We start from the raw sequence: 87,997 nt of genomic DNA on the forward strand, positions 1-87,997 counted from the left end.
TCTGGGATGCCGCCGCCTTCGGCCTCATCGAGAAGCGCAGCCAGAACCTCGTCTTCGGCGAGTTCGGCGGCAAGTTCGCGTCGGCGCGAGGCGCGGGCTCAGCGCGAGAACGCCCAGCGCCGCGCGGACACCGCGGCCACCGCCTCGGACACCGCGCCGGCGACGCGGTCGGTGTGCCGGAGCGACAGGGCGTTGGAGCGTGGGCGGGTGAAGGCGCCGGCCTCCATGCCCGAGGTGAACGGTCCGATGGCGAAGAGGGTCGCGTGCGGGATGCCGTCGCGTGAGACGACGCGTCCGTCGGCGTCGATGTCGATGCGGCCGAGCGAACCCGTGAAGGTCTCGTCGGCGACGTGCACCTCGCGGCCGTGCCGCGTCGCCAGTTCGCGCAAGGCCGCGTTGTCGCTCGCGGCCGCTTCGGCGCTCGGAAGCCACGCGTCGACGAGCGCGCCGGCGCGCACCTCCCCGGGAACCCGCGGAGAGGATGCCACGAATCGCCCGTCGTCGATGCGCACCGCGATCTCGGGTCCGAGGAACCGCACGATCCCGGCATCCGCGAGCGCCCCGATCTCTTCGAGCCGGTGTGCCGGCGGCCCCGACGCGACGTAGCTGAAGAAGGTGTGCCAGGTCACGGGGAGGTCGATCGCCCGCGACCGCGCGCTCCACCGCTCGGCGGGGATCTCGGACACCGCGAGGAACGACTGCAGGATCGTGAGGAACAGCGCCTGCGCGGTGCTGCGCTCCGGGGTCGTGCGCAGGAGCAGGTCGTCGGAGATGTGCTGCCGGACGCGGCGGTGCACCTCGGCGGCGTCCGCGAACGTCTCCTGGCCAAGGGGCACGTCGAGCGCGGGGACGTCGAAGCGATCCAGCGGATCCGGGACGACCTCGGCCACTGCGCGCCGCAGGGCCGCGGTGTCGCCGTCGACCGCGCGCAGGGTCGTCTGAAAGACCTCCCACGAGACGAGCGCACGTTCGGGGTGTCCCGTGAACAGCTCGCGGTAGTGCCCCCACACGAGCTCGCGGGCGATCAGCGGCCACACGTCGTCGAGGAAGTCGATCGTGCCCGGTCGCGCCAGAAGCTCCGCGATCGCCGCGGGGGTGAGCACCTCGCGCGCGGGTGGGTCGCCCCGCAGCTCCGATGAGACCTTCGAGCGGTACGGCACCCCGCGGCGCGAGCCGAGGTGGAGGCGCGGTTCCCGCCCCGAGGGCTCGTACCGCACGCGGCCCTCCGGCGTTCGGACGAAGCGGCCTCCGCGTCCCTCGGCCAGCAGCACGATGGCATCCACCGCCGCCAGCCCCATGCCGCGCACGATGACGTCGTCACCCGCGCCGAGCACCGAGAGGTCGGCGTCGGCGGTGAACGACGGCGGCACGTAGGCCAGGCCCGCGTCCGCGGCCGCGGTGATCAGGGCGCGCGTCTCGCCGTCGGGGTCGCGGCCGTTGTGCCCGACCGCGTAGACGACGATGTCGGCGGGAAGACGGATGCCATCGGCCAACGCCACCTCGTACCCGTCGATCGTGTCGTCGACCCACTGCACGACCCCGCGGTGCTCGTGCACCTCGACCCTGGGCGGCGCGATCGCGACCGTGCGTCGCCAGAACCAGTCGAGGTAGACGCTCTGGAGTCGGCGCGTGGGGAAGCTGTCTCCGCGGAGCGTTCGGAGCTCGGCATCCAGATCCGGATCGTCGATCGCGACGTCGGGGATGGTCCCGGCGCGGACGCGCTCGGCCCACTCGATGAGCGACGGCCCGGAACGCACCGGCCCCGAGATCGCGCACGTCTCGTCGGTGAACACGGTCACGTCGCGCGCCATCGAGTTGAGCTTGAGCAGCGGAGACTGATCGCGGCGCCAGATGCGACCGGCCCCCGGCGGGTGCGGGTCGACGAGCGTGATGTGCAGGCGTGGACTGGCCGCGCGGGTCCGGCGGGCGAGCAGGCGCTCGACCAGCATCACCGCGCGCGGGCCGGCCCCCACGATGACGACCCGGATCATCGCACGGCGGGAGTGAGCACCGGCGGCAGCCCCAGCAGGTCGTGCAGCGTCGCCCCGTCGTCGTACGAGCGGCGGTAGGAGCCGCGCTCCTGCAGGAGCGGCACGACTTGGTCGGCGAACTCGTCGAGGCCGTGCGGGGTGACGTGTCCGACGACGGTGAAGCCGTCGGTCGCGCGCTCCTGCACGTACCGGTCGATCTCGGATGCCACGTGCTCCGGCGTCCCGACGAAGGTGTGCTTCGCGGTCAGACGGATCACGAGCTCCCGGATGCTGAGGTTCTCAGCGGCCGCCTGCTCGCGCAGCTGCCCGACGCGCGCGCGGATCGCCGCGTGTCGACCGGCGAAGCCCTGCGCGGTCTCGACGCCCGTGTCGGGCTCGACGTCGGGGAGCGGACCCTCGGGGTCGTACCCGCTGAGGTCGCGGTTCCAGATCTGCTCGAGGTAGGTGATCGCGGTCTGCGGGCGAACCTGGGCGAGGGCGATCTCGCGCGAGCGCTCGCGGGCCTCGTCGGCGGTGTCGCCGAGCACGAAGGTGGCTGCCGGGAGGATCTTGAGCGAATCCTCGTCGCGGCCGTGCGCCGCGAGTCGGCCCTTCACATCGCGGTAGAACTGCTGCGCGTCGGAGAACTCGGTGTGCAGCGAGAAGATGACGTCGGCGTGCTCCGTGGCGAAGTCGCGGCCGTCGGGGGAATCCCCGGCCTGCACGATCACGGGTCTCCCCTGCGGAGAGCGCGGAACGTCGAACACCGCGTCGACGTCGAACAGACGGGACTCGTGCCGGACCCGCTCGATCGCGTCGTCGCGGAGGAACGCCCCGGTCTCGGCATCCGCCACGACCGCGTCGTCGCGCCACGACGACCAGAGCGCCTTCGACAGCGCCGCGAACTCCGACGCCCGCACGTACCGGTCGGCGTGGTCGAGGTAGCCCCCGCGGCGGAAGTTCGCGCCGTGGAACGCGTCGGAGCTGGTCACGGCGTTCCATCCGGCGCGGCCGTTCGACAGCAGGTCGAGCGTGCCGAGCTGACGAGCGAGCTCGTACGGCTCGTTGAAGGTCGTGTTGAGCGTGCCGACGAGGCCGATGTGCTCGGTGACCGCCGCCAGCGCGGTGAGGATCGCGAGGGTGTTCGGGCGTCCCGCGACATCGAGGTCGTGCAGCTGCCCGCGGTGCTCCCGCAGGCGCAGGCCCTCGGCGAGGAAGAGATAGTCGAAGAAACCGCGCTCGGCCGTGCGGGCGAAGTACTCGAACGATGAGAAGTCGATCTGGCTCCCCGCGCTCGGGTCGGTCCAGACGGTCGTGTTGTTCACCCCCGGGAAGTGGGCGGCGAGGTGGATCTGACGGCGGGTCATGCGCCGACCTCCTGACGGGCGTAACGGCTGGCGAGACGGGGGAGTCCGACGCGTTCGCGCAGCGTCGGTGCGCCGTCGTCGGGGAGCAGGATGCCGGCGGCCGCCGCGCGCGGCACGACCCGGTCGGCGATCGCCTCGAGGTCGGCGGGCAGGCGCGCGGGGCGCAGGCGGATGCCGTCGACCCCTTGAGCGGCGAGGGCCGCGATCTCGTCGACGACGTCGTCGGCGGTGCCGACCACGACCCGGGCGTCGGTGGCGAGCGGGGCGCGGTCCTGCAGGCGGTTCCACACCGCGGTGGCCTCGGCGCGCGTCTCTCCGACGAGCACGAGCAGATCGGCGAACACGCGCAGCGGCTCGTCGAGCGTGCGCACCTCGTCCGCGGCATCCGCCAGTTCGTTCAGGATGCCGCCGACCGCCGCCGCGTCCGCGGGTGTGACGAAGACGAGGTCGGCGTGCTCCGCGGCGAAACGGTACGGGATCGTCTGGTGCGCGAGGGCGGTGATGAGCGGCTGGCCCTGCGGGGAGCGCGGCACGATCGAGGCGCCCGTGATCGAGAAGAACTCGCCCTCGAACTCGACGTTGTGCACGCGCTCCCGGTCGAGGAACTTCCCGGTCTCGAGGTCGCGCACGATCGCGTCGTCCTCCCACGAGTCGGCGAGACGCCGGATGACCTCGGCCACTTCGCCGGCCTCGCGGAACGCCGCGAGCAGCGCGGGGTCGTCTTCGACGCGACCGGATGCCGGGATCCCGGTCGGTCCGTCGGCGCGGCGGCCGAAGTTCGCGCGCTCCTGCGGCGTCGAGCCCGCGACGAGGCGGACACCCGCGCGGCCCCGGCTGGCGTGGTCGAGGGTCTGGAGTCCGGTGGCGAGGTGGAACGGTTCGGGATGCGCGGTGGTCGCGGTCGGCACGAGACCCAGGCGACGCGTGACCGGGGCCAGGAATGACGCCAACAGCACCGCGTCGAGGCGGCCCCGCACGCGGTCGCGCCGGGTCTCGGCATCCGGCTCGAACGATCGCCCGCCCAGGCTCAGTGCGTCCTCGATGGTCGCGAAGAGGAGTCCGGCACCGTCGGCCGTGCGGGCGAGGTCACGCCAGTACACGGGCGTCGTGAGCTCGGTGGGGCGCGCGGTGGACTCGCGCCACGCGGCCGGGTGCCAGCCAGCGCCGTCCAGGGCGACGGCGAGGTGGATGCGGTCGGGCATCGGGACTCCTTCGCAGCGGGCCGGTCCCGCCGAAACGCCCACTGTGCCGCCGGTGCCGCGCCGGCACAATCGCGTCCGTAACGCAGCGCCGCGAGGCGTCATTGTTACGGCCGGGTGGCGCCCGCCGCGCCCGCGCCCGCCGGTGCCCGCGCCCGGCGTTGAGTGTCCAAGACACCCGGACACCGCGTGCCGCATGTCGCGCGCCCGGCGTTGAGTGTCCAGAACACCCGGACTCCGCGAAAATTCGTCCGCGTGTTTTGGACACTCGGCGTGCATCGCGCAGCGAGGGAGGTGCGGGCGCGGAAGGGTAGCCCGGGCCGCCTGCGCGGTGCGGGACTGTGACGCCACGCGACGTTCCGTGACGGACCGCGACGCATCGCGACGGCGCGTTTCCGCCGAGATGACCGCCGCCCGGGCATCGCCCTACCTTCGGCTGCACTCCCGTCCCCACCCAGAGAGGCACGCCCATGAGCGCTTCCACCGCGACCGCCCCGCGCACGGGCCTGTCCGCCCTGCTCGACGACATTGAGCGTGACGCCCCCGGCGTCGAGGTGCTCCCGCCGTCCGCCGACACCGCGGAGTACGCGCACGACGCGGGCACCGCGCCTCGAAGCGGCACCAGCGCGACGGACGGTCCCGCGGTCGCCTTCCCGACCACCGTCGGCGAGGTCCAGCAGCTCGTGCGCCTCGCCGCGCGTCACGGCGTGAGCATCGTTCCCCGGGGCGCCGGCACCGGGCTCTCCGGCGGCGCCGTGGCGCACGCCGAGCAGCTCGTCGTCTCGACCGACCGCCTGAACCGGATCATCGAGGTGTCGCCCGCCGACGAGGTCGCGGTCGTCGAGCCGGGTGTCCTGAACGCGGCGCTCAACGAGCACCTCGCCCCGCTCGGCCTGTTCTACGCCCCCGACCCCGCGAGCTGGCGCATCTCGACCATCGGCGGCAACATCGCGACCAACGCCGGGGGTCTGCGCTGCGCGAAGTACGGCGTCACCCGCGAGTCGGTGCTCGCCCTCGACGTCGTCCTCGCCGACGGGAGCCTCGTCTCGATCGGCCACCGCTCGATCAAGGGCGTCACCGGGCTCGACCTCGTGTCGCTGTTCGTCGGGTCGGAGGGGGTGCTCGGCATCGTCGTCGGCGCGACCGTCCGCATCCGTCCCCTCCCCGTCGCCCGGCGCACGGTGACGGCGTTCTTCGAGTCGACCGCCGCGGGGGCCGCGGCCGTCGGTGCGATCACGGCCTCGCGCGTGCGCCCGAGCGTGATCGAGTTCCTCGACGAGCCGACCCTCGAGGGCATCGACGCGGCGAACGATTCGGGCCTTCGCGCCCGCGGCGCGGCCCTCCTGCTCATCGAGCTCGACGGGTTCGGCATCGACGAGCAGACCGCCGAGCTGACGACAGCGCTCGCCGCCGCCGGCGGGCGCGTGCAGGTCGAGAGCGAACCGGATGCCGAGGTCCTCTGGGAACTGCGACGTTCGGGGCGGCGCTTCGACGAGGGATCCTGGTTCGCCGGCGGAGACGTCGCGGTACCGAAGTCGCGCATCGCCGAGGTCTTCGCGGGCTTCCCCGCCATCGCGGCGCGCCACGGGGTGGCGGTCAGCGCCGTCGCCCACGCCGGCGACGGCAACCTGCATCCCGTCGTCACCCTTCCGATCCCGGCGGGTGCCGACCCCTCCCTCGTCCCGGCGGCGCTGCACGACGCCACCGACGACATCGTGCGCGCCGCCCTCGCGCTCGGCGGAACCGTCAGCGGCGAGCACGGCATCGGCACGGTCAAGCGCGCGCTCGCCGCCGAAGAGCTCGCCGCGCGCGTGCGGTCGGCTCAGCTCGCGATCAAGGACGCGCTCGATCCCGCCGGTCTCTTCAACCCCGGCAAAGCCCTGTAACCCGTTCTGCACAGCACGTTCCCACAGCACAAGGACCCCTCCATGACCACTCGCTTCCGACGCCTCCTGGGCGTCGCCTCCGCCCTCACCGTCGGCGCCGTTCTCCTCAGCGGATGCGGCGCGGGAACCGCGGCGGGCCCGGCCGAGAACGCCGCCCCGAAGCCCGGCGGCGACCTCGTGTTCCTCATCGACTCGCTCGGCGCCACCTGGATCCCCAACAACAGCTCCATCTCGAGCTACCAGGGCCAGATCTGGGGCAACGTGACCGACAAGCTCGTCTACGTCGACGCCGAGGGCAACCTCAGCCCGTGGATCGCGGAGAGCTGGGACGAGAACGCCGACAAGACGCAGTTCACACTCCACCTCAAAGAGGGCGTGACCTTCTCGGACGGCACACCCCTCGACGCAGCCGCGGTCGTCGCGAACATCGACATCTGGGCGAAGGGTCGGCCCGACGAGGGCATCAACCGCATCGGTCTGTTCCCCTCGGCCAACTACGCGGGTGCCGAAGCGGTGGATGCCACGACGGTGAAGGTGTCGTTCTCGGCACCGACGCTCAGCTTCATCCCGACGCTGGCGTACCACGGCTCGATCCTCCTGTCCCCGGCGACGCTGGCGCTCCCCGCCGACCAGCAGGCCGATCTCACGAAGGACATCGGCAGCGGCCCGTTCACGGTCGAGAAGGTCGCCGAGGGCGACAGCGTCGTTCTGAAGAAGCGCGACGACTACGACTGGGGTCCCGAAGCCGTCGGCCACGAAGGTGCCGCGTACCTCGACACGATCACCTACAAGCAGGTCGCGGAGCCCACGCTGCGCACCGCCTCGGTCGAGTCGGGCCAGGCGCAGGTGGCCTACAACGCGAGTCCGCAGGACCTCGACGCGCTGAAGGAGGAGGGGCTGACCGTCGAGACCCCGCGTTACCTCGGTTTCGTCAACGGCTATGCGCTCAACACCTCCGTCGCCCCCTTCGACGACGTGAAGGTGCGCCAGGCCGTGCAGCATGGCATCGACCGCGACCAGATCCTCTCGACCGTCTACACCACGGACTGGCACGCGGCCGAGTCGCTGTTCCAGAGCACCGTGCCCGAGGCGACCGACCACAGCGCCGACTTCGCGTACGACCCCGACAAGGCCGCCGCTCTCCTCGACAACGCCGGCTGGCTCAAGGGCGCCGACGGCGTCCGGACGAAGAACGGTCAGAAGCTGTCGTTCACGCTCTACCCCAATCCGTACCTGCAGGCCTCGCAGTCGGTCGACGAGCTCGTCGACCAGCAGCTGACGAGCCTCGGCTTCGAGGTGAACCTCGAGACCTACGACGTGCCGACCTACGGCCAGAAGGTGATCGGCAACGCCACGATCCCGGCCACAGAGATCACCCGGAGCTTCGTCGACGTGGGAACCGTCGCCGGGGTCCTCACCTCGCAGAAGAAGGGCGACGAGGACTGGTTCAAGCTCGGAACCTCGGATGCCACCCTCAACGACCTCTCGACCCGCATCGCCACGGCCACCGACCGCGACGCCCGCGCGAAGGTCGCCGACGAGCTGCAGGGTTACGTGCTCCAGCAGGGCTACTTCGTGCCCCTCACCCAGATCGTCCAGCGCGTCTACGTGCAGTCGCCCGAAGTGAGTGGCGTCAGCTACAACGGCCTCGCCTACTCGTACTACCTGGGCACCTGGCTCAACAGCTGACATCGGACAGGGGACGGATGCCACGGCATCCGTCCCCGTACCCGTTCCACCGAGACGAGAGGAGGAGAGCATGCTCCGCACCTACGGCCGCTTCGCGCTGCGCCGCACGGGCCAGGCGCTCGTCGTCGTGCTGCTGGCGTACCTGTTCACGTTCTTCGTGATCAGCATCCTGCCCGGCGACCCGATCACGAGCACCCTGCGCAATCCCGATAACGGCTTCACCGAAGACGACATCGCCCGCATCGTGGCGTATTACGGCCTCGACCAGCCGTGGTGGGTGCAGCTGGGCTCGTCGCTGGGTCGCTTCGTGGTGGGAGATCTGGGCGTCTCGCTGCGCTCGAACCTGCCCGTCGGAACCCTCGTGCTCGACGCGCTCGGATCCACGCTCGCGCTCGCGGGGGCCGCTCTCCTGGTCGCCGTGGTGCTGGCCGTCGTGATCGCGTACGGCACGCAGTTCCTCCCGCCGCGCTTCGGCCAGGGCGCTCTGCGCTCGCTGCCCTCGCTGTTCCTCTCGGTGCCGAACTTCGTGATCGGCCTGCTGCTGATCCACGTGTTCGCCTTCGGTCTCGGGCTGTTCAGCATGATCGACACCGAGACGCCCTGGGGAACGTTCTTCGCGGCGGTGGCGCTCGGCATCCCGGTCTCCGCTCAGCTCGCCGAGGTGCTCATCGCCTCGCTCGACCACGAGTCCCGGCAGGAGTACGTGGCGGTGGCCCGCTCGCGCGGCCTCGGGCAGAACGCGCTGTTCCTGCGCCACCTCGTGAAGCCCTCGGCGCTGCCGACGGTGACCGTTCTCGCCCTGATCGTCGGCGAGCTGCTGGGCGGCGCACTCATCACCGAGGCGATCTTCGGTCGCGTCGGCATCGGCACCCTCGTCGAGCAGGCCGTCGCGAGTCAGGACCTCCCGGTGCTGCAGGCGGTGGTCTCTCTCGCGGCGATCGTGTTCGTCCTGGTCAACCTCATCGCTGACCTGGCCTACCCGCTCCTCGACCCGCGGGTGTCGATCGGATCCCGCGGGCGCACGGTCGCCGCCCCGGCTGCCGAAGAGCCCGCACCGCTGCTTCGTGAGGAGGTGAGCATCGTATGACCACCGCACCCCTGTCCCGCCGCGCGGCCCCGGTGCCGACCGTGGTCGACCCATCACAGGGATCGGCACCGGGATCGGCGCCGGGCGGTCTGCTCGCCCGCGCCCGCGGCATCCGTCTCTCCGTCCCGATCGACGTCATCGTCTCGTTCGCGGTCGTGGCCGTGGTGCTGGCCTTCTCGCTCGCGCCCGCGCTCTTCACCTCGCAGAACCCCGCGCAGGGAGTGCCCGCCGACAAGCTCCAGGCACCCAGCGCCGCACACCTACTCGGCACCGACCACCTCGGTCGCGACCTCTTCGCGCGGATCGTGTTCGGCGCGCAGTCCTCGGTCACCAGCGCCCTCGTCGCCGTGGCGATCGGGGTCGTCGTCGGCGGGCTCATCGGCCTGCTCGCCGGCTTCCTCGGATCGTGGACCGACACCGTGCTCGCGCGTTTCGTCGACGTGCTGCTCGCGATCCCGGCGTTCCTGCTCGCGGTCGTGATCGTCAGCTCGCTGGGCTTCCAGACCATCAACGCCGCGATCGCGACGGGCGTCTCGGCCGTGGCGGTGTTCGCCCGGGTCATGCGGTCCGAGGTGCTGCGCGTGCGGTCGTCGGTCTTCGTCGAGGCGGCGCGGCTGCAGGGCGGATCGACCCTGCACGTCCTGTTCCGACACGTGCTCCCGAACGCGTCGCGCTCGCTCATCCCCCTCGCCGTGCTGCAGTTCGGCCTGTCGATCCTCGTCATCGCGGGCCTCGCGTTCCTGGGCTACGGCGATCCGCCCCCGGCATCCGACTGGGGATTGCTCATCTCGGCGGGCAAGGACTACCCGCGGGCGCCGTGGCTCGTCGTGTGGCCCGCCCTGGTCACGGTGGCGACCGTGCTCTCGATCAACCGCATCAGCCGCTGGCTCCGGAGGACGTCATGACCACCACTCTTCCCGTGCGCTCCGAGGCGCACACCGCGACCGCGCTCCTCGCGGTCGAGGGTCTCTCGGTCGCCTACGGTCGCACCCCCGTGGTGCACGACGTCTCGTTCGCGATCCCGCGCGGTGGCAGCCTCGCCCTCATCGGCGAGTCGGGCTCGGGGAAGTCGACGATCGCGCGCTCGATCCTACGTCTGCTGCCGCGCGGAGCGGCGACCGCACGGGGGCGTATCGCCTTCGACGGCGACGACCTGCTGGGGCTGTCGGAGGCGCGGTTCCGCCCGTACCGGGGGCGCCGCATCGGCTTCGTCCCGCAGGACCCGTCACACGCGCTGAACCCTGTCCGCACCGTCGGGTCGCAAGCCCACGAGGCGGCGGCTCTCGCGGGGTTCTCCGACGCCCGTGCCCAGCGCGCGGCGATCCTCGACGTGTTCGCGCGCGTGGGCCTGCCTGACCCCGCGCGCGTGTGCGGGGCGTACCCGCACCAGCTCTCCGGGGGGATGCTCCAGCGCGTGCTCATCGGACTCGCGGTGCTGCCGCGCCCCGACCTGCTCGTCGCCGACGAGCCGACCAGCGCCCTCGACGTGACGATCCAGAAGCGCATCCTCGACCTGCTCGACGACCTGCGCGAGGATCTCGGCATCGGTCTGCTACTCGTCACCCACGACCTCGCCATCGCGGCCGAGCGCACCGACGAGATCGTCGTGCTGAAGGACGGGCGGGTCCAAGAGGCCGGGGCCACCCGCGAGGTCTTCGCCGCCCCCACTTCGCCGTACACGGTGCAGTTGCAGGCCGACGCTCCCGCGCTGAACCCCGACCGCTACCGCCGCGACGCCGACGAACGCGGTGTCGACGCATGGACCACCGACACCACCGCGACCCGCATCGAGGTGCGCGAGGTGTCGAAGAGCTTCGTGGTCGACGGGGTGGCCCGCGCCGCCGTCTCGGGCGTCTCGTTCCGCGTCCCGCCCGGCACGACGCACGCCCTCGTGGGGGAGTCAGGCTCGGGCAAGACCACCACGGTCCGTCTGCTGCTGGGACTCGAGAGCCCGGACGCCGGAGAGATTTTCGTCGACGGCGTCGCGGTCTCGGGCCGGACGCCGGCGGAGCTCCGCGGCATCCGTCGGCACCTCCAGCTCGTCTACCAGAACCCCTTCACCTCGCTCGATCCCACATGGAGCGTCGGGAGGATCGTGCGCGAGCCCCTCGACCAGTACCGGATCGGCACGCGCGCCGAACGGGCGGCGAAGGTGACGGAGGCTCTGGATGCCGTCGGCCTCCCGCCCCATCTGGCTCGCCGCCGTCCCGCCGAGCTGTCGGGCGGCCAGCGTCAGCGCGTCGCCATCGCGCGCGTCCTCGTGCTCAAGCCCGACGTGATCGTGCTCGATGAGCCGACCTCGGCCCTCGACGTGACCGTGCAGGCCGGAGTGTTCGATGTGTTGCGTCGCCTGCAGCGCGAGCGGGGCCTGACGTACCTCTTCGTCTCGCACGACCTCGCCCTCGTGCGCCAGATCGCCGACACGGTGTCGGTGCTGAAAGACGGGAGGGTGGTCGAGGCCGGCCGCGTCGCCGACGTGCTCTCGCACCCCCGCGAGGAGTACACCCGCGCCCTCGTCGACGCCATCCCCGCCCCTGACCTCCGGAGTTCCCGATGACCGTTCTCGCCCCCTCCCGACCCGCGCTCATCGAGGCGTTCACCGCGCCGAAGGGGTTCGGTGACCAGACCCTGCGCGACCGTCGACCCGACGCGATCGAGTTGCTCGGCGGCATCCCGGATCCGTCGGTGCTGCCGACCGCCGAGCTGGCCGAGGCGACCGCCCGGGTGCTGAGCGCGCCGGGTGCGCCGTCGCTGCAGTACTCGCGCACCGAGGGCATCCCGGCGCTGCGCGAATGGATCGCGGCCCGCGAGGGTGTGTCCGTGGACCGCGTGCTGATCACGAACGGCGGCTTCCACGGCCTCGCGATCGCGGTGCAGACGGTGCTCGAGCGCGGCGACCTCGTCGCGGTCGACAACCCGGTGTTCCCGCTGTTCCTGCGGGGCCTCGAGCTGGCCGACGCGCGGGTGCTCCCGATCCGCGTCGGCGCCGACGGACTCGATGTCGACGCGCTCGCCGCGGAACTCCGGGCCGGCGCGCGTCCCGCCGCGGTGTACACGGTGCCGAAGTTCCACAACCCCTCGCAGTCGTCTCTTCCCACGGCCCGCCGCCGCGAGCTGGTCGACCTCGCCGAGAAGTACGGCTTCGTCGTGTTCGCCGACGACCCGTACCGCGAACTGCGCTTCGCGGGAGAGCCCGAGTCGCTCGCTCCGTTCCACGACTCCGCCCACGTCATCCACGTGAACACCTTCACCAAGACACTGGGTCCGGGGCTCCGCCTCGGGTGGGTCGTGCTGCCCGAGCGCTTGGTCCCGGATGCCGTGGCCCTGCGCAGCCGCCAGGATTCGCACTCGTCGACTTTCGTGCAGGCGGTGGTCGCGGAACTGCTGACGAGCGACGCCGGGCTCTTCGACCGGGTGCTCGGGCGGGCGCGGGCGCTGTACCGGTCGCGGGCTCATGCTCTGGCCGATGCGCTCTCGGCATCCGGAGCCTTCGACGTGACCGTGCCCGACGGCGGGTTGTTCCTCTGGCCGCGTCTGAACGACGACTCCCTGGACGCCGATCGGCTCGCCGCCGACGCGAGCGCCGAGGGCGTCGAGTACCAGCGCGGCTCGTTCTTCCCCTCGGGGCCGGGGACGGATGCCGACCGGCACCTGCGTCTCGCTTACGGGGACACCTCGGAGGAGCTACTGCGCGAGGCCGCGGCGCGGCTGGGGCGTGCGGTGGCGCGGCAGCGCTGATCCGCCCGCCGCGGCCCAGCCCGTGGTGCCCCCGGCCGCGGCCCGTCCCCGTTGAGTGTCCAAGACACGCCGTAAAGCGGGAGGCCGTTACGGCGTGTCTTGGACACTCAACTTCGCCCGCGCTCGCGTCAGTCGGGCGCCCAGCCGAGGAGGGGGCCCAGTCGGCCCGCGATGTCCTCAAGGATCTGCGCGTAGTCGTCGGGGGCGAACGAGAACGGCAGGGCGAAGGCGGCCTCGTCAACCTCGGGGAACGCCCGCGACGAGAGCAACCGCTCGGCGATCTGCTCCGACGTGCCGACGAGATCCTCGGCGAACAGCATCCGGCGCGGACCCTGAGGGATGCCGACGCGCCCGCGTCGCGCTTCGGCATAGGCCTCGTAGCGTCGACGCTGATCGGGCGTGGCCGAGTCGGTCGGCACGACCACCAGACCCTGCGAGACCCGGGCGGTCTCGCCGGCGGGGTGCGTGTCGCGGTAGAGGCGGATCTGCGCGTACTGCTCGGCGTCGAAGTCGGTCGATGTCGTCGACTGGATCACACTGCTGGTCAGGAGGTGGAAGTCGTTCTCGGCTGCCCACGTCGTCGAGGTGGGGCTTCCGGCGCCGTACCAGAGCCGGTCGCTCAGGCCGGGGGAGTGCGGTTCGATCCGCTCGGAATACTCCTCGATGCCCTCGGTGCCGGCGCGGGCACTGACGGGCTCCCCCGCGAGGAAGCGGCGCAGTCGCGCGAGGCGCTCGTATCCGAACTCCTCGTGCTCGACGGTGTCGGGGTACAGAGCCGCCGCGACGTCGTCGAGGCGCGGCGGAGGGCCGACGGAGAACCCCGGTTCGAGGCGCCCGCCCGCCAGCACATCGACGGTCGCGAGGTCTTCGGCCAAGCGGAGCGGGTTCTCCCACCCCAGGGGGATCACCGCGGTGCCCAGCCGGATCCGGCTCGTGCGCTGCGAGGCAGCGGCGAGCACCGCGACCGGGGAAGAGATGCCGTACTGCAGGTGCCGGTCGCGCAGCCACGCGCTGTCGAAGCCGAGGCTCTCGCCGCGCTCGATGATCGACAGGGTGGTCTCGTGCCCCGCCCGCGGGTTCTCGCGGTCGAAGAGACCGATGGTGAGGAAGCCGAGGGAGCGGAGTGCACGGGCCACGTCGGTCACGCTAGCCGCGGCGTCGGCGGCACGGTCGGCGCGCTGTCACGGACGGTCACGCGCGGTCACGCATGAGCGGGCACGCCGTTGAGTGTCCACAACACCCGGACGCGTCAGGAAACTTGTCCGGGTTTCTTGGACACTCAGGGTTGTCCTTCCGCCCGCGCCGTTCTGGGCTCGTGACCGGGGGGGCGGAGAGGCTCTACTTCGTTTCGTTGGGGTGGCTCGTGTGGACGTGCTCGAGCCACACCGTGCGGCCTTCGACGAAGAACCAGACGCGCGCGCCACCCTCGAGCGTCGGCTTGTGCTGCCATCGCTCGTGGGTCACACCCGCACGTGTGATGGTTCCCAGTTCGCCTTTCAGCCGGTAGTTCGTCGGTGTCGTCTTCAGCGGGGCTCGCGTGAGGAAATCCCAGCAGTCGGCCATGGCGTTGCGAACCGTCGCGACGAGGTCTTGCCAGCCGCGCCGGGCATCCGCCGTCGCGAATCGAACCTCGTACTCGATCTTCTTCGGAGGGCGCGGAACGACCTCGCCGCGCTTCGAAGCCGCCATGCTCAGGGACGCTCGACGGTCTCGCCGTCGTCACCGAGCCAGTCGACCGTGGTCGTGGCGAGCCCGGCGGCGACGGCGACCGCGGTCTCTTTCCACGAGGTGAGTTCCGCGAGCGCGAGGTGAGGCTGATCGGTCGCAAACGATGCGCGCGCGGCATCGACGAGGTCTTGTGCGCATTGCGTCCGATCGGCGCTCGAGAGCGCCAGCATCCACGGAAATGTCCTCGCCATGCGCTCGTCCAATGGCCCATCGTCGTCGAGGGTCACCGTGATGAGCTGCGCCGCGAAGTTCAAGAGCTGTGCCCGGGCGTTCGCCTCGCGCTCGGACATGAGAACGAGCGTCTGCCCATCGCGTCGCGTGACGGTGATGGGGTGATCTTCGGCTTCGGCGAAGACTTCGGCCGAGTGCTTGCTGAGATCGGATGACCGCCGCGAATGAGCGGGGAGGAATGTCGCGGTACCCATGCCCCTCATTGTATTCCGAATGCATTCGGAAGTCGAGGCGCAGGCGGGAGCCCGGCTCGCTCGCGCTCAGGCCGGCGTGCGCACCGACGCGAACCTGTTTCGCCGACGCAGGGCGAAGCCGAGCTTCTCGTACGCCGCGATCGCGTTCACGTTCGCTGCCGCCGCGTGCAGCAGCGCCCGGTCTCCGCGCTGCTGGATGTGGAAGGCGACGTCGAGCACCAGGCGCGAGGCGAGGCCCTGGCGCCGGTGATCGGCATCCACCGCGACAGCGCTGATCTCGGTCCATCCCGTCGGGTGCAGGCGCTCGCCCGCCATGGCGACGAGCCGACCCTCACGACGGATGCCGATGTACCGGCCGAGCTCGTAGGTTCGGGGCCGGAACGGGCCGGGCTGATTGCGGTCGACGATCGCGATCATGTCGGCGGCGTCGTCCGCGCCCAGCTCGATCGCCTCGTCGTCGGGGCGGGTCTTCAGCGCGTGGGTCTCGACGAGCTGGACGCCTTCGCCGCCGCCGAGGTACTCCCACCCGTCGGGAAAGCCGCCCTCGTAACCCGAGAGCCCCACATCGGCGCCGGGGCCGACGAGGTCGCGCAGCGCGTCCCAGACGCCGGGCTCCTCCCACGAGCGCACCGCGACGAAGGGCGCGACGTCGGCGGGATACCGGCGCACGAGGTCGCCGCCGATCGCGAACGAGGAGTGCGGGCCCGCGAGCGAGTGCCAGGCGGCGTTGTCGAGGACGGTGGCGTCGGCGTGCGGGATGTCGAGGGCGGGAGCGGTGGTCACCGAGACACTCTGCGCCGGTCATGGCCGTCGCGCAAACCGTGGGCCTGTCTGAGCGGGTCGTCATGACGGGGCGTGACGCCGCGCGACGCCGTGTGTCATGCGCGGGCGCCGCGGCGGCGAGGTCGGCGCATGCTGGAGGGGTGGCATCCGGTCCGCCCATCACCCGAGGAGAACGATGACCCGAGTCGACACCTCGACCCAGGTCGACGCACGACCGATCGCGTGGACGATCGAGCGCGTCGACTGGGACGACGAGCGGGCGGTGGCGCTGCGCGCGGCGATGGACGACGAGATCGGCCCGCGGTACGCCGAGGTGTTCGCGGCGTTCGATGACGAGACCGCCGCGCTGCTCGCGCAGGACTTCGCGGTCGACCCGGCCACGATCGTCGACGTGATCCTCGTGCTCGACCCCTCGGGGGGCCCGATGGGCCACGCCGCTCTTCGCGCCCTCGACGACGACCTCGAGGTCAAGCGCGTGTTCGTCGATCGCCGCGCGCGCGGGCGCGGGGCGAGCCGCGCGCTCATGGCCGAGCTGGAGCGCCTCGCCCGGGCGCGCGGGGCCGAGCGCCTCATCCTGCAGACCGGTGATCGGCAGCCCGAGGCGATCGCGCTGTACGAGCGGATCGGCTACCGCGCGATCCCGGTGTTCCTGCCGTACGTGCGGTTCGCGGGGTCGCGGTGCTTCGCGAAGGCGCTGAGCACCGCCACGCGGTGAGCCCCGGGCCGCGGCCGGAACGGCGTTCGCACCCGCGCTCCTCGCGCCTCCTGCTCGCGCTCACTGCTCGCGCTCACTGCTCGCGGCGAGGAGTTCGCCGGTGGCGGTGGCGTGGGCTTCCTCAGCCAGAGCGGTCGGCGTTCACTCCACCGGGAGGGCGGGTTCACGCGGCGAGGTGAGTGCGGATCCATTCGTCGAGGGTCGTCGTCGAGATGCCGTGGCGCTCGTTGTAGGTGTCTGCCTTGTTCCACGCGACACCGCGGCCCTGAGCGAAGGCGGCGCGGTACTTTCGGGTCATGTTGTCGGGGTCGGCAGCCAACTCGGCCATGAGGGTCGGCTCGGACCATACGCGCAATTCGAAGGGCCGACCCAGGACCGTCTCGAGGGTGGTGGCCAGCTGGCCGTACGAGATCGTGTCCCCCGCGACATAGAGGATTTCGTTGCGGATGCGCGGCGCAGCGAACACGATGTCCGCTGTGAGGGCGCCGATGTCTTCCGGGGTGGTGACCGTGACGGTGGTGTCCGCGGCTCCGAGCGCGTTGACGGTGTCGTGAGCGAGGTCGACCATGCCGGAGTCGGCGTCGAAGAGGTAGTTCATGAACATGCCGGTGGAGATGATCACCCACTCGGTGTCGTGCTGTGATCGGAGAAGGTCGCGAACGTCGAGTTGGGCGTCGAAGATGTCTTGCGGGCTGCCACGACCGATCACGTCGAAGTCGACGCCGAACTGCCACGGGAAGTACCGGGGCAACTCCGCGCCCAGCGCGGCGCGCGCCACCTTCATCGGCGTGTCGAGACCGGCGGTGATGCCGGTGCAGCCGATCACGGTGTCGTAGTCCCGAAAGATCCGGGCGAGGTCGTCGACAGTGTTCGTCACCAGATCGCCGTGGACGATGCCGATTCCGAGCTGCCGGATCTCCGCCAGATCGCGCTGTTTCGCGGGTGCGGGCGATTCTGTGGTGGTGCTTCGCAGGAGCACGTCGATCGAGGAGCCCTCGACCGCGGCGGCACGTCGGGCGACGTTGCGAAGAACGGGCATCCCGAGCTCTCCCGCTCCGATCACGAGGATTCTCCGTGACTGTCCATCCCAGCTGCGCATGGGTTCTGTTCCTCTCATCGGTCCCGGCGGTCGGGACCCTTCACTCGCAGAAAGGCTAAACTTTGACATCACTGTCAAGGTCAAATCAAGGCGCGTCGGGGTGGTGCGGCATGAAGATCAGCGAGGCGGCAGAAGCGGTCGGAGCGCCGGCGCGCATGCTGCGCTACTACGAACAGCAGGGCCTCATCGCCGCGTCGCGCGCGGCGAACGGGTACCGGGACTACTCGGATGAGCAGGTCGAGCATGCCCGCCATGTCCGCGCTCTCGTCGAGGCGGGCCTTTCCACCCGGATGATCAAGATCGTCTTGAACATCGAAACCGCCGGACCGGCGAAGCGTGCCGAAGCGGCGGAACTCGCGCGAGAGCTCCGCGTCGTGGAGAACCGGATCGTGTGCCTCGAGAGAAGTCGAGATGCGGTGATCTCGTACCTCACAGGTGCGGGCTATTCGGACCTCCTCGCCAACGCGCGTCGCTCATCCGCGTGAGAGATCGACCCGAAGAAGCCTCAGCTTTGCAGCGCTCTCGGGTACTTCGCGCGATCCGGCCGAGCGGTTGCCTGCGCGACGTGCCCGCGATCAACAGCGTCAGAACGCAGTGAGAGTGTTACGCAGGTGTTCCACCTGCGGCGTCGCGCCCAGGTGAGGGCCGATGAGTTCTCGCCAGCGAGAGAACGCCGCAGAGGCGCGGAAGCTCTCGTGATCGTCGATGCTTTCCCAACCGACGAAGAGTCGGTAGGTCTGCGGGCTCTCCTCCGAGGACTCCAGCCGGAGCGTCCGTGCCCCGCGCGCCCGCTGGAACAGCGGGGCGGCCTTCGCCACGGCGGCCTCGAAGTCTTTCTTGTGACCGGGCAGGACGTCGATGGTCGCCATCTCGGTCACCATCCGTACCGAGCCGGCAGCGGTGTCGGCGGATTCGGCATCCACTCGTCCGTGTTCCCCGGACGCGGTGAGGGTGCGGGTGGCATCGAGCGATCCGTACGTCCAGAAGATCCTCATCTCCTCCGTGTCGGAGGCGTTCTCGAAGTGGTGGGCGACGTTGGCGGGCACGAACGTGGTGTCGAACGTGTTCAGCGCGGTTCGCTCTCCGTCGATGTCGACGACGGCGCGGCCGGCGATGACCATGACCGACTCGGCGACATTGTGCGTGTGGTGGCCGATCGCGGCACCGGGCTCGAAGATCGTGACGCCGTTGAGGTAGGTCGTCGCGCCCCGAGCAGCGGTGACGAGAGGGATCGTTCGGGCGCCGCCGCCGCGGTTCTTGGAAGGGAGCTGCTCGGGGCGGAAGACGTGCGCGGGCTGGGAGGTGATGCTCTCGATGCTCATGAGTTACTCGCCGATCTTCTCGCCGGTGGTGGGGGCGGGGGGTTTCGCGGGCCCGATCCACATGGTCTTGACGTTGACGAACTCCCGCAGCCCGTGGACGCCGAGCTCGCGGCCGTAGCCGGACGCTTTGATGCCGCCGAAGGGCAGGCGCGCATCGGAGGCGACCATACCGTTGACGAACACCGCTCCCGCGTCGATCTCTCGCACCAGGCGCCGGGCGAGGGCGAGGTCACGGGTCCACAGGGCGGCACCGAGACCGTACTCGGTGTCGTTGGCCAGTTCGATCGCGTGCGCGGTGTCGCGTGCGCGGATGATGGCCGCAACGGGCCCGAACGTCTCTTCCTCGAACGCGGTGTCGCCCGGGCGAACGTGGTCGATGACCGTGGGCGGGTAGTAGAACCCGGGACCGTCGAGCGGAGCACCGCCGAGCTTGAGCACGGTGTTCTCGTTCTCCAGTGTCCGCAGCACCTGCTGGTGCAGGTCGTCGCGCAGGTTCGCCCGCGCCATCGGCCCGATGTTCGTGTCGTCCTCCATCGGGTCGCCGACCTTCAACGCCGACGCGTGCTCGACGAAGGCCGCGACGAACTCGTCGGCCACCGCCTCCTCGACGATGAAGCGCTTGGCGTTGACGCAGCTCTGGCCGACGTTGGTGAAGCGCGCCTTCACCGCCACTTTCGCCGCCTCGGCGATGTCGGCGTCCGCGAGCACGATGAAGGGGTCCGACCCGCCGAGCTCGAGCACCTGCTTCTTCAACGCGGTGCCTGCCTGCGACGCCACGATCCGGCCCACCTGCGTCGAGCCCGTCAGGGTGACCGCGGCAATGCGGTCATCGTCGATCAGCGCCTTCACGTCGCCGGCATCGATGAGCACGGTCGTGCACAGGCCCTCGGGGGCGCCGGCCTTGCGAACGATCTCCTCGACCGCGAGCGCCGCCTCGGGCACGTTGTTGGCGTGCTTGAGGAACGGCGCGTTCCCGGCCGCCAGCGCGGGGGCGGCGAAGCGGAAGAACTGCCAGAACGGGTAGTTCCACGGCATGATCGCCAACACCACCCCCAGCGGGTCGAACACCACCGCGCTCTCGCTCGCGTTCGAGTCCACCCTCTCGTTGGCGAGGAATTTCGGCGCGTGAGCGGCGTAGTAGTCCAGCGTGACCGCGCACTTCTCGATCTCTGCCCGCGACTCGGCGATGGGCTTGCCCATCTCGCGCGTGATGATCTGCGCGTACTCCTCGCTGCCCTCGCGCAACACCTCCGCGATGCGGCTCAACAGCGCCGTGCGCTCCTCGACGGGGGTGCGCCGCCATGCGCGCTGAGCGGCAGCGGCCGCGGCCAGCTTCTTCTCGACCTCGTCGGGGGTGTGCAGATCGAAGGATGCGACGACCTCTTCGGTCGCGGGATTCACCGAGGTGATGGCCATGGTGGTGCCTTTCTGTGATGCGGGGATTCAGAAGAGGGGGTAGGCGATGAAGCCGCCGACGGCGAGCATGACCAGCGCGACGATCGTGCCGCGCCAGATCACCTTCTTAAAGTGCTCTCCGAGGTTGACGTTCGCGAGACCGATGAGCAGCAGGAACGACGCCACGAGAGGGCTCGACTGATGCAGGGCCTGACCGACGAGCGAGGCACGCGCCATCTCGACCGGTTCGATACCGAAGTGCCCTGCGGTCTCGGCGAGGATCGGCAGGACCCCGAAGTAGAACGCGTCGTTGGTCATGATGAAGGTCAACGGAATGCTCAGGATGCCGGCGATCACCGCCATGAACGGTCCGAGCACGGGCGGGATGACGCTGACCAGCCAGGCGGCCATCGCCTCGACCATTCCGGTGCCGCTCATGACACCGGTGAGCACGGAGGCAGCGAACACCATGCCGACGACGGAGACGATCGACGAGGCGTGCGCTTTGATCTGCGCGGACTGTTCCTGAACTCGCGGGAAATTGACGACCAGTGCAAGGGCGGCGGCGACGAGGAAGATGACGACCGGCTCGGTGATGTCCATGACGAGGGTGGTCATGACGGCGAGTGTGAGCACCAGGTTGAACCAGATGAGCTTCGGGCGGGCGTTCGGCCGGTCGAGGATGTTCTTGCCCTCGTCGTCGACGGGAACGGCGAAGTTGTTGGTGACGACCACCGAGGAGTTCCACGTCGGAGCGGCGTCCTCCTGAGCGCTGCGGTCTCGGAACCGACGCGAGGAACCGGCCCGGATCTCTTCGCCGACGGCATCCGCTCGTCGGAGGAAGCCCGGGGACTCGGTCAGTTCGAGACGGCCGAGGCGCTTCGTTTCGGAGCGGCCCATCAGGTAGGCCAGGACCAGGACAGCCCCGATACCCGCCGCGATCGAGGGGATCATCGGCACGAAGATGTCGATGGGCGACACGTTCAGCGCAGCGGCCGCCCGTGCGGTCGAGCCGCCCCACGGCACGGTGTTGAGCACACCGTTCGACATCGCGGCCACCACGGTGAGGATCACCGGGCTCATGCCGAGACGCAGGTAGATCGGCAGGAATGCCGAGGTGACGATGATGAATGTCGTCGATCCGTCGCCGTCGAGCGACACGATCGACGTCAGAAGCGCGGTGCCCACCACCAGCCGCGTGGGGTGGTTGCCGACGAAGCGCAGGATGAGCCGGATCAACGGGTCGAACAGCCCGACGTCGATCATCGTGCCGAAGAACATGATCGCGAAGAACAGCAACCCGGCGGTCGGCGCCAGCTTGAGGAACGACTCGATGATCATGTCGCTCAGGCCGAGACCCGCGCCGGTGAACAGCCCGAAGATGATCGGCACGAGGATCAGCGTGGCTATGGGCGTGGCGCGCTTGGTCATGACCAGTGTCATGAACACCGCGATCATCGCGAAGCCGAGTACTACGAGCATCGTCGCTCCTTCGAGTGTGTGGGAGGTGGCGGCGGTGCCACTCCTAAGAGTTATACACGTGGGTATACCTGTTGGACAACTATGCTGGTCGTATGGTCGAAGAAATGGGCGCCTGGCGGGGAAAAGCCGACAGGGTGTACGCGCAGCTTCGCCACGACATCGAGACGGGCGTGTTCGCGCCGGGCCAGGCCCTGTCGGAGATCGAGCTCTCGACGCACACCGGCGCCTCGCGCACGCCGGTACGCGAGGCCATCCGCCGCCTCGCGGCCGAGGGGCTCGTGGATCTCGAGCCGCGGCGCGCCCCCACCGTGTCTCGGATCTCGCTGCGCGGCGCACGCGCGCTCTTCGACTTCCGTCGGCTCATCGAGCCCGAGGCCGTGCGGGCGGTGGCGCAGAAGGCCGAGACGAACCCCGCCTTGCGGGACGATCTGCTCGCCCTCCTCGACGCCTTCCACACGATGCGCGGGGTCCCTTACGACGAGACGTTCGCGGAGCAGTTCCGTCGAGCGACGGCGGAGTTCGACCGCATCGTCGCCCTTCACACGCCCAACAGCTACCTCGCCCGCGCCATCGCGGATCTGCGTCCGCACAGCGCCCGGCTGCGCTACATCGCGCACGGCGACCGGTCCCGCCTGCAGGAGTCGGTGAACGAGCACATCGCCATGTGCACCGCCATCATCGACGGCAACCCCGACGCAGCTGCCGCGGCGATGACGACGCACCTGCATCACGTGGACCAGGCGATCTTCCGGCAGCTCCTGGGGGGCGAAGCCGGAGAGATCCTGGTCTCCTAAGCGCGCTCGGCGAACAGGCGCCGGCCTTCGGTGATGGTCTGCGAGCCCGGCACCACCGTCTCGGCGACGGCCGTTTTCCACGCGCCGTAGTGCGCCGCGCTCCGGTGTTCGACGACGAACGCCTCCCGATCGCGGTAGATCTCGTAGAACGCGAAGCGCTGGCGCTCGGGGTCGAGTTCGATCACATCGAACGAGAAGCACCCGGGCTCATCACGTACGGTCGCCTCCGCATTCGCCGCGATCGCGCGACGGAACTCCTCCACCTTTCCCGGAAGCACTTCCAGTTCGACCCAGACGGCGTGCATAGCTCCTCCTTGGAGATGATGATCGCCTCGTAGTGTATACCTGTAGGTGTACACCGCTTCCGAAAGGCAGATCATGGTTGCTCAGCCTGCGCACCCCGATACCCTCACCGCGACGCCTGATTCCACGGCCTCCACCGCCGCGGCATCCGGGTCGACGCGCGTCGACCCGACGGCGCTGCGCGCGTTCGCGCGCGACGTCTTCGAGAGCGTCGACGTCCCCCGCGCCGACGCGGAGCTCGTGGCCGACTCCCTCGTCGCCGCCGACGAGTGGGGTCACCAGTCGCACGGCGTCCTGCGGCTGCCGTGGTACCTCGAGCGACTCCGCACCGGCGCCATGCGCCCGGTCGCCGAACCCACGACCGTCGTCGACACCGGTCCGATGCTCATCCTCGATGGCCACGACGGCATGGGTCAGGTGCTCACCGAACGCGCCCGCATCGAAGCCGTGCGTCGCGCGAAGCAGCACGGCGTCGGGCTCGTGGGCGTGCGCAACTCCAACCACTTCGGCACGGCGATGTACTTCACCCGCCGCGCCGCGCACGACGGCTGCGCCGCCATCCTCACCACGAACGCCTCGCCCGCCATGGCCCCGTGGGGCGGGCGCGAGAAGCGACTCGGCACGAACCCCTGGTCGATCGCCGCCCCCTACGGCGACAAGGTCGTGGCGGTCGATATCGCGAACACCGCCGTCGCGCGCGGCAAGATCTACCTCGCGCGCCAGAAAGGCGAGCCCATTCCCGACACCTGGGCGCTCACCCCCGAGGGCGCACGCACGACGGATGCCGCTGAAGCGGTGCACGGGGTGATCCTGCCCATGGCCGGGCACAAGGGGTACGCGATCACCTTCATGATGGACGTGCTCTCGGGCGCCCTGACCGGCAGCGCCGTCGGGACCGGCGTGCACGGCCCGTACGAACCGAACGCGCGCAGCGGTGCCGGACACATGTTCATCGCCATCGACGTGGAGACCGCCGCGGATGTGGAGCACTACCGCGCCAGTGTCGCCGCGCTTGTCGACGAGGCGAAGTCGGTGCCGCTGGCGCAGGGCCATTCCGAGGTGTTCTACCCCGGCGAGCTCGAAGATCGCTCCGCCGAGGCCGTCGCGGACGCAGGAGGACTTATCCTGCCCGAACAGACCGTGCAGGACCTCCGCCGTGTGGGGGCGGAACAGAACATCTCGCCATTCGTGTGATCTGGGCCCCAGGACTTTCCTCCCACGTGCTGTTGCAGTCCGCCCTCGAATGTCGGGGCGGAGAGGACGAGGGAGACCTGGTTCTTCGAGAGCGCGGTAGACGAGCAGGACGCCGGTCACGTCTTGCCGTTCTCCCGCGCCTCGCGCGCACGGAACGCACGCCGACCTGCTGCGCGACAGCGAGCTGTACCGGTGCTTCGTGTCGGCGCTCGACGTCCTGGGAACGTCGGAGGAGACCTCGTGCCGTGTCAACGCCCCTGCGCGGGACGGCTTCGTCGACCTAGCGTGACGCCATGACCGTCACCCGACTCCTGCTGGTCCGCCACGGCGAGAGCGAGGGCAACGTCGCCGCCTCGAGAGCGGAGCGCGAAGGCTCGCCCACGATCGACCTCGACGTCCGCGACGCCGACGTCGCCCTCTCGCCGACGGGGGAGGAGCAGGCGCGGGCGCTGCGCGCGTGGTGGGAGTCCGCGGGTCGCATCGATGAGTACTGGGTCTCGCCGTACCTCCGCGCGCGGCAGACCCTCGCGCTCGCCGTCGACGACACGGCGCTCTCGACCCGCACGCGCGTCGACGACCGGCTACGCGACCGGGAGCTCGGCATCCTGGATCTGTTGACGTCACGCGGGGTGCGGGAGTTCCACCCCGAAGAGGCGGCGCGGCGGCGCCATCTCGGCAAGTACTACCACCGCCCACCCGGGGGCGAGTCGTGGGCCGATGTCGCTCTGCGGCTGCGGTCGTTCCTCGGCGAGAACCTCGAACGCCCCGCCGACACCGTGATGGTCGTCGTGCACGACGCCGTCGTGATGCTGATCCTCGCGGTGCTGCTGCCTCTCGACGAGACCGAGCTGATCTCTTTCGCCGCCGAGAACACCGTGCGCAACGCCTCGGTGACCGAGCTCGTCCGCGGTGGGCTCGTCCGCGGTGGGCTCTTGCGTGGTGAGAAGGGGTGGCAGCTCACGACCTTCTCGTCGGTCGAGCACCTCGCTGTCGAGGGCGCCGACATCACCGTCCACTCGGGAGAAGACGATGGCCTCGAGCACTGAAGACGTCACGCTGTCGCTGCTGCGCGAGTGGGGCCTCCCCGAACCCGGCGGGTCGAAGAAGTCGCGCGGCCAGGTCGTCGTTGTGGGCGGCTCGACCCGGTCACCGGGCGGTGTCCTGCTGTCGGCCGAGGCGACGCTGCGCGTGGGCGCGGGCCGCGTCGGTCTCGCCGTCCCCGTCGACATCGCGCCGCCGCTCGGACCGGCGATTCCGGAGGCCGGCGTCTACACGCTCCCGGCCGGATCGCAGCCGCTCGACGATCACCTGCGTTCCGCGGTCGAGTCCGCCGATGCGGTCCTCCTCGGGCCCGGTTTCGATGATCCGGATGCCACTCGCGCGGCGCTCCTCGCCGTCGCCGACGCGGATATCGACAGGCTCGTGCTGGATGCCTTCGCGCTCGGCATCCTGCCCGATGTGGACCGCGGCATCCTGCCGGACGAGCTCATTATCAACGCGAACGAAGAGGAAGCGGCGCTGCTGCTCGGGCGCGATCTGGGAGACGACCGGGTCGCCGATGTCCGCGAGATCGCCGAGCGCTTCTCGGCGGTGGTGCACTGCTTCGCGACCGTGGCCACCCCGGACGGACGGGCATGGCGGGCCGAACCCGGAGGGTCGGGCTTGGGGACGGCCGGGAGCGGCGACGTGCTGGCGGGCGCGATCGCCGGGTTCGCCGCCCTCGGCATGGAACCGGAGCGCGCGGCGGTCTGGGGTGGCTGGACGCACGCGCGGGCGGGCGACCGGCTCACCGAACGCGTCGGCATCGGGTTCCTCGCGCGCGACCTGCTGACGGAGCTGACCGCGGTCGTCCACGACAGCTGAGCTGTCGACGGTCTTCGCCTTCATCCGGACCCGAGTCACCGCCGCTCCCCCGCGACGTTCGTCGCCGCTCAGAGCTCGAACCCGAAAGCCCGCAGGTCGAGGAACCGCCCCGGCTCCACCTCGACCGGGTGCTCCCGCTCGGTCAGGCGCCGGAACCCGAGCTTGAGGTACAGCGCATGCGCGCCGATCATCTCGGGGCCGCTGTTCATGACGACCCGCCGCGCTCCCCGAGCGCGCGCGAGATCGATGACGTGGCGGGTGAGTGCCTCGCCGACCCCGCGACCGCGCGCCGAGGGGGCCACCGCCAGCTGGCGGAAGTCGAGTTCGCCGTCGCGCGCGAGGGGTGACAGCCGTTCCCCGGGTCGCGGGACCCACACCGTGCCCACGATCTCGCCCGAGGCGTTCACGGCCACCCACACCTCGCCGTGAGCCAGGCGGCCGGCGACGTCGGCGAGCGAGGCGACGTAACTCTCGGTGAGCCCGTCGTAGCTGTGGCGGTAGGCCTCGACGGTCACGCGACCGGCCTCGGCGAGCTCGTGTGACTCGACCGGGCGGATGGTCAGCGTCGATGGGGTCGCGGGGGTCATGGCATCCATTCTTCTCGAGGGGCGAGATCGACTTTCTCGGCAGCCTGTGGCGCGGCGACGGGGCGGGCGGCGGGGGCCGGCGCGGTGGTGGTCATGGCGTGCTCCTCGAGCGGCGGATCGGCGGTGAAGCCGGTGGGTGCCCGAGACGCTAAGCCGGGGTTCTGTCGCTCGCGAGGCTCCGTTTCACACGTCGCAACCGTCTGCCACGCTCCGCAAAGGTCCGCCTCGCGGGGTAACACGCTGGCGTCACGGGGTCGCTCGCGCTACCGCGCGCTCGAGGTCGCTGCACATGTCCCGTCAGAGGTCCCTGAGCTTGTCGAAGGGACCGGTGGCACCGGGGTCCGGGGGCTTCGATAGGCTCAGCCCCCTGGTGCCGGGCGTCGGAGGTCGTTGAGCGTGTCGCGTCGGAGGTCCCTGAGCTTGTCGAAGGGACCGGTGGCACCGGGGTCCGGGGGCTTCGACAGGCTCAGCCCCCTGGCGCCGGGCGCTCGAGGTCGTTGAGCGTGTCGCGTCGGAGGTCCCTGAGCTTGTCGAAGGGACCGGTGGCACCGGGGTCCGGGGGCTTCGACAGGCTCAGCCCCCTTCGCGCCGACCGTCAGCTCGACCGGACCGCCCTCACGCCTCCCGCAGTACCCGCGCCGTCACCCGTGCGCCGAAGAGCAGCGCCTCGACCGGCACCCCTTCGTCCGCCGCGTGGAACTGCCCGAACACGTCGAAGTCGGCGGGCACGCGCAGCGGCACGAAGCCGTACCCGCGGATCCCCAGCTCGGCGAGGTGCTTGTTGTCGGTGCTGGCCGGCAGCAGATACGGCACGACCGTGCCGTCAGGGTCCTCGGCGGTGATGGCATCCTGCAGCACGCCGATGATCGGGGCGTCGACCGGTGCTTCGATCGCGGGCACCGCGCGGGCCCACGTGACCTCGATGTCGGGGCCGACGAGGGCTTCGATCTCGTCGCGGAGCGTGTCGTCGTGCCCCGGCAGCATGCGGATGTCGAGGCGAGCGGATGCCGTCGAGGGGATGACGTTCGTCTTTCCCCCGGCCTCGAGCACGGTGGGTGAGACGGTGTGGTGCATTCCCGCGTCGATGAGGGATGCCGTGAACCCGAGGTCGTCGGCATCGCCACCCGCTCGCGCGTAGACGTCGAGGAAGCGGTCGAGGGTCGCCGTGCGGACCACAGGGAACCGATGCTCGCCGATCGCGACGACCGCGCGCGCGAGGCGCACCACGGCGTTGTCGGCGGTGGGGCGTGAGCCGTGCGCCGCATGCCCGCGCGCCGTCAGGGTCGCCGAGGTGACGCCCTTCTCCGCGGTCGCCACGAGGTACGCGCGACGGTCGCCGGGGAGCGGGATCGAGAACCCGCCGACCTCGCTGATCGCCTCGGTCGCCCCCGCGAAAAGCTCGGGGCGGTGGCGGACGATCCAGCGCGCACCCCACACGCCCCCGGCCTCCTCGTCGGCGAAGAACGCGAAGATGAGGTCGCGGCGCGGGATTATGCCCTCGCGCCGGAAGGCCCGGGCGATCGCGAGCAGCATGCCGGCGAAGTCCTTCATGTCCACGGCTCCGCGACCGTAGAGGATGCCGTCGTGGATCTCGGCGCCGAACGGCGGATACGTCCAGTTCTCGGCCTCGACCGGTACGACGTCGAGGTGGGCGTGGGCGACGAGGGCACCGGCATCCGGATCCGACCCGGCCAGGCGCGCGATCACGCTCGCCCGCCCCGGAACGGGCTCGACGAGGGTCGTCTCGTAGCCCGCGTCTTCGAGCTGCGCCTGGACGAAGAACGCGGCGCGCGTCTCGCCGTCGCCGATCGTCGAGGCCTCGCCGGTGTTGACGCTGTCGATGCGGATCAGGGCGCGGACGAACTCCAGCGCCTCCGCCTCCAGGGGCGACACGCGTCAGTGCTCGTGGGGACGGGCGTCCTCGCCGAGCTTGAAGGCGAGGCGGCCGTGCGCGTAGCCGCCGCCCGCGCGGATGGCGGTGGCCACCCAGGCCGCCTCTGCCAGTTCGGCCTCGGTCGCACCGGCCTTCACCGCGTTCTGCGAGTGCCCGTCGATGCAGTACACGCACTGCGTCGTGATGCCCACGGCCAGCGCGATGAGCTCGCGGTACTTCAGCGGGATCGCACGCCCCTCGGGGGCGAAGACGGCCTGATCGAACGCGGCGAACGCGGCGAGGATGTCGGGCGTCTCGGTCTTGTAGACCTTCGTGTAGGTCTTGTCGGCGGTGCGGTCGAAGTATTCGGACATGTGCTCTCCAGGTCGAAAGGGCGGGACGGATGCCAAAGCCCCACCGTAGCCACCGCCCTCCGACGCGCCTCGGCCGCCGTCACGCGCGGTCACACGCGACCGGCTCGCGCGAAAGTCCTGAGAGATCGCGCGGCCGCGGCTGACGGTGGTGCAGGAGGGGTCGACGGACTCGAAATCTCAGGAGTTTCGCTCGCACCCGCGCCGGCACCCCGTGTCCGCGCGCGCTGCCCGTGTCCGCGCCGGGTCCTCAGTGCATGACCATCCCGCCGGTGACGTTGATCGCCTGGCCGGTGAGGTAGCTCCCGGCCGGTGAGGCGAGGAAGTGCGTGACCCCGGCCACGTCCTCGGGGATTCCGAGCCGGCCCAGCGGCGACTTCGCGCTCCACGCGGCGATGTCGGCCTCCGAGCGGGTGTCGGCGCCCATCTCGGTGAGCACGTACCCGGGGCACACCGCGTTGACCGTGACGCCGTGGCATCCCCATTCCTGCGCGCCGGCGCGCGTCAGCGCGACGACCGCGGCTTTCGAGGCGGCGTAGTGACCCTCGCCCCCGCCGCCCTGCTTCGCGGCCATGCTCGCGATGTTGACGATCGCGCCGCGGCGGGCGTCGAGCATCGCCGGGGCCACGGCTTGCATGGTGACGAGGGTCGCGCGGGCGTTGATGTCGAGCACGCGATCCCAGTCGTCGACCGTGATGTCGAGGAGCGAGACGTGCTGGAAGATCCCGGCGCAGTTCACGAGGACGTCGACGCCGCCGAGCACCTCGATCGCCTCGGCGACCGCGCGCCGCGTATCGATCGGGTCGCGCAGGTCGACGGTGACGAAGACGGATGCCGACTCCTCGGCGGGGGCGCGACGGTCGAGGACCGCGACACGGGCGCCGTCGTCGAGGAAGCGTTCGACGATGGCGGCGCCGATGCCGCCTGACCCGCCGGTGACGATGACTCGCTGAGACATGGGGCTCCTCTCGTGAGGGCCGCCGTGCCCTCGGCGTCACCGTACGCGGCGACCCGACCGCGCTCGCGACGGCGCTGTTTCGGCGGCGTAACGAGCGGCGGGTCTCGCTCGCGCGACGCCGGGTGGGTCGCGTGGGCCTCATGTCCGCGCCCCCGTCGAACGCCGCCGACGTCGACGGGCGGGCCGCCGCGGTCCTCGCCATCGTCCTGTCTGTCGTGGTGATCGTGTTGGTCGTCGCGGGGTACAACGTCCTGCTCGGCCTGATCTTCTTGCTCGTGTGGATCCCGGGCCGGGTGGTGCTCTTCTATCTCGTGCCGGTCGGGCTGACGGCACTGTCCGCCGTGGCCGTCCACCAGGCAGTGCGGTCGCGGCGTGTGCTGCCGCGCATCTTCGCGGGGGCCGCGGTGGTGTTCGCGCTGACGACGTTCGTCGTACCGCAGTATGCGCAGATCGTCTTCGCCAACGCGATAGGGTGAACGGCCGTCCGTGACCGGCCCGGGCCGGCGCGCCTCCGGCCCGCGTGCCCACACCGGCACCGCCGCGACCTCGACGCCCCCGGGTCCGCGCACGCGGGTCCGCCTGACCGCGCTGTCTCGACGGCATCCTTCGGCCCGCGCGCGTCGGTACGCGGTGTCCGCCTTCCCCGGAGCGCGCCAAGGTGCGCGGCGTCTCCGGGGAAGGCGCGGTCCGCTCAGCCGGTCGTTTCTCGGTCCATCTGGGCGAAGACGTCCTTCGCGACGCGGAAGCTCTCCAGTGCGGCGGGAACGCCGCAGTAGATCGCGGTCTGCAGGAAGACCTCTTTAATCTCGTCGCGAGAGACGCCGTTGTTGATCGCCCCGCGCACGTGGGTGGCGAGTTCGTGCGAGCGATTCAACGCCGTGAGCATCGCGAGGTTGATGAGGCTGCGGTCGGTCCGGGGCAGTCCGGGCCGGGTCCACACGTCTCCCCAGCAGTACTGCGTCACGAGTTCTTGCATGTCCTGGGTGAAGTCGTCTGCCTTGGAGAGGGCCGCGTCGACGTACTCGTCGCCGAGGACCGCGCGGCGGACCGCCAATCCCTGGTCGAAAAGATGCTTGTTCATAAGAGGTCCTTCTTGTCGGTGGTGCCGAGCGCGACGCCGTTGACGGATTCGAGATATTGCGCGATCTGGGATTGGTCGGCGGCCGCTCCGTCGAACGACGCCAGGGCGGCGCGCGCGACCTCGACGGCGCTGTCGGATACGGGGATGGCGACCCCGACGCTCTCCGCCAGCCGTTGGGCGGTGGTGACGTCTTTCACCGTCAGACCGAGCGAGAAGCCGACGTTCCACTCGCGGTCGAGCACCTGGGGTCCGATCTTCACCTCGGTGGCGTGATTGCGTCCGGTCGAGTGATTGATGACGTCGAGCATCACCCGGGGGTCGAGGCCGAACTTGGTTCCGACGCTGAGCACCTCGATGGCACCGACGATGCCGATGACCGACAGCAGATTGTTCAACGCCTTCACCGCGTGAGCCGAGCCGACCGGTCCCGTCCGGGTCATGCTCGAGCCCAGCGCCCCGAGCAGCGGTCGCACCCGGTCCCACGCGGCATCGTCGGGAACGCCGACCATGATGGCCAGCTCACCCGTCGCGGCGCGGCGCGGCCCTCCCGAGACCGGGGCGTCGATCAGGGTCACCCCGCGAGTGGCGAGGTCGTCGGCATGGCCGCGTGTGGCATCGGGCCGGGACGAGCCCATGTCGACGACGAGAGCACCGGGGGCCAGTCGGGATGCCATCGACTCGGCGTCGTCGGCGGTGCCGAGGACGGATGCCACGATGTCGCTGTTCGGCAGCATCAGAACGACCACTTCGCTGCGGCCGAGGTCGGAGTCGGCGGCGACGCGCGCCCCCGTCTCGGCGGCGACGCGGGCCGCGACGTCGGGTGCGGCGTCGGAGACGGCGACGTTGTGTCCCGCCGACACCAGGCGGGCGACCATCGGCGCGCCCATCGTCCCGAGGCCGATGAAGGTGATCTGCGTCATCAGTACACCGCCACGACGGTCTTGAGGTGCGAGTAGTGCAGCATCGCCTCGATGCCCTTCTCTCGCCCATAACCGCTGTTCTTGTGTCCGCCGAACGGGGTCTGGACGGCGCCCGTGGACCAGGTGTTGATGAACACCTGCCCCGCTTCGATGCTGTCCGCCACGCGGAACGCGCGTCCGATGTCTCGGGTGAACACACCGGCGATGAGACCGAACTCTGAGTCGTTGGCGAGGCGGATGGCGTCGGCCTCGTCGTCGAATGGGATGGTCACCAGGACCGGGCCGAAGATCTCCTCCTGCGCGATGCGCGAGCTGTTGTCGACGTCGCTGTAGATGGTCGGCTTGACGTAGAACCCACCCGCCAGCGCGGGGTCGTCGGTCACGCTGCCACCGATCACCGCCGTCGCCCCCTCCTCGTGGGCGATCTGGAAGTACTCCTGCACCTGGGCGAACTGCGTCCGGGTGATGAGGGGGCCGATGTCCTCTCCCTCGCGGAGTTCGCCCGCGAGAGCCGCCACTCGCGCGACGAACGCATCGTGCACCGGCCTCTCGACGAGCAGGCGCGTCCCCGCGGAGCACACCTGGCCGGCGTTGGCCGAGAAGGCGCGAACCGCCTCCCGCGCCGCCACGTCGAGGTCGGCGTCGGCGAAGACGACGTTGGCCGATTTCCCGCCGAGCTCGAGGGTGAGGGGGATGATGCGTTCGGCGGCGATCCGGCCGATCGTGCGCCCCGTCTGCACCGAGCCGGTGAACGCCACCTTGCGCACCGCCGGATGGCTCACGATGGCCGTCCCGACGACCGAACCCGATCCGAGGACGACGTTCAGAACGCCCGGCGGAAGACCGGCCTCGGCCGACAGCCGAGCGAGGAGCATCGTGGTCTGGGAGGAGGTCTCGGCCGGCTTCAGGATGACGACGTTTCCGGTGACCAGAGCGGGAGCGACGGCGCGCGCGGCCTGGTTCAGCGGAACGTTCCACGGGGTGATGATGCCGATCACCCCGTACGGTTCGCGGCGCGTGTAGATGTGCTGTCCCGGCTCGACGTCGAGGACGTCGCCGACGGGGAGGTTCACCAGCCCCGCGTAGAACTCGAAGTAGGCCGCCGAGTTCTCCACCTCCGCGAGGGCGGTACGACGGGGTTTGCCGGTGTCCTCGATCTCGAGGTCGGCGAACGTCTCCGCATGCTCGCGGATCGCGTCCGCGATGCGGCGGAGGATGCGGCCGCGCTCGGGTGCCGAGAAGCGACGCCAACCGGGGAAGGCCCGGGTGGCGGCCGCGGCGGCGGCATCGACGTCGGTGGGGTCACCGCCGGCGATGCGCACGGTCGGGCCGCCGGTCGCGGGGTTCGTTCCGGAGCTGTACGTGCCGGATGCGGGTGAGGCGGAGGCGCCGTCGATCCAGTGATCGAGGACGGCGGCGGCGGCGGTTTCGGTGTTCATTGTCGTTTCCCGCCTCAGCCGGCGATCGTGATGACGGCGCGAGTGACCTCGCGGTTCAGAGACTTCTCGAGCGCGAGTTCGATCTCATCGAACGAGAACTCCGCGTCGACGAGGTCGTCGAGGGGGTACTTCGAACCGTGCTCGACGAGGAAGGTCAGGGCCTTCCAGAGGTAACGCGCCTCGTATCGATCGACGTGCCGGATGGTGAGCGACTTGCGGGTCACGTACCCGGGGTCGAAGGGGACGGTGGCTCCGGGGGAGAGGTTGCCCATCACGAGGTAGCGCCCGCCGCGACGAACGAGGCGAAGCCCCTCGGCGAATGCCGCCGGCACCCCCGCGACCTCGATGCCGACGTCGGCCCCGCGCCCGCCGGTGAGCTTGGCCACGGCGCGTTCGCGATCTTCGAGCGAGGGCAGGTCGTTGATGTCGATGACGTGGTCCGCACCGAACGCGCGGGCCTGCGCGAGGCGCGCGGGCACGGCGTCCACCACGATGACGCGGGCGCCGCGCTCTTTCGCGACGGCGATCGCGTAGAGCCCCAGGCCGCCGGCTCCCTGGATGAGCACGGTCTCGTCCTGCTGGACTTGGATCTGATCGATCCCGTAGAACACTTGGCTCAGGGCGCAGTTCGCGCCGGCGGCGACGGCATCCGGGATCTCGTCCGGCACCTTGTAGACGTTCTGCAATGGGTGGACGTAGTAGTGCGTGGCGAAGGCGGCGTGGAAGTGGGGTGCCTCCTCGGGCTGACGCCCGAAGAACTGGTACGCGTTGTCGCAGAGGTTGTATTGGCCGCCGAGACACTGGGGGCACCGCTGGCAGGTCTGGAAGTACGTGCACACGATCCGGTCTCCGACCGCCAGCGGCACGCCACGGTTGTCGGTGGTGCGCCGGTCGCCGAAGGCGACGACGCGCAGCACCATCTCATGACCCAGGCCGCCGCGCTTCTTGACGGGGTGCTTGCCGTTCCAGATGTGCAGTTCGGAGCCGCAGACGTTGGCGCGGAGGACTTCGACGAGGATGCCGTCGGGCCCCGGTTCCGGGAGGGGGTAGTCGGCGTACGCGAGCGCTCGGGGCTCGGTCATGTACGCCAGGCGACCGTTGGTGGGTGTATCCGCTCGCGCGTGCACAGGCTATCTCCCTTGATAGTGGTGATCGACGGACCCATCGTATTGACTGACCGATTGTCCGTCAATCGGTCGTATCGCTTTCCTTCTCCGAGCTCTGCCCGTAGACTCGACGAAATGAGAGGACTGATCGATCGTGCCCAAAAGCGTTGATCTGAGACTCGCTCGCGAAGAGACGTCGCTGCGCTTGCTGCTCGTCAACCGCCTCCGCGACCTCATCCTGGACGGGGATCTGCATCCCGGTCAGAAGCTCGTCGAACGCGACCTGACCGAGTTGTTCGGGGTGAGCCGTTCCCTGCTGCGTGAGGCGTTGCAGCAGTTGCAGGCCGAGGGGCTCATCGTCAACGTGCTGCACCGCGGTCCGTCGGTGGCGGTGATCACCGAGCACGAAGCGCGCGAGATCTACGCCGTCCGAGCTCTCCTGGAGAGCCGCGCGGGCCGGGACTTCGTCGAGAACGCCGCCGACGCGCACGTCGAGGCGTTGTCCGCCGCCGTCGCCGCGCTCCGCGATCCCGATGTCCAGGGCGATGCCCATCGCCAGCTCGTCGCGAAGAACGAGTTCTACGCGGCCCTGCTCGAAGGCGGCGGAAACGCGACCATCGCGCAGCTGCTGAAGCAGCTGAATAACCGTGTGACGATGCTCCGTCGCGTCTCGCTCTCGCAGCCGGGCCGCCTGTCGGAGACGACGAAGGAGCTCGAAGAGATCGTCGAGGCAGCGCGCGCCCGTGACGGTGACCTGATCGCCTCCCTGCTGTCCGCCCACGTCGATCGGGCGGCAGCCCTGGCTCTCGCGCATTACGACCTGGCGCCCGGAGGCGCGGCGGAGAGCTGAGGAATCCCTCGTCGCTCTTGCGCGATAGCCGAGGGAGGTGAGGCGGATCGTCCGATTGAATTTTCGACAGTTTGTCATACAATTTTCTCGATCGTATTCGCTCAAGGAAGGCACACCGTTGTGACTGACGAGATGAAGGTCCACATCCTCCGGACTGGCACGCTGCAGGGCGAGCTGGCGTGGTTGCTGCTGAAGGCCGGGACCACCCTGATGGACAAGAATCACCGATATGAGCCCCGCGTGTGGGCGAACATGCCCACCCACGCCGTCCTCATCGAGCACCCCGAGGGGCGCATCCTCTGGGACACGGGCGTCCCGCGCAACTGGGAGACCCAGTGGGAGCCCGCCGGCTTCCAGGACTACTTCCCCGTCGCCGAAGACGTCGACGCGCCGGAGGGCTGGTTGGACTCCGGCCTGGCGTCGCTCGAACTGACCCCCGACGACATCGACGTGCTCGTGCTCTCGCACCTGCACTACGACCACGTCGGGAACGCGCGCATGTTCGACAACGGCAAGACGCGCATCATCGCGAACAACGACGAGATCGCGGGCGTCAAGACGCTGAGCGGAATCGTCAACGGCGCTCACCTCATGAGCGAGTTCGAAGGGCTCCCCATCCACGGAACGCCGGGCGACGAGGAGCTGGTGCCGGGGGTGCACCTGATCAACACCCCGGGACACACCTGGGGAACGATGTCGTTGCAGATCGATCTGCCGAACGACGGCACGAAGATCTTCACGTCGGACGCGCTCTACCTCTCGGAGAGCTACGGTCCGCCGGCGGTGGGGTCGGCCATCGTGTGGGACAACGTCAAGTGGCTCGAGTCGGTCGAGAAGATCCGCTCGATCGCCGACCGGACCGGGGCGGAGCTCATCTTCGGACACGACGACCATCAGTTGCCCTCCCTGCGGACGGCACCGAACGGCTTCTACTACTGACGTGCTGCGCTACGACTATCGGTGCGCCGACTGCGGCGAGAGATTCGAGCTCAGCGTGCCGTCGATGAGCTCGCCCACGCCGCACTGCCCGTCGTGTGACGCCGACGCGCTGGTCAAGCTGGTGACAGCGGTCCGCATCGGCGGGGCCGCGACGTCGGGTCCCTCGCGCAGCCTGATGCCGCGCAGCTGGGAGGCCACGCGGGGAGGCGACAAGGACGTCGTCCGCGGATGGCGGGATGCGGCTGTCCGGCGGGAGCGTCTGGAGGAGCGGCATCCCGAGCTCGCGCCGGATCGGCGCCCCGTGCTCGCGCACGAGGGGCAATTCGCCGACAAGCCGCTGCGCGCCGGTGACCCGTGGCCGTCGGCGACACCCTCAGGGGAGACGGCCTGAGCCCTCCGGCAGGGGAGCGAACGACGATGGTGACTCGCGCGGCCGACGCCCGCGCGAGTCACCATCGGTCTGTGCGGGTCGTGCGTCAGGGGGACGCGAGGCGGGTCATCGCGAGAGCGAAGGCGTCAAGGCCCGCCGTTCCCGAGTCGACGAGGATGTCGACGCCGGTGACCGACGTGGAGGCGTCGCCGGCCAGGAAGGCGCAGACTTCCGCGACATCCTCGCCGCGGCCGATGCGTCGCAGGGGCAGCTCAGCGGATGCCTTCTCGAGGAACGTCTCCAACTCGATGCCGGCGGCCTCGGCGGCCGCCCGCGCCTCCGACAGGAGCATCGGTGTCGCAGTGGCACCGGGGCTGACACTGTTCGCGCGGATCCCGTGACGCCCATAGTCGGCCGCCATCTGGCGGGTGAACGCGATCAGTGCCGCCTTGGACGCGCTGTAGGCGGCCGTCTCGGGGAGTGAACGGTGCGCTGCCAGCGAGGCCACGTTCACGATCGAGCCGCGACCTCGTTCGATCATCCCCGGGAGGGCATGCCGGGTGAGCAGGAAGGGGCCCGTGACGTTGACGGCGAACACGCGATTCCACTCGGCGAGGGTCATCTCGGTCGTCGCCCGGTTCAGGCTCACCCCGGCGGCGTTGACGAGGATGTCGGCCGGATGACCGAAAGCCTTGCGCGTCGCGCGAACGGCAGACCGGCAACTGTCCTCGTCGGTGACGTCGGTCACGCACGCGGTGGCTGTCGGCCCGATGTCGCGGGCGACGGCGTCGAGGGCGTCGGCCGACACGTCGGCCAGGCACACCCGCGTGCCCGAGGCGGCGAGACGGCGGGCGACGGCGGCGCCGATCCCCGACGCCGCCCCGGTCACGATCGCGACCGAGGGCGGGAAGCCGGGCGAGGCAGAGGTCGGGGCCATCTCAGAGGGCCGCGCAGATCGCGAGGTCGGACAGCCGCTGGCAGCGCAGGTAGTTGTCGCTCTCTTCCATCGATCCCACCGTGAGCAGCACGAAGGTCACGTCCCGTTCGGGGTCGACCCAGAACACGGTGGAACCGGCGCCGTGATTGCCGAAAGTGCGGGGCGAGGTGAGGCTCCCGAGCATCGAGGGTGCGGCACCCAGGCCGGACAGCTGGAACCCGTACCCGAGGTTGGCCGGAGCCCAGGGCCAGCCGCGCTTTGCCGCCAGCCCCAGGTAGAGGTTGTTGGGGTCGTCCCCGGTCTGCACGCGCGTCGCGACGTCGATGATCGCGGGCGACACCAACTGCTCGCCGTCCTCGGTCCGCCCTCGGCGCCGGTACACCTCGGCGAGGCGGAAGATGTCGCGCGCCGTCGTCACCGAGCCCACCCAGGGCATCTCGGCATCGCCGTCGATCACGTCGTTGAGGACTTCCAGGTCGTGGGCCGTCAGCCAGCCCTCGTTCCCGAACATCGCGGTGATGGGGACGACCCGGTCGGCCAGGCGGGTGGGGAGTCCGAACGCGGTGTCCGTCATCCCGATGGGCGCGAGCACCTCGCGGTCCATCATCGCCGAGAAGGTCTCGTCACCGTGGACGCGTCGCGCCATCTCGCCGAGGAGGGCGTGGTTGAGGGTCGGCGAGTAGTCGACGGTGGTTCCGGGCTCCCCGGCGAGGGGCATCTCGCAGATGCGGGCGATGACCGCGGACAGGTCGCCGAGGTGCGAGTAGGGCAGGGGTTCGGGCGTGCCGTTCATCCCCGACCGGTGGCTCAGCAGGTGCGAGACCTGCACGCGGTCTTTCCCGCGGGCGAGGAAACGGTCGGTTCCGAGGTACTCCGGGATGATGTCCACCACGCGGGTGTTCAGCGCCAGCAGGCCCGCGTCGATCGCGCGGTACACCGCGGTATTGGTGAGAGCCTTCGTGACCGACAGCACCCGGAACACGTCGTCGATCGCGAGGGGGCGTGTGCCGCTGGCATCCGTCGTCCCGATCGCCGCCTCCATGACGACGTCTCCGTGCCGCCCGACCATCAGGGTCGCTCCGTGGTAGAGCCCCTTCTCGATGTCGTGCTCGATGGCCGTGCGCAGGCGCGCGAGTTGGGGGGTCGACATACCGCTGCGTGCGGATGCTCCGGTCGACGAGGTGTGGGGTGAGGTGGTGGACGTCATCGTCTGGTCCTTCGTGGGTGTGGGTGGAAGAGGAGAGGGTGTCGCGTGCGTCGACTCGCCGGCGTCAGTTCTTGGACGTGCGCAACGGGGAGTCGGCGAGGGCCCCGCCGTCGATCGGGATGACGGCACCGGTCAGGTACCCGGCGGCGTCGGAGAGGAGGAAGCAGGCGAGCTCGGCCGCTTCGCGCGGGTCGCCCATGCGGCCCAGCGGCACCTGGGCCTGGAGGGCGTCGGCCTGCGCGCCGTGGAATTCGCGCAGGGGGGCCTGGAGGGGGGTGTCGGTCAGTCCCGGGGCGATGCAGTTGACGCGGATGCCGTGGGCGGCGCCCTCGACCGCGGCGTTGCGCACCAGGCCGATCACCCCGTGCTTGGCGGCGGTGTACGCGGCCAAGCCCCGCCCGGCGGTGAGGCCCGCGAGGGAGGAGGTCACCACGATGGAGCCCGCGCGCGAGGCGCCGGTGAGGTGTCGCATCGTCTCGCGGAGTCCGAGGAACACCCCGCGGAGGTCGATGGCGATCACCCGGTCGAAGTCCGCGGCCGAGGTCTGCATGAGCGACTGGAAGGGGCCGGGAACGGCCGCGTTGAGGAACGCCCCGTCGAGGCAGCCGAAGTGACGCACGGCGTGGGCCGTCGTCTTCTCCACCTCCTGCTCGCTGCTCACATCGGCCTCGAGGGCCAGGACCTGTACGCCGAGCTCTTCCGCGACGGTGGCGAGGCGGACGGCATCGCGGTCGACGATCGCGACGCGATCGCCGCGCGCCACGAGTTGGCGGACGGTGGCTTCCCCGATACCGCTGGCACCTCCGGACACGAGGAAGGTGCGGGGAGATGTTGTCTGAGGCATGGGGCTCCGATCGCCGTTGACGAGCTGCTCAGGTGATCGACCGCGAGGCGCGCCGCACGGTGCGACGGTCCGCGACAAGGTCGATGAATCCGTGATGGACAATTGGACTATTGTCATACGATAATACAACGGAACTCCCGAGAGATCGAGATCGCGATGCTCCCAGATCGCGCCCCACCTCGATCGATGTCTCCTTCAATGAAGAAAGGGCACACCATGTCCGTCACCCTCCGCCGCGCCCGTCGGGGCCGCGTCTCCGTCCTCGCCGCCGCTCTCACCGTCCTCGCCCTCTCGGTGAGCGCGTGCAGCTCCGGCACCTCCACCACACCGGCCGGTGAGACCGTTCAGATCGATGTCGGAACGGACACCCCGGTGTCGGCCGCGACGCCGCTGCGCGTCGCCGTCGCCTTGCCCGGTACCAACAACAGCTATCTGCAGGCGCAGATCGAGCAGGTCAAGTCCGACATCGCGAAGATCCCCGGCGCCGAGGTCACGATCTTCGACGGCAAATTCGACCCCACCACGCAGTTCAACTCGCTGCAGACCATCATCGAGTCGGGGAAGTACAACGCCATCCTGCTGCCGTCGCTGGACTCCAACCTCAACTGCAAGGTGGCGACCGAGCAGGCGCCGGCCAAGAACATCGTCGTCGTCGCCATGACGACCGCCCTCTGCGGTCGGACGGTGAACGAGGGTGAGGAGCTGTGGGCTCCCGGCACGCTGTCGTACGTGGGCGGCCTCGACACCGTCGACTACTGGACGGACTACCTCGAGTACGTGATCGCGAAGAACCCCGGACCGCAGAAGGTGGTGGTGCTGAAGGGACCCGACAACATCGGCATCACGATCAACCTCGACGCCGCGATCGAGAAGGTCACGGCAGAGCACCCCGAGTTCGAGATCGTGGCGCAGGCCAACACCGACTACTCGATCCCGCAGGGCAACGAGAAGGCCACGGACATGCTCCAGGCCCACCCCGACGCCTCGATCATCTTCTCGGCATACGTCACCCTCACTCAGGGCGCCGTTCAGGCGGTTCAGGCCGCGGGCCGCACCGGCGACATCAAGATCTACGACAAGGGTTCGTCGAAGTACTCGATCGAGCAGCTCGAGGCCGGCACCATCGAGGCCTCGGCCCCGGAGTACCCCCGCACGACGATCTCGTCGGCTCTCCAGCAGGTCGTCGACGCGTTCGACGGCAAGGCCCCCGTGCGCTTCCTCAAGAACAGCGGCGCGCCTCTGCCCGCGGATGCGGAAGAAGGAACCGGCTTCTTCGTCATCACGAAGGACACGGCCTCCTCCTTCACCCCGGAGTCGTGACCACGGTGTCCTCCCCCGACAAGGATGCCACGGGACGCGTCCCGGCGATCTCGACGCGGGGACTGGGAAAGCGGTTCGGCGCGACGCAGGCGCTATCCTCCATCGATCTCGACATTAAGGCCGGAACCATCCACGCGCTCGTCGGAGAGAACGGCGCCGGCAAGTCGACCCTGCTGGGAATCCTCGCCGGGCGCATCCCGCAGTCGGAAGGCTCCTTCGAGGTGTTCGGTGAGCCCGTCTCCCTCGGCAGCCCCCGGGCCGCGCAACGAGCGGGGATCGCCGCGATCTACCAGGAGCTGACGATCATCGATCCGCTCACGGCGGTCGCGAACGTCTTCGTGTCGCGGCCTCGCTCTCGAGCCGGCGTGCTCGACGAACGAGCGATGCGTCAGCGGTACGACAGCCTGTCCGAGCAGTTCGGGGTGTCTGTCCCGGCGAACGCCGTGGCCCGTGACCTGTCGGTCGCGCAGCAGCAGATCCTCGAGATCATGCGGGCCCTCGACTCCGAGGCGAGGATCATCTTCTTCGATGAGCCGACCGCCCCTCTCGGAGCGTCCGAACGGGAATCGCTGTTCGCGCTCATGCGCGACCTGCGCTCGCGCGGGGTGACCATGGTGTTCGTCTCGCATGCGCTCGACGAGGTGCTGAGCGTCGCCGATCACGTGACCGTCTTCCGCGACGGACGCCTGACGGCGAGTCGAGCGGTCGGGGAGTGGACCAAGCAGACGCTGGTGAACGAGATGCTCGGTCGCGACCAGGCGGTCACGGGTGCCACGGCATCCGCGGTCGGGTCGGTCGCCCCCGCGACCGCGCGCCGAGTGCGCACGGACGAAGGCATCCGCGTCGAGGGGCTCAAGGTGAGCGGTTCGACGGAGGGCATCGACTTCGAACTGCGCTCCGGCGAGATCCTCGGGCTCGGCGGACTCGTCGGATCCGGCCGCTCCTCGGTCCTGCACGCGCTGGCAGGGCTGGATCGGCGTGCCACGGGACGCCTGTGGGTGGACGGTACCGAGGTCGCGTGGCCGAGGTCGGTGCGTCGCGCGCTCGACCTGGGGATCGCACTCCTTCCCGAGGACCGCAAGACCCAGGGTCTCGTGCTCATGCTCTCGGCGGCCGAGAACGTCGTGATCTCCGACTACTCCGCGGTGTCGCGGCGGGGCATCGTGAGCCCGCGGCTCATCCGGGGAGCGGCTGCGAAGGTTGCCGAGGCGTACGGGTTCAATCCCGCGCGACTGGGTGAGCCGGCCCGCAACCTCTCGGGGGGCAACCAGCAGAAGCTCCTGCTCGCCCGATGGGGTCACCGCCCGCCGCGGTTCCTGCTCGCCGACGAGCCGACCCGAGGGATCGACATCGGGGCGAAGGCCGACATCCTCGAGACGCTGCGACGGCGCGCGGCGACGGGTGCCGGCGTCCTCATCGTCAGCTCGGAACTGGAGGAGGTCGTCGAGACCGCTGAGCGCGTGCTCGTGATGTCCTCCGGTCACATCGTCGACGAGTTCGACATCGACCGCGCGTCCGGTTCCGATCAGGACCACGTCGCGCGGATCCTCTATTCGGCTTTCCACGTGGAGACAACAGATGCCCAACACTGACCAGCGCTCGCGGGTCCCCGCGTCGCCCTCGACACCGCGCTCCGGCGAAAAGAAGACGCCCCTCGGCGACGCCCTCGCCCCGCCGAAGACGTTCGCCGTGCGTCTGAAAGAGACCATGTTCCGGTTCGGCATGGTGTGGCTGCTGGTTCTCCTGGTCATCTGGGCCCAGGTGACCTACCCTGGCTTCCTCGCGTGGGGGAACCTGCAGAACCTGCTGTCGCAGAACGCGCAGCTGGGCATCATCGCGGTCGGGATGACCTACGTCATGATCGCCCGCGGGCTCGATCTGTCGGTGGGTGCGACCTACGCCGGCTGCGCGGTCGTCTACGCGCAGCTATCGCTGATGATGCCCATCCCTCTCGCGTTCGTGCTCACGCTGCTGGTCGGCGCGGCAGCCGGTGCCCTCAACGGCGCCATCATCACGCTGCTGAAGGTGAACCCGTTCGTCGCGACGCTCGGAACCGGGTCGGTGTTCGGAGGGGCGGCGTTCCTCTTCTCCAACTCCTCGCCCATCCTGAACAATGAGCCCGGCTTCGACTGGCTCGGTCTCGGCATGATCGCCGCGGTCCCTGTGTCGGTGTGGCTGATGCTGATCGTCTTCGTGGTGGCGGGCTTCGTGCTCTCGCGCACCGCCTACGGGCGTTCGATCTTCGCGATCGGGGGGAACCCCGAGGCCGCTCGTCTCGCCGGACTCCGCGTCGAAGCGCTCAGTGCGAGCACGTACACCCTCGTCGGTGTGTGCGCGGCGATCGGCGGCTGCATCATCGCGTCGCGGCTCTCGGTCGGGCAGGCCGACGTCGGATCGACGATCGTGCTCGACGTCATCGCCGTCGTCGTCATCGGCGGAACCTCGCTGTTCGGCGGGGAGGGGGCGATGTGGCGGACCGCGGTCGGCCTGCTCATCATCGCGATCATCCGCAACGTCTCTCAGTCGAGCGGTTTCGACGTGAACGTCGAGTCGGTCATCACCGGAGCCATCGTGGTGGGGGCCGTCGCTCTCGATGCCTACGCGCGTCGGCGCCGGGCTTAGGCCCGGTCACAACGAGCGCGGACGACAGTCCCGGGGTCGCGGCACCGACGCCCCCGGGACTGCTCGTTCCCGGGCACCCCCAAGCGAGCGCCGCCCACATCTCAGCTGCGTCGACCTCAATCCGCGCGTCCGTGCCGCGTGTGCGCCACGCGTCGCGGTCGAACACATAGGCGCGTTCGACGTCCAGGGTGTACAGCCGCTTGGTCGGGACGGCGAGCACGGCGGTCACCTCCGCCTCGAGCTCTCCGCGTGCAGTGGCGTCGCGGGGAAGCCGGGCCCCGAGGACGCCCCGCACCGCCGCCGCCTCGGCATCCACTTCCGCCGCCCGGAAGGAGAACTGCACCCCGTCGGCGTCGGTCAACGCAGCGGAGGAGTCGTACACGACCCCGGATGCCACCCCAGAGGCCGCGATCGCCCGTGCGTGGCGCGACCCGCGGTCCGACTCGACGTACAGCCCCCGCGGAACGAGGCGGTACTGCGCCGCCGCAGTCCAGGGGCCGTCGGTGTCGGCCGTGCCGATCACGACGAAACGCTGGCTCGCGAGGATCGCCGCCGCGCGCTGTTCCAGAGAAGTCATGCCGTCATCGTCGGGCCCGCGAGAAACGAGGGTGTTTCCTGGCCGTAACGCTTCGCGGCTGCGCCGTCGAGGCTCTCTCGTCTCCCTATACACTCGCACTGTCGCAGTCGCTCGCGCGCGCCGACGCCCGAGCCGCAGGAGAGTCGTGACCGTCCATCCCGCCATCACCGACCCCGACGTGCGCGCGCACCTCGAACGACTCGCCGCACGCGCCGGCACGATTCCCTCGAGGGCCACGGATGCCGATGGCGACGATGTCGCGCGCATCGCCGAGCTGCGCGACAACCCGTCGTGGGTGCGCCTGCCCGACGACGACGTCATCGAGTCGCTCGACGCGGATGCCGACGGCCTGGCGCTGCGCCTGTATCGCCCGCGCGACGGACACCGGGGGACCCTCGTCTTCGCGCACGGGGGCGGCTGGGTCGCCGGAGACCTCGACAACAACGACGCCCTGTGCCGCGCGCTCGCCGCGGCGACCGGGGCGCAGGTGCTCAGCGTCGACTACCGCCTCGCCCCGGAGCACCCGTTCCCGGCGGCACTCGACGATCTCGAGCACGCGCTCCGCTTCGCGGCCGAGGGTGCCGGCGGACTGGTCGATCCCGCCTTCCTCGGCGTGGCCGGCCACAGCGCCGGCGGCAACCTCGCCGCCGCCCTCGCGTTGCGCGCCCGCGCGGGCCGGGCTCCCGGCATCCGCGTTCAGGTGCTGCTGTGCCCCGTGCTCGACGCCCCCGATCCCGACCGCCCGAGCTATCGCGCGCACACCGAGAACCTGCCGCTGACCGCGAAGGGCATGCAGTGGTACTGGGGGCTGTACGTGCAGGATGCCGTGGGCGCGGTGCCCGTCGGTCCGGCGGTGCCGGGGCCCGGGGCGCGCGAGCCGGGGGCGGCGGCGTCCGCGCCCGAGGGCTCTGCGCCCGGGCCTGTCGCGCCGGTCGCCGTTCCGGCGGGAGCCGTATCCGGCGGCGGCGTGCCGGTCGAGGCTGCGCCGACGTCCGCGTCCGGCGGCGGCGTGCCGGTCGAGGCTGCACCGCTGCGGGCGCCGGAGCTCTCCGGGTCGGCGCCGGCGGTGATCGTCGCGGCGAGCGTCGACCCGCTGTCCGACGAGGCCGAGGAGTACGCCGGGCGGTTGGCGGCATCCGGAGTTCCCGTCGAGTTCGTGCGGCGCGCGGGTGTGCCGCACCTGTTCCTGGTGTTCCCGTCGACGCCCGCGCGCGACGAGGTCCTCGAGGCGATCGCGCCCGCGGTGCGTCGCGCCTTCGCGTGATCTGCGGCGCGCGTAGGGCGACGCGCCGCCGCGCGCGTTCGGCGTCGGCTGGACCGTGTCCCACTTTGTGCAGTCGCAGGGGTGCCGAGCCGCACATTTTGGGACATGGAGAGCCACCGGTGCTCACGGCCGCTGAGCCGACCCGCGTTGGCTGCACCGTGTCCCACTTTGTGCAGTCCCAGGGGTGCTGAGCCGCACATATTGGGACGCGGCGCGACGAAACCGTCACGCAAACGCTCCGCCGCACGCTTGGAACACCGCGGAAACACGCGATTGTTACCGTCATCAACATGTCGCTCCTGGTCACCAACGCACGCCTCATCACCGTCCCCGCGGGCACCGACGACCCCGGATACATCGAGCGCGGCTACATGCTCGTCGAAGACGGACGCATCTCCGCGATCGGTGCCGGTGACCCTGCCCCGGATGTCTCCGCGGACGAGGTCCTCGACGTCGACGGCAAGTTCGTCGCCCCGGGATTCGTCTCCTCCCACAGCCACCTCTTCACGAGCGGCTCGCGCGGTCTCGGCGTCGACCAGACGCTCTACGGCTGGTGCACCTCGATGTTCAGCGTGCTCAACAACGCCTCGCCCGACCAGATCTACTGGGCGACCCTGCACGGTTCGCTCGACTTCCTCGCCAACGGCGTGACCACGGCGTACAACTTCACCGACCCGCTCCTGCCCTGGGAGCCCATGGTCGACGGCAAGCGCGCCGACGGCGGCGGACAGCTTCGCGATCACGCCTGGCACACCCGACAGGCCGACGGATGCCATGACGCCGGGCTCCGCTTCGTCGACTCCATCGCGCTCGACGCCACCGTCGGCACCGACGAAGAGATCTTCGCCCGGTTCGAGGCATCCCTCGATCACGTCCTGGCCATGGACCCCGACATCGCGCTCGGCGCGTCGATCATGGGGCAGGTGCAGTGGTCGACTCGGCCGGATGCCGCTGAGATCGAGGTCGCGGTCATGGACCGCTTCGGCGTTACCAACCAGGCGCACTTCCTCGAGACGTACGAGGCGATCGAGCACCAGCAGACGAAGTTCCAGCTGTACAAGAACGCCGGAGCCCTGCGGCCGGGCATGATGTTCGGGCACTTCATCCAGACGACGCCCGAGATCATCGCGGATGCCGCTGCCGGCGGCGCGAGCATGTCGTGGCAGCCCGCGTCGAACGGGCGTCTCGCGTCCGGCATCGCGCATGTGCCCGAGATGCTCGACCTCGGCATGAAGGTCGGCATGGGCCTGGACGACCAGGCGTGCACCGACGTCGCCGACCCGTGGCAGAACATGCGCATGGGCATGTTCATGCAGCGCGCACGCACCCACGACCCGCTGTCGATGATGCCCGAGCGGGTCCTGCGCCTGCACACCCTGGGCGGCGCCGAGATCATGGGCGTCGACGACCGCGTCGGCAGCCTCGAGGTCGGCAAGTTCGCCGACTTCGTGGTGGTCGACCCGCGCACCCCCGACATCGGTCCGCTGTGGAACCCCGTGCGCAGCTACGTGCTCGCGTGCGGCACGCGCAACCTGAAGCAGGTGTACGTCGGGGGCAAGCTCGTGAGTCAGGACGGCGTCTCGACGAACCCGCTCGCGGTCGAGGCATCCGAGGTCCTGCACACGCAGCTGCCCGCCCTGGCTGACGAGTTCGGCGTCATCCTCTAACCCCGCGGCCCCCGCCCGCGCCGGCTTCCCTCAACTTGAGTGTCCAAGACACCCGGACGTGTCGCGGCACCTTCCCGGGTGTTTTGGACACTCACCGAAAGAGGACTCGCGCTTCACAGGCCGAACTCGGCCCGCACGTCGGCGATGTCACCCAGCTCGTCGCGGAGCCGGGCGACGAGTTCCCGGCCCTCGGCGATCCACCGGTCGAGGTCGGGCACCTCCTCTTCGAGGTCCCGGTTCTGCCAGTGGTCGTTCCACGCCACGAGCCGGTCCTGCAGCTCGGACGAGAGGGGCAGGGCGTCGCGCTCGAACGGGTAGTTGTCCGTGTAGTTCTCCCAGAGGGGGAGGCCGCTGATCCACTCGGGGAACACGCGGATGAGCCGACGACCGTCCTCGAGCCGCGGCGGTGTCGTGGACGCCAGCGACCGTTCCTGCCAGCTCCAGTGCGCCAAGCGCGCTCGCCGTTCCTCGGTCTCGGGCTCCACGAAGACCACGCTACGCGTCGCGCGTTCCTCGCCGCGCTTGTCCGGTCCCTTCGACAGGCTCAGGGACCTCGGTGGCGGCAGGGGGTCTCGGTCGTGCACGGTGGCTGAGCCCGTCGAAGCCTCCGCCCCCTACCGCCGCCGTGCCCGCAACAGCGCCTCACCTACCGCGGCGATCGCCGCCGCGAGAGCCAGCGACACCGCGATCGTGACCAGGGCAGTCGCCGGACCCGTGGCATCCAGGGCCGCTCCCGCGATCACGCCGCCGATCGGCACGCCGAGCGACATCGCGGCGGTCGGGTAGGCGAGCGTCTCGGTCACGCGCCCCTCGGGTGCCCGCGCGGACGCGACCAGGATGCCGGACACCATCACCGGCGACACCGCGAGGCCGAGCAGCAGGATGACGCCGAAGAGCAGCGGCACCGAGCCGTGGGCGAACGGGAGCCCTGCGGCGACGACGGCGGCCAGGGCGGCGAAGCCGACGTACCGCGCGGCGGGGGACAGTCGCCATGCCCGCGCCCCGGTCACGACCGACCCGATCGCGATGGCCACCGCGAGGGCGCTGAAGGCGGGCCCGGCGAGCCAGGGACGGTCGCCGACATCGGCCCACCCGACGAGGCTGACGTCGAACGCCCCGAAGACCCCGCCCAGCGCCACGCAGGCCACGGCGATCGGGACGACGCCCGCGGGCGGGAGGACGAGTCCGCGGCGCACCCCGCCCGGCTGCGGCGGAGGCTGCGTCCCGCGCTGGGCGGCGAGCCACACGCCACCGACGACGCCGAGCCCGAGCGAGCCCAGCATCGCCACCGCCGGATCCAGGGCGGCGGCCACCGCCGTGATCGCGGGCGGACCCGCGATGAACACCATCTGGTCGGCGATCGTCTCGAGGGCGAGCGCCGGGGTGCGCTGGGATTCCGGCGCGAGCACCGTCCATCGCGCACGCACCGCGGAGGTCAGGTCGGGGGTGGCGGCTCCCGTCGCGAACGCCGCGACCAGCCACGTCCAGAACGGCGCGTGCGTGAGCACGAGGGCGAGCAGACCGGATGCCGCGAGCACGAGGCATCCGAGAGACACCAGGATGACGCGGGCCTGGCCGTGCCGGTCCATCCGCGACGACCACAGGGGAGCCGCGACCGCCATACCCCCGACGAGCGGTGCCACGACGAGCCCCGCCGAGGCGAAGCTCCCGGTCGCGGCCGACACGAGCAGGATGATCCCGAGCGACAGCGTCGCGCGCGGGAAGCGCGCGAGGATGCCGGCGGCCACGAAGCTGCGGGCTCCCGGCAGGCCGAGCACCTGTCCGTAGGCGCGGACGCCGGTGGCAGGCGCGGCGACGCTCACCTCGTCACCCCTCGGATGCCGGCATCCGGATTCCTCACGCCGTGTAGTCGAATCGGCTGATCTCCTCGAGGGCTTCGACGACGAACGACACGCTGTCCTCGAACAGTTCCGCGCCGTGGGCGGCATTGGCTCCGGTCGGGTCGCCGAGCACGCCCGTGGGGCCGAAGTCGTTCGACAGCCACCCGAAGCTCACGGGCTTGCCGTTGAAGCCGATGTGCCGGAAGTCGCCGATATGCGCCGGCACCGTCGCCTCGAACTTCGTGGCATCCACGAGCTCGGGTCGCAGGTGCATGATCATGCTCGTCTCGCCGTGCCCGGCGTGGATGCCGGTGCCGTGCTCGTCGGGGCCGCCGTCGGTGCCGTCGAACGAGGGCACGCGGGCGGCGGGCATGAAGAAGGTGCGCAGGCCGAAGCGCCGCCGCAGCTCCCGGTTCGCGACGTTCAGCAGGGCGACGTTGCCGCCGTGGCCGTTGAGGAACACGAGGGTGCGGGCGCGCGTGGTCAGGAGCGACCGGCCGATGTCGACGATCGTCTGCATCATCGTCTCGGGCGTGAGCCACAGCGTCCCGGGAGCCCACGAGTGCTCGTCGGACTTCGTGATCGACAGCGTCGGCAACTGCCAGACGTCCAGCCCCAGAGCCGCGGCCCGCGCGACGGCGGCGGTCGCCGAGGCCTCGGCCACGATGGCATCCGTCGCCAGGGGAAGGTGCGGACCGTGGTGCTCGATCGCTCCGGTCGGCAGCACGACGATGGAGTCCTCGGTGAGGGCCTCGGCCGCGGCCGGACCGCTGAGCTCGGCGAGCAGGCGGCTCATCGGATGGCTCCCTTGCGGGCGCCGGTGTACTCGGGGTTGAGCTTGCCGGGGTTCAGCAGCCCGTGCGGGTCGGTCATCCGGGCGGTCTCGACCGTCTGCTCGACGTTGAAGTCGACGTTCCACTGGTGCGGGTTGTGCACGCCGACGCCGATCGCGTTGAGCGCGGCGATGCCGCGATACACGTCCTCCTCGCTCACGTAGGGGGCGGCGAGCATGCCGATCGGGTGCTGCTTCGTCGACTCGATGTGGAGCTTCCCGCCAGGGAACACGGCCTCGACCGCCTCGACGTTCTCGCTCAGCGGCATCCCCGCCACTTCGAGGTGGAAGACCTCGTGCGGCTGGCTCTTCTGGTACCACTCGATCGGGTGATTGTAGCTGAGCATCGACAGGCGGATGCTCGCCTGGGGCCCCTCGCGCACCGCCTCGACGCGCCCGCCCGCGCCCTCGATGATCGCGGTCACGGTGTCGATCTGGGCGGCATCCAGGATCACGCGAAGACTCGACCGGCCCTCGGGGATCGCCTCGTCGGCGGGAAGGGATGCCGAGATGTCGGGGCCGTCGCCCGACACGAGGCGCGGCGAGGGGTCGAGGTTGCCGATGGTCTGCAGCACCGACAGGGTGCCCGAGAAGTCGGGGAAGCTCGCCCAGAGCCCGCGCCACTCGCGCAGCGGCTCGAGGCGGACGGTCGCGCGGACGATGACCCCCGCGGTGCCGTAGTTGTGCACGTACTTCTGGGCCTCGTCGCCCTCGACGTGGATGATCTCGGGACTGCCGTCGGCGTGCACGACATCGAGGGCGGCGACGAAGCCGCGGTCGTTCGATCCGTGCTCGATCGACCCGGTGCCGCCGGAGCCGCCCGAGAGGAAGCCGCCGATGGTGGACTGCGCGGTCGAGGGGTACATCCAGAGCGCCTGCCCGCTGGCCCACGCGGCCTGCTCGAGCAGCACCATGGGGGTGCCCGCCTCGGCGGTAATGAAGCCGTCGCCGACCTCGACGATGGCCTTGGCGCGGGTGGTGTCGATGACGAGGCCGCCCTGCATCGGAATGGCCTGACCGTAGTTGCCCGTGCCCTTGCCCCGCACGGTGATCGGGACCCCGTGACGGGATGCCGCGGCCACGGCCGTGGCGATCTGCTCGGCGTCCGCGGCGAAGACGACGAGATCGGCCAGCCCGAGCGGGAGCTGCGCGGCGATGATCGGCGACATCGGCGATCCGTCGACGCTGGCGCGCTCGCGGACGCGCGGTTCGGTGCTGACGGCGGCGGGGCCGAGCAGGTCGAGGAGCTCGTCCTCGAGGGAGAGGACGCGGGTGGCGGTGTCGCTCATGGGTGTTTCTCCGGGTGGAACGGGGACGTGGGGTGTGTGGTTCCGGTCCCTTCGACGGGCTCAGGGACCTGGGTTTCGGGGGTGGGCGCGGTGCCCGGTCCCTTCGACGGGCTCAGGGACCTGGGTTTCGGGGGTGGCTGAGCTTGTCGAAGCCACCGGGGTGGACCAGACCGAGGCGGCCCGGCCCGCACGAGGCGGGCCGGGCCGGACGGGTCAGAACGAGATCGAGGTGTCGATGAACTCGTTCGTGTACAGGTCCTTTGCGGTCTCACCCGACGCCGGCGGGGTGCCGAGGTCGGTGTAGACCTTCGCAGCCTTCGTGTAGAAGTCCGCGAAGCGGGCGTCGTCGAAGTTGCCGTAGGTGGAGTCGGTGCCGTTGCCGACCAGGCCGAGGTCGACCTGCGTCTTCACCGAGTAGTCGGCGACGCCCTGCGTGTAGGTCCAGCCGGTGGCGTACTCGTCGACGAGCTTGAGGATGAGGTCGTTCGCGGCCTTCGGGTCCTTGTAGTACGCGACGCCCGCCTTCTGGAGAACGGGGACGAGCTTCGAGAGGCACGGCGACAGCTTGTCGAAGTCGTCCTTCTTCACCGACATCGACGACTGGTAGGTCTGCCATCCCGCGTCGTGGATCAGGGCGAACTTCACGGGCTTGCCCCAGGCCGAGACCTCGTTCTGGTACACGTACGGCTCAGCCGAGGCGAAGCCCTGCTGCATGTCCTTGCCGCCGGCGGCGACGAAGTTCGACGGGGTGCCGTCGTACGAGCCGTCGAGGATCGAGGCGTTGGCCAGGCCCGCGCTCTTGAGGTACTCGATGTACGCGGAGCCGTCGAAGTAGCGCCACACGCCGCCGTTCTTCTCCAGCGCCGGCGCGACGTCCTGGATGGTCTTGACGTCGGGGTAGGTCGCGGGGTCCCACATGACCATGGTCGGGCTGATGTCCAGCGGCGCCATGACGGCCTTGGTGGGGGTGGTCGCCGAGAGCTGGATCGCCTCGTCCGTGCTGACGTAACCGAGGGTGATCTTGTCGTCCTGGTACATCTGCGCCGAGACGGTCTGGAAGCCGATCGCGGGGCCACCGGCGCGGATCTCGAGGTTGACGCCGGTGTACTCGCCGTCCGACATGAGGGGGCCGGTGACCGACTTGGTGTTCGCGTCGATCGTGTAGTCGTCCTTGATCATCTCGTAGAGGTGACCGTGCTCGGCCTCGGGATTCCAGTCGGTCTGGACCACGATCGTCGAGGGGCAGTCGGCCGAGAGGTCGACCGAGCCGATGGGCATGTCGGTCGCCGGTGCCGCCTGCTCCGCGGCGCTCCCGGCGCACGAGGTGAGCGTGAGGGCGATCGCGAAGGCACCGGTGGCGGCGGTGGCGCGAAGAAGGGTGGAGCGCTGCATGCTGGGTCGCTTTCTGTGACGGATGGAACTCGGGTGCGGAAGGTGAAGCAGGTGCGGGGTGTTTCCGGGTACGCCGGATGCCGCCTCCCCGCCTGTGACGAGGGGGGAGGCCGTGGCATCCGGGGTCTGGGTCAGCGCGTGCTGTCGTACCAGCGGCCGACGGCGACCTTCGACAACCAGCCGAAGAACGCGAAGATCGCCACGCCGAGGAGGCACGCCGCGAGGATCGCGGCGAACAGCTCGGCGCTCTGCAGACGCGACTGGTAGTTCGAGATGAGCGAGCCGATGCCCGGCTCGCCGCGGCGGAAGAAGTAGTCGCCGACGATCGCGCCGATGACCGAGAGGCCGGCCGAGGTACGCATGCCCACGAAGATCGAGGGGAGGGCGGCGGGGAGGGTGAGCTTGGTCAGCACCGTCCACTTGTCGGCCTTCTGCAGGCGGAACAGCTCGCGCTGCGACTTGTCGACCGACTGCAGACCGAACAGGGTGTTCGACACCATTGGGAACAGCGCGATCAGCACGCAGACGATCACGCGGGCGAGGAACTCGTAGCCGAACCAGAAGCCCACGAGCGGCACCAGCGCCAGGATCGGGATGCACTGGAGCATCACAGCGTACGCGTAGGTGGAGCGCTCGACCCAGCGCGCCAGCGACATCGCGATGGCCCACCCGATGCCGATGATCATGGCGATCGCGAGACCCGTGAGGGCGACGCCGGTGGTGCGGAACAGCGAGATCCAGATGTCGGCGCCGACCTGCGGGTCGAAGAAGCCCTGCGTGAACATCTCGTGGGGCATGGGCATGAGGAAGCCCTTGCCCGACGCCGCGAGGGCGATCGAGACGCCGTACCAGGCGCCGAGCAGCACGACCAGCACGCCGAGCGGCGGCAGGATCGACGCGGCGCGAGAGCCGAAGCCCCGACGACGCGCGGGCGTGCGCTGCTTCGGCGGGGTGGGCGGAGGAGTGGATGCCGTGGGCTCGGGCGACAGCGTGGCGACCGGCTCTGCAGACGTGGTGCTCATGAGTGTCCTTCCCGAAGGGCGTGGGAGACCTCGCCGACGAGCTTCGCGTACTCGGCCGTGTAGCGGATCTCGGGATCGCGGGGCATGTCGAAGGGGATCTCGAAGGTGTCGACGAGGTGGCCGGGGCGTCCCGACATCACGACGACTTTGGTGGAGAGGTAGATGGCCTCGGAGACCGAGTGGGTGATGAACAGCCCGCCGAACTTCTGCTCGACGAAGATCTTCAGCAGCTCGTCGTTCAGGCGTTCCCGGGTGATCTCGTCGAGAGCGCCGAACGGCTCGTCGAAGAGGAACAGTTCGGGGTCGAGGGTGAGCGAGCGGGCGAGCGAGGCGCGCATCTTCATACCGCCCGACATCTGCTTGGGCAGGTGCTTCTCGAAGCCCTTGAGCCCGACGAGGTCGATCGCCCACTGGGCTTTCGGTGTGCGGACGCGCTTGGGCTGCCAGTTCAGCTCGGCCAGCAGCTCGACGTTCGACTGCACGTCGCGCCAGGGCAGGAGCGTCGCGTCCTGGAAGACGTAGCCGATGCGGTCGGTGTTGACGGTCGCCGTGCCCTCGCTCGCGGTCTCGAGGCCGGAGGCGATGCGCAGGAGCGTCGACTTGCCGCAGCCCGAGGGGCCGACGACGCTGACGAACTCGCCGCGACCGACCGTGAGGTCGACGCCGGAGAGGGCGGTGGTGCCGTTGGGGAACGTCATGGCGACGTTGCGGAAGTCCAGCAGGGGCGCGGTCGGGTCCGCGATGTCTGCGGGAGCGGGAGAGGCCAAGGTCACGGGGGCGCTCACTTTCCGGTCGGGTTCAGGGAGTCGTCGCGGGTGCGGCGGCGCGAAGGGGTTCGGTGGGCAGGGGAGTGGCGGTCTCGGTCGAGACGGTGGTGCGGCTGACGAGCCGACCACGGTGGAGCACGACGCGGTCGGCCGAGGCGAACGCCACGGCTTCGCCGAGCGAGTCGGCGCGGATCGCCACGAGATCGGCGCGGGCACCGGGCACGGGGCCGGCGACGGGCAGTCCCATGACGTCGCGGGCGCCGACGGTCACGGCATCCATCGCCTCGGTCGGAGCGAGGTGACCCGCCGACACGAGAAGGGATGCGGTCTCGAGGTGGTCGCAGCGTCCGACGGGGTTGAAGGGGTCGCGCACGTTGTCGGCTCCCGCGGCGACGCGGACGCCGGCGGCCTTGAGGCGGCCGATCGGCGCGATTCCGCGGGGCACCGCGTGATCGGCATCCCATCCCTGCAGGTACAGGTTGGTGATGGGCAGCGCGATCACGCCGATGTCGGCGACGCGGATCTGTTCGGCGAGCTCCGCGAGATCGGTCGCGGGCATCATGCTCAGGCGCACGCAGTGGCCGGCGCTGCGGGGGCGATGCCAGCCGGTCACCGCGCGGGCGTAGGTCGCGAGGGTGTCTGCTCCGGCGAGGCTCTCGTCGGTGTGCAGGTCGAGGCCGACGTCGCGGCGACGGGCGAGCGCGATGAGGCGCTCGAGGTCGGCGATCGGGTCCTCGGCGAGGTGCGGCGCACCCCCGACGAGGTCGACGCCCGCGTCGAGCGCGGCTTCGAAGACGTCGTCGGTGATCGTGGGCCCGCCGAGCGCGACGAGCTCGATGTCCATGAGGCCCGCGAGTTCGTCGCGCAGACGGACCATCGCGCGCACGCCCGTGAGCGGGTCGTCGCCGCGAAGCAGGTCGACGTGGGTGCGCACGGACGTGATCCCGGATGCCAGCATCCGCAACGCCGTGGCGCGGGCCCGACCGAGCGTCTCGTCCTCGTCGAGTGCGACGGCGAAGGCGTGCCAGCTCTCGATCGCGCGCTCGAGGTCGCCGAACGGGGGCTGGATGGCATCCCACGACAGCGCCTTGTCGAGGTGCGCGTGCGGCTCGGCGCCGGCGGCGGTGACGAGGTAGCCGGTGAGGTCGAGGGTCTCGCCGTCGGTCTCGGGGAGCGGGCTCCCCGCCGGGACGACCGCGAACACCTCGTCACCGTCGAGCGCGATGTCGACGAGCGCGCCGGAGGGCAGGCGCGCACCGCGGAGCGCAGCGATCGAGACGGGTGGAGCGGCAGACACGGGGGCCTCCGAGGAGTCGGGTAGACGAGCGTCGAGACGGGAGCCACGGCATCGGGGCGGGTCGCCTGGGGCGGCCGGCCAGTGTTGGTGTGACCAACATCCGGCGATGTTCCGATGCTAGGAACCACGCGTTTCCGCTGTATTTCCTCGGCGTGACCCTCGTGACAAACCTTTCTCGGGTCCACATCCAGGCGATGCCGCGATGTATGTCTCCTTCGCGCACGTTGCCTCGCCGGGGCCGTCGGCGTCACCGATAGCCTGAGGCGGTGTCTTCCTCCGGCAGTCCGACGATGCGTTCGCAGACGCTCGGGCGTGCGCTCGACGCGCTGCAAGTGCTCGCGGACGGCCGGCCCCGCTCGAGTCACGAACTCGCGGAGGCCCTCAGCATCCCGCGATCGAACGTCTATCGCATCCTGCGCACCTTCGAGGATTACGCCTTCGTCACCCGCACGACGGACGGTCGCTACACGATCGGTCTGGGGCTGGCGGCGTTCGCGGACGCAGGACTGCGCGAGGGCGAGGTGCGCATCGAAGAGGTGCTGACCGAGCTGGCGAACGAGACGAGTTCGACGGCGATCCTCTGCATCCCGCAGCGCGATGACGTGGTGGTCCTGTCCTCGGTGCGACCGGCGGCGTACTCCGCGTCGGTGGCGATCCGGCGCGGGACGCGTCTGCCCGCGGCCGACGGCGCGCCGGGGATGGCGATCCTCTCCCTCGGGCCGGCTGAGCCGTACGAGGCCGACGAGATCACCCTGGCGCGTTCGCGGGGTGTCGTCCACACCAAGGGCTCTCCCTTCCTCGGCTTCGAGTCGGTGGCCTCTCCGGTCAGGATCCGCGACGGACAGCTCGCGAGCGTCGCGATCGTCTTCCCCCACGCCACCCGGCCGCTGGCCGACTCCGTCGAAGCCCTGCTCAGAGCGGTTCAGCGCCTGGGGCGGACCTTCGACGTCTGGACGGACTGACCGTCACCCGCTGATGACTTGGGGCTCCGCCACCGCCTTCAGCCCTTCGAGCCCGAACTCGCGACCGTATCCGGATTGCTTCGCCCCGCCGAAGGGTACAAGCGGGTGCAACCCGCCGTGCGAGTTGATCCAGACCGTCCCCGCGGTGAGGCGCGCGGCGACCTCGAGGGCCCTGCTCCGATCCGGGGACCAGACGGAGGCGCCGAGGCCGTACTCCAGGGCGTTCGCGAGACCGATGACATCGTCGAGGTCGGTGTAGCGGATGATCGGCAGCGCCGGACCGAACTGCTCCTCCACGACGAGGCGCTCCCGGGGGTCGATGTCGGCGATGAGCGTGGTGGGGTAGAAGTTCCCCACGGCGTCGCGGTCCGGATCGCCTCCGAGCACCACGCGTGCGCCCGAGGCCTTCGCCGCCTCGACCAACTCGTCGACGATCGTGAACTGCGCCCGGTTCTGCAGCGGCCCCAGCACGTTCGCCTCGTCCAGTCCGCGCCCCATGGGCACGGCTGCGGCGACTTTCGTCAACTCGTCGACGACCCGATCGTAGATGTCGTCATGGACGTAGAGGCGCTTCAGCGCCGCGCACGTCTGACCGGTGTTGATGAAGGCGCCCCAGAAGAGGTCCTCCGCGATGACCGCCGGGTCGACGTCGGGGAGGACGATACCGGCATCGTTCCCGCCGAGCTCGAGGGTGAGACGCGTGACGTTGGCGGCGGACGCCTCGATGATCTTCTTGCCGACGGCCGTGGAACCGGTGAACATCACTTTGCTCACCTTCGGACTGCGCACGAGCGCGTCTCCGACGGTTCCGCCCGAACCCGGGACGGCGATGAGCACATCCTCCGGGAGGACGGTGTTCATGACCGCGACCAGTGCCAGCACCGAGAGGGTCGTGGTCTCCGCCGGCTTGAGGACCACGGTGTTGCCCATCCGCAGAGAGGGCGCGATCTGCCAGATCGAGATCATCATGGGCCAGTTCCACGGGGAGATCGCGCCCACGACGCCGAGGGGGCGGTAGTGCATCTCGGCTCTGCCCGTCTCGTCGTCGACGATCACCTCGACCGGGATCTCGGTCTCGGCCGTCGCGCGGAGCCAGGCCACGCAACCTCCGACTTCGAACCGGGCGTTCGGCCCGTTGAGGGGCTTTCCCTGCTCCCGCGAGAGCAGCTCCGCGAGCGCCTCGGCGGATTCCTCGATGGCGTCGGCCGCCCGGTGGAGGAAGCGACGACGTTCGGCGTCGGAGAGAGAGGCCCACGCCGGCTGCGCCTGCGCCGCGCGATCCACGCTTTCGTGCAGCTCGGCGACGGTCATCGGGCGGAAGGATCCGATGGTCTCGCCGGTCGCAGGGTCGAGGGACGCGATCCCGCGTCCGGTCTCGTCCACGACGAGATCCAGGAGATGAGAAGAGGTGAACATCAGTGCCTTTCGTCAGGGGTGGCCCGTCGCCCGGAGTTCGGGGACGGGGATGTCGGTCGACGCCCGCTCGGTGGCACCCGAGGAGGCGGTGGTCAGCGGGCGAGCGTGCGGGAAGGAAGCTCGCCGAAGGTCCGCTCGTACTCGGCCGAGAATCTGCCGAGGTGCGTGAACCCGTGCTTGAGCGCGATCGTCTGGACGCGGTCGACCCCGTGCGCGGATGCCTCGAGCTCGCGCGCTACGCGGCGCAGACGTTCTCGGCGCTGTACCTGCATCGGTGTCTGACCGAGGACGCGTTTGAAGGCGAGCTGGAGCGAGCGGGCGTTCACGCCGACGTACTGCGAGAGGTCGTGCAGGGAGAGCAGTGGCCCGCTGGAGTACGCGATCGCCTCGCGGGCCCTGTCGATGATGGTCCGATCCGTCGCGGAGTCCGCCGACGACGGCGAGTTCGGGTCCGCCGTCAGCGCCAGGACGAGACCGTCGATGCAACGGTCCGCCAGGAATCGGACGAGGCCCTCGTCCATCGCGGGCAGGCGTTGGGCGGTCGCGATGACGCGTCGCACCGCCACCACCCAGTCGGCGGAGGGCCCCGTACGCACGTCCGGAGTCGGGACGTCGTGCAGGTCCACGGCCTGGTCGTACTGCTGGAGACGGCGCTCGACGGTGCGACGGTCGAGCTTGACGGCCAGCATCGCCAGCGGGCTGTCCCAGCCGGCGATGACGGTGGGGACGTCGTGGGGGTACACGGCGGCGACCCGGTTCGTCGCGCGGACGTGTTCGTCGCCGATCGTCGTCTTCAGCGAACCGAACAGGGGGACGTTCACCTGCACCGCCGACCCGTACTCCCCGGTGTCGATGCGGATGCCCGAGGAGTACTCCAGAACGCCGGCGGTCACGGGCCCCAACCGCGCCGCCGACGCCACGAGGCTGACGTCGTCCTTGGCGCCCAGGGGCGTCAGGACATGCGGGTAGTACAGCGACGCTCCCAGCGCGTGCGCTTCTTCGAGCGAGCGCGCGCGGGCCGAGAGAGCGATCTGCGCGCGGGGCGGTCCCACAGACATGCGTGTCTCCGTGTGGTCGGCGGTGCGGTCGGTCGTGTCGCGTCCGCGTCAGGCGACGGCGCCGACGGCGTGGAAGGCACGTCTGTCGTACACCAGCGCTTGGACGTCTTCGCGGTTGCGGATGGCGTCGATCTCGACGAAGAAGATCGTGTGCGTGCCCTGTTCGAGGAGGCTGACCACCCGACCGGACAGCGCGGCCCGGGCCTGCGTGAGCGTGGGCACCCCCTCGAGATCGGTCCAGATGTCCCAGGCGAACCGCTCGGGCATGGGGACGCCCGTCTGGCCCGAGAAATGTCGGGCGAGCTCTTCCTGGTCGGCAGCGAGGATGTTCAGGGCCAGTCTCCCGTTGCGGGCGAAGACGTTCCTCGTGGCGCTGCTGCGGTTGATGCAGACGAGAACCGTGGGGGGCGAATCCGTGACCGAGCATGCGGCGCTCACCGTGATGCCGACCCGTCCGTGCGGTCCGTCCGACGTCACGATGTGAACGGCGGCGGCGAGGTTGGCCATCGCGTGCCGGAAGTCGACCTGCTGGGGGCTGAGCTCGTTGTTCATGCTGCACCTCCTCCTGCGAGCGCGTAGTCGAGGATGACGGCCCCGCCTGACGCGTAGTTCGGGACGTCGGCCGCGACGGCCCGGCCCTCGGACGACCCCATCGCCGAGCGGAAGGCGTCGGCATCGTCGAACTCGGCTTCGAAGACGGCGAAGTACGCGGGGGGATTCCCGTCGGCGTCGGGGCTCACGTCGACGGAGTACCGCCAGCTGCGGAGGCCGGGCAGCCGTTGTGCGAGCGGGAGGTGAGTCTTCTCGTAGTAGTCCACGAAGGCGGACCGGTCGACGGGCTCGGGGTACAGAACGATGAGCTTGTGCATGCGGACTCCTAGACCAGGGCCGCGGTGGCGGCCCGTGACGCGGTGACGCGCTCGGGCGTGCCGAGCAGATCGACCTGGCGGATGGGGTGATTGAAGTTCTCGGTGAACCGATCGGCAAGCGCCTGATCGTGCACCATCGCCGAGAACAGCTCGGGGATATGCGGGGCGGGCGGCGTCTGGATGATGGTGTTGACCCAGTCGTTGGATGCCTCGAGGCGCTCCGCACGGCGTCGCGCCACCTTCTTCATGAAGCGCTCGTCGAACACCTGGTCTTCGGCGACGGCATCCGCGATGACCTTCGCCGAGTACGCCGCCGAGTTGGCACCCTGGGCCTGGATCGGATCGACGGTCATGTGCACATCGCCGAGCGCGAGCAGGAACCGCCCGTTGGGCAGGAGTGTGTAGTCCTCGCGCAGGACGGGGGTAACGGCGCCCTGCAGGATGTCCTTCGCCCCGTTCTGCAGCTCGAACGAGCGCGTGTCCACGCGCTCGAACACCGTCGGGTGGAACTCCTCGAGGATGGAGAGCGTCGTCTCCCGGTACCGGGCGGGATCGTCCTCGTAGCGCGAGTCGGTCAGGATCTCCTGCGCGCCGCCGGGGACGCTCTCGAACAGCAGCGCGTGGACGAGGCCGCTGAACGACCACATCGGGATGGCGAGGAGCTCGCCGGCCGGCGGGGCGAGGCTGATCTCGACTCCGCGCGGCTCGCGCGAGGCGACGCCCTTCCAGAAGCCGACCGCGAGCTTGCGCTGCGGTGCCGCGAACGGGGACTTGTCCTCACGCCGCGGGAAGAGCGCGCCGATCTCTCCCTTGCCCGTGGACACGACGACGAGATCGTGCACCTCCGTCAGGTTCTCGATGTCGGCGACGCTGAGGTCGCGGTACTCGATCGTTCCCCCGCGTGATTCGAACTCGTCCATGAGGCGGGGGAGGTAGATCCGGTAGTCGATGACGCGCGCCGGCTTCTCGAAGGCACCGCTGAACCGGCGCTCTTCTCCCCAGCCGTTGTAGTGGTGGTGGAGCGAGTACTCGGCATCCGTTTCCGGCCAGTCGGCGATCCCGAGCTCGCGTTCGATGTCGATGGTCGCGCTCATATGCGCGACGGAGTTCATCACCTTGCCGTCGGCCACCTGCTGGGCCGTGCGGTTGGTGTAGATGGTGACGTTGCGTCCCTGCTGCCGCAGGTGCAGTCCCAGGTGAAGACCTGCGACTCCGGCGCCGACTATGCCGATCGTTGCCATGCTTCCTGTCTCTCTCGTCGAGACGCGAAGAGGTGTCCGCGTCATTGCGTACCGGCCCGATTATCGGGCTGTCAAGCGGTGGTGAGACCGCTATGTGAGCAAAACGATAGGTCGGTGGTTCGACCAGGGGGGAGCCGTTCGCAAAGTGGATACCGCGTCGACGGCGAGCGAGACGGGTACCGGTCGACGTCGACCGCGCTCTTGGCTCAGGCGGGACGCGCCTGCGAGACGGGAACGTAGCGCCCCACGCGCCAGCAGGCACTCGGCCCAGCAGCACGGGCACCGCTATATCCCGATGCTCCTTGAGCGGATGGCGCGCGACGAGCTCCGCACCGAGCACCTCGCCACGTGATGCAGCTGGACGAGGGGCCCGAGGGGTACGCCATGTTCAAGAAGAAGAGCGACGGCTGCGTCCGCGCGGTGTTCCGCCCCTGACATCGGGCTCCGTCGTCGGCGGGTCCGCGCGCATCGTCACGGGAGAGGGGATGCCACGAGAACAGGGCGTGCCGCGAGAACAGGGCTTGCCGCGAGAACGAGCCGTCGGTCCGGCGATCGCCCTGTTCCCGTGGTATCCCCTGTTCTCACGACGCCGCGTCAGAGCTCGAGCGTGATCCGCCCGCACGCCGCCCGCGAGACGCACACCATCATCGAGCGGTTGGCATCCTGTTCCTCCGGCGACAGCACGGAGTCGCGGTGCTCGACCTCGCCGTCGACCACCGCGACCTCGCACGTCCCGCAGGTGCCGACGCGGCAGCTCGACGGCACGACGGCCCCGGCCTCCTCGACGACGTCGAGGATCGAGCGCTCCGGCGGAACCGTCACCGTGATCCCCGACATCATGAGGTCGACCTCGAACGGCTCGCTCCACACCGGCGGGCCGAGCACCTTCGCCTCGAAACGCTCGAGGTGCAGGCTGCCGCGCGGCCAGCCGGCCATCGCGTTCTCCATCGCCTCCAACAAGCGCGCCGGTCCGCACGAGTAGACGACGGTCCGCGCCGTCGGCGTCCCGAAGCGCTCGGTGAGGTCGAGGCGGTGCCCCTCGTCGGCCGCGTACACCTCGACGCGCTCGCCGTACCGCTCGGCCAGTTCGTCGACGAAGGCCATCGTGCGCCGCGATCGGCCCGCGTAGAGGAGCGTCCAGCTCGCACCCGCGGCCTCGGCCGCCTCGATCATCGGCACGATCGGCGTGATGCCGATGCCGCCCGCGACGAACACGTACGACCGGCCCGCGGTGGGCGCGAAGAGGAAGTGGTTGGCGGGTCCGCGCACCCGCAGGGCGGCGCCGACCTGAGCGTTCTCGTGCAGCCACACCGAGCCCTCGCGCTCGCGGAGCACGCCGATGCGCCACGTGCCGCGCTCGCTCGGCGATCCGCACAGCGAGTACTGCCGCTCGATGCCCCCGGGCAGCACGACGTCGATGTGCGCGCCCGGCGACCAGTGCGGGAGCGTACCGGTCGCGCGCTCGAGGTCGAGGACGATCACGCCGTCGGCGGCCTCCCGTCGCTCGCGGACAACGGCCTCGAAGGTCACTCCACCGCTCATGTGTCTCCCTGGCTCCCGTCGTCCACCGATCCGTCCACAGGTCCGTGCACGAGTTCCTTCACGATCAGCAGACGGTACGGAGAGCCGTCGGGGGAGTGCCAGCGGTGCGGTGTGCCCGAGCGGCAGTAGACCGAATCCCCCACCGACAGGCGGCGTTCGCCGAACGGCCCGAACGAGATCACGATCGTGCCCTCGAGCACGGTGAGGAACTCGTCTTCCTCGTGGATGTAGTGGTCACCGGGCACGGCGTTCGAGCCCGAGAACTCGAGCGGCTCGAACCGGCGCGGTCCGTCCGCGAGCAGGCGCGCCGTGCCCTCGGCGTACGGTCCGATCGCGCCCTCGTCGGCGAGCACGAACGACGGCTCCGCATCGGCGTCGGCGCGGCGCGGCTCGGAGGCCGCGATCAGTTCGACGCGGCTCGTTCCCAGCGCCCGCGCGAGGCGTTCGAGGCTGGCCATGCTGGGCCGTGCGAGTCCGCGTTCGAGCTGGCTGAGGAAGGGGTGCGACAGCGCGGCGGCCTCGGCCAGCTGCGTGAGGGTGAGCCCGCGCGCCTTGCGCAGCCCGCGGACCCGGGCCCCGAGCCTCTCGTCGCCGGTGGGGGAGTCGTCGACCGACGTCGCAGGAGCCATGGTCGTCATCGTCCCACCCTCTCGAACAGTCGCGCGACGACCTCGTCCTCGTCGGCGGTCAGCAGGCGCCACTCGTCGACGACGAGGCGTCCGCCGACGACGACCGTGCGCGGCCGTCGTCCCGGCGATGCCCACAGGAGCCCGGCCACGGGGTCGGCGACGCCGGCATCCGCGACTCCCGAGACGTCCCAGAGGCAGAGGTCGGCGGCGGCCCCGGGCGTCAGGCGGCCCAGCTCGGGCCGCCCCAGCCCGTCCGCCGATCCGCTCGTCGCGAGCGAGAGGACCTCGGATGCCGGCAGCTGCGGCCCCACGAGAGCTGACACCTGCATCGCCAGGCGCGCGTCCGCGAGCAGGTGCCCCGCGTCGTTGCTGCCTCCGCCGCTCGTCCCGAGCCCCACGGCGATGCCGACGTCGAGCAGGCGGCGGACGGGAGCGACGCCCCAACCCATCGGCACGTCGCAGCCCGGCGCGTGCGTCGCGGAGGCCCCGGATGCCGCGACCCGGGCGATCTCGTCATCGGTGACGTCGCACAGGTGGGCGAGGGTGACGTCGGGGGCGAGCCAGCCCCACTCCTCGAGGAGGTCGAGGGGGCGCGCACCGTAACGGTCGAGCGCGATCTCGACGTCGACGACCTCGTTGGCCTGCGTGCGTCGGCGCAGCCCGTGCTCGCGGGCGACTTCGCCGAGCAGCGCGAAGGTCTCACGGGGGTCGCTGTGCACGCCGGCGGGCCCGACGGCGACCTGCAGCATCCCGTCGCCCGAAACGCCGCCCGGGGCGCCCGGGACCAGCGCCCGCACGATCGCGTCGGCCGAGGTCGCGGCCTCTTGCGGATCGTCGCGCGCGGCTCCCCGCACGAACACGAGGCGTGCCCCGAGCCCGGCTGCGGCCTCGGCCGCGGCCCGCGCCATGCCGACGGTGTCGGCGCCGCTCGGCCAGGTGAGGTGGTGGTCGGCGACGGTCGTGACACCGCTCAGCAGCGCTTCGGCGAGGCCGGCGCGCGCCGCGAGTCCGGTCAGCTCAGGGTCCACTCCCGCGGCGGTGTAAGCCGCTGCCATCGCCGGCAGCCACTCGCGCATCGGGATGCCGCGGGTGCCGGGAAGCGTCCGGAACGCGGTCTGCAGCAGATGGTGGTGGGCGTTCACGAGACCCGCCGTGACCACGCACCCCGTGGCGTCCACGATCGTCGCTCCCTCGGGGGCGGCGCCGGTGACGATCACTCCGTCGACGCTGACGACATCTCCCGTGTGCACTCCGCCGACGCCGTCGACCACCGCGACCGCGCCGCGCACGACCAGAGCGCTCACGCGCTCCTCACCGCGCACGAGTCCGACGAGGCGTCTCGGCGTCGCACGGAGCCGTGTCCGTCGCGGAGCGGCCGCGCGCTGGCGGAGTTCCGGGATGCCACGATCTCGGCGATCACCGACAGCGCCGTCTCTTCCGGGGTGGCACCCCCGAGGTCGAGGCCGAGGGGGGAGTGCAGGCGTGAGAGCTCGGCATCCGTGACCCCGGCGGAGCGGAGGAACGTCGCGCGGCGTGCGACGGTGGCGCGCGCGCCCATCGCGCCGACGAAGCCGACGGGCATCCGCAGGGCGGTGCGCAGGGCCGGGACGTCGAGCCGCTCGTCGTGCGTCAGCACGCACACGGCGGTGCGGGAGTCGGGGGAGTCGAGGTTCTCGAGATACTCGTGCGGAGCCGCGACGACGAGTTCGGCGGCATCCGGGAACCGTTCGCGCGTGACCAGAAGCGCCCAGTCGTCGCACACCGTCACGGCGAAGCCCGCGGCCGCTCCGAGCCGGCACAGGGCGGCGGCGTGCTCGCCCGCGCCCAGCACGATCAACCGCGGGAGGGCGGGTCGGTGCAGCTCGAGCGGCTCGCCGTCGAGGTCGAGGCGCAGCGTCGCCTCCCGGCCGGCGCGGGCGTCCCCCAACGCCGCCCGCGCCGCGGCACCATCGACCGGGTAGGCCACGACGTCGACGGCCCCGCCGCACGCGAGCCCCGCGGCGATGGGCGTGACGACGCCGTCGTCCGAGAACCCGAAGCGTGCTCGACGCACCTCTCCCGTGCGCAGCGCGTCGAGGCCGAGCATCACGGCGTCGTTCTCGACGCAGCCGCCTGAGATCGACCCGATCACCCGCGCGTCCCGCGTGACGGCGAGCGTGGCGCCCACTCCGCGCGGAGCGCTGCGCACGACCGCGGTGACCGTGACCGCGGCGACGGGCACTCCCGCGTCGAGCAGCGGCAGCAGGTCGGCGGCCAGATCGAGCATGGACGCGACCGTACTCGGGGCGTGTTTCGTGCACGCTACGCTGTCGTGACCATGCCCGCCGCCGCCCTCGAACCGCCGTGCGGAGTGGTCCTGGCGGCGGGCGCGGGGCGCCGTTTCGGCGGCCCCAAGGCACTCGCGCGCACCCCCGCGGGCACGCCGTGGGTGGCCCTTGCGGTCCGCGCTCTGCGCGCGGGCGGGTGCGGCGAGATCCTCGTCGCACTCGGGGCGTCGGTCGGCGAGGCCGCTCCGCTCGTCCCGTCCGATGTCACGATCGTGCCCGTTCCCGACTGGGCGTCGGGCGTCTCGGCATCCCTTCGCGCGAGCCTTGCGTCCGCGGCATCCGGGACCTCTCCGGCCGCGGTCGTCATGCCGGTCGACACTCCGGATGCCAGCCCCGCGGCGATCGCACGCCTCGTCCGTCGCGCAGAGCCCGACGCGCTCGCGCAGGCGGTCTACGATGGCTCACCCGGACACCCCGTGCTGATCGGACGCGCGCATTGGGACGCGGTGAGCGCCGCGGTGAGCGGCGACATCGGGGCCCGGCCGTACCTGATCGCCCAGAACGCGGAGCTCGTGGAGTGCGGTGACCTGTGGTCCGGGATGGACCGCGACGAGCGTTGATTACGGTCTGATCACGGCCGGGGTGAATTTTGACGTGGCGGGAGAGAGCGGGGGCACCGCTCGGGACAGACAAATTCAAGGCAGCGAGCGGGCTGCTGACGACAAGGCGCAAAACCCCGTCGCAACTAAGCGGACCACGAGTTGGAGGGCCGACAACGAGCTCGGAAACGGTGCGCTAAGCGAGTCTTGCGCGGTAAACCCGGAAGGCGACGTAGCCGTGTCCGATCGCCACCAAGGCGACCAACGTGGCTGCCAAATAAGGAGTAAACGACGGCGCGTCGGCTCCGACCGCGGAGAGGGCGATGAACGGCACCGTGAGGCTGACCAGCACGCCCACGACGAACGACAACCCGAGAAGTGCGGTTACGAGCAGTTTGTCTCTCATGGTTCTTCAGCACCTGTACGTATTGAGGGTGAACGCGAAGTCGTCGCCGATTTTGTGCCAGGCGCCGTCTCCTTTGAGGTAGTTCTTGGCTTGGGTCGTGCCGCCAGCCCCATAGAACCACGCGCAAACTCCCTTGACGAGCAAATACCCATCTGCGTCCTTCATGGCGTCCCGTGAAGTCTGCCCGGGACGCAAAGAGGAAGTGACTCCGGTAGGGCGGCCCGCTGAGTTGCTCCAGTTGGATCCCACCAAGACGGAGAACTGCGAAGTGCTTGCGTTCTTCACCGTTCCGCAAAAGATCCATCGGCAATCGCTCGCTTGCGCCACGGCCGGCGCCTGAATGGTGATCAGTGTGGCGGCCATCAGCGCGCCGATGACGAACATGCGACGAAATCTCGTCGGATAGAACCGGCTTAGGTTCATTGCGAGCTCCTATCCTTTGGGGCGGCGGCGCGGCTCGTGGCCTGCGGGGAGTCCGCGCCTTCACTGATCGTGGCGAGGACGCGGACTCAGGCCTCCTGAGGGCCGTGAAACTCGCCAGTGAGATCATCTGGCGGCCCTAGATCGAGCGCCTGAAGTTCACCCGAGTCATGTTCGTCATGGTCTGTCTCCATGTGGCGGGCGCGATGATCGCGGGGCATTGTCTGAGAACGCGGCCTCGCACGATCAACCCCAAGCGCCGCGGTGAGCGGAGACATCGGGGCCCGGCCGTACCTGATCGCGCAGAATGCAGAACTCGTGGAGTGCGGTGACCTGTGGTCCGGGATGGACCGCGACGAGCGTTGATCACGGTCTGATCACGGCCGGGGTGAATTTTGACGTGGCTATAGACAAAACCCCCGCGGCTAGATAATTTTTCGGAGCCGTCATAATTGCGACGGCAACCAGAGAGCCGGGACGAAGGCGTACCCGATCTGTGCCGGGGAGGGCACGGGTACGACCATGGGGGTCCCTGCAGTTCAGAGAGGAACGCAGATCACATGCTGAAGAAAATCCTGACCGGTGCGGCCATCGCCGCACTCGCCGTCGGTCTCGGAGCGTGCAGCTCGGAGCGCGCGACCTCCGGCGGCGGCGACGCCTCCGGCGGCGGCACCGAGTGCAACGTCGGTATCGCGATGCCGACCCGAAGCCTCGAGCGCTGGATCAACGACGGCGAGCAGCTCCAGAAGAAGCTCACCGACGCCGGTTGCACCGTCGACCTGCAGTACGCCGACAACAAGACCGACCAGCAGATCAGCCAGATCCAGAACCAGATCTCGGGCGGAGCGAAGATCCTCGTGATCGCCGCGATCGACGGATCGACCCTGGGACCGGTGCTGCAGGAGGCCAAGGCGCAGAACGCCACGGTCATCGCCTACGACCGCCTCATCAACGGCAGCGAGAACGTCGACTACTACGCCACGTTCGACAACTACAAGGTCGGCACCCTCCAGGGTCAGTTCATCGAGGAGCAGCTCGGCCTCAAGGACGGCAAGGGTCCGTTCAACCTCGAGCCCTTCGCCGGCAGCCCCGACGACAACAACGCGAAGTTCTTCTTCGCCGGTGCGTGGGACGTGCTGAAGCCGTACGTCGACAAGGGCCAGCTGGTCGTTCCCAGCGGCAAGTCGCCGGCCAACGACGACGCGTGGGCGTCGATCGGCATCCAGGGCTGGGCGTCCGACAAGGCGCAGGCCGAGATGGACAACCGCCTCTCGTCGTTCTACGGCGACGGCAAGAAGGTCAACGTGGTGCTCTCGCCCAACGACAGCCTCGCCATCGGTATCGAGGCGTCGCTGAAGTCGGCCGGCTACACCCCGGGCGCCGACTACCCGATCATCACGGGCCAGGATGCCGACAAGGCCAACGTCAAGGCGATCCTCGACGGCGCTCAGGCGATGACCGTCTGGAAGGACACCCGCGCCCTCGGTGACCGCGTGTTCACGATGATCCAGGAGATCAAGGACGGCAAGACCGTCGAGGTCAACGACGAGAAGACCTACGACAACGGCAAGAAGGTCGTGCCCTCCTACCTGCTGACCCCCGAGGTCGTCGTGAAGGACGACGTCCAGTCGAAGCTCATCGACTCGGGCTTCCTGAAGGCGTCCGACGTCGGACTCTGATTCACCCTTCGCGGCGGGGCGGGCTTCGGCCCGTCCCGCCGCTCGATCCCTGACGGAGGGACAACCATGACCGAACCGATCCTGCGCATGTCGGGGATCTCGAAGTCGTTCAACGGCATCCCGGCGCTCGCCGACGTCTCGATCGACGTCCACCGGGGCGAGGTGCACGCGATCTGCGGCGAGAACGGCGCCGGCAAGTCCACCCTCATGAAGGTGCTGAGCGGCGTCTACCCGGCCGGCAGCTTCGAGGGCAGCATCACCCTCGAGGGCGAGGAGATGGCGTTCCGCTCGATCAACGACAGCGAAGCGGCCGGCATCGTCATCATCCACCAGGAGCTGGCCCTCAGCCCGTACCTGTCGATCGCCGAGAACATCTTCCTCGGCAACGAGAAGGCCAAGCGCGGCGTCATCGACTGGAACGCCACGAACACCGCGGCCGCCCAGCTCCTCAAGCGCGTGGGGCTGCGCGAGAACCCCGCGACGAAGATCTACGAGATCGGCGTCGGCAAGCAGCAGCTCGTCGAGATCGCGAAGGCGCTGGCCAAGGAGGTCAAGCTCCTCATCCTCGACGAGCCCACCGCCGCGCTGAACGACGACGACTCCGCGCACCTGCTCGACCTCATCGATCAGCTCCGCGATCAGGGCATCACCTGCATCATCATCAGCCACAAGCTGAAGGAAGTGCTCCGCATCGCCGACCGCATCACGATCATCCGCGACGGCCGGACGATCGAGACGATGCTCCGCGACGATCCCGACACCGACGAGGGGCGGATCATCCGCGCGATGGTCGGTCGCGACCTCAACAGTCTCTTCCCGCCGCGCGAGCCCGACATCGGTGACGAGCTGTTCCGCGTCGAGAACTGGACCGTTCACCACCCCGTCGACACCGAACGCGTCGTGATCGACAACGCCTCGTTCATGGTTCGCGCGGGCGAGATCGTCGGTTTCGCCGGACTCATGGGCGCCGGCCGCACCGAGCTCGCGATGAGCATCTTCGGCCGGATGTACGGAACCGGGATCTCCGGCGAGGTGTACAAGAACGGCCAGCAGATCGACGTGCGCACGGTCGACGCGGCCATCAAGCACGGCATCGCCTACGCCACCGAGGACCGTAAGAAGTACGGCCTCAACCTCATCGGCGACATCCAGGTCAACGTCTCGGCATCCGCCCTCGCGCGCCTCGCGCGTCTGGGCGTCGTCGACCGGTACCGCGAGTACAAGGTCGCCGACTCGTACCGCTACAAGATGAACATCAAGGCCCCCAGCGTCGCCGCGATCACCGGACGCCTGTCCGGCGGCAACCAGCAGAAGGTCGTGCTGTCGAAGTGGATGTTCACCGGACCCGACGTGCTCATCCTCGACGAGCCCACCCGCGGCATCGACGTCGGCGCGAAGTACGAGATCTACGGAATCATCAACGAACTCGCGGCCCAGGGGAAGGCCGTCATCGTCATCTCGTCGGAGCTGCCCGAGGTCATCGGCCTCTCCGACCGCATCTACACCATCTCCGAGGGGCGCATCACGGGCGAGGTCAGCCGCGCGGATGCCACCCAAGAGACGCTCATGCGGCACATGACCGCCGGAAGGAACTGACAGCAATGGCCACCGCATCCACCCAGACGGTCGAAGCGCCGACCCAGCCCGGGCCGCGCCGCCGCGGCATCCTGTCGCGCATCAACTTCCGTCAGTTCGGCATCCTCGCCGCCCTGGTCATCATCATCGTGCTGTTCCAGGTGCTCACCGGCGGGCGACTGCTCATGCCGGGCAACGTCAACAACCTCATCCAGCAGAACGCCTACGTGCTGATCCTCGCGATCGGCATGGTCATGGTCATCATCGCCGGGCACATCGACCTGTCGGTCGGCTCGGTGGTCGCCATGGTCGGCGCGATCGCGGCGATCGCGATGAACCAGTGGGGCCTGCCGTGGTGGCTGGCCGTGATCCTCTCGCTCGCCGTCGGCGCCGTCGTCGGTGCCTGGCAGGGCTTCTGGGTCGCCTTCGTCGGCATACCCGCGTTCATCGTCACGCTTGCCGGCATGCTGCTGTTCCGCGGCCTGACCCTGGTGCTCCTGACCGGCGGGACCATCGCGGGTCTGCCCGACGGCTTCACGGCCATCGGCGCCGGCTGGCTGCCGCCCATCCTCGGTTACGTCGGTGTGTGGGACTCCCTGACGGTGGTCCTCGGCTTCGTCGCCGTGGTCGCGCTCATCGCCCAGCAGCTGCGGACGCGGGCGACGCTGCGTCGCCTCGAGCTGCCCCGCGAGGTCGCGTGGTCGTTCTGGGCGAAGAACGCCATCGCCGCGGTCGCGATCATGGCGGTCGCCTTCACCCTCGCCGCCTACAACGGCACCCCGATCGTGCTGATCATCCTGGCCGTGCTCGTGCTCGCCTACACGTTCGTGCTCAACCGCACGACCTTCGGTCGTCACGTGTACGCGATGGGTGGCAACCTGTTCGCCGCCGTGATGAGCGGTGTGAAGACGAAGTGGGTCAACTTCTTCATCTTCGTGAACATGGGTGTGCTCGCGGGCCTCGCCGCCGTGGTCAGCACGGCTCGTGCCGGTGGGGCCGTGGCATCCGCGGGTCAGAACTACGAACTGGATGCCATCGCCGCCGTGTTCATCGGTGGCGCCGCCGTCCAGGGCGGTATCGGCACCGTCATCGGAGCCGTGGTCGGTGGCCTCGTCATGGGCGTGCTGAACATGGGTCTGTCGATCCTCAGTGTGGATGCCGCCTGGCAGATGGCGATCAAGGGCATCGTGCTGCTGCTGGCCGTCGCGTTCGACATCTTCAACAAGCGGCGTAACGGCGGTGCGTGATCGGATGGGGAGCGTGGCCCCGGGGCCCGCTCCCCATCCGCGCGGCTCCGATGGGATGATGGGGGAGGTGCGCCCCTCATGACCCCTGCCGTGTTCGAGCCCGCGACGCCGCTCGCACCCCCGGCCGGTCGTACGACCAACGACCTGATCCGCCAGCAGAACCTCGCGTCCGTGCTGTCGCTCCTCCACTCGCGGGGAGCGCTCTCACGCGCGCAGCTCGGCGCCACCACCGGCTTGAACCGCTCGACCGTGACCGGCCTGGTCATGGAGCTCACCGAGCTGGGGCTCGTCCGCGAAGCCCCCGGCGGGGAGCGCACCGGCAAGGTCGGGCGGCCCACGCTCGACATCGAACCCGAAGACCACGTCGCGGCCCTGAGCGTCCGCGCGGAGCCGCACGCGGTGACCGTGGCACTCGTCGGACTCGGCGGCGTGGTGCACGCGCGCTTGCGCCACGACACCGCGAGCGCTCCCTCGCCGCGCCGGTTCGTGCAGATCGTCGAATCGTCGGTCGAGGCGATGCGCGCCGACATCGACCGCCACTACCGCGTGGTCGGTGCCGGCCTCGCGGTGCCGGGTCTGGTCAACGCGAACGGCTCGGTCCTCGTGTCGCCGACGCTCGGGTGGAAGCGCGACCCGGTCGCCGCCCGCCTCAGCGATCAGCTCGGCATGCCGGTCATGGCCGGCAACGACGCGAGCATCGGTGCCCTCGCCGAGTCGCGGTTCGGCGTCGGGGTGGGCGTCGGCAACCTCCTCTACCTCGGCGGCGCGATGCACAGCATCGGCGGCGGGCTCATCATCGACGGCACCCTGCTGCGCGGAACCTCGGGCTACGCCGGCGAGCTCGGCCACACGGTCGTCGACCCTCGGGGTCGGCGCTGCGTGTGCGGGAGGAAGGGATGCCTCGAGGCCGAGGTCAGCCTCGACCTCCTCGAGCCGCTCCTCGGGCGCCGCAAGCTCGACGAAGACGAGCTCGACGTCGAGCTCGGGGTGGCCCGTGATCCCCGCGTGATGGCCGAGGTCACCCGCCAGGTCGAGGTGCTCTCGGTCGCGCTGACGAACTTCGTCAACGCCTTCAGCCCCGAGACGGTCGTGCTCTCGGGCTACCTGGGCGCCCTGCTGTCGGTGAGTCGCGAGCGCCTGGCCGAAGCGGTGCGCGTGCACCCCCTGGGCGCCGAGGGGCGCACGATCCGCCTCGAGCGCGCCCACCTCCGCTCGCGCCTCATGCTCGTCGGCCCCGCCGAGCTGGCCTTCGCCGACCTGCTGTCGAATCCCGCAGGCTTCCGCGGCTGACGTCGTCCCGTCGCCGCCCCCGCCCCCCGTTGAGTGTCCAAGACACGCCGCAACTGCCGGGGCCATTACGGCGTGTCTTGGACACTCAACGCTGGACGTGCGGGGGCGGCGCGCGCCGGCGCCGCGGGGCGGGGCGTCAGCCGCCGAGGACCACGTTCAGCGGCTCCTCGCCGGCGCGGAGGCGGTCGATCTGCCGACGCACGAGGCGAGCGATGCGGGGGCGCATGGCATCCGTCGCTCCTCCCACGTGCGGGACGACGAGGGCGCCCTCGAGGCTCCACAGCGGGTGCCCCGCGGGCAGCGGCTCGGGGTCGGTCACGTCGAGCGCCGCCCGGATCCGGCCGCGTCGCACGTGGTCGACGAGAGCGTCGGTGTCGACGAGCGGGCCGCGTCCGACGTTGACCACGAGCGCGCCGTCGGGGAGTGCCGATAGCGCCGCGTCGTCGATGATGTGCCGGGTCGCGTCGCCGCCGGGGAGCGACGCGATGAGGATGTCGGTGTCGGCAAGCACCTCGGCCAACTCACCGAGGGGGAAGACCTCGACCTCGTCCTGCAGGCGCCCGTGCGAGGCGACCGCGCGCAGCTCGAGCTCGAACGGCTTCAGACGTGCGGCGATCGCGCGACCGACGCCCCCGAAACCGAGGAGCGTCACACGACGGTCGGCGAGACCCGGTGCGCCTCCGCCGATCCACTCGCCGCGGTCCTGCGCGCGCACGAACTCGGGAAGGCGACGCTGCGCGGCCAGGGCGAGCGCGACGGCGAGCTCTGCCGTCGCGGTCTCGTGCACCGACGACGCGTTCGCGAACACGAGCCCCTCGGGCAGGCGTCCTTCGACGTTGTCGTAGCCGATCGACTGGCTCTGGACGAGCCCGACCTCGACGCTCGACAGGGCCTCGACGACCCCGTCCATCGACATGTACGGCGGCACCACCATGTCGAAACGCTCGCGCGGGGCGGCATCCTTCATGTCCCAGATCACCACCTCGACGCCGTCGGGGAGCTCGCCGAGGTCATCGCGGAGCTGGGCGGTGGGCACGGACACGGTGAGGGGGGTCGCGGTCGTCATCCCGAGAACGCTACCGCCGGCGTCTCGCCCGTGGAGGCGGGTTGCGCGCGTCGGCCGACGTGAACGCCCACGGGCACGTCGTAGGCGAGGTACTCGGCCAGCAGTTCGTCGGAGCGCTGCGCGAACAGACGCCGCGAGAGCGCGGCGGCGAGCTTCGTCGCCCCGCCCACGAGACCCGGGATCTGATGGCTCAGCATCCCCTGGCTGATCCGCGCGCCGTGGTTGAACAGGTGGATCCGCGACAGCGCTTCCCCTCCGCGGCGGTCCACGAGGCCGAAGTCGTCGTCGAGGTAGGGGAACGCGGCGAGCCCCGGGTTCTGCGCCGCGGCCTCGGGGCTGAGGCGATCGCTCCAGAGGGTGGCATCCGCGGCCACCGCTGAGAGCTCCGGGCGTCGAGCCAGGTCGGCCACGATCCCCGTCGCGGCGAAGACGACGTCATAACGATGGATGCCATGCGGCGTCGTCACGACGATGTCGCTGCCGTCCCACTCGACGCTCTGCCACGGCGAAGCGGTGAGGAATCGGAAGCCGTCGAAGGCGTGCGCGCGCCAGATCGCGTTCTGCGTCGCGGGCTGGTCGACGGCCGAGAGGTGGACGTTGAACGCCCACTTCTGCTCGTCGGTGAACGAACCGTAGTTCTCGATGAGGCCGGCGAACTCCATCCAGCGGTACGGGCTGACCTGCGGCATGGCGGGGCGTCGCATGTGCACGTCGACGGAGGCCGCGCCGTGCTCGAGGGCGGTCGCGGCGTTGTCGAACGCGCCCGTGCCCGCGCCCAGGATGCCGATCCGTAGGCCGGCGAGAGCCGCGAAGTCGATGTCGTCGTGCGTGTGGTGCACGCGCTCGGACGGGATGCCACCGAGGAGCGCCGGGACATGACGTCCGCCCGCCCCCTCGATGCCGGTCGCGAGCACGACGTGGCGGGCCAGCAGCACCCAGGAGCCGTCGGGTCCGTCGAGGTGCATGCGCAGCGGACCGTCGGGCTCGGTCGGGCGGATCGCGCCGACGCGGGTGGACCCGACTACCTCGATGCCCGAAACGACTCGGTACCACTGCAAGAAGCCCTGCCACGCGACCGTGGGGAAGAACGTGATGGCGTCCCACGCGTCTTCGCCGTAGACGGCTTCGAACCAGGCGCGAGGGCTCACCGCGGGAACATCCCAGGTCGGCCAGGCGATGTCCTTGGGGGTGCGCAGCGTGTGCATGCGCGCGTAGGTGGTCCACGGCCCGGTGGCATCGACCGGCGCGGCATCGAGCACGACGACGTCGTCGATCCCGCGCCGCCGGAGCCCGCGCGCGAGCACGAGCCCGGCTTGCCCGGCCCCGACGATGACGACCGGGTGCTCGCCGTCGCTTTCGCCGACCCACGCCCGCTCGTCGCCGGCGCTCAGTCGCTCCTGGTGCGCCGCTTCGCGCTCGAGGGCGGCCAGGCGGGCGGCTGCGTCGGGGCGCGGTTCGAGCGTGTTCACTCGACGACGACCCGCACGCCGTACGCGTCGTCGAGTCGGAAGTTGTGGTGGTCGGTGACGTTGGTGTCGTCGAGTTCGAGGTTGACGAAGTCCATGCTCGGCTCGTCGAAGAACGGGCCCGCGTGCCACGTGCCCTTGAGCATCGTGATCGCGGTGCGCGGCGGGATGCGGAACGCGCGCAGGTCGTCGAGCGTCGGCTCATCGATGCCCTTGGGTGCGACGGCGATGGTCCACTCGACGTCGCCGACTGCCATGAGCGTCTGGGTCGTTTCGAGGTGCCGCGTGACGCGCAGGAACTCGGGCTTCTTGTCGTCGAGAGACATCAGGTAGAAGCGCGGGATGCCACCCGAGACGTCGAGCACGGCCTCTTCCGAGGTGAACGGGGTGCCGTCGGCCATCGGGGTGAGGATGACGCCGAACGGGGCGAAGTTCTCGGCGGTGACGGTTTCTGCGGCGAGGGCGTGCGGGGTGAGGGTCTCGGTCATGCCACGAAGCTATACCTGTCAGACAAGTTATGCGCTCTCTTGTCTGACACGTTTACGACCTCGTTACGACCCCGAAACGCCCCGATCGTGCCGTACTCGACGGATCAAGGCGTTGCGCAGTCCCGCCGGCGCCGCGACCTGCACCTCGCGCGACCAGTACCCGACCGTGTCGCCCGTGCCGTAGCCGCAGTACGTCATCTCGACCACCGGCACGCCGGGCTCGGTCGACAGCAGCTCCGCGCGCCCGGCATCGAGCGCGACCGCGTCGACCCAGAGCGTCTCCCACGCGACATGGATGCCATTGGCCTCCTCGGCCAGCTCGAACACGGGTCGGTGCGGGTCGAGGTCGACGTCGCGAGCAAGAGGCACGAGGTCCTCCGCGAGGGCGTAGGGCGCTCCATCGACGCTCCAGACTTTCACCGTTCGGAAGACGCGCGTGCCGTCGGGCAGGTCGTCGTAGCGGTGCGGGTCGCCGGGCAGAAGAACCCGGACGTCGGATGCCACGACCTCGAGCCGCGGCTCGTACCCGGCCGAGCGGATCGAGAGCGAATGGTCGAACTGCTCGTCGATCCGACGACCCACGTGCGGGAGTCGACGATTCGGCGTGGTGCGGGTGCCCTGCGTGCGGTGCACGTATCCGCGCTCCTCGAGCCGGACGAGCGCCTCGCGAACGGACGCGCGGCTCGCGCCGGTCAGCTCCGCGAGCCGCGGCTCGGACGGAAGCGTCTCGAGGTCGCCGCTCCACAGAGCCAGGATCCGGTCGATGACGGCATCCTGATCGGTCGTTGCCATGGGCTCCTCGTTCGTGTCGAGCGGCGGCTCACGTCGGAGAACCCCGCAGGATCCCGACGGCCTCTTCGCGGCTGGACACCCCCAGCTTGCCGTAGATCGAGCGGACCTGAGACTTCACGGTATTCGTCGACACGCTTCGGACGCGCGCGATCTCGGCCAGGCTCAGGCTCGAGGTGAGGAGGTGCGCGAGTTCGCGCTCCGTGGCCGTGAGAGCGGAGAGGGCGTCGACCGAGGGAGAGGAGGCGGCGACGCGCGGCAGCATCTGTCGCGTCGCGGTGACGGCGGGAGCCAGGTCGGGTGTATGGGAGGCCACCAGGTCGAGGAGGCGGTCGGTGTCGGAGAGCGGGATCATGAGGAACGGCGTGAGCGACCCACCCGTTCGCTGGATCAGCAATACGGCTGCCTCCATGCTCTGCACCGCGCGCTTCTCGTTCCCCAGACGCAGGAAGGCGACCGCCCGCCGAGTGAGCAGCGGGGTGAGCGTGCGTAGGCAGTGTTCGTCGTGCAGGGCCACGCAGGCGTTGGTGATGTCGATGAGTTCGCGCTCGCGTCCCATTTGCAGCAGGACGCCCGCTCGTTGCATCGGGAAGCAGACCGCGTGTCCCGGGTGGGTCACGGCGTGCGAGATCACGGCGAGGGCCTCTTCGAACTCACCGAGGGAAGCGAGCATGTCCGCGTAAACCCCGAGGAGGATCTCGCGTGTGATGCGAAAGCTGCGCGATCGACCGGAACCGTGCAGCAGCTCGCGGCATTGCGACAGGCCCGCGGTGGCACCTCGATCGATGAGCGTGGTGCTGACGCGGACCATTCCGGCGCTGAACGCCCAATACGGGTTATCGGGCTGCGCGCGCTCGAGTTCGTCGGCTATCTCTCTCATCCGCTCGACGTCGGCACGGCTGACCGCGACGAGTACTTCGCCGAGCAAGAGGCAGTGCGAGACGTCGGCGGCACCCCACCTCTCTGCGCCGAAGATCGCCCACGCTTCGTGGATGGCTCGTCTGGCCGCGGGGTATTCGGCATTCAACCCCAAGCACAAAGCCTGTGCACTGAGCGCGCGATATCTCTGCCCCGGCGTCTCCGCGAACAACAACGCCTCAGCCGCGTAATGCCCGCCGAGCTGCGGCCACCCCGCGGCGGCGCAGTACTCCGCCACGCTCGCGAAGAGCCCTGACCTGACCGGTCCCGAGAGGGCTGCGGGCCGCGTGAGTCGGCCGGTGTCGAAGTAGCGTGAGACGAGGTCGAGCCCCTCGCCGAGGGCGTCGTGGCGCGCGCGGGCGACGAGCACGGCCGAGAGCATCATTGCCCGGGCGTCGGTCCACAGCAGCGGAGGGGGTCCGGGCTCCGCCTCGGCGAGCAGCGCCAGGTGGCGCGCGAGCGGTTGGCCGTGCCCGGGCTCGAGGCGCAGGACGGTGTGCGCGGCGGCCGCCCGCAACGCGGTGCCGGGATCGGTCGAGCTTTCGGGGTCGCTCATGAGGCCCTCCAGAGGCGAACACGGGCGCGTGGACACAGCGTGCGCGACGGCTATACGGAAAAGCGCCTCTGTGGGCGGCGGTCGGGCGCGGTTTCGGGTCCGCGGGCGATCGTCGGAACCGCTGCCCCCGTGAGCGGTCCATTTGCGAGGATACGCCTCAGTGTCGGGCACGGGCGCACTTCACGGCACTGTCACGGCGGGATCTGGGGTGAGCGTGATCGATCGACGCGGGTCGATGCGACGGGTGGCCTCAGTCCGAGTGGACGTCGAGGATGTCCACCGCCTCCTCGCGGCTCGACACCCCGAGCTTGCTGTAGATCGATCGCATCTGAGACTTGACGGTGTTCACCGACACCCCGCGCGCGCGAGCGATTTCCGCGGTGGTCTGATCCGTCCGCAGGAGGGCCGCGAGCTCCCGCTCCGCCGGGCTGAGCGGCGACAGGGCGGGAGACATCGACTGGCGTGCAGCCAGCGCCGGGAGGGCGGCGCGCATCGCGGTGATGGTCTCGGCGAGGTCGTCGCGCTCTTCGGCGACGAGGTCGAGCAGTCGCGCCGCGTCGGCGCTCGGGATCATCAGGAACGGCATAAGCGATCCGCCCGTCCGTGCGATGAGCACGATGGCCGACTCCATGCTCTGCGTAGCGCGACGAAGGTGGCCCAGGCGAAGGAAGGCGACGGCGCGGCGGGTGAGGAGAGGAGTGAGGGTGCGCAGGCAGTGCTCGTCGTGCATCGCGACGCAGGCGTTCGTCGATTCGATGACCTCGCGCTCCCTTCCCGTGAGCAGGAGCGTCGCCGCCCGCTGCATCGGGAAGCACACGGCGTGCCCGGGCTGGGTGACCCCCGTCGAGAGCACGGCCAGCGCTTCGTCGAACTCGCCGTGCAGGGCGAGCATGTCGGCGTGCATCCCGAGCAGGAGGTCGCGCTGCAACCGTGGACTCCTGGCGCGATCGGAGGCGTGGAGCAGTCGGCGACTCTCGGCGAGGCCCGCCGCGAGGTCCCGATCGAAGAAGTGCGCGGCGACGCGCATGACCGCCGCACCGAAGTTCCAGTAGGGCTGGTCGGACGGCGTCCTCTGCAGCGCGTCGGCCAGTTCGCGGAGACGTCCGACGTCGGCGCGGGTGAGAGCGAGCATCGCCTCTCCGAGGCACAGACAGTGCGAGAGGTCGTCGTCGTGCCAGTCGTGCGCCGCGAACAGGGCGTGGGCCTGCTCGATTGCCTCCGCGGCGGCGATGTACTCCGCGTTGAGGGCGAGAGCGAGCGCGTGCACGCTGTGGGCCCGGTACCGCTGCGCATCCGTCTCGGCGAACAGCAGCGATTCGGCCGCATACCGTGCCGCGATCTGCGGCCACCCGGCGGCGGAGCAGTACTCGCTCACGCTCGCGTACAGACGCGAGCGCGCGCTGGTCGACATCGAAGCCGGCCGTGTCAGGCGTCCGTCCTCGAAGTAGCGTTGCGGTAGGGCCAGGCCGTCCGCGAGGGCGTCGCGCCGCGCGCGGGCGGCAAGGATGCTGGCGAGGACGCCGGCGCGCGCGTCGGTCCAGACGGGCGGCGCAGGCCCCGGATCGACCTCGGCGAGAAGGGTCAGGTGGCGGGCGATCGGCTGACCGTGTCCGGGCTCGAGGCGCAGGAGGGTCTGCGCCGACGCCGCGCGAAGCGCATCGCCACCTTCGGGCACGTCCACGATCGGCACATCCTCTCTCCGCCCGGGCGCGCGGCGACGGGTGCCGGGCTCGCCATCCGCGGGCTCGATGGGGAGGTCGGGAAGCGCGATATCGGGATGCGGGTACGGAGAACGATAGTGACCCGGGTGAGATTTCGCATGATCCACCGGCGCAGCGGCCGGTCCTGCGGTAATGCGGGTGCGGCTAGGCGGCGGCGGAGACCACGGCCGAGATCGCCGAGGTGAAGAAGCCCAGCCCGTCGACGCCGGAGCGCATGGCGGCAGACGTGCCCGGGCCGAAGCCCGGCTCGACCGCGTGCTCGGGGTGCGGCATGAGACCGACCACGTTGCCGCGCTCGTTCGTCAGACCGGCGATGTCGTCGAGCGACCCGTTGGGGTTCACGCCGAGGTACCGGAAGGCGACGAGGCCCTCGCCGTTCACGCGCGCCAGGGTCTCGGCATCCGCGATGTAGCCGCCGTCGGCGTTCTTGAGGGGGATGACGATCTCGTCGCCCTCGGAGAAGTCGCTCGTCCACGCGGTCGAGGCGTTCTCGACGCGCAGGCGCTGGTCGCGGCGGATGAACTGCTGGTGGGCGTTGCGGATCAGGCCGCCCGGGAGCAGGTGCGCCTCGACGAGCATCTGGAAGCCGTTGCAGATGCCGAGCACGGGCATGCCCTTGCTCGCGGCGTCCTTCACCTCGGCCATGATCGGCGCGAACGCGGCGATGGCTCCCGCGCGCAGGTAGTCGCCGTAGCTGAAGCCGCCGGGGAGGACGAGGGCGTCGACACCCTTCAGGTCGTGCTCGCCGTGCCAGAGCGCAACCGGCTCGGCGCCCGCGAGACGGATCGCGCGCTGAGCGTCGCGATCGTCGAGCGAACCGGGGAAGGTGATGACCCCGATGCGGGCGGTCACTCCACGACCTCGATGTTGACGACGTCTTCGATGACAGCGTTCGAGAGCATCTCGTCGGCGAGCTCGCGAGCGCGAGAGAGCGTGGCCTCGTCGACCTCGCCCTCGACGGTGAGCTCGAAGCGCTTGCCGATGCGGACGTCGGAGAAGCGGTTCTCGCCCAGACGTGACAGGGCGCCGGCCACCGCCTTTCCCTGCGGGTCGAGAAGCTCGGCCTTGGGCATGACGTCGACGACGATGGTGGGCACAGCAGCTCCAGAAGTCGGTGGGGTTGTGCCCCCATTCTACGCAGGGCGCCCCGGCTGGCGCGGCCGTGGACGGGGTCTCGGCGATCTGGCCGCGAGACAGCATCCCGCCGACATCTCCATTGCAGGCTGCAGTGGGTTTGTCAGCGCGATGAAGTCTCGCGAGGCTCCTTGCGGGACAGCGCGGCGCGTAACGATGTGGGAGCGCTCTCTTGACGTTGTGGGAGCGATCCCATACTCTCGTCGAAATCGATGAGAGCGCTCCCACACGTGAGCCGGGGGCTGATCACTCCGTCGGTTCGCATCCACCACAAAGGAGTGTCCTGTGAAATCACGCGCCCTGCGCCGTGTCGCCCTGACGGCGGCCGTCGCTTCCACCTCCGCCCTCGTGCTGGCCGGTTGCTCCGGCGGCGGGGGCGCTGCCGCCGGCAGCAGCGACGAGGAGATCACCCTCACCGTCGCGACCTTCAACGACTTCGGCTACACCGACGAGCTGCTGAACGCGTACACCGCCGAGCACCCGAACGTGAAGATCGTGCACAACCGCGCGGCCAAGTCGAACGACGCCCGCGCCAACTACTTCCAGAAGCTCGGCAAGACCGGCCTGGCCGACATCGAGGCGATCGAGGTCGACTGGCTGCCCGAGGTCATGAAGTACTCCGACCTGCTGGCGCCGGTGCCCGACGACCTGAAGGACCGCTGGCTCGACTGGAAGTCGAAGGCCGCGACCGACTCCTCCGGCAACCTCATCGGCTATGGCACCGACATCGGCCCCGAGGCCATCTGCTACCGCGCCGACCTGTTCGAGGCCGCGGGCCTTCCCTCCGACCCGACCGAGGTCGCCGCCGCCCTCCAGGGCGACTGGTCGAAGTACTTCGCGATGGGCGACGCCTACGTCGCCGCGACCGGCAAGCCGTTCTTCGACTCCGCGAGCAGCGTGTACCAGGGCATGATCAACCAGGTCGAGGCGGCGTACGAGGACCCCGACACGGGGGAGATCACCGCGACGACCAACCCCGAGGTCAAGAAGATCTACACCGAGACCCTCGACGCCAGCAAGACGCAGTCGGCGCACTTCGAGCAGTGGTCGACCGACTGGTACGCGGGCATGGCGAACGGCGCGTTCGCGACGCTCTCCTGCCCCGGCTGGATGCTGACGCAGATCGAGGGCAACGCTCCCGAGGTCTCGGGGTGGAAGATCGCCGACGTCTTCCCCAACGGCGGCGGAAACTGGGGCGGTTCGTACCTGACCGTCCCCGCCAACGGCCCGCACGTCGCCGAGGCGCAGGCTCTCGCCGACTGGCTGACCTCGCCCGAGCAGCAGGTCAAGTTCTTCGAGCAGGCGGGCACCTTCCCGAGCCAGGTCGACGCGCTGAAGTCGCCCGAGCTCCTCGGTGCGAAGAACGCCTACTTCGGCGACGCGGCGATCGGTGAGATCTTCACCAACCGCGCGAACGCCGTGTCGGTGACCCCGTTCAAGGGCCAGTACTACTTCCAGGTGAACGACGCGATGTCGAAGGCGCTCCTGCGCGTCGATCAGAACACGCAGGACGCCCAGACCTCGTGGGACCAGTGGGTCTCTCAGGTGGATGCCATCGGCTGACGTCGGACGTCGCGGGCCGGGCGCCTCGTGCGCCCGGCCCGTACCCCCGGAAGGAAACCCATGACCACGACACTGCAGCCGCCCGCGAACCCCGCGGCATCCGCCCCCGACGGTCCCCCCGCTCGCACGCCCCGACGCGTCGGGTTCGGCTCGAAGCTCAGCGCCTGGGATCTGAAGCTTTCCCCGTACCTCTACATCTCCCCGTTCTTCATCCTCTTCATCGTCACGGGCCTCTTCCCGATCCTGTACACGGGCGTCATCTCGTTCATGGACTGGGACCAGATCCGGGGCTCGGGCACCTTCGTCGGCTTCGACCAGTACGCCTACGTGCTCTCCCAGCCCGCGTTCTGGGACGCCCTGCGCAACACCTTCAGCATCTTCGTGCTGTCGACCGTGCCGCAGCTGATCTTCGCGGTCTTCATCGCGGCGATGCTCGACCAGAACATCCGGGCGAAGACCCTCTGGCGAATGGGCGTCCTCGTCCCGTACGTCATGGCCCCCGTCGCCGTCGCGCTGATCTTCAGCAACATGTTCGGCGACCAGTACGGCATCGTGAACACCCTGCTCGGCCGCATCGGCCTCCCCGGGGTCGGATGGCACTCCGACACCTTCGCCAGCCACATCGCCATCGCGACGATGGTCAACTTCCGCTGGACCGGCTACAACACCCTCATCCTGCTCGCCGCCATGCAGGCCGTCCCGCGCGAGTACTACGAGGCGGCCACGGTCGACGGTGCGGGCAAGGTCCGTCAGTTCTTCTCGATCACGCTGCCGAGCCTCAAGCCGACCCTCATCTTCGTCGTCATCACGTCGACCATCGGCGGCCTGCAGATCTTCGACGAGCCGCGCATGTTCGACCAGGGCGGCACCGGCGGGTCCAACAACCAATGGCTGACGATCTCGCTCTACCTTTACAAGCTCGGGTGGGGCGAGTGGAACTTCGGTCGGGCGGCCGCGCTCGCGTGGATCCTCTTCCTCATCATCCTCGTCATCGGGGCGGTCAACCTCTTCATCAGCCGCTCGCTCGTGCGTGACGAGGGCGCTCGCGACGGCCTCACCCGTGCTCAGCGTCGTGCCGCCTCTCGTGCGGCGAAGCAGCGCCTCGCCGCCGAATCCACCGGAAAGGGCGCACGGTCATGAGCGTCATCGACACCTCTCCCGTCACCGCGGCCGCAGACCCGAATCCGCCGCAGCGCCAGTCCCGGGCCCGCCGGCCCCGCGCCGTGCGGGGCTCGCGTCCCGGTTGGTTCGTCTACGCCAGCCTCGGCGTCGTCTTGCTCGCGGCGATCGTGCCCTACTACTGGGCGCTACTGATCGGCTCGGGTGACTCCTCGACGATCCGCAACACCGAGCTGTCGTGGATCCCCGGCGGCAACTTCTTCACGAACGCCGCCGCGGTGCTGAACAACCCCGCCGTCAACTTCTGGACGGGCCTGTGGAACTCCATCTTCAGCTCGGCCTTGATCGCGGCATCCGTCGTCTTCTTCTCGACCCTCGCGGGTTGGGCCTTCGCGAAGCTGCGCTTCCGAGGCGGTCCCTGGCTGCTGGTGTTCGTCGTCGCGACGATGGCCGTGCCCACGCAGCTCGGCGTCGTTCCGCTCTACATCCTGTTCAGCGAGATCGGGTGGACGGGACAGATCGGCGCGATCATCGTGCCGGCGCTCACCAGCGCCTTCGGTGTCTTCTGGATGACGCAGTACCTGCGCCAGGCCGTTCCCGACGAGCTGATCGAGGCCGCCCGCGTCGACGGAGCGAGCTCGTTCCGCACGTTCCTCACGGTGGGCGTCCCGGCCGCTCGCCCGGCCGCGGCGATGCTGGGTCTGTTCACCTTCGTCACCGCGTGGAACAACTTCTTCTGGCCGTTCATCGTGCTCGACCGCCAGAACCCGACGCTGCCGGTGGCCCTGTCGCTGCTGCAGTCGAACTACTTCGTCGACTACTCGGTCGTGCTCGCGGGTGTGCTGCTTTCCACTGTTCCTCTGCTGCTGTTGTTCGTGTTCGCGGGCAAGCAGCTGGTCAGTGGCATCATGCAAGGGGCGGTGAAGGGATGACCCTCGCGCCCACGGAAGGAACCCGAACCATGTCCGCATCCCGAGCCTTTCCCGAGGGCTTCCTCTTCGGAGCCGCGACCGCGGCCTACCAGATCGAAGGAGCCGCCTTCGATGATGGTCGTACCGCCTCGATCTGGGACGCGTTCAGCCGCGTCCCGAACGCGGTGATCAACGCCGACAACGGCGACGTCGCCTGCGACCACTACCACCGCTACGCCGGCGACGTGCAGCTCATGAAGAGCCTCGGCCTGCAGACGTACCGCTTCTCGACGTCGTGGTCGCGCGTGCGCCCCGACGGCGGCGCGCTCAACCCGAAGGGCGTCGACTTCTACAAGCGCCTCGTCGACGAGCTTCTGGATGCCGGCATCCTCCCGTGGCTGACCCTGTACCACTGGGATCTCCCGCAGGCCCTGCAAGATCGCGGCGGCTGGACCGTCCGCGAGACGAGCGACCTCTTCACCGAGTACGCGCTCGACTTGCACGACGCCCTGGGCGACCGGGTCAACGTGTGGACGACGCTCAACGAGCCCTGGTGCTCGTCGTTCCTCAGCTACACCGCGGGCGCGCACGCCCCCGGACACTATTCGCAGGCCGAGGGTATGCTCGCCGCCCACCACCTGCTGCTCGGTCACGGTCAGACCGTCCGCGAGCTCCGTGCGCGCGACTCGTCGTTGAACCTCGGACTCACGCTGAACCTCACGGTGGCGGATGCCGTCGACCCGACGAACCCGAGCGACGTCGACGCCGCGCGCCGCATCGACGGTCAGTTCAACCGCTGGTTCCTCGAGCCGGTGTTCCGTGCCGAGTACCCCGCCGACATCATCAAGGACTTCCGCGACACCGACGCCGAGGCCGTGTCGCGATGGCGGGCGGCCGTGCAGCCGGGCGATCTCGACATCATCTCGACGCCGATCGACACCCTGGGCGTGAACTACTACCACGGCGAGTTCGTCGGGGGCGCGCCCCCCGTCGTCAACCCGCCCGCGGGCGACGCTCCCACGCAACGGCCGATCTCGTCGCCGTTCCCGGCGCACGAGAACCTCTTCTGGCACGACCGCGGTCTCCCTCGCACGAACATGGGCTGGGAGGTGCAGCCCGAGGGCCTCACTCGCCTGCTGGTGCACGTCAGCGAGGAGTACAGCGCTCAGGCCGGCGTCGCCCTCTACGTCACCGAGAACGGTGCGGCCTACGACGACGAGCTCGTCGTCGAGGACGGAGAGGCGCACGTCCACGACGCAGATCGCGTCGAGTTCGTCGAGGCGCACCTCGGAGCGGTCCTGGATGCCGTCGACCAGGGCGTCGACGTACGCGGCTACTTCTACTGGTCGCTGATGGACAACTTCGAGTGGGCGTGGGGCTACGAGAAGCGGTTCGGGATCGTGTACGTCGATTACGCGACGCAGGAGCGGACCGTGAAGGACTCGGGGTTGGCTTATGCGCGGGTTGTTGCGGAGCGGGCTTTGGTAGGGGCGATTCGGCTGGTTTGAGATGCCTACCGCGGCGGGCGCTCGCTAGGAGTTTCGTCGTCCCGCCGTCGCTGTGTCGCAGTGTGGCGTTGAGCACGAGACGGCGAGTGCCCGCCTTTGGGTTAGCAGGTGCTCTTGTTGATGATGCCTCGGAATCCTTGGGAGTTTCCGCCCATTGACGCGACGCCGGTGCGTCGGACGACTCCGGCGACGGGGTCGATCAGGTCTCCGCTGGGGGTGAGGATCCAGGCGCCGGGTACGAAGGTTGAGTTGGCGGGTACGGTGGCGTTGTAGGTGCGGTATTCGTTCGAGCTGTTGAAGTAGCCGTAAGTTCCGTCCTTGTTGACGATGCCCCGGAATCCCATGGCGTCATCGCCCATAGAAGCGACACCTGTGCGGACGACGAGTCCGTTGCGATTGGGGTCGATCAGGTCTCCGTTGGGCGTGAGGATCCAACCTCCGGGCACCAGGGTCGAGTTGGCAGGGACAGCGGCGTTGTATGCGTGGTACGTGTTCGAATTGTCGAAATATCCGAAGGTTCCATCGGTGTTGATGATGCCTCGGAATCCTTGGGAGTTTCCGCCCATTGACGCGACGCCGGTGCGTCGGACGACTCCGGCGACGGGGTCGATCAGGTCTCCGCTGGGGGTGAGGATCCAGGCGCCGGGTACGAAGGTTGAGTTGGCGGGTACGGTGGCGTTGTAGGTGCGGTATTCGTTCGAGCTGTTGAAGTAGCCGTAAGTTCCGTCCTTGTTGACGATGCCCCGGAATCCCATGGCGTCATCGCCCATAGAAGCGACACCTGTGCGGACGACGAGTCCGTTGCGATTGGGGTCGATCAGGTCTCCGTTGGGCGTGAGGATCCAACCTCCGGGCACCAGGGTCGAGTTGGCAGGGACAGCGGCGTTGTATGCGTGGTACGTGTTCGAATTGTCGAAATATCCGAAGGAGCGACTCGTGGCCGAGAGCGCGGCTGAGGCGCTCCCGCCACCACCTATCGCGGTTGCCGAACCGGTGGAGCCGGATGCAGGAACGATGACGCCGGGAAGCGAGTAGGAGCCGTTCGTGTCGGAGATTCCTGTCTTGGACGTGGACCCATCCGTGAACGTGTACCCCCCGGACAGAGTGACGCTGAGGGGAACCCCGGCTTGCGGCGCTCCGGAATTCTTCGCGACGACGGCGATCCCGGTGATGGTGGAGCAGACGTCGCCTGTATAACCGCTCTTGTTGAAGGCCAAGGCCACGGTGCCGGAGGCGGATGCCGTCGGCGCGACCGTGGCGGCGGCGATGACCGGGATGGTCCAGGCGGCGCCGGCGAGTACCGTGCGGCGGGGCAGGCCGCCGTCGACGGCGGTGGTTTCGGGGGTGTTCTCCACGGGGAAGTCCTCTCGGGGTCGGGCGATGTGCCGAATGACATCCAGCCGTGTCCGCCCTTCACCGGAGAAAGCGGTGTCGCAAGATGGCGTGTCCTGTCGGGATGGCGCGCCGGCGGGTGGATGCCGGGTGAACCCTGTCGGAGGTGGCCGAAAGGTGGGGGTGAAGCGACTTCGGTGGACACGCCCCGCCGCTTAGAGTCGGTCGCCACGCATCGTGGAGGGAGAGCACGTGAGCGCGCCCGGTTCGCCGAGTTCTGGCCATCGCGATCCCGCATGGAACATCGCCCGCGTCCCTCTGACCGGATCAGCGATCGCCGAGTGGTTCGCGGCGCGGGGGATGGACGTGCGCGGCGGCACCGCCCCCAGCCACGCCTTCATCGACGAGGCTCAGGTCGCCGAGGTCTCGGTGCGACGCATCTGGCACACGGCTTTGAGTGTCAGCCGCGCGGCGACGAACACGGGCAGTCCGCGTGACACGCTCATTGTGCAGGTCGCCGGTGAGGCGCGTCTCTCGCTCGGCGACGACGCGGCGGTCGCCCTCGGTCCCCACGCCGTCGTCTTCCTCCCGGGCGGCCAGGCGTTCTCACTTGTGTCCGACGAGCCGACCGCGCGCATCGAGATCGACTACCGCGCACACGACCGCGCCGCCGCCTGGGTGCACGGTGCCGGCGAGCTGGTGTCGGCGAGCATGATCCTGTCGGCCGTCAACGCCCTCTTCCACACCCCCGTTTCGGGGGGGGGTGCTCCTATGACGTTTGTCAAGCTGTGATGGGTAGCCGGGGTTGGTAGAGG

The 87,997-nt window shown here is 69.8% G+C and carries 84 protein-coding genes; 32 read left to right on the forward strand and 52 right to left on the reverse strand.

Annotated elements, in window-relative coordinates; translation table 11 throughout:
• Positions 1-98 precede the first annotated feature (98 nt).
• Genes AB0O24_RS14780 through AB0O24_RS14790 form a run of 3 tightly spaced genes read right to left on the reverse strand, consistent with a single transcriptional unit; the run spans position 99 to position 4,539 of the window.
• Positions 99-1,991, reverse strand: a complete 1,893-nt coding sequence (locus tag AB0O24_RS14780) for an FAD/NAD(P)-binding protein (RefSeq protein ID WP_363375885.1) — start codon at positions 1,989-1,991, stop codon at positions 99-101.
• Complete coding sequence (locus AB0O24_RS14785; protein ID WP_363375888.1) at positions 1,988-3,337, reverse strand: NtaA/DmoA family FMN-dependent monooxygenase; 1,350 nt, start codon at positions 3,335-3,337, stop codon at positions 1,988-1,990. Before AB0O24_RS14785 ends, AB0O24_RS14780 begins: the two co-directional genes overlap by 4 nt.
• The gene (locus AB0O24_RS14790) at positions 3,334-4,539 is read right to left on the reverse strand and encodes an LLM class flavin-dependent oxidoreductase (RefSeq protein WP_363375891.1); all 1,206 of its coding nucleotides are present in this window, start codon (positions 4,537-4,539) and stop codon (positions 3,334-3,336) included. Before AB0O24_RS14790 ends, AB0O24_RS14785 begins: the two co-directional genes overlap by 4 nt.
• A 467-nt stretch (positions 4,540-5,006) precedes the next feature.
• On the opposite strand from AB0O24_RS14790, the gene AB0O24_RS14795 reads away from it, so the two are divergent.
• From AB0O24_RS14795 to AB0O24_RS14820, 6 genes are all read left to right on the forward strand, one after another.
• A complete protein-coding gene (locus tag AB0O24_RS14795) occupies positions 5,007-6,422 on the forward strand; it encodes an FAD-linked oxidase C-terminal domain-containing protein (RefSeq protein ID WP_363375894.1) in 1,416 nt (471 codons plus the stop codon).
• Positions 6,423-6,464: 42 nt separating this feature from the next.
• A complete protein-coding gene (locus AB0O24_RS14800) occupies positions 6,465-8,111 on the forward strand; it encodes an ABC transporter substrate-binding protein (RefSeq protein ID WP_363375896.1) in 1,647 nt (548 codons plus the stop codon).
• 70 nt (positions 8,112-8,181) lie between these two features.
• On the forward strand, positions 8,182-9,198 hold the full coding sequence (locus tag AB0O24_RS14805) for an ABC transporter permease (protein WP_363375899.1): 1,017 nt from the start codon (positions 8,182-8,184) through the stop codon (positions 9,196-9,198).
• A complete protein-coding gene (locus tag AB0O24_RS14810) occupies positions 9,195-10,103 on the forward strand; it encodes an ABC transporter permease (protein ID WP_363375902.1) in 909 nt (302 codons plus the stop codon). Before AB0O24_RS14805 ends, AB0O24_RS14810 begins: the two co-directional genes overlap by 4 nt.
• Positions 10,100-11,755: an ABC transporter ATP-binding protein gene (locus AB0O24_RS14815; RefSeq protein ID WP_363375905.1), complete on the forward strand. Its 1,656-nt coding sequence runs from the start codon at positions 10,100-10,102 to the stop codon at positions 11,753-11,755. The genes AB0O24_RS14810 and AB0O24_RS14815 overlap by 4 nt, the downstream gene beginning before the upstream one ends.
• On the forward strand, positions 11,752-12,936 hold the full coding sequence (locus AB0O24_RS14820) for a PLP-dependent aminotransferase family protein (RefSeq protein WP_363375908.1): 1,185 nt from the start codon (positions 11,752-11,754) through the stop codon (positions 12,934-12,936). Before AB0O24_RS14815 ends, AB0O24_RS14820 begins: the two co-directional genes overlap by 4 nt.
• A 128-nt stretch (positions 12,937-13,064) precedes the next feature.
• On the opposite strand, the gene AB0O24_RS14825 is transcribed toward AB0O24_RS14820, so the two are convergent.
• The 4 genes from AB0O24_RS14825 to AB0O24_RS14840 all read right to left on the reverse strand — a co-directional run bounded on the left by AB0O24_RS14825 (position 13,065) and on the right by AB0O24_RS14840 (position 15,872).
• Positions 13,065-14,081, reverse strand: a complete 1,017-nt coding sequence (locus AB0O24_RS14825) for an LLM class flavin-dependent oxidoreductase (RefSeq protein ID WP_363375909.1) — start codon at positions 14,079-14,081, stop codon at positions 13,065-13,067.
• 193 nt (positions 14,082-14,274) lie between these two features.
• Complete coding sequence (locus tag AB0O24_RS14830) at positions 14,275-14,625, reverse strand: hypothetical protein (RefSeq protein ID WP_363375912.1); 351 nt, start codon at positions 14,623-14,625, stop codon at positions 14,275-14,277.
• Between the two features lie 2 nt (positions 14,626-14,627).
• The gene (locus tag AB0O24_RS14835) at positions 14,628-15,089 is read right to left on the reverse strand and encodes a prevent-host-death protein (RefSeq protein WP_363375915.1); all 462 of its coding nucleotides are present in this window, start codon (positions 15,087-15,089) and stop codon (positions 14,628-14,630) included.
• A gap of 66 nt (positions 15,090-15,155) precedes the next feature.
• A complete protein-coding gene (locus tag AB0O24_RS14840) occupies positions 15,156-15,872 on the reverse strand; it encodes a GNAT family N-acetyltransferase (protein ID WP_363375917.1) in 717 nt (238 codons plus the stop codon).
• Positions 15,873-16,047: 175 nt separating this feature from the next.
• On the opposite strand from AB0O24_RS14840, the gene AB0O24_RS14845 reads away from it, so the two are divergent.
• Positions 16,048-16,587: a GNAT family N-acetyltransferase gene (locus AB0O24_RS14845; protein ID WP_363375920.1), complete on the forward strand. Its 540-nt coding sequence runs from the start codon at positions 16,048-16,050 to the stop codon at positions 16,585-16,587.
• Between the two features lie 163 nt (positions 16,588-16,750).
• Here the strand turns inward: AB0O24_RS14845 and AB0O24_RS14850 are convergent, their stop codons facing one another.
• Complete coding sequence (locus AB0O24_RS14850; RefSeq protein WP_307383334.1) at positions 16,751-17,686, reverse strand: aromatic alcohol reductase; 936 nt, start codon at positions 17,684-17,686, stop codon at positions 16,751-16,753.
• A gap of 110 nt (positions 17,687-17,796) precedes the next feature.
• Here AB0O24_RS14850 and AB0O24_RS14855 point away from each other — a divergent pair, with 110 nt between their 5' ends.
• Complete coding sequence (locus AB0O24_RS14855) at positions 17,797-18,171, forward strand: MerR family transcriptional regulator (protein ID WP_275798717.1); 375 nt, start codon at positions 17,797-17,799, stop codon at positions 18,169-18,171.
• A gap of 99 nt (positions 18,172-18,270) precedes the next feature.
• Here the strand turns inward: AB0O24_RS14855 and AB0O24_RS14860 are convergent, their stop codons facing one another.
• From AB0O24_RS14860 to AB0O24_RS14870, 3 genes are read right to left on the reverse strand one after another with little or no spacing between them, the layout of a single operon-like run.
• Complete coding sequence (locus AB0O24_RS14860; protein ID WP_307383330.1) at positions 18,271-19,008, reverse strand: cupin domain-containing protein; 738 nt, start codon at positions 19,006-19,008, stop codon at positions 18,271-18,273.
• Positions 19,009-19,011: 3 nt separating this feature from the next.
• Positions 19,012-20,424, reverse strand: coding sequence for an NAD-dependent succinate-semialdehyde dehydrogenase (locus AB0O24_RS14865; RefSeq protein ID WP_275798714.1), 1,413 nt, complete (start codon positions 20,422-20,424; stop codon positions 19,012-19,014).
• Positions 20,425-20,451: 27 nt separating this feature from the next.
• A complete protein-coding gene (locus tag AB0O24_RS14870) occupies positions 20,452-21,885 on the reverse strand; it encodes an SLC13 family permease (RefSeq protein WP_275798713.1) in 1,434 nt (477 codons plus the stop codon).
• Between the two features lie 92 nt (positions 21,886-21,977).
• On the opposite strand from AB0O24_RS14870, the gene AB0O24_RS14875 reads away from it, so the two are divergent.
• A complete protein-coding gene (locus AB0O24_RS14875; protein ID WP_363375927.1) occupies positions 21,978-22,679 on the forward strand; it encodes a GntR family transcriptional regulator in 702 nt (233 codons plus the stop codon).
• Here AB0O24_RS14875 and AB0O24_RS14880 read toward each other — a convergent pair.
• On the reverse strand, positions 22,676-22,984 hold the full coding sequence (locus tag AB0O24_RS14880; RefSeq protein WP_275798709.1) for a putative quinol monooxygenase: 309 nt from the start codon (positions 22,982-22,984) through the stop codon (positions 22,676-22,678). The two genes, AB0O24_RS14875 and AB0O24_RS14880, sit on opposite strands and share 4 nt — an antisense overlap.
• A 73-nt stretch (positions 22,985-23,057) precedes the next feature.
• On the opposite strand from AB0O24_RS14880, the gene AB0O24_RS14885 reads away from it, so the two are divergent.
• The 3 genes from AB0O24_RS14885 to AB0O24_RS14895 all read left to right on the forward strand — a co-directional run bounded on the left by AB0O24_RS14885 (position 23,058) and on the right by AB0O24_RS14895 (position 26,039).
• A complete protein-coding gene (locus AB0O24_RS14885) occupies positions 23,058-24,176 on the forward strand; it encodes an Ldh family oxidoreductase (protein WP_363375929.1) in 1,119 nt (372 codons plus the stop codon).
• Positions 24,177-24,469: 293 nt separating this feature from the next.
• Positions 24,470-25,222, forward strand: coding sequence for a histidine phosphatase family protein (locus AB0O24_RS14890; RefSeq protein ID WP_363375932.1), 753 nt, complete (start codon positions 24,470-24,472; stop codon positions 25,220-25,222).
• Positions 25,206-26,039 carry an ADP/ATP-dependent (S)-NAD(P)H-hydrate dehydratase gene (locus AB0O24_RS14895; RefSeq protein ID WP_363375934.1) on the forward strand — a complete coding sequence of 278 codons (834 nt, stop codon included), beginning with the start codon at positions 25,206-25,208 and terminating at the stop codon, positions 26,037-26,039. The genes AB0O24_RS14890 and AB0O24_RS14895 overlap by 17 nt, the downstream gene beginning before the upstream one ends.
• A 68-nt stretch (positions 26,040-26,107) precedes the next feature.
• Here AB0O24_RS14895 and AB0O24_RS14900 read toward each other — a convergent pair whose 3' ends face one another.
• From AB0O24_RS14900 to AB0O24_RS14915, 4 genes are all read right to left on the reverse strand, one after another.
• Positions 26,108-26,626: a GNAT family N-acetyltransferase gene (locus tag AB0O24_RS14900; protein WP_307383314.1), complete on the reverse strand. Its 519-nt coding sequence runs from the start codon at positions 26,624-26,626 to the stop codon at positions 26,108-26,110.
• Positions 26,627-27,241: 615 nt separating this feature from the next.
• On the reverse strand, positions 27,242-28,519 hold the full coding sequence (locus tag AB0O24_RS14905) for a M20/M25/M40 family metallo-hydrolase (protein ID WP_363375937.1): 1,278 nt from the start codon (positions 28,517-28,519) through the stop codon (positions 27,242-27,244).
• A 3-nt stretch (positions 28,520-28,522) separates the two neighbouring features.
• Positions 28,523-28,873 carry a carboxymuconolactone decarboxylase family protein gene (locus AB0O24_RS14910; protein WP_144830428.1) on the reverse strand — a complete coding sequence of 117 codons (351 nt, stop codon included), beginning with the start codon at positions 28,871-28,873 and terminating at the stop codon, positions 28,523-28,525.
• A 247-nt stretch (positions 28,874-29,120) separates the two neighbouring features.
• Positions 29,121-29,828, reverse strand: coding sequence for an SDR family oxidoreductase (locus tag AB0O24_RS14915; RefSeq protein WP_363375940.1), 708 nt, complete (start codon positions 29,826-29,828; stop codon positions 29,121-29,123).
• A gap of 140 nt (positions 29,829-29,968) precedes the next feature.
• On the opposite strand from AB0O24_RS14915, the gene AB0O24_RS14920 reads away from it, so the two are divergent.
• The gene (locus tag AB0O24_RS14920) at positions 29,969-30,304 is read left to right on the forward strand and encodes a hypothetical protein (protein ID WP_363375942.1); all 336 of its coding nucleotides are present in this window, start codon (positions 29,969-29,971) and stop codon (positions 30,302-30,304) included.
• Between the two features lie 215 nt (positions 30,305-30,519).
• Here AB0O24_RS14920 and pcaC read toward each other — a convergent pair whose 3' ends face one another.
• The 4 genes from pcaC to AB0O24_RS14940 are packed head-to-tail and all read right to left on the reverse strand — an operon-like array spanning position 30,520 to position 34,350.
• On the reverse strand, positions 30,520-30,909 hold the full coding sequence (gene pcaC / locus AB0O24_RS14925) for a 4-carboxymuconolactone decarboxylase (RefSeq protein ID WP_363375944.1): 390 nt from the start codon (positions 30,907-30,909) through the stop codon (positions 30,520-30,522).
• Positions 30,906-31,829, reverse strand: coding sequence for an NAD(P)-dependent oxidoreductase (locus AB0O24_RS14930; protein WP_363375947.1), 924 nt, complete (start codon positions 31,827-31,829; stop codon positions 30,906-30,908). The genes pcaC and AB0O24_RS14930 overlap by 4 nt, the downstream gene beginning before the upstream one ends.
• Positions 31,829-33,268 carry an aldehyde dehydrogenase family protein gene (locus AB0O24_RS14935; protein ID WP_363375950.1) on the reverse strand — a complete coding sequence of 480 codons (1,440 nt, stop codon included), beginning with the start codon at positions 33,266-33,268 and terminating at the stop codon, positions 31,829-31,831. Before AB0O24_RS14935 ends, AB0O24_RS14930 begins: the two co-directional genes overlap by 1 nt.
• 14 nt (positions 33,269-33,282) lie before the next feature.
• Complete coding sequence (locus AB0O24_RS14940) at positions 33,283-34,350, reverse strand: zinc-binding dehydrogenase (protein ID WP_363375952.1); 1,068 nt, start codon at positions 34,348-34,350, stop codon at positions 33,283-33,285.
• A 178-nt stretch (positions 34,351-34,528) separates the two neighbouring features.
• On the opposite strand from AB0O24_RS14940, the gene AB0O24_RS14945 reads away from it, so the two are divergent.
• The 3 genes from AB0O24_RS14945 (at position 34,529) to AB0O24_RS14955 (ending at position 36,554) form a co-directional block, all read left to right on the forward strand.
• The gene (locus AB0O24_RS14945; protein ID WP_363375954.1) at positions 34,529-35,224 is read left to right on the forward strand and encodes a GntR family transcriptional regulator; all 696 of its coding nucleotides are present in this window, start codon (positions 34,529-34,531) and stop codon (positions 35,222-35,224) included.
• A 120-nt stretch (positions 35,225-35,344) separates the two neighbouring features.
• Positions 35,345-36,163, forward strand: coding sequence for an N-acyl homoserine lactonase family protein (locus AB0O24_RS14950; protein ID WP_363375957.1), 819 nt, complete (start codon positions 35,345-35,347; stop codon positions 36,161-36,163).
• 1 nt (position 36,164) lies between these two features.
• Positions 36,165-36,554 (forward strand): zinc ribbon domain-containing protein, encoded by a 390-nt coding sequence (locus tag AB0O24_RS14955; RefSeq protein WP_363375959.1) that lies wholly within the window; start codon positions 36,165-36,167, stop codon positions 36,552-36,554.
• A gap of 85 nt (positions 36,555-36,639) precedes the next feature.
• Here the strand turns inward: AB0O24_RS14955 and AB0O24_RS14960 are convergent, their stop codons facing one another.
• The 3 genes from AB0O24_RS14960 to AB0O24_RS14970 all read right to left on the reverse strand — a co-directional run bounded on the left by AB0O24_RS14960 (position 36,640) and on the right by AB0O24_RS14970 (position 39,521).
• Positions 36,640-37,470 (reverse strand): SDR family oxidoreductase, encoded by an 831-nt coding sequence (locus tag AB0O24_RS14960; RefSeq protein WP_363375961.1) that lies wholly within the window; start codon positions 37,468-37,470, stop codon positions 36,640-36,642.
• A 1-nt stretch (position 37,471) separates the two neighbouring features.
• Positions 37,472-38,677 carry a serine hydrolase domain-containing protein gene (locus AB0O24_RS14965; protein WP_363375963.1) on the reverse strand — a complete coding sequence of 402 codons (1,206 nt, stop codon included), beginning with the start codon at positions 38,675-38,677 and terminating at the stop codon, positions 37,472-37,474.
• A 64-nt stretch (positions 38,678-38,741) separates the two neighbouring features.
• Complete coding sequence (locus tag AB0O24_RS14970) at positions 38,742-39,521, reverse strand: SDR family NAD(P)-dependent oxidoreductase (protein ID WP_363375964.1); 780 nt, start codon at positions 39,519-39,521, stop codon at positions 38,742-38,744.
• A 216-nt stretch (positions 39,522-39,737) separates the two neighbouring features.
• Here AB0O24_RS14970 and AB0O24_RS14975 point away from each other — a divergent pair, with 216 nt between their 5' ends.
• Genes AB0O24_RS14975 through AB0O24_RS14985 form a run of 3 tightly spaced genes read left to right on the forward strand, consistent with a single transcriptional unit; the run spans position 39,738 to position 43,463 of the window.
• A complete protein-coding gene (locus AB0O24_RS14975; RefSeq protein ID WP_363375966.1) occupies positions 39,738-40,841 on the forward strand; it encodes a sugar ABC transporter substrate-binding protein in 1,104 nt (367 codons plus the stop codon).
• Complete coding sequence (locus AB0O24_RS14980) at positions 40,838-42,433, forward strand: sugar ABC transporter ATP-binding protein (protein ID WP_363375969.1); 1,596 nt, start codon at positions 40,838-40,840, stop codon at positions 42,431-42,433. Before AB0O24_RS14975 ends, AB0O24_RS14980 begins: the two co-directional genes overlap by 4 nt.
• Entirely contained in the window at positions 42,420-43,463 is a 1,044-nt protein-coding gene (locus tag AB0O24_RS14985; protein WP_363375971.1) for an ABC transporter permease, read from the forward strand. Before AB0O24_RS14980 ends, AB0O24_RS14985 begins: the two co-directional genes overlap by 14 nt.
• Here AB0O24_RS14985 and AB0O24_RS14990 read toward each other — a convergent pair.
• Positions 43,399-44,040, reverse strand: a complete 642-nt coding sequence (locus AB0O24_RS14990; RefSeq protein WP_363375973.1) for a pyridoxamine 5'-phosphate oxidase family protein — start codon at positions 44,038-44,040, stop codon at positions 43,399-43,401. The two genes, AB0O24_RS14985 and AB0O24_RS14990, sit on opposite strands and share 65 nt — an antisense overlap.
• Positions 44,041-44,185: 145 nt before the next feature.
• Here AB0O24_RS14990 and AB0O24_RS14995 point away from each other — a divergent pair, with 145 nt between their 5' ends.
• The gene (locus tag AB0O24_RS14995) at positions 44,186-45,304 is read left to right on the forward strand and encodes an alpha/beta hydrolase fold domain-containing protein (protein ID WP_363375976.1); all 1,119 of its coding nucleotides are present in this window, start codon (positions 44,186-44,188) and stop codon (positions 45,302-45,304) included.
• 290 nt (positions 45,305-45,594) lie between these two features.
• Positions 45,595-46,971: an amidohydrolase family protein gene (locus tag AB0O24_RS15000; RefSeq protein ID WP_363375978.1), complete on the forward strand. Its 1,377-nt coding sequence runs from the start codon at positions 45,595-45,597 to the stop codon at positions 46,969-46,971.
• A 113-nt stretch (positions 46,972-47,084) separates the two neighbouring features.
• On the opposite strand, the gene AB0O24_RS15005 is transcribed toward AB0O24_RS15000, so the two are convergent.
• The 8 genes from AB0O24_RS15005 to AB0O24_RS15040 all read right to left on the reverse strand — a co-directional run bounded on the left by AB0O24_RS15005 (position 47,085) and on the right by AB0O24_RS15040 (position 55,411).
• The gene (locus AB0O24_RS15005) at positions 47,085-47,456 is read right to left on the reverse strand and encodes a hypothetical protein (RefSeq protein WP_363375980.1); all 372 of its coding nucleotides are present in this window, start codon (positions 47,454-47,456) and stop codon (positions 47,085-47,087) included.
• 129 nt (positions 47,457-47,585) lie between these two features.
• Positions 47,586-48,794, reverse strand: a complete 1,209-nt coding sequence (locus AB0O24_RS15010) for an MFS transporter (protein WP_363375981.1) — start codon at positions 48,792-48,794, stop codon at positions 47,586-47,588.
• 34 nt (positions 48,795-48,828) lie between these two features.
• Positions 48,829-49,608, reverse strand: coding sequence for a creatininase family protein (locus AB0O24_RS15015; RefSeq protein WP_363375984.1), 780 nt, complete (start codon positions 49,606-49,608; stop codon positions 48,829-48,831).
• Positions 49,605-50,933: an FAD-binding oxidoreductase gene (locus tag AB0O24_RS15020; RefSeq protein ID WP_363375986.1), complete on the reverse strand. Its 1,329-nt coding sequence runs from the start codon at positions 50,931-50,933 to the stop codon at positions 49,605-49,607. The genes AB0O24_RS15015 and AB0O24_RS15020 overlap by 4 nt, the downstream gene beginning before the upstream one ends.
• Positions 50,934-51,146: 213 nt before the next feature.
• Positions 51,147-52,325, reverse strand: coding sequence for an ABC transporter substrate-binding protein (locus AB0O24_RS15025; RefSeq protein ID WP_363375988.1), 1,179 nt, complete (start codon positions 52,323-52,325; stop codon positions 51,147-51,149).
• Positions 52,326-52,456: 131 nt separating this feature from the next.
• Complete coding sequence (locus AB0O24_RS15030; protein WP_363375990.1) at positions 52,457-53,347, reverse strand: ABC transporter permease; 891 nt, start codon at positions 53,345-53,347, stop codon at positions 52,457-52,459.
• Positions 53,344-54,120, reverse strand: coding sequence for an ABC transporter ATP-binding protein (locus tag AB0O24_RS15035; protein WP_206542529.1), 777 nt, complete (start codon positions 54,118-54,120; stop codon positions 53,344-53,346). Before AB0O24_RS15035 ends, AB0O24_RS15030 begins: the two co-directional genes overlap by 4 nt.
• A 25-nt stretch (positions 54,121-54,145) precedes the next feature.
• Positions 54,146-55,411, reverse strand: a complete 1,266-nt coding sequence (locus tag AB0O24_RS15040; RefSeq protein ID WP_363375992.1) for an amidohydrolase family protein — start codon at positions 55,409-55,411, stop codon at positions 54,146-54,148.
• Positions 55,412-55,677: 266 nt separating this feature from the next.
• On the opposite strand from AB0O24_RS15040, the gene AB0O24_RS15045 reads away from it, so the two are divergent.
• On the forward strand, positions 55,678-56,373 hold the full coding sequence (locus tag AB0O24_RS15045; protein ID WP_363375995.1) for a helix-turn-helix domain-containing protein: 696 nt from the start codon (positions 55,678-55,680) through the stop codon (positions 56,371-56,373).
• Positions 56,374-56,376: 3 nt separating this feature from the next.
• Here AB0O24_RS15045 and AB0O24_RS15050 read toward each other — a convergent pair whose 3' ends face one another.
• The 9 genes from AB0O24_RS15050 to AB0O24_RS15090 form a co-directional block, all read right to left on the reverse strand.
• Positions 56,377-57,789, reverse strand: coding sequence for an aldehyde dehydrogenase family protein (locus tag AB0O24_RS15050; RefSeq protein ID WP_363375997.1), 1,413 nt, complete (start codon positions 57,787-57,789; stop codon positions 56,377-56,379).
• Between the two features lie 92 nt (positions 57,790-57,881).
• The gene (locus AB0O24_RS15055) at positions 57,882-58,847 is read right to left on the reverse strand and encodes a helix-turn-helix domain-containing protein (protein ID WP_363375999.1); all 966 of its coding nucleotides are present in this window, start codon (positions 58,845-58,847) and stop codon (positions 57,882-57,884) included.
• A 48-nt stretch (positions 58,848-58,895) separates the two neighbouring features.
• Positions 58,896-59,399, reverse strand: coding sequence for a flavin reductase (locus AB0O24_RS15060; protein WP_275798279.1), 504 nt, complete (start codon positions 59,397-59,399; stop codon positions 58,896-58,898).
• A complete protein-coding gene (locus tag AB0O24_RS15065; protein ID WP_275798281.1) occupies positions 59,396-59,716 on the reverse strand; it encodes an EthD family reductase in 321 nt (106 codons plus the stop codon). The genes AB0O24_RS15060 and AB0O24_RS15065 overlap by 4 nt, the downstream gene beginning before the upstream one ends.
• Before the next feature lie 8 nt (positions 59,717-59,724).
• The gene (locus AB0O24_RS15070; protein ID WP_275798283.1) at positions 59,725-60,957 is read right to left on the reverse strand and encodes a styrene monooxygenase/indole monooxygenase family protein; all 1,233 of its coding nucleotides are present in this window, start codon (positions 60,955-60,957) and stop codon (positions 59,725-59,727) included.
• Positions 60,958-61,551: 594 nt separating this feature from the next.
• Positions 61,552-62,499, reverse strand: coding sequence for a PDR/VanB family oxidoreductase (locus AB0O24_RS15075; protein ID WP_275798285.1), 948 nt, complete (start codon positions 62,497-62,499; stop codon positions 61,552-61,554).
• Positions 62,496-63,137: a helix-turn-helix transcriptional regulator gene (locus AB0O24_RS15080; RefSeq protein ID WP_275798287.1), complete on the reverse strand. Its 642-nt coding sequence runs from the start codon at positions 63,135-63,137 to the stop codon at positions 62,496-62,498. Before AB0O24_RS15080 ends, AB0O24_RS15075 begins: the two co-directional genes overlap by 4 nt.
• A complete protein-coding gene (locus AB0O24_RS15085; RefSeq protein WP_275798289.1) occupies positions 63,134-64,432 on the reverse strand; it encodes an amidohydrolase family protein in 1,299 nt (432 codons plus the stop codon). Before AB0O24_RS15085 ends, AB0O24_RS15080 begins: the two co-directional genes overlap by 4 nt.
• Positions 64,429-65,394, reverse strand: a complete 966-nt coding sequence (locus AB0O24_RS15090; RefSeq protein WP_363376005.1) for an XdhC/CoxI family protein — start codon at positions 65,392-65,394, stop codon at positions 64,429-64,431. The genes AB0O24_RS15085 and AB0O24_RS15090 overlap by 4 nt, the downstream gene beginning before the upstream one ends.
• 51 nt (positions 65,395-65,445) lie before the next feature.
• Here AB0O24_RS15090 and AB0O24_RS15095 point away from each other — a divergent pair, with 51 nt between their 5' ends.
• Positions 65,446-66,015: a nucleotidyltransferase family protein gene (locus tag AB0O24_RS15095; RefSeq protein WP_275796211.1), complete on the forward strand. Its 570-nt coding sequence runs from the start codon at positions 65,446-65,448 to the stop codon at positions 66,013-66,015.
• A 175-nt stretch (positions 66,016-66,190) separates the two neighbouring features.
• On the opposite strand, the gene AB0O24_RS15100 is transcribed toward AB0O24_RS15095, so the two are convergent.
• Positions 66,191-66,400, reverse strand: a complete 210-nt coding sequence (locus tag AB0O24_RS15100) for a hypothetical protein (protein WP_275796207.1) — start codon at positions 66,398-66,400, stop codon at positions 66,191-66,193.
• Positions 66,401-66,406: 6 nt separating this feature from the next.
• Positions 66,407-66,784: a hypothetical protein gene (locus tag AB0O24_RS15105; protein WP_275796205.1), complete on the reverse strand. Its 378-nt coding sequence runs from the start codon at positions 66,782-66,784 to the stop codon at positions 66,407-66,409.
• A gap of 596 nt (positions 66,785-67,380) precedes the next feature.
• Here AB0O24_RS15105 and chvE point away from each other — a divergent pair.
• The 4 genes from chvE (at position 67,381) to AB0O24_RS15125 (ending at position 72,611) form a co-directional block, all read left to right on the forward strand.
• Positions 67,381-68,499, forward strand: coding sequence for a multiple monosaccharide ABC transporter substrate-binding protein (chvE, locus tag AB0O24_RS15110; protein WP_363376008.1), 1,119 nt, complete (start codon positions 67,381-67,383; stop codon positions 68,497-68,499).
• Positions 68,500-68,565: 66 nt separating this feature from the next.
• Positions 68,566-70,095, forward strand: a complete 1,530-nt coding sequence (mmsA, locus tag AB0O24_RS15115; RefSeq protein ID WP_363376011.1) for a multiple monosaccharide ABC transporter ATP-binding protein — start codon at positions 68,566-68,568, stop codon at positions 70,093-70,095.
• Between the two features lie 5 nt (positions 70,096-70,100).
• Positions 70,101-71,321 carry a multiple monosaccharide ABC transporter permease gene (mmsB, locus tag AB0O24_RS15120; protein WP_058595194.1) on the forward strand — a complete coding sequence of 407 codons (1,221 nt, stop codon included), beginning with the start codon at positions 70,101-70,103 and terminating at the stop codon, positions 71,319-71,321.
• A 78-nt stretch (positions 71,322-71,399) separates the two neighbouring features.
• Positions 71,400-72,611 (forward strand): ROK family transcriptional regulator, encoded by a 1,212-nt coding sequence (locus AB0O24_RS15125; protein WP_275796010.1) that lies wholly within the window; start codon positions 71,400-71,402, stop codon positions 72,609-72,611.
• A 136-nt stretch (positions 72,612-72,747) separates the two neighbouring features.
• Here the strand turns inward: AB0O24_RS15125 and AB0O24_RS15130 are convergent, their stop codons facing one another.
• The 8 genes from AB0O24_RS15130 to purS form a co-directional block, all read right to left on the reverse strand.
• Positions 72,748-73,677, reverse strand: a complete 930-nt coding sequence (locus tag AB0O24_RS15130; RefSeq protein WP_275801422.1) for an NAD(P)-dependent oxidoreductase — start codon at positions 73,675-73,677, stop codon at positions 72,748-72,750.
• Positions 73,674-75,146, reverse strand: coding sequence for an NAD(P)/FAD-dependent oxidoreductase (locus tag AB0O24_RS15135; protein ID WP_363376015.1), 1,473 nt, complete (start codon positions 75,144-75,146; stop codon positions 73,674-73,676). Before AB0O24_RS15135 ends, AB0O24_RS15130 begins: the two co-directional genes overlap by 4 nt.
• Entirely contained in the window at positions 75,143-75,631 is a 489-nt protein-coding gene (locus AB0O24_RS15140; protein ID WP_363335708.1) for an ureidoglycolate lyase, read from the reverse strand. Before AB0O24_RS15140 ends, AB0O24_RS15135 begins: the two co-directional genes overlap by 4 nt.
• A gap of 63 nt (positions 75,632-75,694) precedes the next feature.
• The gene (locus AB0O24_RS15145; protein ID WP_363376017.1) at positions 75,695-76,423 is read right to left on the reverse strand and encodes a GntR family transcriptional regulator; all 729 of its coding nucleotides are present in this window, start codon (positions 76,421-76,423) and stop codon (positions 75,695-75,697) included.
• A 28-nt stretch (positions 76,424-76,451) separates the two neighbouring features.
• Entirely contained in the window at positions 76,452-77,894 is a 1,443-nt protein-coding gene (locus AB0O24_RS15150) for a helix-turn-helix transcriptional regulator (protein WP_275801417.1), read from the reverse strand.
• 250 nt (positions 77,895-78,144) lie between these two features.
• Positions 78,145-79,575, reverse strand: coding sequence for a helix-turn-helix transcriptional regulator (locus tag AB0O24_RS15155; protein ID WP_275801416.1), 1,431 nt, complete (start codon positions 79,573-79,575; stop codon positions 78,145-78,147).
• A gap of 184 nt (positions 79,576-79,759) precedes the next feature.
• A complete protein-coding gene (gene purQ, locus AB0O24_RS15160; RefSeq protein WP_363335700.1) occupies positions 79,760-80,467 on the reverse strand; it encodes a phosphoribosylformylglycinamidine synthase subunit PurQ in 708 nt (235 codons plus the stop codon).
• Positions 80,464-80,712: a phosphoribosylformylglycinamidine synthase subunit PurS gene (purS, locus tag AB0O24_RS15165; RefSeq protein WP_363376020.1), complete on the reverse strand. Its 249-nt coding sequence runs from the start codon at positions 80,710-80,712 to the stop codon at positions 80,464-80,466. Before purS ends, purQ begins: the two co-directional genes overlap by 4 nt.
• A gap of 322 nt (positions 80,713-81,034) precedes the next feature.
• Between purS and AB0O24_RS15170 the strand changes: the two genes are divergently transcribed.
• Genes AB0O24_RS15170 through AB0O24_RS15185 form a run of 4 tightly spaced genes read left to right on the forward strand, consistent with a single transcriptional unit; the run spans position 81,035 to position 85,850 of the window.
• Positions 81,035-82,312, forward strand: a complete 1,278-nt coding sequence (locus tag AB0O24_RS15170) for an extracellular solute-binding protein (protein WP_363376023.1) — start codon at positions 81,035-81,037, stop codon at positions 82,310-82,312.
• A 60-nt stretch (positions 82,313-82,372) separates the two neighbouring features.
• Positions 82,373-83,452 (forward strand): sugar ABC transporter permease, encoded by a 1,080-nt coding sequence (locus AB0O24_RS15175; protein WP_307383235.1) that lies wholly within the window; start codon positions 82,373-82,375, stop codon positions 83,450-83,452.
• Positions 83,449-84,363, forward strand: a complete 915-nt coding sequence (locus AB0O24_RS15180) for a carbohydrate ABC transporter permease (protein ID WP_058627660.1) — start codon at positions 83,449-83,451, stop codon at positions 84,361-84,363. The genes AB0O24_RS15175 and AB0O24_RS15180 overlap by 4 nt, the downstream gene beginning before the upstream one ends.
• A 29-nt stretch (positions 84,364-84,392) precedes the next feature.
• Positions 84,393-85,850, forward strand: coding sequence for a GH1 family beta-glucosidase (locus AB0O24_RS15185; RefSeq protein WP_363376028.1), 1,458 nt, complete (start codon positions 84,393-84,395; stop codon positions 85,848-85,850).
• Between the two features lie 101 nt (positions 85,851-85,951).
• Here the strand turns inward: AB0O24_RS15185 and AB0O24_RS15190 are convergent, their stop codons facing one another.
• A complete protein-coding gene (locus AB0O24_RS15190; RefSeq protein WP_363376030.1) occupies positions 85,952-87,205 on the reverse strand; it encodes a hypothetical protein in 1,254 nt (417 codons plus the stop codon).
• A gap of 229 nt (positions 87,206-87,434) precedes the next feature.
• Here AB0O24_RS15190 and AB0O24_RS15195 point away from each other — a divergent pair, with 229 nt between their 5' ends.
• Entirely contained in the window at positions 87,435-87,974 is a 540-nt protein-coding gene (locus AB0O24_RS15195; RefSeq protein ID WP_363376033.1) for a hypothetical protein, read from the forward strand.
• The last annotated feature ends 23 nt before the right edge of the window (positions 87,975-87,997 follow it).

Source organism: Microbacterium sp. NPDC086615 (genome assembly GCF_040686055.1).
In the GTDB taxonomy this organism is placed as follows: domain Bacteria; phylum Actinomycetota; class Actinomycetes; order Actinomycetales; family Microbacteriaceae; genus Microbacterium.

Coding starts and splice junctions, on each gene's coding strand:
- AB0O24_RS14975 (WP_363375966.1), top strand. CDS start 39,738: ATGTCCGTCACCCTCCGCCGCGCCCGTCGGGGCCGCGTCTCCGTCCTC.
- AB0O24_RS14870 (WP_275798713.1), bottom strand. CDS start 21,885: ATGCTCGTAGTACTCGGCTTCGCGATGATCGCGGTGTTCATGACACTG.
- AB0O24_RS14820 (WP_363375908.1), top strand. CDS start 11,752: ATGACCGTTCTCGCCCCCTCCCGACCCGCGCTCATCGAGGCGTTCACC.
- AB0O24_RS15105 (WP_275796205.1), bottom strand. CDS start 66,784: ATGTTCGTCATCGGCGCGCTGATGGCCGCCACACTGATCACCATTCAG.
- AB0O24_RS14800 (WP_363375896.1), top strand. CDS start 6,465: ATGACCACTCGCTTCCGACGCCTCCTGGGCGTCGCCTCCGCCCTCACC.
- AB0O24_RS15095 (WP_275796211.1), top strand. CDS start 65,446: ATGCCCGCCGCCGCCCTCGAACCGCCGTGCGGAGTGGTCCTGGCGGCG.
- AB0O24_RS14850 (WP_307383334.1), bottom strand. CDS start 17,686: ATGCGCAGCTGGGATGGACAGTCACGGAGAATCCTCGTGATCGGAGCG.
- AB0O24_RS15090 (WP_363376005.1), bottom strand. CDS start 65,394: ATGCTCGATCTGGCCGCCGACCTGCTGCCGCTGCTCGACGCGGGAGTG.
- AB0O24_RS14910 (WP_144830428.1), bottom strand. CDS start 28,873: ATGTCCGAATACTTCGACCGCACCGCCGACAAGACCTACACGAAGGTC.
- mmsB (WP_058595194.1), top strand. CDS start 70,101: ATGGCCACCGCATCCACCCAGACGGTCGAAGCGCCGACCCAGCCCGGG.
- AB0O24_RS15175 (WP_307383235.1), top strand. CDS start 82,373: ATGACCACGACACTGCAGCCGCCCGCGAACCCCGCGGCATCCGCCCCC.
- AB0O24_RS14855 (WP_275798717.1), top strand. CDS start 17,797: ATGAAGATCAGCGAGGCGGCAGAAGCGGTCGGAGCGCCGGCGCGCATG.
- AB0O24_RS14930 (WP_363375947.1), bottom strand. CDS start 31,829: ATGACGCAGATCACCTTCATCGGCCTCGGGACGATGGGCGCGCCGATG.
- AB0O24_RS14780 (WP_363375885.1), bottom strand. CDS start 1,991: ATGATCCGGGTCGTCATCGTGGGGGCCGGCCCGCGCGCGGTGATGCTG.
- AB0O24_RS14900 (WP_307383314.1), bottom strand. CDS start 26,626: ATGACCCCCGCGACCCCATCGACGCTGACCATCCGCCCGGTCGAGTCA.
- AB0O24_RS15125 (WP_275796010.1), top strand. CDS start 71,400: ATGACCCCTGCCGTGTTCGAGCCCGCGACGCCGCTCGCACCCCCGGCC.
- AB0O24_RS14860 (WP_307383330.1), bottom strand. CDS start 19,008: ATGAGCATCGAGAGCATCACCTCCCAGCCCGCGCACGTCTTCCGCCCC.
- AB0O24_RS15130 (WP_275801422.1), bottom strand. CDS start 73,677: ATGACGACCGCGACCCCCCTCACCGTGTCCGTGCCCACCGCCCAGCTC.
- AB0O24_RS14790 (WP_363375891.1), bottom strand. CDS start 4,539: ATGCCCGACCGCATCCACCTCGCCGTCGCCCTGGACGGCGCTGGCTGG.
- AB0O24_RS15070 (WP_275798283.1), bottom strand. CDS start 60,957: ATGGCAACGATCGGCATAGTCGGCGCCGGAGTCGCAGGTCTTCACCTG.
- AB0O24_RS14920 (WP_363375942.1), top strand. CDS start 29,969: ATGTCCGCGCCCCCGTCGAACGCCGCCGACGTCGACGGGCGGGCCGCC.
- AB0O24_RS14890 (WP_363375932.1), top strand. CDS start 24,470: ATGACCGTCACCCGACTCCTGCTGGTCCGCCACGGCGAGAGCGAGGGC.
- AB0O24_RS14965 (WP_363375963.1), bottom strand. CDS start 38,677: ATGACGTCCACCACCTCACCCCACACCTCGTCGACCGGAGCATCCGCA.
- AB0O24_RS14830 (WP_363375912.1), bottom strand. CDS start 14,625: ATGGCGGCTTCGAAGCGCGGCGAGGTCGTTCCGCGCCCTCCGAAGAAG.
- AB0O24_RS14895 (WP_363375934.1), top strand. CDS start 25,206: ATGGCCTCGAGCACTGAAGACGTCACGCTGTCGCTGCTGCGCGAGTGG.
- AB0O24_RS15180 (WP_058627660.1), top strand. CDS start 83,449: ATGAGCGTCATCGACACCTCTCCCGTCACCGCGGCCGCAGACCCGAAT.
- AB0O24_RS14875 (WP_363375927.1), top strand. CDS start 21,978: ATGGTCGAAGAAATGGGCGCCTGGCGGGGAAAAGCCGACAGGGTGTAC.
- AB0O24_RS15145 (WP_363376017.1), bottom strand. CDS start 76,423: ATGGCAACGACCGATCAGGATGCCGTCATCGACCGGATCCTGGCTCTG.
- AB0O24_RS14990 (WP_363375973.1), bottom strand. CDS start 44,040: ATGACTTCTCTGGAACAGCGCGCGGCGGCGATCCTCGCGAGCCAGCGT.
- AB0O24_RS15065 (WP_275798281.1), bottom strand. CDS start 59,716: ATGCACAAGCTCATCGTTCTGTACCCCGAGCCCGTCGACCGGTCCGCC.
- AB0O24_RS14805 (WP_363375899.1), top strand. CDS start 8,182: ATGCTCCGCACCTACGGCCGCTTCGCGCTGCGCCGCACGGGCCAGGCG.
- AB0O24_RS15140 (WP_363335708.1), bottom strand. CDS start 75,631: ATGACCGAGACCCTCACCCCGCACGCCCTCGCCGCAGAAACCGTCACC.
- AB0O24_RS14935 (WP_363375950.1), bottom strand. CDS start 33,268: ATGAACACCGAAACCGCCGCCGCCGCCGTCCTCGATCACTGGATCGAC.
- AB0O24_RS14880 (WP_275798709.1), bottom strand. CDS start 22,984: ATGCACGCCGTCTGGGTCGAACTGGAAGTGCTTCCGGGAAAGGTGGAG.
- AB0O24_RS14885 (WP_363375929.1), top strand. CDS start 23,058: ATGGTTGCTCAGCCTGCGCACCCCGATACCCTCACCGCGACGCCTGAT.
- AB0O24_RS15000 (WP_363375978.1), top strand. CDS start 45,595: ATGTCGCTCCTGGTCACCAACGCACGCCTCATCACCGTCCCCGCGGGC.
- mmsA (WP_363376011.1), top strand. CDS start 68,566: ATGACCGAACCGATCCTGCGCATGTCGGGGATCTCGAAGTCGTTCAAC.
- AB0O24_RS14985 (WP_363375971.1), top strand. CDS start 42,420: ATGCCCAACACTGACCAGCGCTCGCGGGTCCCCGCGTCGCCCTCGACA.
- AB0O24_RS14845 (WP_363375920.1), top strand. CDS start 16,048: ATGACCCGAGTCGACACCTCGACCCAGGTCGACGCACGACCGATCGCG.
- AB0O24_RS15060 (WP_275798279.1), bottom strand. CDS start 59,399: ATGAACAACGAGCTCAGCCCCCAGCAGGTCGACTTCCGGCACGCGATG.
- AB0O24_RS15150 (WP_275801417.1), bottom strand. CDS start 77,894: ATGAGCGACCCCGAAAGCTCGACCGATCCCGGCACCGCGTTGCGGGCG.
- AB0O24_RS15020 (WP_363375986.1), bottom strand. CDS start 50,933: ATGAGCGACACCGCCACCCGCGTCCTCTCCCTCGAGGACGAGCTCCTC.
- AB0O24_RS14970 (WP_363375964.1), bottom strand. CDS start 39,521: ATGCCTCAGACAACATCTCCCCGCACCTTCCTCGTGTCCGGAGGTGCC.
- AB0O24_RS14810 (WP_363375902.1), top strand. CDS start 9,195: ATGACCACCGCACCCCTGTCCCGCCGCGCGGCCCCGGTGCCGACCGTG.
- pcaC (WP_363375944.1), bottom strand. CDS start 30,909: ATGAACAAGCATCTTTTCGACCAGGGATTGGCGGTCCGCCGCGCGGTC.
- AB0O24_RS15050 (WP_363375997.1), bottom strand. CDS start 57,789: ATGTTCACCTCTTCTCATCTCCTGGATCTCGTCGTGGACGAGACCGGA.
- AB0O24_RS15100 (WP_275796207.1), bottom strand. CDS start 66,400: ATGAGAGACAAACTGCTCGTAACCGCACTTCTCGGGTTGTCGTTCGTC.
- AB0O24_RS15185 (WP_363376028.1), top strand. CDS start 84,393: ATGTCCGCATCCCGAGCCTTTCCCGAGGGCTTCCTCTTCGGAGCCGCG.
- AB0O24_RS15055 (WP_363375999.1), bottom strand. CDS start 58,847: ATGTCTGTGGGACCGCCCCGCGCGCAGATCGCTCTCTCGGCCCGCGCG.
- AB0O24_RS14785 (WP_363375888.1), bottom strand. CDS start 3,337: ATGACCCGCCGTCAGATCCACCTCGCCGCCCACTTCCCGGGGGTGAAC.
- AB0O24_RS14960 (WP_363375961.1), bottom strand. CDS start 37,470: ATGGCCCCGACCTCTGCCTCGCCCGGCTTCCCGCCCTCGGTCGCGATC.
- AB0O24_RS15015 (WP_363375984.1), bottom strand. CDS start 49,608: ATGAGCCGCCTGCTCGCCGAGCTCAGCGGTCCGGCCGCGGCCGAGGCC.
- AB0O24_RS14865 (WP_275798714.1), bottom strand. CDS start 20,424: ATGGCCATCACCTCGGTGAATCCCGCGACCGAAGAGGTCGTCGCATCC.
- AB0O24_RS15030 (WP_363375990.1), bottom strand. CDS start 53,347: ATGAGCACCACGTCTGCAGAGCCGGTCGCCACGCTGTCGCCCGAGCCC.
- AB0O24_RS15080 (WP_275798287.1), bottom strand. CDS start 63,137: ATGACGACCATGGCTCCTGCGACGTCGGTCGACGACTCCCCCACCGGC.
- AB0O24_RS15075 (WP_275798285.1), bottom strand. CDS start 62,499: ATGAGCGGTGGAGTGACCTTCGAGGCCGTTGTCCGCGAGCGACGGGAG.
- AB0O24_RS14815 (WP_363375905.1), top strand. CDS start 10,100: ATGACCACCACTCTTCCCGTGCGCTCCGAGGCGCACACCGCGACCGCG.
- AB0O24_RS14835 (WP_363375915.1), bottom strand. CDS start 15,089: ATGGGTACCGCGACATTCCTCCCCGCTCATTCGCGGCGGTCATCCGAT.
- AB0O24_RS14795 (WP_363375894.1), top strand. CDS start 5,007: ATGAGCGCTTCCACCGCGACCGCCCCGCGCACGGGCCTGTCCGCCCTG.
- AB0O24_RS15025 (WP_363375988.1), bottom strand. CDS start 52,325: ATGCAGCGCTCCACCCTTCTTCGCGCCACCGCCGCCACCGGTGCCTTC.
- AB0O24_RS14915 (WP_363375940.1), bottom strand. CDS start 29,828: ATGTCTCAGCGAGTCATCGTCACCGGCGGGTCAGGCGGCATCGGCGCC.
- AB0O24_RS14940 (WP_363375952.1), bottom strand. CDS start 34,350: ATGACCGAGCCCCGAGCGCTCGCGTACGCCGACTACCCCCTCCCGGAA.
- chvE (WP_363376008.1), top strand. CDS start 67,381: ATGCTGAAGAAAATCCTGACCGGTGCGGCCATCGCCGCACTCGCCGTC.